Here is a 109,449-nt window from a genome sequence, read left to right as displayed (position 1 = left end):
ATTCGACCGTCGGCACAACCTCCCAGCCTTCCGTGGCCGCCACTTCCAGGAAACCGTCGATGGTGGAGCCGTCACCGCGCCGCGCCAGCAACTCCTCGCCGCGGCGGATGGCGAAATCGGCGAGCGCGGTCACATCCTCGGTGAAGCTGTGGGTCTCGTGGAAGAGGCCGGCGAGCAGGATGCGAGGCGTGCGCGACATTGGGCGGTATCCTCGGCTCGCAAGGTTGATCCGCAGCCATTTCGAACGCAGCGACGTTCCGATTCAAGCACTCATTATTCCGCCAGGAGAAACGAGCCGGCTTTGACAGGTGTCGTCGGCCTCTCGTTAGATCATGGTGGGGAGCGAGGTGCTGCAGAGCTTGCGGCGCCGATCGGGGGCATCTGGATGCGCATCTTCGTTGCGTCGCTGGCGACCGAGACCAACACCTTCGCCCCGCTCTTCGTCGATCGCAGCGCCTTCGAGAGCGCCTTCTACTGTTCGCCCGGCACGCATCCGGAAACGCCGACGCTGTGCTCGGCGCCGGTGGTCGCGGCCCGCCGCCGTGCGGCGAGCGAAGGCTACATCCTGATCGAGGGTACCGCGACCTGGGCCGAGCCCGCCGGGCTGGTCTCGCGCGAGGCCTATGAGAGCCTGCGCGACGAGATCCTGGCCCAGCTCGCGGCGGCGTTGCCGGTCGATATCGTCCTGTTCGGGCTGCACGGCGCGATGGTCGCGCGTGGCTATGACGACTGCGAGGGCGATCTGCTGGCGCGCGCCCGCGCCCTTGCGGGACCGGGTTGTATCATCGGCGCCGAGCTCGATATGCACTGCCATCTCAGCGCGCAGATGGTCGAGGCCACCGACGTCATCGTCGCCTTCAAGGAGTTTCCGCATACGGATTTCCTCGAGCGGGCCGAGGACCTGCTCGATCTCTGCCTGCGCGCGGCGCGGGCCGAGGTGCGGCCGGTGAGTGCCGTCTTCGACTGCCGCGGCATCGCCAGCTTCATGACGAGCCGGGAGCCGGGGCGTGGCTTCGTCGACCGCATCAAGGCGATGGAGGGCAAGGGTGGCATCCTCAGCATCTCGGTGGCGCATGGTTTCCAGGCCGCTGATGTCGCCGATGTCGGCACCAAGGTGCTGGTGATCGCCGATGGTGACGGGGACAAGGCGGCCGCGCTGGCCGGGGAACTCGGGCTGGAAATCCTGCGCTGGGGCAGCGATGGCGCGATGCCGAGGCACTACAAGCCGGATGAGGGGATCGAGGCGGCGCTCGCCCTGGCGCAGCACGGCCGACCGGTGGTGCTGGCCGATCGCTGGGACAATCCCGGCGGCGGCGTCGCGGGCGATTCCTCGGTAATGGTCGAGGCCCTGCTCCGGCGACCAGAGGTCAAAGCGGCCATCGGTGCGCTCTGGGACCCGATCGCCGTCAGCTTCTGCCGCGCGGCCGGTGTCGGTGCCGAAATCCCGCTTCGTTTCGCCGGCAAGGCGGCGCCGAGCTCGGGCCGGCCGATCGATGCGACGGTGCTCGTCACCGGCACGACCGGCGCTCTGCTCGTGCCCTTCGAGCAGAGCCAGGTTTCGCTCGGCCCTGCGGCTGCGATCCGGATCGGCAATCTGGACATCGTGCTGGCTTCGACCCGCGCCCAGACCTTCAGCCCGCCGGTCTTCACCGACCTCGGCATCGACCTTACCGCCAAGCAGGTCGTGGTGGTGAAGTCCTCGAACCATTTCTACGCGGCCTTCGCGCCGATCGCTGCCAGCGTGCTCTATCTCGACAGCGGCGGGCCCTATCCGCCCGATGCGCGCATGATTCCCTACACCAAGATCCGCCGCCCCTTCTCGCCGCTGGACTCGAACCCATGGCTTTGAATGGGCATCCACAGCGTCCGTCAGGCGTTTCTCCGAGCTCTGACGCGGCGTTTCTTCTTGCGAAACAGCTGGTCCTTGAACCGGAATATCGCGGTCAGTAGGTTTTTGCAGAAGCTGCCTGAGCGTCGTTTTCGGGGAGACAAGCTGTGCGTCTAGCCTTGATCCACATCGTCCAGGAGACCAACGACTTCAATCCCGTGCCGACAACGCTGGCGGATTTCGAAGCCTTCGGTCTCCATGAAGGCGCGGAGATCACGCGGCTTTTCGGCGAGATCGGGCAGATCGGCGGGCATTATGCGGCGGTTGCGGAATCGGGGCTTGCCGTCGAGACGCTTCCGATCATCCGGGCCTGGAGCGTGGCGGGCGGCCGGATCACCCGCGAGGCCTTCGATTTCTTCCAGGACAGGATCAGTGCGGGGCTCGCCGCCGTCGGCCCGATCGACGGGCTCGTCCTGCAGCTTCATGGCGCCTGCGCCGCCGAGGGCATCGACGATGTCGAGGGCGAGCAGGCCGAGCTCTGCCGCTCGATCCTGGGGCCTGAGGTGCCGATTCTGCTCGGCCTCGACCATCACGCCAATGTCACCCGCAAAATCATGGCGAGTTGCACGGCAATCGTCGGGCATCGCCACCAGCCGCACGACGTCTTCGATACCGGCCAGATCGGCACCGCGCTGCTGCTCAAGATCCTGAGCGAGAAGCGCCGGCCGGTGATGGCCTGGCGCAAGATTCCGCTGCTGTCGCATCAGGAGCAGTTTCTGACATCGAAGGGGCCGATGAAGCGCTGGTTCGACCGGGCGCGCGCGCTGGAGGCGGACGAGCGCGTGCTGCAGGCCTCGAACTATCCGATGCAGCCCTGGCTCGACGTCGCCGAGGGCGGCTGGTCGACCATCGTGGTGACGGATGGCGACCGCGCGCTGGCCGAGACGCTGGCCGACGAACTCGCCGACCTCGCCTGGTCGATGCGCGATGATTTCCAGGAGCGCGAGGCGGTCTCGGTCGACGATGCGGTGCGCGCGGCTGATACCGCGGCGCGCGGGGTTGTGGTGCTCAGCGACACCGGCGACACGGTGTTCGGCGGCTCGGCCGGCGACAGCAACCTGATCCTGGAATCAATGCTGCGGCTCGGCATCGGCAGCCGCGCGCTGATCCCGCTCATCTCGCCCGAGGCGGTGGCGACGCTGACCGCGGCCGGCGAGGGAGCGGAGGTGACGCTTACGCTCGGCGGCGATTCTGCCCCGGCCTTCTTCCAGCCGCTCGAAGTCACCGGCACGGTCCGGCGACTCGGCTCCGGCCCGGTTCCGGTCGAATTCAACCACCAGAGCGAGGTCGACATGGGCCGCGTCGCGGTGTTCGATGTCGGCCCGGTGACGCTGCTGATCAGCGAACTGCGCGGCGTCGCCGGCAATGTGCCGAGCGTCTACGAGGCCTATGGCATCGATCCGACCGCTTACAAGATCGCCGTGCTGAAGACCGCGTCGAACTTCCAGTATTTCGCGTCGATCTCCTCGGAGGTCATTCGCGCCGATACGAGCGGGCCGGGGCAGTCGGACGTCTTCACCTTGCCCTGGCAGCGGATTCCGCGTCCAGTCTACCCGCTCGAAACCATCAGTGACTGGCGCGCGCATTCGCTGCAGCCGGGTCCAGGAGCCAGCTGACGCCGAGACAAATCACAAAAAATGGGGAAAGTGCCGATGACAACGATATCGCGACGTCAATTCTGGATGGCGGGCATCGCGCTTGCGGCGATGGTCCCCATGGCCGCATCGAACACCGCCGCTGCACAGCAGCTGAAGGGCGGCACGCTCCGGGTCGCGGTGCTTCAAGAACTCGCCAATTACGACCCGCAGCAGCTCTCGACCGTCAATTTCCACGTCATCAAGAACCTCTATGACAGCCTGATCGAATACACGGCCGACGGAAAGCCGGAGCCGAGCCTGGCGACGGAGTGGATGATCGCGCCGGACAAGACTTCGGTCACGGTCAAGCTGCGCGAGGGCGTGACCTTCCATAGCGGGGCACCGTTCAAGGCGGATTCCGTGCTCGCGACCCTGCAGAAGGGAGCGGACCCGAAGCGCGGCAAGAACGTCTTCCCGACCATGTCGGTGGTCAAGGACTGGTCAGCGCCGGACGAGCGCACGGTGGTGATCAATTTCAAGGGGCCGGTGCCCGACCGCCAGATCCTCGACCTGCTGCAGTTCATGATCCCGATCGAGGCGAAGGGCATCGACACGGTCGAAACGGTTCCGGCCGGCACTGGGCCATTCCTGTTGGTCAGCCGCGCCGTCGGACAGGGCCTGCGCATGAAGGCCAATCCGAACTACTGGCGCCCGCAGCAGCCGTTCGCGCAGGAGCTGGTCTTCACCGTCTTCAGCGAGGATGCTTCGGCGAGTGCTGCGCTCGAATCCGGTGCCGTCGACCTGATCTACAACGGCTCGTCGCGCAGCGCCGTGCGCCTGAAGAGCGCCGGCTATCAGGTCTTCACCGGTCCGGGCAAGCTCGTGCAGGTCTTCCGGATCAATTCGACGCGGGGTCCGTTCCGCAACAAGTCGTTCCGCCAGGCCTTCAACCATCTGATCGACCGCGCCGGCATCCTGCGCGTCGGCTATGCCGGGCTCGGCGAGGTCGTCGCCCAGCCCTGGGCGCCGGCGAGCCCGGCCTTCGACGGCAGCTACAACAAGTCCCACGCCTACGACCTGGAGAAGGCCAAGGCGCTGCTCAAGGCGTCCGGCCTGTCGCCGGCCGAGATGAAGGACTGGAAGCTCCTGGTCAACGGCAGCGAGGAATCCTCGGTCCAGATCAGCCAGATCGTGCAGCAGGCCCTGGCCAAGGCCGGAATCCCGATCGAGCTCGACGTCAGGCAGGGGGCCGAATTCGTCACGGCACTGCTGGGCGGCGATTTCGCCGCGGTCTTCGGCGCGGTCGGCAATGTCCAGAAGTTCCCGTCGCGCGTCGCGACGAATTCGATCTACCGCACCGTGCAGAACCCGATCCTCAAGGATCCGCATCCGCATCCGGCCTATGTCGCGGCGATCGCCAGGGTGGATGCCGCGACCGGCAGCGAAGCCGAGGTCAAGGCCGCCTATGACAACCTCAACAAGGTGCTGGTGGACGAGGCCTTTGCGGTGCCGACCAATTCCTATGAGGTCGGGCTGATCGTCGCTTCGCCGAAGATCGGCGGGGTGACGCCGGAGATCGACAACCTGCTCGTCGCGCGGACGATCGGGTTCAAGTAATGCGGCCAAGCGTGGCGCGGCGGCGCCAACGCCCGACTACGGCGGCGGCATCGCATATCGGCTCATCGCGCGGCGATAAGCGATGAGAGCGGGTTCCGGATCGATCCTGCAGTTGCTGCGCCGGCTCTGTGGCCGGCGCAGCGCCGCGGCGAGCCTCGCCTTCCTGCTGCTGGTCGCGTTGGCCGCGGTCTTCGCCGACTGGCTGCCGCTCGACCCGCTGACGCAGAGCCTGGCGGACTCGCTGATGCCGCCATCGGCCGCGGCCTGGTTCGGCACGGACGAGCTCGGGCGGGACATCCTGGCGCGCGTCGTCTATGGCGCGCGGACATCGCTGGCCACGGCCTTCGGTGCAGTCGTCATCGCGGCTGCGATCGGGGTGCCGGTCGGTCTCGTCGCCGGCTTCTTCGGTGACTGGCGCGATTCCGTGCTGATGCGCTGCATAGACGTGCTGCTCGCGCTTCCGAACATCCTCTTCGCCATGGCGCTGATCGCCGTGCTCGGCCGGAGCCAGGCTGCGGCGCTGGTCGCCGTCGGCATCGCCGGCGTCCCGACGTTCGCCCGCATCGCGCGGGCCCAGGTGATGGCGCTGCGCCAGCTCGATTTCGTCGCGGCGACGCGCAGCTTCGGCGGCAGCTCCGGCTACATCATGTTCCGCACGATCCTGCCCAATGCGATGAGCCCGCTGGTGGTGCAGGCGATCGTGCTGGCCTCGATCGCGATCCTGCTCGAGGCGGCGCTCGCCTTCCTCGGGGTCGGCGTGCCGCCGCCGACGCCGAGCTGGGGCGAGATGCTGCGGACCGGCAAATCCTATCTGCACGAAGCGCCGAGCTATGCCGTTCTGCCCGGTCTCGTGCTGACGCTGACGATCCTGTCCCTCGACACGATCGGGCGGGCGCTGACGGCGCTGCTCGACAATCACGATGCCGACCTTGCGGAGCGCCGCGGGTCATGACGAGCTATGTCCTGCGCCGCCTCGTCCAGATGCTGCCGGTGCTCTTCCTGGCCTCCTTCGCCGTCTTCGCGATGATCTACGCCGTGCCGGGCGGGCCGGTTGCAGTACTTGTCGGCGAGAACGCGTCGAAGGAGGAGATCGCCGCGGCGATCGCGCGCCATGGGCTCGATCGCCCGCTGCTGATCCAGTACTTCGACTGGCTCGGAAATGCCCTGCGCGGCGATTTCGGGCTCTCGCTGCACAGCCGCCAGCCGGTGATGGCGCTGATCGGCGAGCGCCTGCCGGCCTCGCTGCAACTCGCCGTCGCGGCGCTCGTCGTGGCACTGCTCGTCGGTATCCCCGTCGCGGTCGCCAGCGCGGTGAGGCCCAATTCCTGGCTCGACCGCCTGCTCAGCGGCTGGAGCGCGCTGGCGCTCGGCGTGCCGACCTTCTGGCTCGGCATCCTGCTGATCCTGCTTTTCGCGGTGGAGCTTCGCTGGTTGCCCTCGGCTTCGCGCCATGTGCCCTTCTGGGAATCGCCCGCGGAGGCGATGCGTAGCCTGATCCTGCCGGCGCTGACGCTCGGCATCTATGTATCGGGCATCTTCGCGCGCTTCCTTCGAGCCTCGCTGATCGGCGAGGCGCGGCAGGACTATGTGCGGACCGCGCGCGCCAAGGGCGTGCCGGAGCGGCGCATCGTCGGCCTGCACATCATGCGCAACGCCCTGCTCCCCTTCGTCACCATCGTCGGGTTGATGATGGCGAACTTCATCGGGGGCACCGTCGTGACGGAGGCGGTCTTCACCTATCCCGGCCTCGGGCGGCTGATCATCCAGGCCATCAGCACCCGCGACTACCCGCTGATCCAGGGCTGCATCATGGTGATCCTGGTCGCCTACATGCTGATCAATCTCGCGGTCGACCTGCTCTATGCCTGGATCGATCCGCGGATCGAGTACCGATGAGCGCCGCCCGGCTGGCCCTCCGCCGGTCAGGCGGGCGGAATGCCGGCGTCGGAGCCGAGATGGCCGGAGATCGCCTGCGCGACCTCGCGCAGCCGCGCGCCCGCCTTCGCCGCGAGCGGCCGGGGCATCCGCATCAATGGCGCCGAGATGCTCAACGCCGCGACCGGGTAGCGGTTCTCGTCCATGATCGGCGCGCCAATGCACATTGCGCCGTCCTCGTTCTCGCCGCTTTCGGTGGCGTAGCCCTGCTTCGCCACCATGCGCAGCTGGCGCTCGATCTCCTCGCGCTCGAGCAGGGTGCGGCCGGTGCGCTCGGTCAGAGGCCTGTCGAGCTGACGCTGCTTTTCCGCTTCAGGAAGGAAGGCGAGGATCGCCTTGCCGAGCGCGGTCGAGTGCATCGGATGGCTGTCGCCGATGCGGGCCTGCATCCGCAGCGAGCGGTTGGCCTCGACGAGGTCGATATAGACGATGGTGCCGTCGCCTTTCACCGCCAGATTCACGGTCTCGTTGAACTCGTTCATCAGCTCGATCATGGCGGGGCGCGCGAGCTGGCGGATCTTGCTGACGCTGGCATCGGCGCGCGCGATCGACCGCATCAGCGGACCGATATTGTATTTGTCGGTCTCCTGGTTGTGGGTCAGGAACCCGGCCTCCGACAGCGTCTGCAAATAGCGGAAGGTGGTGGTCTTCGGAATCCTCAGCTCCTTGCCGACCGCCGTCAGCGCGATCTCGTGGCCATGGCGGGCGACCAGCTCGAGCACTTTCAGCGCCTTCATCACCGGCTGGACGATGTAGGGATTCCTCGATTGCCGGGTCATGGCCGCTTCCTTCACGGGGTCGCGAGCAGCTGCCGGCCCGCGATACAAATTCCATAGCACGAAACGCAAGTTCCTTTACAGGGAATAGGCGCGATGATCTGCTCGAAACCACCGGCAACGGAGAACAGGAAAGTGTCCGCAAAGGCGAGCAAAGCAGCGGGGACGCTGCGCTTCGAGGAATCGGCCCGGCAGATCGCAGCGAATGCGCGCTACATCGCCGGCGGCGTGAACAGCAACTTCCGGCTCGGCATGGCGCCGGGCCCGCTCGTCTTCGAGCGTGGCGAGGGCGCCTATCTCGTCGATGTCGATGGCAACCGCATCATCGACTATTACTGCGGCATGGGTGCGACCGTGCTCGGCCACTCCCCGGCCGGCGTGATCGAGGCGGTGCGGCGGCAGGCCGAGCGCGGCATCCTCTTCGCCGGCCAGACGCCGATCGAGCACGAGGCTGCGAAGCTGATCTGCGAGCATGTTCCCTCGGCCGAGCGGCTGCGTTTCGGCTCTTCCGGCTCCGAGGTGGCGCAGGCGGCGTTCCGCCTCGCCCGCGCGGCGACCGGGCGGCGCACCATCGTGAAGTTCGAGGGCCATTATCACGGCTGGTTCGACAACATCCTCTGGTCGACCGCGCCGGGGCTGAATGCGGCCGGCCCAGCCGACGCGCCGACGCCGGTGCCCGGCAGCCGCGGCCAGGATCCGAAGGCCGGCGATGGTCTTTCAATCCTCGGCTGGAACGACCTCGCGGCGCTGGAGCAGCGCCTTGCCCGCGGCGACGTCGCGGCGGTGATGATGGAACCGGCGATGTGCAACCAGGGCGCCATAGCGCCGGCGCCGGGCTATCTCGAAGGCGCGCTCGCCGCTTGCCGCAAGCATGGCGCGCTCCTGATCTTCGACGAGGTGATCACCGGTTTCCGCCTCGCCCGCGGCGGCGCGCAGGAGCTTTTCGGCGTCACGCCGGACCTGACCATCCTGGCCAAGGCAATCGCCAACGGCTACCCGGTTGCGGCGTTGGCCGGGCGGGCCGATCTGCTCGATCTCTTCGCCGAGGGCGTCCTGCATGGCGGCACCTTCAACGCCCAGCCTGTCGCGATGGCGGCATTGGTCGCGACGCAACAGGCCCTGACGCCCGAGCATTACGGGTGCAGTTCGGCGCGGGGGCAGCGTCTTCAGGACGGCATCCGCACGATCCTGGCGGAAGCGGGCATCAAGGCGCAGGTCGCGGGATTCCCGCTGATGTTCCATATCGCCTTCGGGCTCGATCAGCCGGCGCGGAACTATCGCGACGTCGCTGCGGCGGACAAGGCGGCCTGTGTCCGCTTCGCGCTAGCTATGCTCAAGCGCGGCGTGCGGGTCCTCGAACGCGGCGCCTGGTTCGTTTCGTCAGAGCACAACGAGGCGGTGGTCGACGCCACGCTGGAAGCGGTGCATGGCGCGGTGCGCGAGATCGGCTAAATCAGGTTGGATTGCGATCCCGGGCAAGAGGCGGCGCTTGCCCCGGAAGCAGGCGATGGCGTCCCGGAAGGGATTCGAACCCCTGACCTACGGTTTAGGAAACCGTTGCTCTATCCTGCTGAGCTACCGGGACGCACGCTGATCCGTGTAGCATAATCGCCATGTCGGTGAAGCCTCTTCTTGCCGTTTTCCTCGTCCTGCCGTTCCTCGCCGGAGCGGCCGGGGCGAACGATGCGTGCGCGGAGCTGGCGCCGGACAGCGAGACGGTGAGGCTGTCAGGACTGGACGAGGCCGGCGATCCGCTTCTCGCGGATGGGCGGCGACTTCGCCTCGTCGGGATCGCGCCACGCCAGGACGATGCCGAGGCCGCGCGCTTTGCCGCCGGCATCGGCCAATGGCGCGGCCGTGATCTCAAGCTCGTGGTGACTGGCGAGCCCGACCGCTGGGGCCGGCTGCCGGCCAGACTCCATATTCCGGGCGGCACCGACGCTGCGTCTGCCCAAGAGCTTGCGGCCGCATTGCTGAATGCGGGCGCGGCGTCTGCCCTGCCAGAGGCGCGGCCGGCGCGCTGCACAGGCGGAAGGCCGGTTGCGCAGGCGCGAGCACGCACTGCCCGCGCAGTGCCTGCGGGAGGCGAGCCAGCGCAAGGCGAGGCCATAGACGGCCATGATCTCGCCGCTCTCAAGGCGCAAGAAGGGCGGCTCGTGCTGCTGGAGGGGCGCATAGCCTCTGTCGGCGAGCGCGCGCAACGGACCTATCTGAATTTCTCGCGCCGGCGTGGGGAGGCCGCGTCGATCGTGCTGTCGAAGAGGTTGTGGCGCGAGATGCAGGATGTCGGCTGGACCGTGCGTGGGGTCAGCGGTAAACGCTTGCGGGCGCGTGGCGTCCTGTCCGGTCGGGATGGGCTGCTTCTCGACGTGACATCGAAGCTCGCCCTGGAACTGGTCGACTGACGTAAATGCTGGCGTTCTGGCGACATGGATTTCTGCCTCGTCCCACGCGGCTGGCTGCGCTCGCGCTCCCGGCGCTTCTGTTCGTCGCGTGTACGAGTGACCAGAACGCGCTGCTGCCGACGCAGAGCGTCTCCGGCGGCGAAATCGCGCCGCGCGTCAGCACGGTTCAGCGCGCATCCGATAGCGAGCATCTGCGCCTGCTCCAGGCCTTCGGCGGCGAATACCGCGCGCCCAGGGCGCGGGCCGCGCTGGACGAGGTGGTGCAGCGGCTGGCAAAGGCCGGCGAGGGCCAGATCGGCTCCTACGAGATCACCATCCTGAATTCACCGGCGGTGAATGCTTTCGCCCTGCCCAATGGCCGGCTCTATGTCACGCGCGGCCTGCTCGTGCTTGCCAACGACACAGCCGAGATCGCCTCGGTCCTCGCCCATGAGATCGCCCATGTCACGGCCCAGCATGCGGTCGAGCGGGCCGAGCGCGAGGCGGAATCGGCGCTGGTCAGCCAGGTCGTGTCGCAGGTGCTGAAGGATCCGGCCGCGAGCGCGACCGTGAAAGCCGGCTCGAAGCTCTCGCTTGCCAAATTCTCGCGTCAGCAGGAACTCACCGCCGACCAGATCAGCGTGCGCAATATCTCGCGCGCCGGCTACGACCCCTATGGCGCCGGCCGCTTCCTTTCTGCACTCGGGCGCAATACCGCCTTCCGCAACCGGGCCCAGGACCAGAATCCGGAAGATAAGCGCCTCGACATGCTGTCGAGCCATCCGCAGACGCCCGAGCGCATCGGTGCCGTGACGGCCGCTGCCCGCCAGATCGGCGCGCCGGGCATCGGCGAGCGCGACGCCGGGCGTTGGCTCGCCGCGATCGACGGCATCGCCTATGGCGACGATCCGCGCGACGGCGTGGTGCGCGGCAGGCGCTACCTGAACAGTGCGCTGCGCTTCGGCTTTACTGCGCCGGAAGGCTTCTCGTTGGAGGCGGCGCGCGACATGGTGATCGGCGTCAGCGGCAATGGCTCGCAGGCGATGCGCTTCGATTCGGTGACGCTGAAGTCCGGCCAGACGCTGCAGGACTATGTCGCCGCTGGCTGGATCGAAGGCGTCGAGACGACGGCCGTCGAGACGCTCGACGTCAACGGCCAGCCCGCGGCGCTCGCCGTCGGCAAGGGCACGGACTGGACCTTCCGGCTGGCCGCCGTGCAGGCCGGCGACCGGGTCTACCGCTTCATCCTGGCGGCGCGCGGCAGCGGCGATCCGGAGCGGCCGATGCGCGCATTGCTGTCGAGCTTCCGCGTGCTGAGCGCCGAGGAGGCGCAAGCTGTCCGTCCGATGCAGGTCAGGACGGTTGCGGCAGCCGAGGGCGACACGCCGGTGACGATGGCGGCGCGGATGCCGGAGCAGGACCGCGCCCAGGAGTTGTTCCTCGTGCTGAACGGGATCGAACGCGGCACGGCCCTGACACCCGGTCAGCGCTACAAGATCGTCGCCGAGTAAAGCATCGGCCCGAAAAATGACTTGCGGGTTCGGGCAAAGCCGAGGCGGGATCGAGGCTGGCGGCTCGAGGTCGCACTGGTTTCACGAAGCCGCGATGGTTGCTCCGCAGGGGCGCGCAGCCGGCCGAAGCGGTTAGAATGCCCGCACCTCCGGGCTTGCGCGCGCGAGGAGCGTCTTTCCATCGGCAACCATCGAGGAGATCGGCATGGCACTCGATCGCAGGATCGTCGAACTCTACGACGAGTACACCCACAAGCCGCTCGACCGCCGCGTCTTCTTCAATCGCCTGATTGCGCTCGCCGGTTCCGTCGCTGCGGCGGAAGCGGCGCTCGGGCTGCTCGAGCCGAACTATGCGCATGCCCAGCAGGTCGCCCCGGACGATGCGCGGATCAGCACCGAGCGCCTTGATACGAGCGTCGATGGCGTGGCGTTAAAAGGCTATCTCGTCGCTCCCAAGGCAGCGGGCCGTCGCGGCGGCGTGCTCGTCATCCATGAGAACCGCGGCCTGAACCCGCATATCGAGGATGTGACGCGGCGCATGGCGCTCGCCGGCTTCACCGCGCTCGGGCTCGATTTCCTGACGCCGCTGGGCGGCACGCCAAAGGATCCGGACGAGGCCCGCGCGCTGTTTCCGCGCCTGCCGGCGGAGGAGGTCGTCCGGCAGGGCCGCGCGGCGCTCAAGCTTCTGGCCGCGCGTCCGGATGCAACCGGCAAGACGGGGGCGATCGGCTTCTGCTGGGGCGGCGGCGCGGTGAACGATCTCGCCGTCGCGGCGCCCGAGCTCGCCGCGGGGGTGGTGTTCTATGGCCGCTCGCCCAACCTTGCCGGCGTCCCGCAGATCAAGGCGCGGCTGCTGATCCAGCATGCCGCGCGCGACACCCGTCTCGTTCAGGCGTTGCCGGAATACGAGGCCGCTCTGAAGGCGGCCGGCATTCGCCATGAGGTCATCGTCTATCCGGACGTCGATCACGCCTTCCTGAACGACACCAGCGCGGAACGCTACAATGCGGCCGCGGCAAAACAGGCCTGGGAGCGCTCGGTCGCCTTTCTCGCCTCGGAAACGGGAGCGGCCTGAAGCTCGGCGTGTGACCAGCGGCGGCTCAAAACGAAAAAACCCGGCGGTTACCCGCCGGGTTCCTCGTCTTCGGTGAGCGCTGCCTGGATCAGGCGGCCTCTTCCTGGATATCGTCGTTGTCGCTCTCGACGTCGCCATCGGCGGCCTCAGCGACCTCGCCCTTGCCCGGGCGGCGCGGCGACTTGGCGAGCTGGCCCTCGATCTTCTTCAGGGCCTCGGTCTCGGTGACGTCGTCGACGACGGCGATCTCGCGGGTCATGCGGTCGACGGCGGCCTCGTAGAGCTGGCGCTCGGAATAGGACTGCTCTGGTTGGGCCTCGGAGCGATACAGGTCGCGCACCACCTCGGCGATGGCGACGAGATCGCCCGAATTGATCTTCGCCTCATATTCCTGGGCGCGGCGCGACCACATGGTGCGCTTGACGCGGGCGCGGCCGGTCAGCGTGGTCAGGGCCTTGGTCACGCTCTCGGCATCGGCGAGCTTGCGCAGGCCGACGCTGGCGGCCTTGGCGGTGGGGACGCGGAGCGTCATCTTGTCCTTGGCGAAGCTGACGACGAAGAGTTCGAGCTTGAAGCCTGCGACTTCCTGTTCCTCGATCGCCGTGATCTGGCCGACGCCATGGGACGGGTAGACGACGAACTCGCCCGTCTTGAAACCCTGGCGCACGACAGCTTTCTTCACCGTGGACATGCCGATAAGACTCCTGACCGGACCGCTGGACGCGGGCACGCGATTCTCGAACTCCGGCCGGATGACCGGAGACACTCCGCCTGACGCAAACGGGTTTCCACCCGCCGCCTCACGCTCCCTCAGCCGGTCGCTTCTTCTGTGCCGTCAGACAAAGACATCGGAAGCTCCGGCGGGGTGCCGGGGGCTTTCGTCATCCTTTTCTTGGGGACGCCCCGTTTGTGGAAACCTCGCAGGGGCATGCGGAACGAATGCGACTGAAGCTATCGTGTAGCATAAAAAACACGCCGAATCAAAGGTAAACGCAAGCTCCGGGCAAGCTTGGGCGCAGCGGAGCAGGAATGGTTAACGCTGTTTCGCCGATCCGGCAGGCGATTCAGGCGCGTATTTCAGTCACCTTCGCCCGGGTTCGGCGAGAAATGCGCCTCGAGCTTTCCAGGGACGCCGTCGAACTCCTTGGCGTCTGCCGGCGGTTCCTTCTTCTGGCTGATATTCGGCCAGCTCGAGGCATATTTCGCGTTGAGCTGCAGCCAGCTTTCCAACCCCGGCTCGGTGTCCGGCTTGATGGCCTCGGCCGGGCATTCAGGCTCGCAGACGCCGCAATCGATGCATTCGTCCGGATGGATGACGAGCATGTTCTCGCCCTCATAGAAGCAGTCGACCGGACAAACCTCGACGCAATCCATATACTTGCACTTGATGCAATTGTCGGTGACCACATAGGTCATGTCGCAGGTCCTTCCAGTCTGCCAGCGGACCTCATAAAGCCCTCGCGGGCTCAGGTTTCAAGGCCGTTTTGCCGCTACCGGGCTGCAGGCGTCCGGCGTCCCCGCCAACGACGGGAGCAAAGATCCGCGACGCTGGCATCGCATTTCATATGTATGCAAACGATGGCGCTGTTTAACCCTCGCCATTGCCTGCCGCAAGCGGCGCATCGCCGCGGCCCGCCTCGTCGAGCCTTTCATAGAGCAGCCGGGCCTGTTCGTAGGATTCGCGGCGGGCGCCGAGCGCGAGCAGGCGCACGACCATTGTGGCATGCGGCAGCGCCAGCGTGAGGACATCGCCGAGCTTCAGCCCATGGGCCGGGTTCTGGACCCGGCGACCCTCGATCCGGACATGGCCGTCCTCCACCAGGCGCACGGCGGCCGGTCGCGTTCTGGCGAAGCGCGCGAACCAGAGCCATTTGTCGAGGCGCTGACGATCATCCCGCACGTATGGCCTGCCGTTTCAGGAGCTCACGCGCCCCGAAATGGGTTCAGCTCTTGCCGCCTTCAAGCTGGGCCTTCAGCGCAGCGAGCTTGGCGAAGGGCGAATCCGGATCGGGCTCCCGATCGGCGGGGCGCGGCCGCGGCGGCTGCTGGAAGCGTTCGCCGCCGCGATCCTCGCGGCGCGGACCGCCCGGACGACCGTCGCGCTTGAAGTCCGGACGCGGGCCACGACCTTGCTCGGGGCGGCCCTGGCCTTCTGGGCGTTGGCCGCGCTGACCACTGCGTGGGCGTTCGTCGCGCCGCGGCTCGCGCTCGGGGCGCACGCCGGCAGGAGCGCCTGCCGCCGCGGCGGGCGCCTGGGGCTCGCCATCGCGACGCGGACCGCCGGGACGGCCGCGGCCCGGCCTGTCGCCGCGGCGGGCGCCGGGCTGGCGCTCGCCGGTTGCGCCGTCGCGCTGGCCACGCTGGCCGGGTTCGGGCCGGCGGCCGCCCTGGTGGCGATGCGGGCGCCAGACCTCGATCAGTTCCGGTTCCGCCGGCGCGGCGGGCGCCTCCGCGGCTTCCACCGGCGGCGACGCTTCGGCATTCGCGGCCGGCAAAGCGGACAGCGCGTCGGCCGGGACGGGCTCGCGCGCCGGCTCCAGCTCGGCCTCGGTCAGGATCGGAGCATCGGGCGTCTCCGCCGAGGGCTCATCGGCAGGAGCAGCCGCTTCGGCGGCTTCATTGAGCTGAGCCGCGGTGTCGGGAGTAGCCTCGGCCTCGCCGGAAGCGGCTGCCTCCGCGGCCGTCTCCGTGCCGACTTCCTGCGGGGAGGCACTCTCGGTTCCGGAGTCGGTCTCGTCCCCTGCCGCGGCGTCCTCTGCCTCGACAGGTTCCGCCGGCTCGACCTGGGCCGGCGGGGCTGCCAACGGCACGGTGATGGCCGGGCCGGGGCGCTTGATCGAGACATAGCCGAGCGAACGCAGGATCGAGGCGAAATCCTCGCCGGCGCAACCGACGAGCGATGTCATCGCACCGGTGACGACGAAGCCGTCCTGATCGGCCGCGCCGACCGGCGGCTGGCCCTGGGTCAGGCCGGGGCGATAGGCGATGGCCGGGCGGATCAGGTCCGCGAGGCGCTCGAGGATATCGACGCGAACGGCACGCTCGCCGCAGACGCGGTAGCCGGCAGCGCGGTAGAGCCCCTTCGGCACCGCCTTGTCGACCGGGAAGGAGGTCCGGCCCGAAGCAGCGAGATGGGCGATGTCGTCGAGGCCCGCGGTATCCGGGCCGCCATGCTTCAGCGCCCAGAGCTGGGCGGCGAGCGCCCGCGGCGCGGGCTTCAGCAGGGCCGGAACATAAAGATGGAAGGCACCGAAGCGGATGCCGAGCTGGCGCAGGGCGGCACGGCCCTCCTGCTCGAGCGTCTTCATCTCTTCGCCGACCTTGGCGCGCTCCAGCACGCCGAGCGATTCGCCGACCTGATAGGCGATGCCACGCGCGATGCCGGTGAGCGCGGTCGCGTCCTCTAGCAGTTGCAACGCGCCGAGCAGGCGGGTGACGTGGTTCTTAAGCCAGAGCGCGAGCCGCGTCTCGACCTGTTCGCGAGCCGGGCCGCTCAGATGCTCCTCGACAAGCAGGCGCAGCCGCGGCTCGAGCACCTTCTCGCCGGCGACCAGGCGCGCGACCGGCTCGCCGACCCAGCGCAGCAGCCCGTCATGCGACAGCACGAAGGCGTCGTCGCCGGCAAGGACGACGCGCGCCGCACGCGCCTCGATCTCGCTGGCGAGCGCCTTCATCGCCGCCATATTCAGGGCTTTCGCCTCGGGCCCGCCGGCCTTCGGGTCCGCCGTAAAGCGGAAGCCCTGCAGCATTCCGACGTGCTGGCCCTCGACGAGCACGTCGCCCGTCGCGGTGACCTCAGCCTCCAACATCGCATTCTCCCGCAAGCGGCGCATCAGAACACTGGTGCGCCGATCGACAAATCGGCTGGCAAGACGCTCGTGCAGAGCGTCGGACAGCTTGTCCTCTACAAGACGCGCCACCCCCTGCCAATGCTCAGGATCGGGCAACCAGTCGGGACGGTTGGCGACGAAGGTCCAGGTGCGGACCTGGGCGATGCGCGCCGAGAGCGTGTCGATCTCGCCATCGGTCCGGTCCAGAGCCGCAAGTTGCGCCTTGTACCAGTCGATGTCGAGCCGGCCATGGCGCATGAGGCGCAGATAAAGCGTCGTCGCGAGGTCGGCATGCTGTTGCGGCGCGATCCTGCGATAATCGGGCAGGCCGCAGACCTCCCAGAGCCGTTCCACCGCTGGGCGGCCCTGCGCCAGCGCTTTGACGTCGGGGTCCCTGGCCAGGATTTCGAGCGTCGTCATGTCCTCGGCGATGAGGGCTCGGGTCAAGCCCGCCTCGCTCGGCTGCAGGTTCAGGCTGTCGATCAGCTGCGCGATCGAGCGGAAGTCGAGATCTGTATTGCGCCACTGCAGCTGCCTGATCGGCTCGAAGCGGTGATTCTCGATCGCCTCGACGAGATCGGCCTCGAAGGGCGGGCAGCGGCCGCTGGTGCCGAAGGTGCCGTCGCGCAGATGGCGCCCGGCCCGGCCGGCGATCTGCCCGAACTCGGCCGGATTGAGCTTGCGGAAATGATGGCCGTCATACTTCTTGTCGGCGGCGAAGGCGATGTGGTCGACATCGAGGTTTAGCCCCATGCCGATGGCGTCGGTGGCGATGAGATAGTCGACATCGCCGGACTGGTAGAGCTCGACCTGGGCATTGCGCGTCCGCGGCGACAGGGCGCCGAGCACGACGGCCGCGCCGCCCTTCTGCCGCCGGATAAGCTCGGCGATGGCGTAGACCTCCTCGACCGAGAAGGCGACGATGGCAGAGCGCGGGGCGAGGCGCGTGATCTTGCGGTCGCCGGCGAACATGAGCTGCGACAGCCGCGGCCGGGTCACGACATTGACGCCCGGGATCAGCTGCTCGATCACCGGCTTCATCGTGGCGGCGCCGATCAGCATGGTCTCGGCGCGGCCGCGCCGGTTGAGCAGCCGGTCGGTGAAGACATGGCCGCGGTCGAGGTCGGCGGCGAGCTGGATCTCGTCGATGGCGACGAAGTCGACAGCGAGATCGCGCGGCATCGCCTCGACGGTGCAGACCCAGAAGCGCGGTCGCGCCGGCTTGATCTTCTCCTCCCCGGTGACGAGCGCGACGGCCTCCGGCCCGACGCGCTCGACGGCGCGCTGGTAGACCTCGCGCGCCAGCAGGCGCAGCGGCAGGCCGATCATGCCGGTTGGGTGGGCCACCATCCGCTCGATCGCCAGATGGGTCTTGCCGGTGTTGGTGGGCCCCAGCACCGCGGTGACGCCATTGGCGCGAACGGAAGGGGGCAGAGAGCGCTGAGGGATCAAGTCGCGGCCAATCGTGATGTGTCGCTTCCCGGCTGCGCGATGCGGATCGGCGCATCGCGCAGCCGGGGCGGAGCGTGACGGTACCCTAGGGAGAGGAACGAGTCCCGAACGAAGCGGGGCCGAATCGCTGACTCGGCCGGAATCGGGTTTCGTTCTCGGTGAAGAGGCGCGGCATCGCCCGCCAGCGTCTCCATGTCGGGAATCGAAACACAGGCATCGCCTGTCCTCTTCTGCGCCGGGGGGATGCGGTCGGCTCCGTTCGCCCGGCACTATCTATGCGCTCCTCGGCTCAATGCGAGGGGGCGCCGGATCACGGGTGGCGCGGCCGCCCGAAGTCCTCATAGGCTTCCGCGCCGCCAAGTCAGCCGAAAAACTCGGCGAAGACGTCCGCAGCCTCGTCCGGCGCCTCGACATGGACGAAATGCCCGGCGCTCTCGCAGAAGGTGACCTCGGCCTTGTCGAAATGCTCCGGTACGAAGACGGCCCATTCCGACTTCAAGATCGGGTCGTGCCGGCCCCAATGCACCCGCGTGGGCTGGTGGATGCGTATCGAGGGCGTCGGGTGCCCGTCGATGGCGGCGAGGCGCGCCGCGTTCTGGCTGCGATACCAGTCGAAGCCGCCGCGCAGATTCCCCGGTTTCATGAAGTTGTCGACCCAAAGGTCCAGCGCCGGGTCGAACGCCTCCTTGCGGTGGCACCAATGCGACAGGAAATGCGCGAAATAGAGCGCGCAGTTCTGGCGGCTCAGGCCGATCAGCGCCTCGGCCAACGGCAATTGCTGGAAGGACTGGTACCAGACTTCGTTGACATGGCCGTCATGGACCCAGCGTTCGGCGATGCTCTGCGTCGGGCAGTTGAAGAACAGCAGGCGCTCGACCATCTGCGGGTGGCGCCGCGCCATCGCCTGGGCGGCATAGGCGCCGACATCATGCCCGACGACGCCGACAGATTCGAGGCCCAGCGCCGCGACGAGCGCGGCCATGTCGTCGGCATGGCTGTGGGCGCCGACATCGCTACGCGGCGCAGTGGATTTCGCGCTGTCGCCGAAGCCACGCAGATCGGGTGCGATCAGGCGGAAATCGGGATGAAGCCGGTTCATCAGCGGCAGCCAGGCCGCCCAGAATTCTGGCCAGCCATGCAGCAGCAGAACCGGCGTACCGGAGCCGACTTCGGCGACATGCAGCACCGTGTCGCGCACTGCGATCTGGCGATGGCGCAGTCCGGGCGGGGTGGCGAAGTCGCTGGACATGATGGCTCCGTGAATCGGTCGGGAGGAGGCTAGCCCCTGCCGTACCGGTGCCGCAATTGCCGTCCGCGCAGGGGAGCGATGCCCGCGGGCTTTCTCCACAGCGCCCGCCGATGCGGCTTTATTCAGTGAGGCTGCGCGCGCGATCCCGCGACGCGGCATATTTCGGGCCACAGAAGTTGCGGGCGTTGTCCGTCCATTGGCCGAAGCCGGTCGCGACCATGTTGCGGATCACGGTGCAGACATAGCGGTGCTGTGCCGGGTTGTTGTGCGGGCCGGCATGGTAGCGGGCCACCGCCATCGTCCAGGTCTTGTGGCGCGCCTTCAGGCGCTTCAGGAACTTGGCCGAGTATTCGACGTTCAAGGCCGGCTCGAACATGGCGTCGAGGCTGGGAAACTGGTCGCGATGATAGTGATGGTTGATCTGCATGCAGCCGATGTCGATCAGCTTCTTGCCCTTGGCGCGCGACGTCTGGAATTCGGCCAGGGCGGCCTCCTTGCTCGCGCCGAAGAAGGCGCGGCCATGGATGTTCAGCGCATAGGGCTGCAGCGAGTTGCGGCGGCCGCTTTCCGTCAGCCCGACCGAGTAGAGCACGCCTACCGGGATGTCGTAGGCCGCCGCGACCCGGGTCATGTGCTCCTCGCACACGGTCTGCGCGCGGGCCGGTGCTGCGAGACTAAAGGTAGCGATAAGGATCGCGGCCAGGGCGGCTGCTTTCGCGCGGCTCATGGGTTTCCTCCTTGCCGGTTGTCGCGTCCTGCTCCCAGCCGCGGCGCTGCGGCTCCTGCTCGTTGCCCTGGCCTTGATCCTGTCGGGGCTGGTCGAAGCCGCGGCCCTCGCGGGCGCCCTGGCGCTCGTCGCGCGCGTCCTGCCTGTCGGGGCGCGGGTCCGGCGTGGCGGGATCGACATGGACGGTCTCGACGGAGACAGTATCGAGCGCATAGCCGCTCGCCTTGACGATCTCGCGCAACGCCTCGCGATCATTGGCGAGCATCTGGGCGGTCGCGGCGCGGCTGGCCTCGAGCCGGATTTCCATGCCGCCCTGCGAGATTCGCATCTTGACGACGATGCTGCCGAGCTCGACCGGGCTGAGCTGGAGATGAAGGATCTTCGTCGGCTCGGCGATGCCCGCCGGCTTGTCGGTGGTGGGCACGGCGTCGGACCGTGCCTGGACCAGTTCGGCCGCCGCCAGGCGGATCGGCTCCGTCACCTGCTGCAGCGGCGACAGGCGCGTCACGGGCGGCAGATGGGTTTCCTGCCGGACCACGGTGATCGACATCGGCTTCTCGGGAACGGACTCTGCGGCGGCCGCGCTTGGCCGACCTGGCGCATCCTCTGCCGCATCGACCAGCCTTGCGAGATCGGCGAGGCCGGGCAGCTCGGCCAGCTTGGGGGCATCGCTCGGCATGGCTACGCCTGCCTCGCCGGCCGTGGGCTTCGCGGCGACTGCCGCCATGGCGTCGGGCGCCGGGCCGGTCCCGACCTTCGCGAGGGCGCTGTTCAGCGCGGCGAAGGCGACGCGCTTCGCGCCGGGTTCCTTGCGGGCTTCGGGCTGCGCCTCGCGGTTGGGAGGCTGCAGCGCGCCGAGCAGCAGGCGGGCGGCGTCGCTCGCGCCGGCGGCCGGCTCGGGCTGGGCCGCTGGAACCGGGGCATCCAGTGCAGGCCCCGGAGGCTTCGTCTCGGCGGTTCCGATGTCCTCGGCCGGAGCCGCGTCGGCTCCCTTGCCGTGCACGGCGGTTGCCGTCTTGCCGGCCGCCTGATCGAGCTTCTGGAGCAGGGAGCGGAAGGTCTGGCCACGTTCGTCACGGCCGCCCGGGGCGAGGCGGGCCTTGGGATCCTTCGCGGCGGCGGCTGCATTCCCCGCGGCTGCGCGTCCGGGTGGCAGAAAGGGCGTCTCGAGATTGCTCATGGCTTGCTGGCTCCCTGCGCCGATGCGTCCAGCAGCGCCTGCGCCTCGGCGAGGCTGCGTTCCGCCGCCGAGAAGACGCGCTTCAGGCGCGGATCGATATTGGCGGGCTCGGCCACGGCGCCGGGCGTCTCGGTCTGCTTGGCGGCGGCCGGGACGTCGACGATATGCGTGGCAACACGCAGCGCGGTGTGCAGGATGTCCTTCTCGGCGGGCGGCAGCCGGTTGGGATCGATCTTCTTCAGCGTCTCCAGCGCGCCTTCGGCCTTGTCGTCGCCGAGGCGTGACGCCGCCTTGTAGAGCGAGGTTCGCGCGATCGTCGCCTGGTCGGCACCGGGAATGCGCGCCACCTCCTCGGCGGCGCGGCGTGCCTGCTCGAAGCGGCCGCGGATCAGGGCGTCTCGGGCGATGATCATGAGGACCGAGCGCTGCTGCTCGCGGTCGAAGGCGCGCAGCGTCGCGACGAGCCGCGGAAACTTCTCGGGGTCGCGGCCGATGTCGAAGCGCACCAGGCCGGTGGCGAAGGCCTGGCGGAAATTGTCGGCATAGACCGAGCGGTCGAAGCGGCGCATGTACTGGGCCGTGGCCTTCTCCAGCCGCTCGAGATCGTTGATCTCCGCTGCGATGAAGACCGCGCGCCGCAGCGCTCCCTCCTCGACCAGCGAGCCCGGCGCCAGCAGGCGCGCCTGATCGAGCAGTTGCAGGGCGCGCTTCTGGTCGTCGCGCTGGATGAGGCTCGCCTGGACCAGGGCGAGATGCCCCGCGAGCGATTCATGCAGGTTTTTGGGGTCGAGGGAGAGCAGCCGGGCCCGCGCCTGGCCGTTATCGCCCATGACATAGGCGAGCGCACCTTCGCCGAGGCCGTTCGGCAGCCCGGCCGGCTCGCCGCGCTTGAGAAGCTCGGCCAGCGGGCCCGGCTGTCCCCCGCTCAGCACGTACTGGACGGCGGCGCGGGTGTTGCGCGGGTCGCTCCAGACCTCGGGCGGCTGGGCCAGCATCGCCTGTTCGAGCTCGCGCAGCAGCTTGCCCTGGGCGGCATGGGCGGCACGGTTTCCCGAAGCTGCCTCGTTCTGGAGGGACTGCAGCGTCCGGACGAGCTGATAGGGCGGCGCAGGCGCGGTTGCCGCCGGGACGGCTTCGCCTTGCGCCCGCGCGGCCTGCGGCGCGAGGCAGAGCGCGGCGAGGATGCAGAGATGGGCGATGCGCGTCATGCCCGCTTTTCCCGGATCAGAATCTCGATGCGGCGGTTCTCGGCGGCGTTGGGGTCGCCGACGCGCGGCTTGCGGCTGGAATGGCCTTCGACATGCTCGATCCGGCTCTCGTTGATGCCGCCCTGGATGAGCAGGTCCTGGGCCGTATGGGCGCGGGCCGTGGAGAGGCGCCAGTTGTCGTTGCGAGCATCGCGGAACGGGCGTGCATCGGTATGGCCGCGGATGACGATCGCGCCCTCGCGCTGGTTCAGCACGGAGGCGATGCGCTGCATCGCCTCGACGGTCTGCGGATGGGGCTCGGCCGAGCCGATCGCGAACATGCCGAAATTGGCGTTGTCGGTGAGGCTGATCAGCATGCCCTCGTCGGTCTGGCGGACATCGACCTGCGGCGAGTCGCTGCGCGGGCCGCCGTCCCGGCCGCTGGCGATGGCGGAGGCGATGGCCGAGGCGACGGCGTCGTCGGCCGTCGACCTCGCCGACGCGGTCTGGGACATTGGAGCCGGCTCGGCCGCGGCGGGGCGCGGGGTCATCGGCAGCGTGGTGGCCGGGGCGACCGCCGCCGTTGCGCCCGGCTGGGTCGTTGCGGGGGCACCGGACGATGCGGTTGCCGTGGTGGCTGCGGTTGCCGCCGGGTTCTGTCCCGGTTCCATGGGCGTGGCAGCCGGGGCGGTGCCGGGGGCAGGGGGCGTGGCGGGGGCGGCTGCCGTCGGCGCCGCCGGTGCGGCATCGCCGGCAAAGGCCTCCTGCCTGGTCGGCTTGTTGGTCTGGGGCGTCTGGCGCCAGAAGTTCGGATCGAATGGGTCGCGCAGCGCTTCGCCCCCGTGCATGCCGGGCTTTCCGGTGGTTCCCAGCGTCAGTATCGAGGCCCTGTCGGAGCCGGGCTCCGGCTTGGCGGCGGCGACCTCGGCCAGGATGGCGTAGGGGTCCTCGAAGGCGGCCTTGCCCTGGCTTGCGTCCTTGAGCGAGGCGCTGGACTGGCGGTCCGAACCCGTCTTGGGGGCGCCGACCTCGTTGCCGTCATGGCGGCTCGTGCTGTCGACCTCGCCCGGCTCGGCATCCTGCGGGTTGCGCACGCCCTTGCGGTCGGAGGTCGTGTCCGAGAGCTTGATCGGGTTGAAATACTGGGCGACCGTCGTGCGCGTCTCGCGGTTGGTCGAGTTCACCAGCCAGAGCACGAGGAACAGCGCCATCATCGCCGTCATGAAGTCGGCATGCGCGATCTTCCAGACGCCACCCTTGAGCTGTTCCGGCTGCCTGCTCGCGCCGCGCCGGACGATGATGATATCCTGACGGTCTTTGTCCATGGTGGCTCGTTCCGGTTTGGTGAGGTGCGACGCGGCATCAGGTCTTGCGGCGGCGCCTGTCCGGGCCCGTGCCTTCGAGCCGGGCGACCCAGGCTGCGATGCGGGTCTCGATGGTGGTCTCGCCCGCGACGATGCGGACATCCGTGGCGTCGTTCTCGACGAACTCCACCGCGCAGCCGGCTGGGAAGACGTGGCGCAGCGTCTCCAGCAGGGCGGCCGGCCCGCTGACGCGGATCAGCATGCCGTCATCGCCGGCCAGGAGCGGCCTGATCTGGTCGATCAGCGCGCGGCTCGCGGCGTCGCGAAGCTCGCTGTCGAAGAAGGGGCGCAGCAGGCGGCCGGTCGCATCGGCGAGACGCTCTCCCAGCGCATCCAGGGCTTCGGGGACCTGCGTGGTGAGTGGCGTCGCGACCTCCTCTGCCCAGCGCTGGCGCGCCTCCTCGAGGGATGCCGCCGCTTCCTGCCGGAGTGCGGCGAGCTGCGCCTCGGCTTCGGCCCGAGCCTCCGCGAGGCCGGCCTGCCGGCCGCTCGCGAAGATCGCGTCGAGATCGGGCGGCGGCTCCCGCGGCGTCTTGGGCAGGAAGGCCGGGAGTTCGATGTCCTCCGCTGCCGCTTCCGTCACCGCTTCGGCGAAACCGAGGTCGCCGGCCTCCTCGATGCCCAGTTTGGGGATGAAATCTGCGGCCGGGCGATGCTTCACGCGCGCTCTCCCTCATGGATCCATTGCTTCAGGATCGCCGCGGCCTGGACCTCGTCGAACTCAATGAGCTGCTCGAGCTTCCTGATCGGCGAGCGTTGCGAGGCGCTGGTCAGGTCCCCGATCAGGTTCAGGCCGATCTCCGTGCCGGCGATCTGGAGCTGGGGATCGCCGCCGGCGAGGCCCGCTGCGTCGGCAAGGGTTGCCACGGGCGGCGGGGGCGGGCGCTTGAGGATGGCGTTGATCGAGGGGCGCAGCCCGAACCAGATGATCAGCGCGGCGAGGGCGAGGATCGTCACCGCATTGATGAGCGTGCCCGACTGGCGCAGCAGCGCCTCGCCGACGCCGACGGGTGCCGTCGGCTCGAGCGTGCGGCTACCCTGCAGGAAGTCGACGGCGAGGACCTTGATGCTGTCGCCGCGCTCGCCGTTGATGCCGGCGGCGGAGACGACGACCTGGCGGACGTCCTCGAGCCTGGCTTCGATCGCCTCGGGCGACGGTGAGGCGCCGAGCGACTCGACCAGCCGGGGCCTGTTGATCAGCACGGCGATCGACATCTTCGCGATCGCGTAGCCATCGGAGATCGTCTGGGTCTTCTTCGAGGAGATCTCGTAATTGGTCAGCTCCTCGCGGCGCTGCTTCTCCTCGCTCGAACGCTGGCCGCCATCGGCGCGCACGGCACGTTCGGGCACGTTCTGCTCGACGGTCGTCGGCTCCTGGGTGGCGGAGTTCTGCGAGGTGTCGTTCTCGCGCACGACCCGCACGGAGCGCTCGACCTTCTGCTCGGGGTTGAAGACCGTCTCGCTGGTCTCCCGGCGGTCGGTGTTGAGGTCGGTCGCGACGCTGATCTCGAAATTCTCGAGGCCGAGATAGGGCGTCAGCGCCTTGCGGACATTGTCCTGGATCTCGCGGTTGACCGACTGTTGCAGCCCGGCGAGCTTGGCGGTGCCGAACTGGCCGGCTTCGCCACCCGCGACGAGCAGCGTGCCGTCCGTATTCAGTACCGTGACCTTCTCGGCCACGAGGCCGGGCACCGCCGAGGCGACGAGGTGGCGGATCGCCTGCGCGACATTGCCGGAGTCCGAGGTCTCGGTCCGGACCACGACGCTGGCCGAGGCTGGCTGCTGGTCGCGGCGGAACGAGCCTTTGTCGGCCAGGACGAGATGCACGCTCGCCGCCTTGACGCCGCGCATCAGCTGGATGGTGCGCGCGAGTTCGCCTTCCATGGCGCGGACGCGGGTGATCTCCTGCATGAAGGAGGTCAGGCCGAGCGAACCCAGCTTGTCGAAGAGCTCGTAGCCGCCGCTTGCGCTGCGCGGCAGGCCCTTCTCGGCGAGCAGCATGCGCGCCTGTGCCGCCTGCGTCGGCTTGACGAGGATCTGCGAGCCCTCGGAATTGACGTCGAAGACGACGCCGGCTTCCTGCAGGGCCGCGCCGATGCGGTTCACGTCCTCGCGCTGGAGGCCGCTATAGAGCACCGACATCTCCGGGCGGCTGAGGTAATAGGCGCTGGTGCCGATTGCCGCGAAGACGAAGAGGCCGATCGCGGCCAGCGCCATCAGGCGCTTGTGGCCGAGTTGCTGGAGGTTGAGCCAAATCTCTTCAGCATATTGGCGGCCCGGCATCGGCGTTCCTTCGGGAATGGGACGTTATGACGGGCACTGTGCTTGCGCAGCCTTGTGCGAGCATTGCGCAACCGGCGGCAGCGCCGGAATGCGAAAAGGCCACGCTCCGTGAGGAGCGTGGCCCGTTGTCGTGGATGGTGCTGCGGTCTTACCGGAACAGCGACAGGATGCTCTGGCTGCCCGAGTTGGCGATCGAGAGCGCCTGGATGCCGAGCTGCTGCTGCGTCTGCAGAGCCTGAAGGCGGGTCGATTCCGCGTTCATGTCCGCGTCCACCAGCTGGCCGATGCCGCGATCGAGCGAGTCCTTCAGGGCCTTCACGAAGTCCTGCTGGAGGCCGATGCGGTTCTTGATGGCGCCGAAGTTGGTGGCGGCATCGGTGATCGTGCCCAGTGCGCTATCGACGCCAGCGATGTAGGTCTCGAGCGCAGCCAGGTCGGAAGCGCTGTCGGTGAACTCGCTGATGTCGAGATCTGCGACGCTGAAGGAGGTCCAGGCGTCGTCCTTGAAGACGTCATAGGACTTGTCGAGAACGCCCTTCTTCGTCTCGATGGCCGCATCGGCCGCCGACATGCCGGTGACGGTACCGCCGGTCACGCCGCCGTTCGTGCTGGTCACGGCGATCGACGAGGTGCTGCGGTTCAGGAACTCGAGGGTCTCACCGTCGGAGGACAGACCGACGCTCAGCCCTTCGATGCCGAGGCTGTTGAAGGCCTTGGCGATGTCCGCGAGCGTGCTGTCCTGCGAGACGTTGACCGTCACGCCCGGCGCAGCCGTGCCGTCGGTCGTGACGACGATGCTCAACGAGCCGGTGGTCGTGGCCGGCGGGCCAGCCGCGCCAACGGTCGCAGGATCGAAGGTCAGCGTGCCGGTGCCGGCCGTGACGCCCGCATAGTCGGCGTCGGCGGTCGCATCGTACAGCTTCACCGCATTCAGGTCGACCTGGATCGTATCGATCTTTACCACGCCACCGGCGCGGGAGAAGGACGAGACGACGGACTTGGTATCGTTGTAGCTCGCGACGTCCGAGTTGACCGAGATCCAGTTCTCACCGTTGAACACAGCCGAGTCGGCGGTATTCTTCAGCTGCTTCTGGAGTTCGCCGATTTCGCTCTGGATCTTGTCGCGATCGACGCCGGGGGTACGGGCCGCGACGAGCTTGGCCTTGATCTCCGAGACGACGTCGACCGTGCCGTTCAGGCCGGTATACATCGTGTCGATGGTCGCGGCGCCGAGGCCGAGAGCGTCCTGCACCGCGCCGAGGGCCTTGTTGTCCGAACGCATCGTGGTGGCGATCGACCAATACGCAGCGTTGTCGGAAGCGGTCGAGACACGCTGGCCGGTGGCGATGCGGTTCTGCGACTGGGCAAGGTTCTTGTTGGTCTGCGTCAGCGTCTGCAGCGCAGTCATCGCGGAGGTGTTGGTAAGCAGGCTGGTCATGATGATGTTCCTCAATCTGAAGGGGATTGTTGGGGAACATTCCGGATTGGAACCGGGATGGCAGGGCGGCTTCATGCCTTTGACCATGTGGGACGTACCCAGCAGGTCAACCTTCCATGTATCCTAGTGTAGCGGGCGAAGCTTGCGCGAGGCTGACCTTGGTCGATGCGGGCGATGGATTGCGGTGTCGACCCGGCCGCGATCATGCCGGGAGGCGCGGTGTCGCTCGTCAAGTTACGCTTGACGCAATGGCGGGCGGGACGGCTCCTTAGGCGACCTTCTTCGCATAGACGAGACAGAGCAGCTCGGCGACGACCTTGTAGAACTCCGGCGGGATCATCTGGTCGAGCTGGACGGCGGCATGGAGCGAGCGCGCCAGCACGCGGTCCTCGATCACCGGAATGTCGTTGGCCTCGGCGATCTCGCGGATCTTGAGCGCGATCAGGTCGGTACCCTTGGCGAGCACGAGCGGCGCGCCGCCCTCTTCCTGCACATAGCGCAGCGCCACCGCGTAGTGGGTCGGGTTGGCGATGATCACCGTCGCGCGGGGCACGGCGGCCATCATGCGGTTGCGGGCCCGGTCGCGCGCCAGCGAAAGCCGGCGCGATTTCAGGATCGGGTCGCCCTCGGCCTGCTTGTGCTCGTCCTTCACCTCCTGCTTCGTCATGCGCAGCGAGCGGCGCCAGAACTTCTGGGTCCAGACCAGGTCGATCGCGACGATGACGATGGTCGCCACGCAGGTTGCGGAGAGCAGACGGATCGCGATCGTCAGGATCAGCTCCGGTATCGCGCTGGGATCCCTCAGCATGGCCGTTACCACCGTGTCCTTGTCCGATTTGAGGATCAGCCAGACGGTTCCCGCGATGACGGCGAACTTGGCCAGAGACTTGCCGAATTCAACGAGACCCTGGCGACCGAAGATCCGCGTGAAGCCCTTGGCCGGCGACAGCCGCGACCATTGCGGCTTGATCCGCTCGAGCGCAATCTGCGGCGGGTGCTGCAGGAAGGCGGCGCTCAGGCCGAAAACGAGGAAAAGCAGCAGTACGGGCCACAGGAACAGGCCGGCCTGCATCGCCGCATAGAGCAGGAGCGTCGTCGTGTTCCCGCTGGTCGAGATGTCGAAGCCGGCCGGATCGGCGAGGAAGGCCGAGAGAAAACGCGCGGTCTCGCCAGTGCCGGCGCGGACCAGGAAGACGCTGGCGATCAGCGTGGCCGCGATACTGGCGAAGATCGGCGCCTCCTTGGACGAGGGCGTGTTGCCGCGCTCGACCGCGTCGCGAACCTTCTTCTCCGTCGCTTCCTCGGTTTTGCTCTCCTGATCCTGCTCGCCGGACACGGGTCCTCACCTGTTCGACCATGTCACGTTCGGACGGAATCGTCCGAACGCGAAAAACGTGATCGATTCTAAAAGTTTAGAGCATTGCTCCCGCGAAAAACCGGTTCCCGCTTTTTCGCGCAATGCTCTAGCGGGAAGGAGGCCGCTCACTGGAAGTAAGCGCCTTCTTCACGCTCCGGATTGAGCTCGATCTCGCCACGGCTCGCCATTTCGAGGGCGATGTCGGTGATGGCGCGGCGGGCGTCGACGACCTCGCGCTGGAGCGCCGGCTCGCCGCCTTCGAGATCCTGCTGCACGATGCGCCGCGCGCGGGCGGCGAGCGAGGAGAGGATCTGGTCCCTGAACAGGGTTTCCGTGCCCTTGAGCGCCAGTACCAGCCGGTCCGTCGGCACCTGGTCGAAGATCGCCATGCGGGCGCGGGCCGAGAGCTTGACGATGTCCTCGAAGGTGAAGAGCAGGCCCTTCAGCAGCTCCGCCGATTCCGGCCGGACGCGCTGCAGGCTGCCGAGCGCATCCTCCATGTCCTGGCTGTCCATCTTGTTGAGGATGTCGGCCATGCGGGCATGGGTGTCGGCCCCCTTGTTGCGCGACAGGTTGAGGGTGAAGCCCTCGTAGAGCACCTTCTCAACGATCGCGCCGGGCTGCTCGGCCACGGGCTTGAGGTTGAGCATGCGGCGCATCAGCTCGTGGCGCCTGTCTGCGGGCCACTGGGTCATGACGTGCGAGGCACAGGACGGCCGGAGCTTGGACAGGACATAGGCTGCCGTCTGGGGGTGCTCCTTGGCCAGATAGCCGGCAAGCGCGCTCTCCGGCATCTGCGAGATCCGGTCCCAGATCGAGCGATTGGCGGCCTCGGCCGTATCGCCGATGATCTCCGTGATCTCCTCGGGCGGGAGCACCCCGGTGAGCAGCTTCTGGACCTCGCTCGGTGACCCGATCAGGTTCATGCCGCGCGAAAACTGGTCGCTGAACTCATCGACGAGATCGGAGATCTCGCCGGCAGCGACCGGCCCGAGCTCGGAAGCGCGGCGCATCAGCGCGCGGATCTCGCCCGGCTCGAGATGTTTCAGCATGCGGCCGGCGAGCGGCTTGCCCATGGCGAGCACCAGCGCCGCGGCCTTGCCGGCGCCGCCGAGCTGGGCCTGCCTGCCCGTCACGACGCCTCCCGCAGGGGGGCTGCCTTTGTCGTTCTTCGCGGTCACCGTCATCGCCTGCCTGGCCTCACTCTTCGAACTTGGCCTGGACGCCGACGATCTCGGTCAGCGATACGCCGAAGCGGCTGTTGTCGTCCTCGACGATGACGACCTCGCCGCGCGCGACGATGCGCCCGTTGACCACGACGTCGACGGGCTCGCCGACGCGATGGTCGAGCGGCACGACGGCGCCGCGGCGAAGCTTCATCAGGTTGGCGACCTGCATGCTGGCGCTGCCGAGCACGACCTGGATCGTCACCGGGATGCGCATCACCGCCTCGAGATTGAGCGGATCGGTCGCCATGGCGGGCGCCTCGGCATCACCCTGCGTCCCGGCCTCGCCGGTCGCGGCATCGAGCAGGGCGGCATCCGCCGGCGCTTCGGCGAGGGCGAGGTCGGAGAGCTTCATCGGTTTGCTCGTCTTCGTCATGGGAAACTCCTGGCGGAAATGTTTCGTCGCGAGAATGCTGGCTCGAAAGCGGCGCTTCAGGCTGCGTTGGCGTCGCGGCCGGCCCTACTGCGCGGCGCTTCGAGGTTCGGGCCGGTGGCCTTGAGGTCGATGACGAGGCGGCGGCCGGCGTCGATGCGCAGGCCGAGCTCCTCGATCACGTCGCGGCCGCTGGCCTGGAGATCGCGGACGGTCGCCTGGATGGCGGCGAGCGCGGCTTCCGTCTTCCCGAAGACCTGCTGGAACTCGGCGTGATAGGCGCGCATCCGCTTCAACTCCCGGCGCATCCGCAGGACTTGGAGGCTGGTCAGCACCAGCGCGGCGAAGAGGACCGCTTCACCGAGATAGAAGATCATCGAAAAACTCCTGTTCCTGGTTGGCGCTGTCCTGGATGCGCAGGACATAGGAGCCGTCGCGCTGGCCGAGCTGGCACCAGAAGACGGTCTCGTCGTTGCATTGCAGCTGGACCGGGGAGCGCGGCGAGGCCTGCAGCTCGATGACCTGGCCGATCTTCAGTCCGGCGATCTCGCCCAGGGTCATGGGGCGCTCCTCGAGGATCGCCTGCAGCTTGACCTCGGTCTTGTGGACCTCGGTCTGGATCTGCTTCGTCCAGCGCTGGTCCTTGACCGTGGTGTGGCTCGAAACGACGCGGGTCAGGCTCTGGCGGATCGGGTTCAGGGCGGTCTGCGGGATGATCACGAACATCTGGCCGCAATTGTCGAGGCCCTGCACCAGGATCTGCGACTTGACGGCGAGGTTGCTGCGGCTGCCGATGGCGGCGAAGTACATCCGCGTCTCGACCTGCTCGAAGATGAAGCTCACGTCGCAGACCGGGCTAAAGGCGTTCTGGAGGTTCTGGGCCGCGAGCTCGAACAGCGCCTGGGCCACCTGGACCTCGATCGGGGTGTAGGGCCGCTCGTCGTCGGGAAAGTCGGGCTCGTATTTATAGGGACGCTCGCTGCCGTCTGCGCCGAAGAGCACCTCGATCAGAGTGAAGATGAAGTCGCGATCGAAGCCGATCAGGATGCGCGCATCCCATTCCGGCGAATGGAAGATGCCGGCGATGGTGTTGTAGGCATGGGCGTTGAGCGCATCGCCGATCCGCTGGCTCTGGACGTTGGCGACGGAAAAGTAGGTCGGCGAGGTCGACATCTGGCGCAGCGCATCGGCGCACCCGGTGGCGAGACGGTCGAAGACCATCCGCAGCATCGGCAGGCGGTCGATCGAGATGCCCGTCGATTCGAGGAGCTTGTCCTCGCGGACGGCCTGGGCGGCGGTGCTCATCAGGCGGCTTCCTTCTGGGCGCGGTCATTGGCCGGCGCGCGCTGGCCGCCGCCGCTGATGGTCTTGTCCTCGACTTCGTCGATCGAGGGCCGCTCGGCCGCCGAGATCACCTTGCGGCCGTATTCGAGCGCGACCTGCGGAGCGGCGCCGCCGATGAAGGCGAGCAGCGTCTGCTTCACCACGATGTAGGGCCTCGCCTGCTTTTCCCGCGTCGTCTTGATCTTCTGCGAGATCGGCCCGACCATCGCATAGGAGCAGAAAATGCCGGCGAAGGTGCCGACCAGGGCCGCACCGATGAAGCTTCCGAGCAAGGCGGGGGACTGGTCGATCGCGCCCATCGCCTTGATGACGCCGAGCACGGCCGCGACGATGCCGAGCGCGGGCAGCGCCTCGGCTACGGTGCCGAGCGCGTAGTAGGGCTTCAGGCTGTCCTGAAGGTGGCCGGCGATCTCCTCGTCGAGCAGGGCCTCGACCTCGTGGGCCTGGGCCTTGCCGACGATGATCAGCCGGAAATAGTCGCAGATGAAGGTGGTCAGTTCGCGGTCGGCAAGGACGCTGGGATAGTTGGCGAACAGCGTCGAGTCGTAAGGCGTCTCGATGTGCTGCTCGATCTCGGCGCGGCCCTTGTTGCGGAGTTCGCGCATCAGCGCATAGAGCAGGCCGAGGACCTCGAAGTAATGGGCCTGGCTGGGCGTGGCATTGCGCATCGCCTCCATCACGGCCGTGCCGGTGTCGGCGACCGTCTTCATCGGATTGGCGATGATGTAGGTCCCGATCGCGGTCCCGAGAATGATGACGAGTTCCCAAGGCTGCCAGAGCACGGCGATATGCCCGCCCATCGCGGCGAAACCGCCGATGAGCGAACCCACCGCAATCAACAATCCGATCAGTACGCCCAACGCACCGCTCCTTCTCGAAAATGCGCAAACCGCAAGTCGAGGCGTAGAGGCGATGGCTTGCGCGAAGCTGAAATCACCGGAGTGTCTTCGGGTCAGGCCCGCGCAAGCCTTGCACGGGAGCATGACGCAAGAAGATCGGCCATGCGTTTCTGGCGCCGGGAGTATCAGATGACGACGACGACGATGGCGTTTCAGGCGGTGACGAGGAACCTGCCAAAGTCCCTGGAGCGCGCGGCTGCGATGCCGCAGACGGCCAACGAGTCGGAATATTATCTGAAGAATATCGGCAACATCAAATCGATCGACGACTTCATGGCGAACGATCGTATCTACCGATATGCAATGAGGGCTTTCGGTCTGGAAGAGATGAGCTATGCGAAAGGCCTGATCCGAAAGGTCCTTTCCGAAGGAATCGACGGGTCGAACACCTTCGCGAACAAGCTCTCCGACCCCCGCTACAAAGAGCTGGCGACGACCTTCAACTTCGCGCGCTACGGCTCGGCGACGACGAGCTTCGACCGGACCCAGAAGCCGATCGCCGAGCGCTATGTGCGCCAGGTCTTCGAGGAGCAGCAGGGCAGCCAGAACGAGAATGTGCGGCTCGCGCTTTATTTCGAGCGCAAGGCCTCGGGCCTGACCAATGCGTTTCAGGTGCTGGCGGATCCGGCGCTGCTCAAGGTCGTCCAGACCGCGCTCGGAATCCCGGCGGCGACATCGATGATGCCGATCGACAAGCAGGCGGAGATGCTCTCGAAGAGGCTCGACTTCGAATCGCTGAAGGATGCCGAGGGGGTGAAGAAGTTCCTGCTGCGGTTCACTTCGCTCGCCGATATCGGTGCCAGTCAGGCGGCCGCCAGCAGCGCGCTCACGATCCTCGTCGGCCCGCCGGCGGCGGCCGGGATGAGCACGGATGTGCTCTTCAGCATCCAGAACCTGCGCCTCGGAGGGCTTTGACCATGCAGTCCGCAATCTATGTCGGCCTGTCCTCCCAGCTCGTGCTGGAGAGGCGCATGGAGACGCTCGCCCGCAACGTCGCCAACATGAACACGGCCGGCTTCCGGGCCGAAGAGGTCAAGTTCAGCACCTTCCTGTCGAAGAAGGGCACTGATGCGGTCAACTTCGCCTCGCTGGGGGAGAACTATGTCAGCCGGATCCCGGGCGGGCTCGACAAGACGGGCAATCCGCTCGACGTTGCCGTCGAGGGCGAGGGCTGGTTTGCCATCAACACGCCGGCGGGCACGGTCTACACGCGCGACGGCCGCATGAAGATGACGGCGCAGGGCGAATTGCGGACGCTGCTGGACCATCCGGTGCTCGATGCCGGGGGCGCTCCCATGCAGCTCGACCCCGAAGGCGCTGCGCCCGCTATTGCCCGCGACGGCATGATCTGGCAGGGCGACCAGCAGATCGGCGCCATCGGCCTGTTCTCGATCGATCCGGCCGCGAAGCTGCAGCGCCATGACAATTCGGGCGTCATCCCGGACCGGCCGGCGACGGCGATCCTCGACTTCATCAACAACGGCGTGCGCCAGGGCTATGTCGAGGGCTCGAACGTCAACCCCATCCGGGAGATGACGAAGCTGATCGCCGTGACGCGTGCCTTCGAGAGCGCCGCCAACGCGATCGACAAGGGCGAGAAGGCTGTCGACGGCGCCATCCGCACGCTCGCCGAGGGATGAGACTTTTCATGAAGCGGTGCCGTCATCCCGGACGGAGCGCAGCGGAGAGCCGGGATGACGAAAGGGGCAGAGCACAAGAGCAGCGGCTGTTCCGGCTGGGCAGATCCCGCGGCGAACAATGCCTGACAGGATCGCGATGAACGCGCTGACAAGCCTCGAACACGCATTTGCCGGCGGGCCCGAGCCGCATGAGCTGGTCGCGATCAGCGGCAGCGTCTCGGAGGTCACGCCGGCGGCGTTGCGCGTGCGCGGCCTGTCGCGCTTCGTGCGCCTGGGCGAGCGCATCGCGCTCTCGACGAACGGCCGCGAGGAGCTCGGCGAGGCGATCAGGATCGACCGCGACGGCGTGCTGGTGAAGCCCTTCGCGACGACGGTGGGCGTGGGTCTGGGCGCGCGCGCCAGCGTAGCAGGGCCTTTGAGCTTGCGCCCGGCGCAGGGCTGGAAGGGACGCGTGATCAACGCCTTCGGCGAGCCGATCGACGAGGCCGGCCCGCTCCTGCCGGGCGAGACGGCGGTGCCGGTCGACGGACCGCCGCCCGATGCGATGAAGCGGGCGCGCGTGACGCGGCCGATCCGCACCGGCGTCAAGGTCATCGACCTGTTTACCCCGCTCTGCGCCGGGCAGCGCATCGGTGTCTTTGCCGGCTCCGGTGTCGGCAAGTCGAGCCTGCTCTCGATGCTGGCGCGGGCGTCGGGCTTCACGACCATCGTCATCGGGCTGGTCGGCGAGCGCGGCCGCGAGGTGCGCGAGTTCCTCGACGATACGCTGGGTGAGATGCGCAGCCAGGCGATCGCCGTCGTCTCGACCAGCGACGAGAGCGCGATGATGCGCCGGCTCGCGCCGAACACCGCGATGGCCGTGGCCGAGTATTTCCGCGACCAGGGCGAGGACGTCCTGCTCATCATCGATTCCGTGACGCGCCTCGCCCATGCGGCGCGCGACGTCGCGCTGGCGGCCGGCGAGCCGGCGGTGGCGCGCGGCTATACGCCGAGCGTCTTCAGCACGCTGCCGAAACTGCTCGAGCGCGCCGGCCCCGGCGTCGAGGGCACGGGCACCATTACCGGGATCTTCTCGGTCCTGATCGATGGGGACGACCACAACGATCCGGTCGCCGACTCCATCCGCGGTACGCTCGACGGCCATCTCGTGCTCGACCGCGCCATCGCCGATCAGGGACGCTATCCGGCGGTCAACGTGCTGGGCTCGGTTTCGCGCCTGGCCCACCATGTCTGGACGCCGGAGCAGCGTGGCCTCGCCTCGCGGATGAAGGCACTTGTCGCGCGCTTCGAGGATACGCGCGACCTGCGCCTGATGGGCGGCTACCAGGCAGGCGCCGACGCCGAGCTCGACAAGGCGATCGTGCTGGTCCCGAAGATCTACGAGGCGCTGCACCAGGACATGAGCGCGGCGCTGAGCGCGGACGCGTTCCAGGACCTGGCGAACGCGCTGCAGAGCTGAGCGCCTGGTTCAATTCCAAAAGCTCTCAGGATATCAGGCTCGGGTGGTTCACAACCGACATTGCGAGCGCAGCGAAGCGAGGCAGAGCCCTACGGCCCCTCGATTGCTTCGCTGCGCTCGCAATGTCGGCTTGAGTCAGCTTCTGAGCTGGTCCTTGCGGACGTAGTTGAATTCCTTGACCAGCACATCCTTGACCAGATCGCCGCCGAGGCGGGCGTTGACGCCAGCCTTCACGGTCTGGACCAGAGCGTCGATGTCGACGCGCTCGAGCCGCGAGAAGTCGACCTTGGTGTTCGAATAGATCGCGCGCAGCGCCTCGTCGCGGACATAAGGATGTGGCTTGACCGACATCTGCCGCAGCGTTCGCGCATCGGCGGTGAAGACGAACTGTGCCGCGACATAGCCCTGCACCTGACCATCGGCGATGATCGGGACATGGATCAGGGCCGTCTCCTCATACTCCAACCCCTCGAAGAATGAGGCTTCCGTCGCCGGCGGCTTCTCGGCGCGCCAGGTCAGGGCGAGATGCCCCGAGAGCAGGGTGACGCCGCAGACCCAGACGCCCAGAACCAGCAGGCGCGCCGTCGTCATGGAGCATGGGCCTTGACGGCAGGGGCGCTGGCGATGCGGGAGGTGGCGGAATAGGTGCCGTCCGATTCCGCATCGATCAGCGTTTCCGTCATGGCCGAGGCGATCTCGCGGACCGCGTCGAGATGCATGCCGATGGCCAGGCGGTTGTGCTCGAGCTTCAGCCGCAGCGTCGAGAGGCGCGCGATGAGCCTGCCATCGGTCACCTCGCCCTCAATGGCGCGGATGGCGCGGCTGGCGTCGAGCAGCAGCCGGCTCTTGATCTCGTTGAGGCGGTTGAAGTCGGCGGAGCGCAGCGTCATCAGCTCCGCGGTCTCGTGGTCCAGTGCCTGTTCGAGCCGGTCGAGAACTGGCCAGATCGCGCGCGATGCACCGGACGGCGCCTCGGATGCAGCCGGGGCCCCGTCATGGAGGGGCACGAGGGGGGGCAGCAGGGCCGGCAGGGAAGCGGATGCCTCGGCGCGCGCCAGGTGGTCTTGCTGGTCGGTCATGATGGGTCAGGCCTGACGGAAGCTGGAGCGTGCCACCCCGCCGGTGGTCGGGCGGGTGAGGTTGAGGAAGCGCTGCTCGGCGGAGAGCGGTATGGCGAGGTCGCGCGCATTGGCGCCGGAAATCCGGCTGTCGAGCAGCTTCGCCGCGGCGCCGACGGCATCGTCCGAGGCGGCCGGAGCCGCGCCGTTGCGGGCCGCAAGTGCAGCCTGGACCTTCTCGCGGATGCCGAGCCCGCCGGCCTTGGCGATCTGGCCGGCGATCTGCTCGGAGAGCATCGAGCGCCAGACGCCGCCGGCGGTGCCGCTGCCGTAATTGTTCGCCGATGCCTCGGGCATCATCTGCTCGATGAAGGTCGAGATCACCTGCGCTTCGAACTGCTGCAGGGTCTTGGCTTCCTTCGTTTCGGGTGGTTTGGCTGCAGCCTCAAACTTAGCCGGCGCAATGATTGCGAATTTCTCGCGGGCGCCAGCGAGGCCAGGGTTAGAGCCGGCCGCGTCGGCCTCGCCGAAGGCGGCGGCGAACTGGGTTCCGGCGGCGCCGTTACCCATTCGCTGCAGCCGTTCGAGGGCGACCTGCTGGCGTGAAGGGTCTGCAGCGCGCACGACGTCGAGAACGATGTCCGACGGAGGAGAAATCGCCATTGGCACCTTCCATGGTGGTTGCTCGATCGGGCTTCAGCTTGCCCGGTCAGGCTTATTCCAGGCTTGCCGCCCGCTTGCCTTCGAGCGCGTCCATGATCTCGGCAAGCGCGCCGTCCTGATCGACGCGCAGCTTGACCTTGCGGACATGCTCGGTGAGGCGGACCGTGCGCTTCTCGCGCCCCGTCTCGGCCAGGACCTGCCTGGCCTGGTCGGCGGCCGCCGCGTCGAGTTCCCAGATCGAGACGGCGACGCGGTGCAGGCGCCGGGCCGTCACGTCGGAGAAGAGGCCCCCCGTCGGGCCGTCGCCATTGAGCGAGATCACGAGCTCGCGGGACTCCTCCCGGGCGGCTGCGGCCTTCAGCTCGGTCGCCTTCTGGCGCCATTCGGCGAGCTTGCGGATGCGCGACTGGATGGCCAGCATCCGTTCGAGGGATTTCAGGCGCTTTGCCGGCATCGGCTCAGCCGTTCAGGAGCCAGGCCGAGAAGGCGGTGATGAACAGCCGCAGCGCCTCGGGGCCGGAGAAATAGAGCAGGAACAGGCCGCCCGCGATGACGAAGGGCAGCGAGATGAAATAGACCGGGATTTGCGGTGTCAGCTTGTTCATCAGCCCGATCGCCAGATTGACCACCACGGCATAGACCATGAAGGGGCTGCCGATGCGCAGCGCCAGGTAGAAGGTCTCCGAGGCGCGGTCGGCGATCTGGATCAGCCCGCCCTGAGCGTCGAGCGTGGTGCCGGGCGCGATGCGCGAATAGGAGCCTGCCAGCGCGCGGATGACCTCAGCATGCTGGTTGGTCACGAACATCAGCGTCGTCGCCGTCAGGGTGATCAGCGTGACGAAGGGCGTCGAGGCTTCCGCTTCATCGATCGGCATGCCCGGCAGCTGTCCGAGCCCCGTCGCGGTCGCCATGGCGGTGCCGATGAACTGCAGGGCGAGGAAGAACATCCGTGCCATCAGCCCGATCATGGCGCCCGTCATCGTCTCCGAGACGACGATGCTGAGCAGCGCCGCCGGGTTGGGCTCCACGAAGGATGCGAAGGCCGGCAACACGAAGGGTGACAGCGCCAGCGTCGCGCCGGCAGCGATGAACAGGCGCAGCCGGACGGGTACGCGCGGGCTCGAGAAGCCCGGCATCAGCATCAGGCAGGCGCCGACGCGGCAGAAGATCAGGAAGGCATGCAGCAGCGTGTCGGGCGTGACCGGCGTCACGAGATGGTGCCCAGCATGTTCACCTCGAGGCCGCGCGCGATCTCGACATGCGAGAGCACCGGCAACGCCGGGAAGATGCGCTCGACGATCATGCGGACGTAAGGCCGCGCATCGGGGCTGGTGACCAGGACGAAGCTCTGGCCCTTGTCCATGCGGGCGCGGATCGCGGTCGTGGCCTCGGTGGCGAACTCCTCGATCAGGCGCGGATCGATGTCGAACTCGACGACCTCGCCCTTGGCGTCGCGGCGTAGGCTTTCATGGAAGGCGAGGTCCCAGCGATTGCCGAGCCGCAGCGTGTTCAGCACGCCTCCCTCGGTCAGGTCGCCGCAGATCTGCTGCGCCATGCGCATGCGGACATGCTCTGCGATCTGCTCGGCGCGGCGCACATGCGGTGCGATCTCGGCGATGACCTCGAGGATCAGGTGCAGGTTGCGGATCGAGACGCGCTCGGCCAGCAGCAGGCGCAGGACGGCCTGCAGGCTCGACAGCGACATATGTGCCGGGCAGATCTCGTCGAGCAGCTTCTTGTATTCGGGGCCGAGCCGGTCGAGCAAAGCGCGCATGTCCTTGTAGGACAGGAGCTGGCCCAGATTCTTGCGGATCGTCTCGCTGAGATGGGTCAGCAGCACCGAGAGCCGGTCGACCGGCTGCATACCCTCGCGCTTGACCTCGTTGGCATAGCTCTCCGAGACCCACATCGCCTTGACGCCGAAGGCGGGCTCGCGGACCTCCTCGCCCGGCAAGTCGGGCATGCGGCCCTCGCCGACGACGACCAGCATGCTGCCGGGGCGCATCTCGCCATTCGCCGCGACGGTGCCGTGGATACGGAATTCATAGGCTTTCGGCGGCAGCTTCAGGCTGTCGGAAAGCTTGATCTCGGGGACGACGAAACCGTATTGTTCGGCGAATTTCTTGCGCATCTTGCTGACGCGATGCGCCAGTTCGCTGTGGGCGCTGAGCATCTCGGCCGAGAGTTGCTTGCCAAGGCAGAGCTCGATCTCGGCGGTCCTGAGCGACTCCTTGATGGTGTCCTGGTTTTCGCGGGCGGCGTCTTCGGCCTCCATCGCGCGAACCTCCTCCGCAGCGGCTGCGCGCTCGGCGTTGCGCTTCGGGATGGTGTAGCCGACGAAGGCCATCACCCCGCCGAGCATGGCGAAGGGCAGGAAGGGCAGCCCGGGCACCAGCGCCAGCATCCCCAGCAGGAAGGCGGCGACGAAGAGCGCCCGCGGGTAATGCCCGAGCTGGCCGAGCATGGCCTGCTCCGCCGTGCCGCGGGTGCCGCCCTTCGAGACCAGCAGCCCGGCCGCGAGCGAGACGATCAGCGCCGGAATCTGGGTGACGAGGCCGTCGCCGACGGCAAGCTTGACGAAGACGTCGGAGGACTCGGCCAGCGTCATGCCGTGGCGGGTCACGCCGATGATGATGCCGCCGAGGATGTTGACGGCGGTGATGATCAGGCCGGCGATGGCATCGCCGCGCACGAATTTCGAGGCGCCGTCCATGGCGCCGAAGAAGGAGCTCTCCTCCTCCAGCTCGCGCCGGCGATGCTGGGCTTCGGCCGCGTCGATCAGCCCGGCCGAGAGATCGGCGTCGATCGCCATCTGCTTGCCGGGGATGGCGTCGAGCGTGAAGCGGGCGCCGACCTCGGCGATGCGGGTCGCGCCCTTGGTGATCACGATGAAATTCACCGTGACCAGGATGATGAAGACGATCAGGCCGATGACGAAATCGCCCGCGATGACGAAGCGGGCGAAGCCGTCGATGATGTAGCCCGCCGCATGCGAGCCCTCGTTGCCATGCGAGAGGATGACGCGGGTCGTGGCGATGTTGAGCGCGAGCCGCAGCATCGTCACGACGAGCAGGACCGTCGGGAAGGACGAGAATTCGAGCGGCTTCTTGATCCAGAGCGCGACCATCAGGATCAGGACCGACAGCGCGATCGACAGCGCCAGACCGAAATCGATGAGGAAGGCCGGAATCGGCAGAAACAGGATCGAGAGGATGGCGATGATGCCGATCGCGAAGCCGATGTCGCGGCGGCTCGCGGGCGGCGCGGCCGGGCCGGCTCCCTTGGGCGCGGCCTTGCCGGTGATGACGTTCTGCGTCGCCATGCTGAGCTTATGTCCTGTCGTGGGAAAATGGCGGCGGGGCGCGGCGTCAGAAACCGCGCTCTATCCGTCCGTAGACGCGTTCCGTGAAGGCGAAGATATGCGCGCCGGTGAAGGTGCCGGTGGTCGCGATCACGACGAGGATGACGACGATCTTGGGCACGAAGGTCAGCGTGACCTCCTGCACCTGCGTCAGGGCCTGCATCAGCGCGATCGTGATGCCGATCGCCATGGCGGCGGCAACGGCCGGCCCTGCCCCGACGATGATCGCCCAGACGGCGTCGCGCATCATGTCGAGGGCATCGGCCTCGTTCATCTTCGGAGCCTCAGGCGTCGGCCGTTTCGGGCGGCGAGGGCGGCGTGGGCTTCAGCGCCTCGAGGCCGGCGATGATCTTGTCGAGCTTGGCATTGGCGGTGACCGCCTGCTCGACCTGGGACAGGGAGGCGAACTGCTGGACGTATTGGGCCGGGTCCGTCGGGTTCGTCGGGTCCTGGTTCTTCGCCTGCGCGATCAGGAGTTGCAGGAAGGTGTTGTAGTCGCCCATGGCGGATGTGGTCTTGTTGGTGGTCGACGTGCTGGTGCCCATCGTGTTGGCAATGCTGCTGACGTCCATGATCGCCTCTGGAATGTTGGAGGCGGCGCGCCCGGCGATGGCCTGCGCGCCTGCCTCAGGCGGCGTGTGAATCGAATTTCGCTGCGACGACACCGGTCTTCGGCGCTGTCTCGTCGAAGATAGGCTCCCGAGCCTGCCCGGAGCTTGCGAGGATGGCGGCCTCGGCCGCGTAGAGAGCCCGGAGCTGCTTCAGCGCTTCGAAATAGCGCTTCTCGGCGATCAGCACGTCGATGCGCTGGAGGCCTCCCAGCACCGTCGCATCCTCGAAGATGCCGGCGGTGTCCATCAGCATGCGATCGAACAGAATCCGGGCTGTGTCGAGGTTCTTCGGGTCGATCAGCATCGTCTGGGCGACGAAGTAGAGCTGCCGAAGCGGGGTCGTCGTCTGTTCCGGCTGAATGACATGGGCTTCCAGCAGGAAGGTCGCGTCGTTCAGCAACTCGATGCTGACCTTGCGATCGAACCTCAGGATCGCTCCGTTGATGTAGATCTTCTCGTTGGCACGCAGGGAAAGGTTCATCGTACTGTCCGTCCTCCGTATCAGGCCAGGCTGTCGCGGATCATCTTGTTGACGTCGATGACCGATTCGAAATCGTCGGATTCGCCGAGGCGCAGGGCTTCGCCCTGGCGCAGCGCGAACAGGCCGATCGAGATCAGCGAGGCCCTCAGCGCTTCCGGCAAAGCGTTCTCGGCGCTGGACAGGTCCTCGATCAGGAAGGTCCAGAGCCGGCGCAGGAAGGCGACTGCCTCGACGGTCTCGGGCGAGGCCGGGCCGGTCGGGCGGGCCTCCTCGAGCAGGGTGACGGCCCGGTCGAGCGCAAGCCATTCATTGGCGCGGGCCAGCGTGGAGGCGTCCTCGGCCACGGCCGCATAGGTGCTGTGATACATGAAGAGTCTCCGGACTATTGAAGGAGTTTGACGAAAGCGCGCCTGTCCTGTCGCCGCGGCGGGCCGCCGGGCGCCGGATCGATGTCGCGCAGGCTGGAAACGCGAAAAGGGCCCGGCGGCGGTCGCGGCCGGGCCTCGTCGTCAGCTCATGAACTTCAGGATGTTCAGTTGCTGGATCCTGACGGTCAGCGCGTAGGCCGTGTCGAGCTGGGTCGTGAGGTCCGTGACCCGCACATTCGCCTCATAGGGATCGACGCCCTCGAACGCCTTGATCTGCTTGATCATGATGTCGCGCTGGATCGTCAGCCTTTCGCTCGAGACCCTGACGCGCTCCTCAACCGAGCCGAGCTGCGCCTGCGTGGCCGTGATGCCGAGGATCGCCTTGTTGATGCTGTCGATGCTGGCATCGACAACGGCGCGGAAGGCATTCGTGTTGAGGTTCTCTGTGCCCAGGTCGTAGGCCAGCGTGTAGGCCATTGTGAGATCGCGCATAGCCTGGGTGTTGGCGTTGGTCGAGACGTCGACGACCTCGCTCAGCGAGATGCGGCTGGTCATGTTCTGGTCGAAGGCCGAGGACCAGTTCGCTCCCCAGGCGGGATCTGCGAACTGCGTCGGCAGGACATTCTGCAGGAAATCTTCCATAGCGGCCTGCGTGATGTTCGCGACCGCCGGATCGTTCTGGGTGATGGTGAAATGGGCCAGGAAGGCAGCGTCGAGGGCCGTCTTGTTGCCTGAGGGAGGCGTGCCGAAGTAGTCGGTCATCGGCTGCTGCTGGGTGTTGATGCCGGCAAAGATGAACTGGCCACTGGCCGAGCTGTTGAGCGCGGCGGTCGTCGCCTGGAGGTTGTTCTTGGCCTCCGATTTCAGGGCGTCGGCACCCTTGTCGCCATCGCGGACGCCGATCAGCGTGGCGAGGAACTTCTCCGCCGTGTCGCGCAGGCCGTCGAGCGCCTTCTGCGTAACCTCGAGACGCGACGAGACCAGGGCGTTGGTGTCGATGATGCCGTTCAGCCGGTTCTGCTGGTCGCGCAGGCCGACGGTCTTGCCGGTGCTGCCGCCGAGCGTCAGCCCGATATCGGCATGGCGCATCGTCGTCGCTTCCTTGGTGGCGTCGGCCAGGTTGTCGCGCGCCTTCGCCACCGAGTTCCGCAGTGTCGCAGACAGCGAATAGTTGGAGATGAAGCTCGTCTTCATGGTGTTACCTCACGGCCTGGAGCAGCGACTCGAGCATGCGGTCGATGGTGCTGATCAGCGTCGAGGAGGCATTGAAGGACCGCTCGAGCTCCATCATCAGCGTCATCTCCTCGTTGATGTCGACGCCGGTGACGTTGGACAGCGCGGAGGTCGTCCGCTGCAGCAGCGCGGTCTCGTAGCCGAGCGCCTGATCACTGGTCTGGCGCTTGGCCTCGAGCCAGCCGACCGAGAACCCGGCGAAGCCGACGAGGGTGTTGGTCGGGTCGGCCCCGGCGGCGGAATCGAAGCCGCGCGCGGTCCCGAGTGCGGTCAGAAGCCCCTGGATGCGGTCCGGGAAGCCGGCCGCGCCCGAGGCGTTGTAGTTGTAGTCGGGGTCGGCCGGATCGGAGATGCCGCCGTCGCGCAGCAGGTCGAGATCGCCGCCCTGAGCCGGATCGACATTGCCGTTGACGCGGATCTGGCTCGCGAGCCCTGCGACCGCCGTGCCGGCGGCCGGAATGGCGGCCGGCGGCGCCCCGTAGGTGAACAGGCCGGCCTGGGGCGCCCCACCGCCGCCGGACTGGTCGGTTTCGGCGAAGACCTCGATCAGGCCCCGCGCGATCTCGTCGAGCTGGGTCTGGTAGGTGACGGTGATCTCGTCGCGGACGATGGCGGAGCCGTAGATCTGCCCCGACTTGACCGGCATGATGGCGCCGGGGCCGATGACCGGAACGCCGTCGACATAGACCGCGTTGCCCGCCGTGCCGGCACCGAGCCCGAAGCTCGGCGCCATCGACACCTTGCGCGGCACGGTCTCGAACAAGGTCACGCCGCCATCGGTGTAGATCACCATGTCGTTGTTGGCGCGGGTCGAGACGCTGATGCCCATGTCCTCGGACAGCTGGGAGAGGATGCGGTCGCGCGTGTCGAGCTGATCGGTGACATCGATGCCCGCCTGGCTGCCCTTGACCACCGCCAGGTTGGCCGCCTCGAACTCGACGAGCAGGGCGTTGACCCGCTCGACGCCCGCGGCCATGTCGGCATCGGCCTGCCGGCGCACCGTGCGGACGGTGTCGCTCGCCTCGTTGAGCGTCCGCACCAGCTCGGTCGCCTTCGCCAGGACGTTCTGGGCGAGCAGCGGATCGTCCGGCGTGACGCCGTATTGCTGCAGCGCGTTGGTCAGGTTGCCGAGCTTGGCCGCCAGCGACTGGTCGAGCTCGGGATCGTTGACCGTGGCCTCGAGCTGGTCGAGCGCATCGACGATCGCCTGTTGCGTCGATGTCGAGGCGGTCGCGTTGAGCCTTGCGGTGAACAGGACCGTGTCCATGGCCCGGCCGATCGAGTTGACCCTGACCGCGCCGCCATAGGTGGTGACCAGGTTGGCGTTCTTGCGGTTGAAGTGCGGATTGTCGGCGCCGGCGACGTTGCGCGAGAGAATCGAGGTCTGGGTCGAGGTCGCGGTCAGTGAGGACTGCGCCACGTTCAGGGCTGATGATAGGCTCATGGGAGGAAACCCGTTTCTCTCGTGCGCTCGCTCAGCGCTTCAGGTTGACCAACACGTCGAGGATTTCTGAGCCTGTCTGGAAGACCTTCGAATTCGCCGTGTAGCTGCGCTGGGATTCGATCATCAGGGTCAGTTCGGTCGCGAGATCGACATTGGACTGCTCGAGCGCGCCGGAGCGGATCGAGCCCATGCTGCCGGTCTCGGGGAAGCCGACGAGGACGTCGCCCGATTTGTTGTTGACCGAATAGACGTTGCCGGACTGCGGCGTCAGCTGGTCGACGCTGGGCACGGTCGCGAGCGGAATCCGATAGGTGGCGCGGCGAGCGCCGTTCTCGAACACGGCATAGACCGTGCCGTCGTCTGCTATCTCGACAGTATCGACGGCGCTCGGAGCGTTGCCGTCCACGGAAAGCTCCAGTGCGGTCTCGCCGGTAGCGACCTGCGAGACCTGGCTGAAGTCGATGGTCGCTGCGGAGCCGCCGGGGATCATCACGTTGAAGGTCGCGGGCGCGGTTGTGAGCTGGCCGGTGGGGCCGAAGGCCAGGGGCACGGTCGCCAGCGGGCCGCCGGTGTAGGGGAAGCCGCCCGCGGTTGCGGTCGCCTGGTTGAAGACCACGGCCTGCCAGGTGTCCGGACCGGTGCCGGTCTTTGCCATGTAGACGTCGAGGAATTTCTTGTTGCCAAGACTATCGTAAGTCACGATCGAGGCTTTGCTTGAATAAGTGCTGCCGGCCAAATTGTCGGAGGGCAGGGTGCCGGCAGGGATCACGGCGCTGTTGGAATCAAGCACGCCCTTGAGGGTGCCCTCGGTGGTCGGGTTGGCCTCATAGGCGACATTGGCGAGGTTGATGCGCTCGAGCCCGTCCAGGCTGTTGGCGATGACCGTCGGATCGCCGTTCTGCAGCGGGTAGCCCATCAGGTAGAAGCCCGCCGAGTTGACGAGTTCATACTTGCCGTTCGGGACGAAGGCGCCGGCGCGGGTCATGTAGGACGTGCCGCCCGCATCGGTGACGATGAAGAAGCCGTTGCCCTTGATGGCGAGGTCGGTCTTCGAGGTCGAGCCCATGATCAGGCCCTCGTCGGAGATCGCGTAACGTGTCGTGGTTTCGACGCCGCCCGAATTATACGAGCTGTGATTTCCCTCGGAGATCAACGAAGAGAACTCGGTCGAGGCGCGCTTGTAGCCGACGGTATTCACATTGGCGATGTTATCGCTCACCGCGCCGAGCTTGTTTCCCTGCGCCGCCATCCCGGAAACGCCGGTCCGCATGATACCAAAAATGCTCATCTGCCGATCTCCAAGCGAAGCTTTCGATTGGCATTTCGCCTGCGATTGCTTGTGTGGAGCTTTCGGTTTGTGTTGTATAAACGTTTACTAAAATCTTGTTCTTGATACTCGGCCGTCGCGACGCAATTCCACTCATTATACTATAGGGCTCGACATCGAGCCCAGTCGGCGTTCCTGAACGGTCTCCGTCAGCGGCCTTTGCTGCGTGGTCCGTCGAGGCTCCGAAAGCGGCTCCCAGTCCAAACGGCTTCCTATGGTAAACAAAGCGTATATCTATTAAAATGAATGCGTATACAGACCTTTAAATCAGGTTTCCATAGTGTATTTTCTTATTGCGCATCGCAACATTATGTTGTTGATCAATTTCGGAACGTTCCGTAGCGTAGTTTTGCTTCCGGTTCATCCGAGGCGGAACGTTTGCGGTGCCGGGGGGTATCTATGTATATCGTGATTGATGATCGCGTTCTGGTGACAGAAGGCTACCAATCCCTGTTCACCGGCGAGGGCGTGCCTGCCATCGGCTTCACTCCGTCGCGTTTCCAGGAATGGGTCGAGGACACGCCAGCCGACCACCTCAACACGGTCGAGGCCTTCCTGATCGGCGACTGCGCCGACCGGGCAAGCTTCCCGACGATGATCCGCCGCCGTTCGCAGGCACCCGTGATCGCGATGAACGAAGCCAGTTCGCTCGAGAAGACGCTGGAGCTCTTCGCGGCCGGTGTTGATGACGTCGTGCGCAAGCCGGTGCATGTCCGCGAGATCCTGGCGCGGGTCAACGCGATGCAGCGCCGTTCCGAGAAGCGGCGCTCGACCGATGACGAGGTCACGGTCGGCGAGATCAAGGTTCATTTCGACGGCAGCGACCCGGAGGTCGCCGGCGAAATGATGGCGCTGCCGCGCCGCGAGCGCCGCATCCTCGAATTCCTGATGCGCAACCGCGGCCGCTGGGTCACCAAGACGCAGGTCTTCAACGCGGTCTACGGCCTGTTCGACGACGAGGTCGACGAGGCCGTCGTCGAAAGCCATGTCAGCAAGCTGCGCAAGAAGCTGCGCACCAAGCTCGGCTACGATCCGATCGATTCCAAGCGCTATCTCGGCTATACGATCTCCTGACGCTCCTGCCCGCACCGTGCAGGCGCATCGGACCGAAGCAAGGGCTCTGTTTTCGTAAAATACGACGCTAGAACAAAGAGATAAATAGATCACGTCCAATAGGGCGCACGGCGATAGCAGCGCCGCGCCTCGCCGGATCGCTGGGCGACTTTGCGCCTCGGCGTCCCACGCAATTCGCCAGTTCGGCCCCGACAATCGACATCCGCAAGGTTCGCTCGCTTCCGTTGCCGTCATCGTGAGCACCCGGGTCTTGCCTTCGGCAAGCGTGAGGACAGGCTCCGCTAAGCAATCCAGACAGGCGTGGAGCGCTGACGCGCTTCGCAAGAACGGCAAGGGTGTTCCATCTGATCGGAATCTGCTCCAAGTCGAGCCCGGCGCATCGCTCGTCATCTGCCATCGCCGACGACAGCTTCACGCAAGTCAATCCTCCTAGTGTTGCATGACAACGACCATGGAGGCTTCAGGTGGAGCCAGTTCATCTCTTCGATCTTGCTGCCAAGCAATCGCATTGGCTGGCCGTTCGACAGAATGCCGTCTCGCAAAATATCGCGAATGCCAATACGCCGCGCTACACGGCCGTCGACGTCGAGCCTTTCGAGGCGATCGTCAGGAAGACGACGCTCTCGCTCGCCGCGACGGCGCCGAACCACATCACCTCGTCGCCGGCTGAGACACTGACGGCCAGGCCCCGCAAGTCGGACAGTTGGTCGACCGTCTACTCCGGCAATTCAGTCAGCCTCGAGCAGGAGATGCTCAAGGCCGGGGACATCAGCCGCAACTACGCCTTCACGACGAACATCGTCAGAAGCTTCCATCGCATGATGATGACGGCAATCAAGGGCTGACCAGCCCCACGCAAGCTCTCGTCAGTCGAATTCTTTCTCTAGTTGAGTATAGGTGATGATCGATCCACTCAGTGCTTCGCTCCGTATCGCCAGCGCCGGCCTCCAGGCCCAGTCGACGCGGGTGCGCGTCGTCTCGGAGAACCTGGCCAATGCCCAATCGACCGGCACGACGCAGGGCGCCGACCCCTATCGCCGCAAGACGGTGACCTTCGAGAACGCGATGAACCGCGCTCTGGGTGCAGAGCTGGTCAAGGTCAAGGGCATCGGCGTCGACAGGGCACCGTTCCGCGTCGAGTTCGAGCCGAGCCATCCGGCCGCCGACGAGAAGGGTTACGTCAAGATGCCGAACGTCTCGATGCTGCTGGAAATGGCGGACATGCGCGAGGCGAGCCGCTCCTACGAGGCCAACCTGCAGATGATCAAGCAGGCGCGCTCGATGCAATCCATGACCATCGATCTTTTGAGGAACGGCTGATGCTCAACGCGATTTCCGCTCTCGCCCCGGCTGCGAGCCAGATCTCCCAGGGGTTGCAGGGGCTGCAGGGCCTTGGCGCAGCCGGCGCCCGGCAAGGCCTCGGTACCGCCGCCGCATCGGCCAATCCGGGCGCCGATTTCGGTTCAGTCTTCGCCGGCGTGGCGCAGGGCTTCGTCGACAATCTGGCCAAGGGCGAGACGCAGGCCGTCGCCGGCGTGCAGGGCAAGGCCGCCGTGCAGGATGTGGTTCAGGCCGTGATGTCGGCCGAGCAGTCGCTGCAGCTGGCGATGGCGACGCGCGACAAGGTCGTCGCTGCCTATCAAGAATTCATCCACATGGCGATCTGAGGACACGCGATCATGAAAGTCCTAGCCATCGCCGCGACCGGCATGAGCGCCCAGCAGCTCAATGTCGAGGTCATCGCCAACAACATCGCCAACATCAACACGACCTCGTTCAAGCGCGCGCGGCCCGAGTTCACCGATCTGCTCTACCAGACCGAGCGGTCGCGCGGCGTGCCCAATCGCGGCGGCGACGGCGCGATTCCCGAGGGCGCCTCGCTCGGCCTCGGCGTACGCGCGGCTGCCATCCGCCACTTGCACATCCAGGGCGCGATGACCCAGACCGGCAACCGCCTCGATCTCGCGATCGACGGCCGCGGCTGGTTCAGGATCACGGCGCCGGAGGGCGAAATGCTCTATGCCCGCGCCGGCACCTTCAACACCAATGCCGATGGCGACATGGTCACGCCCGACGGCTACCTGCTCGATCCGGTGATCCGGGTTCCGGCCGATGCCGTTGACGTGACGGTCAACGAATCGGGACTGGTCTTCGCCAAGATTCCCGCGGAGGTGCAGCCGCGCCAGATCGGCCAGATCACGCTGGTCAACTTTGCCAACGATGCCGGCCTGGAGCCGCTCGGCGGCAATCTCTACCGCGAGACCGTAGCCTCGGGGGCGCCGACCGACGGCAACCCGACCGCGATCGGCTTTGGCAAGCTGCGCCAGGGCTATCTCGAGGCTTCCAACGTCGATCCGGTGAAGGAGATCACGGCGCTGATCGCGGCGCAGCGCGCCTATGAGATGAACGCCAAGGTCATCACCGCCGCCGACCAGATGGCCGGCACCGTCTCCAACGGCATCCGGTAAGGAATCCGCGCCATGGCACGATCACCGGTCCGGTCCCCGCTTCTCGCTATCGTCCTCCTCTGCCTGAGCGCCTTCGGCCCGGCACAGGCCACGCCGGAATCGGTCGTCCTGCCGGTCCCGGCGGTCACGCTCTATCCTGGCGACGTCATCGGCGATGCGCATCTGGTCGACCGCGCCTTCCGGACGGCGGCGCGGGTCTCGATCGACAACCGCCTCGCGATCGTCGGCAAGGTGGCGCGGCGGACATTGCTGCCCGGCCAGCCGATCCCGCTGAACGCGGTCGACGACCCGAAAGTGGTGCGGCGCGGCGTGCCGACGCAGGTCGTCTTCCGCGAGAACGACCTCGTCATCACCGGCCTCGTCGAGCCGACGCAGTCAGCCTCGGTCAACGAGATGGTCAAGGCCCGCAATCCCGATACCGGGCTCATGGTCGTCGGCGTCGTCCAGGCGGACGGCACCATCCGCGTCGGGGGGGAATGATGTCGATTCTTCCCCGACTGCTGTTCGTCGTCTGGAGCATGGCGCTGGTGCTGGCCAGCGTCGAGCCGACCCAGGCGATGGTGCGGATCAAGGACATCGCCGGGCTGCAGGGCGTGCGCGACAACCAACTCGTCGGCTACGGCCTGGTCATCGGCCTGCAGGGAACCGGCGACAGCATCCGCAATTCACCCTTCACGGGACAGGCCCTGCAATCGATGCTCGACCGGCTCGGCGTCAATGTCCGCAACCAGGCGCTGCGCACGCGCAACGTCGCGGCCGTGCTGGTGACGGCGGACCTGCCGGCATTCGCCGGCCGCGGCAGCCGCATCGATGTCAGCGTCGCCTCGATGGGAGACGCCACCTCGCTGCTCGGCGGCACGCTGATCGTCACCTCGCTGCTCGCGGCAGACGGACAGACCTACGCGCTGGCGCAGGGCCGCCTCAACGTTTCGGGTTTCTCGGTCCAGGGCGAGGCGGAACGGGTGACGCAGGGCGTCGCCACGGCTGCGCGGATTCCGGGTGGCGCGCTCGTCGAGCGCCAGGTCGCTGACCAGCTCTCGACCCTGCATGTGCTCTCGCTCGAGCTGCGCAATCCCGATTTCGTCACGGCGGAGCGGGTGGCTGGCGCGATCAACGCCTTCACCCGCAAGCGCTACAAATCCACCGTGGCCTTCGCGCTCGACCATCGCACCATCAGCCTGACCCGGCCGGCCAATATGTCGACGGCGCGCTTCATTGCCGAGATCGAGCGGCTGACGCTGGAGCCGGATTCGCCGGCGCGGGTCGTGGTCGACGAGCGCACCGGCACGGTCGTGATCGGCCGCGACGTCAAGATCTCCACCGTCGCGGTGACGCATGGCAACCTGACCGTGCGCGTCACCGAGACGCCGATGGTCTCGCAGCCCGAGCCTTTCGGGCGAGGGCAGACCGTCGAGGTCCCGCGGACCGAGGTCGACGCGCAGCAGGGCGGCGGCCGGCTCGCGATCATCAACGGGGCCAATCTGCACACGCTGGTGCGCGGCCTCAACCAGATCGGGCTGAGGCCGGCCGGTATCATCGCGATTCTCCAGGCCATCAAGACGGCCGGTGCGCTGCAGGCCGATCTCGTCGTGCAGTAGCGGCAGCCTGCGGCTGGCTCGCCCCAACCTCCAGCCCTCATCCTTCGAGACAGCCCTTCGGGTTTCCTCAGGATGAGGGCCGCCGAAATCGCAAGCTGCCCCTCAGGGTCAGCCTCGCGAAAGCATCGACAAGTAGTTTTTCTGAAGATCATCCAGGCGAGTTTCAAAAAATGCTGCCGATGCATCCCTTTATTTCGACGTTCCTGCTCGCGTTGCTGCTCGGCCTGAGCGCGCGCCAGGCGGGGGCGCAGACCCAGACACCGAAGACGGTGCCAGCGGTGGCGGTCGATTCGACCTCCGATGCGGTGGCCTTCTGCTCTGCCATCCGCGACCCGGCTGCGGAGGCGCGCTTCGCCTATCAGGCGAACACGCTGAAGCTTCTCGAGGCCAGGCTCGCCGACACGGTGAAGAAGCTCGAGCAGCGCAAGGCGGAGCTTCAGCTCCTGACCGACCAGCGCGCGGCCGAGGTCAAGCAGGCCGAGGCGCGGATGACCGAGATCTTCTCGCGCATGCGCCCCGATGCCGCCGCGCTCCAGCTCGCGACGATGGACCAGGGCGTCGCCGTGGCGGTGCTGGGCAAGCTGACGCCGCGTGCGGCCAGCGCCGTGCTCAACGAGATGGAGGCTTCGCGGGCCGCCCAGCTCGCCGAGGTCATGGGCGGCCGCCGCCCGCAGCCGACCAGAATGCCCACAACCGGAGCCCAGACCCGATGAAGGCCATCATCCTCGCCGCTTGCGCGGTCACGCTTGCCGGTTGCGGCATGGACATGTCCGAACTCAACCGCGAGCCCCAGCTCTCGCGCGTCGGCAGCGGCCTCGTGAAGCAGCGCGACGCCATCCCGCTCGGCTCGACCTCCGGCCGTGGCACCGATGTCGCGTTCAACTCGATCTATACGCGCCATAGCGAGGACCTCTTCCGCGACACGCGCGCCATGAGGACCGGCGACGTGGTCACCGTGAGGATCTCGATCAACGACAAGGCCAAGCTCGACAACAAGTCGGACCGTTCGCGCAACTCGGCTACGAAGTTCGGTCTCGGCTTCCTGGCCGACTTCAACGGCGCTTCCGGAGACGCCGGGTTCGAGGCGAATGCGAATTCGGATTCCTCGTCGCGTGGCCGCGGGCTGACCGACCGCTCGGAGGAGGTGGAGATGTCGGTTGCGGCCGTCGTCACGGAGATCCTGCCCAACGGCAACCTCGTGATCAATGGCTCGCAGGAGGTGCGCGTGAACTACGACATGCGCGTCCTCAACGTCACCGGCATCGTGCGTCCGCGTGACATCACCGGCAACAATGTCGTCGCCTACGACAAGATCGCCGAAGCGCGGATTTCCTATGGAGGGCGTGGCCGCGCCATGGAGGTGCAGCAGCCGGCCTGGGGCCAGCAGGTCTTCGACAAGGTCACCCCCTTCTGATGGCCAGATCTCCGATCAAGCTGCCGGGCATGCCCCGGCGGCGGCGCCCTTCGCGACCCGCCCTGATCGCGGCCGCGCCGATCGTGCTCCTGACCGCGCTGGCCGCGGGCGCCGGCACGCTCTGGGGAATGCGGGTCGTCGGCACGGTCGAGGACACCGTGCTTAAGCGGATGGAGGCGACTGCGCCTGAGCTCGCGGCGAACGCGCAGATGACCGGGGCGCTGGTGCTGAAGCGGCTCGCGCCGATCGTGACCAATCTCGCGGCACCGGCAAACACCTGGGTGCGCCTGGAGGCCGCGCTGCTGATGGAGCAGAAGGCGGCGATGAGCGCCGATCCGCTCATCGGCGCCATCACCGAGGACATGCTCGCCTTCCTGCGCAGCGTCACAGCCCGCCAGATGGAAGGAGCGGCCGGTCTCAGGAACCTGCGCGAGGATCTGCTGGAGCGGGTCGCGATCCGCTCCAAGGGCGTCGTGCGCGACATCGTCATCGAAACCCTGGTCGTGCAGTGAACAAGCTTCTCGCAACGTTTCTTTTCCTGATCGCCGGCACGGTTGGTGCCGGTGCCCAGTCCCTCGGCCTGGACGGCCTGATGCCGCAGGCCGGAGCCTCGGCTTCCGGGCGCATCGTCCAGATCGTGGCGATGCTGACCGTGCTTTCGGTCGCGCCCGGCCTGCTGATGATGGTTACGAGCTTCAGCCGCTTCGTGATCGCGCTTTCCTTCCTGCGCTCGGGGCTCGGCCTGCAGAGCACGCCGGCGAACCTGATCCTGATCAGCCTCGCCTTGTTCATGACCTTCTTCGTGATGGCGCCGACCTTCGACAGAGCCTGGCAGGACGGCGTGCTGCCGCTTGTCGAGAACCGGATCAGCGAGGCCGAGGCCTATACGAAGATCACGGAGCCGTTCAGGGAGTTCATGCTGGCGCAGACGCGGCCGGCGGACTTACGCCTCTTCGCCGATATCGCGCCGCCAAGCATCCGCCCGGAGGACCCGACCCAGGCGGTCGATCTGCGCGTGCTGATTCCCTCCTTCATGATCTCCGAGCTGCGGCGGGCCTTCGAGATCGGCTTCCTGATCGTGCTGCCCTTCCTGGTGATCGACATGATCGTCGCGACGATCGTCATGTCGATGGGCATGATGATGCTGCCGCCGACCGTGATCTCGCTGCCGTTCAAGGTGATCTTTTTCGTTCTGATCGACGGCTGGAACCTGCTGATAGGCGGGCTGGTCAGATCGTTCAGTTGAGGATTTCGATCATCTCCTCTGCGGTCATTCCGGGCTCGCCCTACGGGCGCCCCGGAATGACGGCTGTCGGCCGTTCGCTTCAGGTCCATTCGCCCTTGCGGAAGACCGGGACCCGGCTGCCGTCGTCGCGGACGCCGTCGATGTCGATCTCGGCGGAACCGATCATCCAGTCGACATGGATGAAGCTCTTGTTGCCGCCCTGGGCCGCGATCTGTTCCGGGGTCAGGTTGGCGCCGTCGAGGAAGCATTTCGAATAGCACTGGCCGAGCGCGATGTGGCAGGCGGCGTTCTCGTCGAAGAGCGTGTTGAAGAACAGGAGCCCGCTCTTCGAGATCGGCGAGGAATGCGGCACCAGCGCCACCTCGCCGAGGCGGCGCGCGCCGTCGTCTGTATCGAGCAGCTTTGCGAGCACGTCTTCGCCACGGGTCGCCTTCGCCTCGACGATGCGGCCGGCCTCGAAGCGGACCTGGATGCCGTCGATCAGCGTGCCCTGATGGGAGAGCGGCTTGGTGCTGGCGACATGGCCGTCGACGCGCCGCGCATGTGGGGTGGTGAAGACCTCCTCGGTCGGGATGTTGGCATTGCAGGTGACGCCGTTCTTGGCCGTCGAGGCGCCGCCCTGCCATTCATGGCCATCGGCGAGCCCGACCGTCAGCTCGGTACCGGGGCCGGAGAAATGAAGGGCCTGGAAGCGCTCGCCGTTGAGCCATTGCGTGCGGCCGCGCAGCGACGCGTTATGCACGGCCCAGGCGTCGACCGGGTCACCCTGGTCGACGCGGGAGGCGGCGAAGATCGCCTCGGCGAGCCTGGCCACCGCGATGTCCTCCGCATCGTCCGGGAAGACGCGCTGCGCCCAGGAGGCGGTCGGATAGGCGAGGATGTTCCAGTTGATGTCGAAGCCGGCGATCTTTTCCAGCGCCGGCTGGTAGGCGATCGAATTGGCCTTGCCGGCGCGCGAGACTTTTGCCGGGTCCTGCCCGGAGAGCAGCATCGGGTCGTCGCCGACGATGGCGAGACGGGCCGTGTTGGCGGCGAAGGCTTTTGCGACGCCCTCATGCAGCCAGGCGGCGGCACGGTCGAAGCTGTGGTCGCCGGCATGGCGATAACGGGCCAGCGTCACCTCTTCGTCCGACAGGATCGGCGTGACCAGGCCGGCGCCCGCCTTGTAGGCGTGCTCGGCGATCTTGCGGACCAGCGGCAGCGCGGCGACCGGCGCGGTCAGGAACAGATCCTGGCCGGGTTGCAGGTTGAGGCCGACGCGGATGGCGGCCTCTGCCAGCCGGTCGAGCTTCGCGGGGTCGATCGAGGCGGGAATGCTGCGCTGATGAATGGTCATTGATCGTCCGGGCTGGATGGGTCCCGTGAATCTAGTGCAGAGCGGGCGCCGCGCCAATGCGCTTGCCAGCGCACGGCCCGGCATGCCCCCGCAGCATGGCACCCGGCCGCTTCGACCCGCGCCTTGGGCTCTTGGCTCTGTCATATATCGTCGCGCGGCGAGGCGATGCGGCCCGGGAGGGGAGCGCGTCGCGCTCGCGCAGGATCAGGAGTTGCCGGGAATGACCGCTGTCGAACAGCAAGAGACGCCTTACCGCACGCAGAACTGGACGCTGGGCAAGCCGATGGCGAGCGGGCGCAACGGCATCGTCGTGTCGCAGAACCGCGAAGCCGCCGAAGCCGGCGCCGCGATCCTCGAGGCCGGCGGCAATGCGGCCGATGCCGCGGTCGCCGCCTGCTTCGCGCTGGCGGCGGTCGAGCCCTGGAACAGCGGGCTCGGCGGCATCGGCTTCGCGGTCATCCTCAAGGCCGGCGAGACCAGCGCCAAGGTCGTCGATTTCGGGCCCGTCGCGCCGCGCCGGGCGAATCCGGGCGACTATCCGCTGACCGGGGCGATGAAGAACGACCTGTTCACCTGGCCCGAGGTGGTCGGCGACGTGAACATCCACGGCCCGCTGTCCTTCGTCGTCCCGTCCTCGGTCGCGGGCTACACGGCGCTGAAGGAGAATTTCGGCACGGCGATGCCGGTGGCCGACCTGCTCGCGCCGGCGATCGCGCTGGCGAAGCGTGGCCTGGCGCAGGACTGGTACACGACGCTGAAGGTGTCCTCCTCGGCGGCAGTGCTGCGGCTCTATGAGGAGAGCGCGCGGATCTACCTGCCGAACGGCCTGCCGCCGGTGCCGCCCTACCAGGGCAAGCCCGGCTTCTTCCGGCTCGGCAATCTCGCTGCGACGCTGGAGCGCCTGGCCTCGGCCGGGCTCGACGATTTCTATCGCGGCGAGATCGCCGGCAAGCTGGCTGCCGACATCAAGGCACTCGGCGGGGTGGTCGATGCGGAAGACCTGGCGGGCTGCAGGGCGGTGGTCCGGGATTCACCGACGATCGATTGGCGCGGCACCCACCTCGTCCATACCGCAGGCGGGCTGACGGCGGCGCCGACGCTGCAGGCCGTGGTCGAGGGCATGGCCTCCGCCAAGCCCGCGCCGGGCGGGGCCGATGCGGAATGGTTCGCGACCCTCTCGCGGGTGATGCGCGAGGCCTATGCCAGCCGCCTCGAAGGGCTGGGCGCAGCTAAAGCAGCGACGGAGCCGGGCGACACCTGCACGACCCATCTGACGGTCGTCGACCGCGAGGGCACGCTCGTCACCGTGACGACGACGCTGCTCTCCTCGATGGGCAGCCGCGTCGTGCTGCCCGGGACCGGCGTGCTGATGAACAACGGCATGATGTGGTTCGATCCGCGCCCCGGCAGCGCCAATGCGATCGCGCCCGGCGCCCGGCCGCTCTGCAACATGTGCCCGGTGATCGTGACGCCCAAGGACGGCAGCGGGCCGCGCTTCGCTGGCGGCGCCTCGGGCGGGCGGCGGATCCTCGCCAGCGTCTACCAGATGCTGGCCTGGACGGTCGATTGCGGCATCGGGATCGAGGAGGCGGCGCATCTGCCGCGCATCGACGTTTCGGGGCCGGACCAGACCAGCGCCGACATGCGGCTGCCGGCGGCGACGCTGGCGGCGTTGGAAGCTGCCGGCCCGGTCAGCATCGTCGAGCATGGCGTGCTGCCGATCAACTTCGCCTGTCCCAACCTCATCCGGGTCGATGCGGATGGGGCGCAGGGCATCAGCGACGTGGTCTCGCCCTGGTCGGCGGCGGTCGCGGCCAAGAGCTGAGCGAACCAGGGCTGGTCGAAAAAGGGAGGCGCGTGGTGCGCGCCTCCCTCGGTCCTAAGAGCGATCAGACCCGCTTCAGCCCATAAGGATAGGGCGCCGAGCCGGACAGCATGCCGGTAAGGTCGCTGCGATAGGCGGTGCGGCTGACGAACTGGCCGAGCGGGATGGTCGCGACCTCCTCCAGGGCCAGCCGCGCCAGCGCCTTGGCGCTCGCGCGCTGCGCCGTTTCGTCGGGGGCGTAGAGCCAGGCCTCGGCGAGTTCCTCGGCCTTGTCGCTCTTCCACCAGCCGAACCAGCCCTTCTCGCCCTGGCCGCGGACGAGGGTCGACATCGCCGGATTGCCCCAGCTCGTCGCCGAGCCGGTGGTGTGGAAGATGCTCCAGCCCCCCTTCTCGACCGGCTCGCGGCTGCCGCGGCGCTGCACCACCGTGCCCCAGTCGCTGGCGGCCATCTCGACATTCATGCCGAGCGCCTTGAGCAGTTCGAAGGTGACCTCGCCGAGCGGGCCGATATCGGGAAAGTCGGTCGGATTGATGATGACGACCTTCTCTCCGTTGTAGCCGGACTCCTTGAGCGCCGCCTTCGCCTTCTCCAGGCTCTGCGGCATCAGATCCTCCTGCTCGCCGTCGTAATAGGGCGTGCCGCGCCACCACAGGCTGCGGCAGGTCTGCCAGAGCGTGGTGTCGTCGCCCTGGGTCGCGCGCATGTGGTCTTCCTGCTTGACTGCCATGCGAACCGCGGCGCGGACCTTCGGGTTGTTGAAGGGCGGCTGCAGGTGGTTGAGGCGGATGATGGCGCCGCGGCCGGCCTTGTCGATGATCTCCTGCTTGATCTGCTTGTTGCCGGCCAGCATCGGCTGCAGGTCGGCGAGGGGGCGTTCCCACCAGTCGATCTCGCCTTGCGTCAAAGCGGCCGACGCGGTCGCCGGATCGGGCAGGATCTGCCATTCGATCCGCTTGAAATGGGCGACCTTGCCGCCGGCATTGCGGCTCGGCGGCTCGGATCGCGGCTTGTAGCCGTCGAACTTCTCGTAGACGACGCGGCTGCCCGAGACGAAGCCGCTGGGGATGAAGCGGTAAGGGCCGGAGCCGACCATCTCCGTGACCGCCGTATTGGCGTCGGTCTTGGCGAGACGCTCCGGCATGATCACCGGCGGCTGGTCGGACTTCGCCAGACAGTCCAGCATCATCGGGAAGGGGCGCTTGAGCTTGATCTCGACGGTGCGGTCGTCCGGCGCGTTCCATTCCTCGACGGCTCGGCCGAGGAGCTGGCCGTAAGGGTCGCGCTGGGTCCAGCGCTTCAGGCTGGCGGCGCAGTCGACGCCCTTGACCGGGGTGCCGTCATGGAAGGTCAGCCCCTCGCGCAGCCTGATCTTCCATGTCTTGCCGTCGGCCGAGACCTCGTGGCCCTCGGCCATCTGGGGTTGGGGCTTCAGGTTCTCGTCGGCTCCGTAGAGCATGTCGAAGACATAATAGCCGTGATTGTTGGTCACGGTCGCCGTCGTCCAGACCGGATCGAGCGCGCTGAGATTGGCCTGGGGCACGAATTTCAGCAGCTCGTTGCTGGCCTGCGCCGAGGCCGGCCGGGTCGCGGCCGGGCCGATGAGCGCGGCAGCGGCCGCGCCCTGCAGGAAAGTACGTCTCTTCATGGCAGTCCCCTCTGTTTTCTCTGCTTAGATGTTGACGTGGAGTGGCTCTGGCCGCGCTCAGCCGAAGCCCATGAAGTTCGGCGCCTCGCTCAGCTTCGGCGCGGCCATGAGCCTGGCGATGTCGGGAACCGGGCGCGCGGTCAGCGAATCGCCGGCGAGCGCGGATTCCAGTGCCGCTGCAACCGCGAGGACCTTGGCGTCGCCGCCGCGCGGGCCGACGATCTGCAGGCCGAAGGGCATGCCGTGGTCGTCGAGCCCGACGGGGAGCGAGATTGCCGGATGGCCGACCGTGGTCGCGGCATAGGCCAGCGCCAGCCAGTGGAAATAGGTCCTTGTCGGCTTGCCGTCGATCTCGGCCGGGTAGAGCTCGGACCAGGGCCGCGGGCTCAGCGTGACCGCCGGCGAGAGGATGACGTCGTAATCCTCGAAGAAGCGCTGCCAGCGCTGGTAGATCGCGGTCTGCTCCTTCAGCGCGCGGGCGATGTCGAGCGGGCCGTAGCGCAGCCCCTCCTCGACATTCGCGCGGACATTGGGGCCGACCATCTGGGGCGTATCGCGAACCTTCTCATACATGCCGGCGATGAAAGAGAGCGCGCGCAGGATCTCGAAGGCCTCGTCGGTTCCCGAGCAGTCGGGCGTCGCTTCCTCGGCCGCCCCGAAGAGCGAGGAGAAGGCGCCGACCTTCTGGGCGAAGACCTTGCGGATGTGGTTCTCGGTCGGCGCGAAACCGAAATCGGGCGTGATCGCGACCTTGAGCGAGGCGAGGTCGATGCTCGCCGGCCGGGCGAAATCCTCCGGGCGGCGGATGTTCCGGCCATAGACCGTGGTCGCCAACGGGTCGCAAGCATCGTCGCCGATCATGCCGGACAGCAGCAGGCAGAGATCCGGAACGGTGCGCGCCATCGGTCCGAGGACGGGCAGTGGGTTCCAGCCGAGCGGACGCTTCTCGCTCGGCACCAGGCCGGGTGTTGGCCGGAAGCCGACGATGCCGTTGAAGGCGGCCGGGTTGCGCAGCGAGCCGCCGGTGTCGGAGCCGGTCGCGATCGGCACCATGCCGGTGGCGAGCGCGACGCCGGAGCCACCTGAGGAGCCGGCTGCGGATTTCATCGGGTCGAAGGGATTTCCGGTCGCGCCATAGACGGCGTTTCGGGTGTTGGCGCCGGCACCCCATTCGGGGGTGTTGGTCTTGCCGAGCACGATCGCGCCGGCCTCGCGGACTTTCGCGACGATCAGCTGGTCCTCGGCCGGGACATGGTCGGCATAGAGCTGGCTGCCATAGGTTGTGCGCAGGCCGGCGACGTTCTCCAGATCCTTGATGCCGACCGGCAGGCCGTGGAGGGCGGGCAGCTTGTCGCCCTTGGCGGTTGCGGCATCGGCTGCCTTCGCCGCGGTGCGGGCGCGTTCGTCGTCGCGGGCGACCATGGCGTTGACGGCGGGATCGACGGCGTCGGTGCGGCGGATGCAGCTTTCGAGGAGTTCGACGGCGGAGAGCTTCTTGGCGCCGATCAGGGCACGGGCCTCGACGGCGCTGAGGTCGCAGGGTTCGGTCAAGTCGGCAGGCCTTTCGTTGGGGGCCGAGGCAGACGATCGTCTGCTCCGGTCCGTCAGGTGCATCCGGGCGCGCATGAGTGGCGCTGCGCCTGAGGCTGCAACGGCGCGGCCGCCGGGGCAAGCCACTCTATGCAGAAGCGACCTGTCGTGAAGAGGTGAGCGCCGCGCGGGCAGGCCTGCTCGGCGCTGGGATCAGCTGCCCTGGCCGGCGGCCCAGAGACCCAGCAGCAGTGCCACGCCGAGCACGGCGACGAAGGCGGCCGCCAGCAGTTCCAGCCCGGCGATAAGCCGCGCGCCGCGGAGCGAGGAGCCGCCAGCCAGCTTCAACGCCGCGAATTTGAAGAAGACGGCGAGTGAAGCGAGCGCGCCGGTGGTCAGCGCCGTGCCCAGCGCCATGGCGAAGGTCGCGGCGATGCCGGCCCAGAGCAGGCCCTGCGAGGCGGCGAAGACCAGGATGATCAGCGCGCCGGCACAGGGGCGCAGGCCCGCCGCGAGCACGACGCCGGCCATCTCGCGCCAGTTGCGCAAGCCGGCGATCTCGTCCGGCGTCGGCATATGGACATGGTCGCAGGACGGGTCGTGGATCGCGTCGCTCTGGCCGAGGTTGAGTAGCGCGCCGGCCTTCCGCCAGAGTACGAGCAGCCCGACGAGGGCAAGCAGCGCGAAGCTCGCGGTCTCGATGACGCCGGTGGTCAGCGCCATCGTCTGCGCGGTGGCGTTGAGCGCGAGCGTCAGCGTGCCGACGAGGGCGATGGCGACGAGCGCTTGCAGGATCGCGGCGGCGAAGCTCAGGCCCAGGCCGCGCCGGAGGCTGCGGTCGTCTGCGACGATGTAGCCCGAGATCACCGCCTTGCCGTGGCCGGGGCCGGCTGCGTGGAAGACGCCATAGCCGAAGGATAGGCCAAGCAGGCCCCAGAGCGCCGCCGGGTTCTCGGCGATCGCCTTCAGCGTCGCCGTCAGCTCGCGGTAGAAGGAGGATTGCCAGGCCAGGATCACCGCGCCGAGGCCGGTCGTCGCGGGCGCGGCCTCGCGCGGCAGGGCAGTGCCGAAGGGGTTGCGCGGCGGTGGAGGCGGTGGCGGGCTGTAGGCCGCGATAACCGCAGCCAGAAGCGCGAGCCCGCCTGCGACAACGATCAGCGCCAGTGCCATCACGACGAGCCGCCGCGGCAGCGTCGGCCAGGGCAATGTCGAGAAGCGCGAAGTGCGCGGCAGATCGCGTTCAGACATCGGCGTAACCCAGGAATCGATGACCGATCAGGGACATGCGACCAAGGCGCGGGTCGTCACCGTGAGCCCGCTCATGTCGGGCGTCGCTGTGATGTCCTCCTGCGCCAGCTTCTGCTGGACCTCCGGGGCGAGCTTCGGCGGGCGGGCGACGCGCACGATGCAGCCCTGCGGTGCATCGCGGGTGATGACGGCGTCCGGGGCATCGACGATGTCGAAGGCGACGAAATAGGTCGGATCGCCGATTTCGATGCCGAAGGAGCGGTTGGCCTGGGCCGGGGTCTTCAGCGGCAGCGTATAGGTCAGCGTCAGGACCTTGTTTTCGAACACCAGCCCGGCCTCGGCCGGCTGCCCGAATTCCTGCGCCTTGCCGTTCGCCTTGGCCGTGGTGAAGAAGCCGACATCGGGCAGCGATTCGACGTTGATCTGGGCGAGTTCGGCGAGCTCGTCCGGCGTCAGCTTGCCGTCGCCATTCTTATCGAGGCCTTGCGTGATGAAGGCCGAATAGGCCTCGTCGAAGCTCCAGACATGCTTCAGCGCCGTGACCGAGCCGTCCGGCGCATAGAGGATCTCGGCGCGGGCGCTGACGAAGACATGCGGATGGGCGGCGGCCGGCGCGGCGAGGCCGAGAAGGCCCGCAAGGGCGAGGATGGCGGCAAGGGTCTTGCGGCTTTCCACGAGTCTGGTCCTCGGCATGCGCCGACGCTGGCGCGGCAGGGTTAACAGGGCGTGAATCCGCCATAGGCGAGGCAGCCCCTGCTGCAAAGCGGCATTGCCGAGAAAGGTGGCCGAAGCGCGGCGAGGCAGGACGACGGTTGAGTTTCCAGTGCGGCCCCCCTCATATTGGCAGGCCGATGCCGGAGCCGTTTCCGGCCCGCTAAAGGTGGCAAGCCGACCGTGATCTCGCCTGAGGAACTGCGCCATATCGCCGCCTGGTCGCGAGACCTGAGCGAGGAGGAGTTCGAGGAGGCGCGGCGCGGCATCTCCTTCAGGAGCTACGGCAAGGGCAACTATATCTGCCATGTCGGCGACAAGCTCGAGGCCTGGACCGGTGTCGCCGCGGGGCTGGTGAAGATGTCGACCACCTCGCGGGCGGGGAAATCCGCGACACTCGCAGGGATGCGTGCCGGGGCTTGGTTCGGCGAGGGCACCGTGATCAAGGGGGAGCTGCGCCGCTACGAGCTGGTGGCGCTGCGCGAGACGCGGCTGGCGCTGATGCGGCGGCAGAGCTTCCTCTGGCTGTTCGAGCATTCGGCGGCGTTCAACCGCTTCCTGGTCCACCAGTTCAACGAGCGGCTGGCCCAGTTCATCGCTCTGGCGGAGACAGAGCGCACGCTCGATGCGACCGGTAGGCTGGCGCGCAACCTCGCCTGGCTGTTCAATCCGACGCTCTATCCCGACGAAGGCCGAACGCTCGAGGTCAGCCAGGAAGAGCTCGGCCTGCTCGCCGGCATGTCGCGCCAGATCGCCAACCAGTCGCTGGCACGGCTCGCCGATCTCGGCCTGATCGAGGTCGGCCATGGTAGCGTGACGATCCTCGATGTCGAGCGGCTGGCACGCTACGAAGCGTGAGCGCGCCTCTCGCCCGGCTTCAGAAGGCGAAGGCGAAAGCCATTCCCATGAACCAGATCAGCATGAGGATGTAGGCGGGCCGAAACAGGTAGAGGCGCTGCCAGTTCGAGATCGGCAGACGGTAGGGCGCGATGCGCTCGTCGATCCGGTCGAGGCCGCTGTCGATCGAGAAATCCCAGCCCCTGCTCCGGTAGAAGCGGTATTCCTTCACCTGCGTGACGACCTGCTGAAGCAAGAGCAGAGCGACCAGGGCCATCGCTGCAACAAAGACCAAGATTTCCAGGATCAGCAAGGCTCGCGCTCGCTCCTCCGAGGCCGCGGGCAAACCTCTGCTGGACGATAGTCGTCAAAAGGCGAATTGTCTGTCAAGCCCACCCTTGCAAAGCTGGAAGGCGGCTGCGAGGCTCAGCCCAACGACAAGGATCGAACGATCCGAACCAGGCCGGTGCGATGTACGCCGGCCGCTCAGGGTGGAGACGGATGACGATGGCAAGCGCAAGCGCCGGCCAGGCGGATACCTTTCCGAAACTGCTGCTGCGCAATTCGCGCGAGCGGGGCGGCCGGGTCGCGTTCCGCCACAAGGATCTCGGCATCTGGCAGTCCTGGAACTGGGAGCAGGTCGCCGAACAGGTCCGCGGCTTCGCGCGCGGCTTCCAGAAGCTCGGGCTGCAGCGCGGCGAGAAGGTCGCGATCATCGGCTACAACCGGCCGCGGCTGTACTGGTCGATGGCGGCGGCGCAATGGCTCGGCGCGATCCCGGTGCCGGTCTATGCCGACAGCGTCGCCGACGAGATGGCCTATGTGCTGGATCATGCCGAGGCCGTCTTCGCCGTGGTGCAGGATCAGGAGCAGGTCGACAAGATCCTTTCGATCTCGGAGCGACTGCCGGCCTTGCGCCAGATGCTCTATGACGAGCCGCGGGGCCTGCGCGACTATGACCACGGCAAGCTGCATGCGATCGACCAGGTGATCGCCACCGGCGCCAAGGAACTGGCCGCAGACGCGCAGGCCGTGGCCGCGCTGGAGCAGGAGATGCAGGCCGGCCAAGGCTCCGACCTCGGCATCATCCTCTACACCTCGGGCACGACCGGCCGCCCGAAGGGCGTGATGCTCAGCCATTTCAACGTCATCACGGCGGCCGAGATCGGCTGCCAGTTCGACGGGCTGAACGAGAGCGACGAGATCATCGCCTATCTGCCGATCGCCTGGGTCGGCGACCATGTCTTCTCTTATGCGCAGGCGATCGTCGCCGGCTTCTGCGTGAACTGCCCCGAGGGGCCGGAGACGGTGATCGAGGATCGCCGCGAGGTCGGGACGACCTACGCTTTCGCGCCGCCGCGCGTCTTCGAGACCATGCTGACGCTGACGATGGTGCGGATGGAGGATGCCGGCGCGCTGAAGCGGAAGATGTTCCACTACTTCCTCGGCGTGGCGAAGAAGCATGGCGAGCAGATCCTCAACGGCGAGAAGGTGCCGCTGGGCGGGCGCCTGCTCTACATGCTCGGCGACGTGCTGGTCTACGGACCGTTGCGCAACCGCTTCGGCCTGACGCGGATCAAGGTCGGCTATACCGCCGGCGAGGCGATCGGCCCGGAGCTCTTCCGCTTCTACCGCTCGATCGGGGTCAACCTGAAGCAGCTCTACGGGCAGACCGAAGCCGGCGTCTACATCACCATGCAGCCCAACGGCGAGATCCGGGCCGATACGGTCGGCCGGCCGGCGCCGCTCGTCGAGATCCGCATCGACGACAATGGCGAGGTGCTCTACCGCTCGCCCTCGATCTTCGGCGGCTACTACAAGGACGCCGAGAAGACCGCCGAGACGATGACCGCCGACGGCTATGTCCGCTCCGGCGATGCCGGCTTCTTCGACGATGAAGGCCACCTCAAGATCATCGACCGGGCCAAGGATGTCGGCAAGCTCAACGGCGGCGACCTGTTCCCGCCGAAATATATCGAGAACAAGCTGAAGTTCTATCCGAACATCAAGGAGGTCGTGGCTTTCGGGCAGGGGCGCGACTATGCGACGGTTGCGCTCAATATCGACCTGACGGCGGTGGGCAACTGGGCCGAGCGCAACAACGTCGTCTATGCCTCCTATCAGGAGCTGGCCGGGCACGATCTCGTCTACGACATGATCGCGCAGCATGTGGACGAGGTAAACCGCTCGCTGTCCGCCGAGCCGCTGATGGGCGGGGCGCAGATCAAGCGCTTCCTGATCCTGCACAAGGAGCTCGACGCCGACGACGGCGAGCTGACGCGGACGCAGAAGGTCCGGCGCGGTTTCATCGCCGAGCGCTACGCTCCTCTGGTCGAGGCGCTCTATGACGGCTCGCAGGACGCCGACATCTCGACCGAGGTGACCTTCGAGGACGGCCGCAAGGGCGTGATCTCGGCGCGGGTCAAGGTGCGTGACGCGAAAACCTATCCCACGAGCGCTTCCGAGCGCTCCAGCCCGGCGAGGGCGGCATGAACGCGGCGGTGATGAACGTGACCGGCGAACCGGTGCGCGAAAAGGGCGAGGTCCTGCTCTCGGTCGAGAACGTCTCCTTACGCTTCGGCGGGGTGAAGGCGATTACCGACGTCTCCTTCGACATACGCAAGGGCGAGGTCCGCGCCATCATCGGGCCGAACGGCGCCGGCAAGACCTCGATGCTCAACTGCATCAACGGCTTCTACCAGCCGCAGGAGGGGCAGATCACCTTCAAGGGCGAGCGCCGGCAGAAGATGAAGCCGCATCGAGCCGCGGCGGCCGGCATCGCCCGCACCTTCCAGAACGTCGCCCTTTTCAAGGGCATGTCGACGCTCGACAACATCATGACCGGCCGCACGCTGAAGATGAAGCGCAGCTTCTTCTGGCAGGCGCTGCGGCACGGCCCGGCGATGGCCGAGGAGATCGAGCACCGCAGGGTCGTCGAGGACATCATCGACTTCCTGCAGATCGAGCATATTCGCAAGCTGCCGGTCGGCAAGCTGCCCTATGGGCTGCAGAAGCGCGTCGAGCTCGGCCGGGCGCTTGCGATGGAGCCCGAGCTTCTGCTGCTCGACGAGCCGATGGCCGGCATGAATCTCGAGGAGAAGGAGGACATGTGCCGCTTCATCCTCGACGTGAACCAGCAGTTCGGCACCACCATCGCCTTGATCGAGCACGATATGGGGGTGGTGATGGACCTCTCCGACCGTGTCGTCGTGCTCGAATACGGCCGCAAGATCGCCGACGGCACGCCGGCCGAGGTCAAGGCCGACCAGGCGGTGATCGACGCCTATCTGGGAGTGGCGCATTGATGGACGTCATCCTGCAACCATTCGACGGAAGCGCGCGGGAAACCCCTCTCTCGGATGGGAGAAGGGCAGGGGTGAAGGCCTGCCGCCAGTCCATTAGGCGTAACCACGCCGCTGCGGCCTCAAGGTGCGAGGGCGGGCCCTCATCCCTGCCCTTCTCCCACACGGGAGAAGGGTTCCCCGGGCCCTTTGATTCGAGGTCACGGCCATGAGCGACGCGACCCTTCGCCCCATCGCCGGCATCAACTTCAACAGCTTCCGCGTTCGCGCGGCGCTGATCCTCGCCGCGGTCCTACTGCTGGGGATCATCGGAATCCGCTTTGATTCCTCCGGCACGCTCCACAAGATCTTCGTCGATCCGTTCGACCAGATGGTCTCGGCGCCAGATCTTCTGGTCCAGACGATCTGGGAGGGGCTGGTCTCCGGCGTTCTCTACGCCCTGATCGCGCTCGGCTTCGTGCTGATCTTCAAGGCCTCCGGCGTGTTCAACTTCGCCCAGGGCATCATGGTGGTGTTCGCGGCGCTGACGCTGGTCGGCCTCTACGAGAAGGGCGTGCCGGCCTTCCTCGCCGTGATCCTGACGCTCGGCGTGATGTTCGTGCTGGCGGTGGCGATCGAGCGGGTGGTGCTACGCCCGCTGGTGAACCAGCCTGACATCATCCTGTTCATGGCAACCTTCGGCATCACCTATTTCCTGATCGGCCTCGGCGAGACCGTCTTCGGCGGCAACCCGAAGCAGATGATCACCGACCAGCTCCATCTGCCCCGCGGAGCGATCGAGCTGAAGCTGTTCGGCGGCTTCGTCTCGTTGCAGAAGATCGACATCGCCGCCGCGATCATCGCCTCGCTGATGATCGCGGTGCTTGCCGTCTTCTTCCAGTACACCAGGATCGGGCGGGCGCTCCGCGCGGTCGCCGACAGCCACAAGGCGGCGCTCTCGGTCGGCATCTCGCTCAACCAGATCTGGGTCATCGTCTGGTTCACCGCCGGCATCGTCGCGCTGATCACCGGCATCATGTGGGGCGCACGTTCGGACGTCTCCTTCGCGCTCGAGATCGTGGCGCTGAAGGCGCTGCCGGTGCTCATCCTCGGCGGCTTCACCTCGATCCCCGGCGCGATCATTGGCGGGCTGATCATCGGCATCGGCGAGAAGCTCGGCGAGTTCTACTGGGGTCCGCTGATCGGCGGCGGCATCGAGAGCTGGCTCGCCTATTTCATCGCCCTGGGCTTCCTGCTGTTCCGGCCGCAGGGCCTGTTCGGCGACAAGATCATCGAGCGGATTTGAGGGCCAAGCCATGTTCTACCGCGAGGCCGGCCAGTTCAAATCCACCTATCAGGCCGACATGGCCGTGTTCCCGATCAAGCAGGACCGGATCGGGCTCGCGATCATCCTGGGCATCGCCTTCATCGGCATCCCGCTGGTCGGCGGCGACTTCTTCATCAGCTCGGTGATGATCCCCTTCCTGGTCTTCTCGCTGGCGGCCATCGGGCTCAACATCCTGACCGGCTATACCGGGCTGATCTCGCTGGGCACCGCCGCCTTCATGGGAGTCGGCGCCTATGCCTGCTACAAGCTGACCACCTTCTTCCCCGACGTGAACATCATCGTCCTGATCCTGGTCTCGGGGCTGTTCTCGGCTGCGATCGGCGTGCTCTTCGGCCTGCCCTCGCTTCGGATCAAGGGCTTCTACCTGGCGGTGGCGACGCTCGCCGCGCAGTTCTTCCTGCAATGGGCCTTCGTGCGCGTGCCCTGGCTGTTCAACTACAACGCGTCGGGCGCCATCGAGGTGCCGCAGCGCACGCTCTTCGACATCTCGCTGACCGGCGCTTCGGCCACGCCCGAGACGCGCTATTTCGTCTGCCTCGTCCTCGTCGTGGTGCTGACCTGGTTCGCCTCGAACCTCGTCCACGGCAAGATCGGCCGCTCCTGGATGGCCGTGCGCGACATGGACATCGCCGCCGAGCTGATGGGCATCAAGCTGCTCAACGCCAAGCTGCTCGCCTTCGCAGTATCCTCCTTTTATGCCGGCGTCGCCGGGGCGATGATGATTTTCCTCTGGTATGGCGGCGGCGAGGCGAACGACGTCTTCACCATCCGGCTCTCCTTCAACATCCTGTTCATGGTCATCATCGGGGGGCTTGGCTCGCTGATCGGCTCCTTCCTCGGGGCCGCCTTCATCGCGAGCCTGCCGACGATCATGAAGTTCGGCCTGCCGGCGCTGGGCGTGCCGCTTTCGGGCGCGACCGCCGAGCACGTCACCTTCATGCTGGTCGGCGCGCTGATCATCCTCTTCCTGATCGTCGAGCCGCACGGCCTGGCGCGGCTCTGGCAGATCGGGAAGCAGAAATTGCGGACGTGGCCGTTCCCGTATTGAGGCTGCGGGACGGCCCAAGAAACGATCCGCGTCGGCCTTCAATGACGCGGGCGAGAAGCAGGCCGGCGGGGCCTTGACGCCACCGCCGGGGGAAACGAACGGAGGATGACAGCCATGAAGACAAGCGTATTGATGAAGGGCGCCGCCCTCGGGGCGCTGCTCGCCGCCGGCGCCTTCGCCGCTCCCGCCTTCGCGCAGGACAGCATCTATTTCTCCAACAACGCCTATCGCACGGGCCCCTTCGCCGGTTCGGGCATCCCGATCGGCGACGGCATGCGCGACTACATCGCCATGATCAACGAGCGCGACGGCGGCGTGAACGGCGTCAAGATCGTCTATGAGGAATGCGAGACCGGCTACGACACCAAGAAGTCGATCGAGTGCTACGAGCAGGTGAAGTCGAAGACGATCGTCTACAGCCCGTGGTCGACCGGGGCGACGCTCGCAGCGATCCCCCGCGCCCATGTCGACAAGCTACCGATCCTGTCGATGGCCTATGGTCTCTCGGCCTCGGCCGACGGCACCCAGTTCCCCTGGGTCTTCATTCCGCCGCTGACCTATTGGGACGGCGCCTCGGTGATGGTGAAGCACATGGCGGCCGAGCTCGGCGGCATGGACAAGCTCAAGGGCAAGAAGCTCGGCCTGATCCATCTCGACGCGCCCTTCGGCAAGGAGCCGATCCCGGTGCTCGAGAACCTCGCCAAGAAATACGGTTTCGAGCTCAAGCTCTATCCCGTCGCTGCGGCCGACATGCAGAACCAGGGCTCGCTCTGGCTCTCGATCCGGCGCGACCGGCCGGACTATCTCTACAACCAGGGCTGGGGGGCGATGAACCCGACGGCCGTCAAGGAAGCGATCAAGAACAACTTCCCGATCAACAAGCTGGTCGGCGTCTGGTGGGCCGGCGGCGATGACGACGCCCGCGCCGGCGGCGCCGAGGCGAAGGGCTACAAGTCGCTCAACTTCAACGCGGCCGGCCAGGACTTCCCGGTAATCCAGGACATCATCAAGCATGTCGTGGACAAGGGTAGGAGCACGACGCCGAAGGAGAAGGTCGGCGAGAACCTCTATAATCGCGGCGTCTACAACTCGATGCTCGTCGTCGAGGGCATCCGCACCGCCCAGAAGCTGACCGGCAAGAAGGTGATCACGCCCGAGGACATGCGCCGCGGGCTCGAGAGCCTCAACATCGACGAGGCACGCCTGAAGGAGATCGGCATGGCCGGCTTCGCCTCGCCGGTGAAGATCAGCTGCACCGACCATTCCGGCCACCACAAGGCCTATGTCGCCGAGTGGGACGGCACGAAATGGACGCAGAAGGGCGACTGGATCGAGCCGATGAAGGACGAGGTCCGCCCGCTGATCGAGGCCAACGCCAAGGACTACACCGAGAAGGCCGGCAACTGGCCGAAGCGGACCGAGCCCTGCGAGAAGTCGTCGTGATGTGACGAGCGCCTGATCCTTCTCCCATCGGGGGAGAGGGTGGCCCGGCGTAGCCGGGTCGGATGAGGGAAGGACGGGTGAGGACGAGGGAGACATCCCTCATCCGTCTGCTTTGCAGCCACCTTCTCCCCGAAGGGAGAAGGATTGGAGGTTCCATGTCCACCTTGACGCTTGATCAACCCGTTGCCTCGGCTGCCACCGAGACCATCCTCTCGCTCAACAACATCGAGGTGGTCTACGACCACGTCATCCTCGTGCTGAAGGGGGTGTCGCTTTCGGTGCCGCGTGGCGGCATCGTCGCGATCCTCGGCGCCAACGGGGCCGGCAAGACGACGACGCTGAAGGCGATCTCGAACCTGCTCAAGGCCGAGCGGGGCGAGGTCACCAAGGGCTCGATCGTGTTCGCGGGCGAGCGCGTCGACAGGATGTCGCCGAACGAACTGGTCCGGCGCGGCTGCATCCAGGTGATGGAGGGGCGCCACTGCTTCGGCCATCTCTCGATCGAGGAGAACCTCCTGACCGGCGCCTTCACCCGCCGCGACGGCAATGCCGCGATCAAGCGCGACCTCGAGAAGATCTACGAGCTCTTCCCGCGCCTGAAGCAGCGCCGCAACTCGCAGGCCGGCTACACCTCGGGCGGCGAGCAGCAGATGTGCGCGGTGGGCCGGGCGATGATGTCGAAGCCGAAGATGATCCTGCTCGACGAGCCCTCGATGGGGCTCGCGCCGCAGATCGTCGAGGAGATCTTCGAGATCGTCCGCCGGCTCAATGCCGAGGACGGCGTGTCGTTCCTCGTCGCCGAGCAGAACACCAATATGGCGCTACGCTACGCCACCTATGGCTACATCATGGAGACCGGCCGCGTCGTCATGGACGGCGAGGCCAAGGCGCTACGCGAGAACGAGGACGTGAAGGAGTTCTATCTCGGAGTCGCCGAGGGCAACAAGAAGTCCTTCCGGGAGGTGAAGAGCTACAAACGCCGCAAGCGCTGGCTGTCATGACGGCGGCCGAAGCAGGCGTTATAGCGCTCGCATGCTCTACGCCCTCATCGCCGTCGCCGTCCTTCTCCTGATCTTCGGGCCGCAGGCCTGGGTGCGCAATCAGATGAGCAGACATGCAACCCCTCGTCCCGACCTGCCGGGAACCGGCGGCGAACTCGCAAGGCATTTGCTCGACCGCTTCCAGCTCGGCGCGGTCGCGGTCGAGGTCACGCCGGCCGGCGATCATTACGATCCCGATGCCCGCACTGTGCGCCTCTCGGCCGAGAATCACGACGGCCGCTCGATCACGGCGGTCGCCGTTGCCGCCCATGAGGTGGCGCATGCGATCCAGCACGCGCAGGGCAGCACGCTGTTCGCGCTGCGCACGACTCTGGCTCGCTTCCTCGGCGTCTTCGACAAGATCGCGATGGCGGTGCTGCTTACGGCGCCGATCGTCATGGCGATCACCCATGTGCCGGCGATCGGGCTGATGCAGTTCGGCATCGCCATCGCCATGCTCGGCGTCGGGCTGGTCGTGCATCTGCTGACGCTGCCGCTGGAGCTCGACGCCAGCTTCGGCAAGGCGCTGCCGATCCTCACCGGCGACGGCTATCTCGACCCGCGCGACGTGCCGGCCGCGCGCGGTGTGCTGCGGGCGGCCGCCTTTACTTATGTCGCCGGGGCGCTGATCGGACTGCTGAACTTCCTGCGCTTCCTGCGCATCATCCGCTGAACCGGGACCATATCGATGAGCGCCCATCACGACGATCTGGAGACCCGCTCGCCGGAAGCCCGCGAAGCCGATCTCTTCGCCCGGCTGCCCGCAGTTCTCGCCGCAGCGCTGAAGGCGCCGGCCTATGCCGCGCGGCTTTCCGGCATCGATCCGGCTGGGATCACCGACCGCAACGCGCTCTCGACCTTGCCGGTGTTGCGCAAGGCCGATCTGCCGGCGCTGCACAAGGAGGCGCTGCCTTTCGGTGGCTTCGCGACGGCGGTGCCCGGTGCCTTCGGGCGGCTGTTCACCTCGCCCGGACCGATCTTCGAGCCGGAGGGCACGCAGGCCGACCCCTGGGGTTCGGCGCGCGGGCTCTTTGCCGCGGGCTTCCGGACCGGCGACATCGTGCTCAACACCTTCGGCTACCACCTCACGCCCGGCGGCTTCATCATGGATTCCGGCGCGCGCGCGCTCGGCTGCGCCGTGATCCCGGCCGGGCCGGGCAATACCGAGCAGCAGATGGAGGTGATAGCGGCCTACCGCCCGAGCGCCTATGCCGGCACGCCCGATTTCCTGAAGATCCTGGTCGAGGCGGCCGACAGCCGCGGCGTCGATATCTCCTGCATCAAGCGCGCGGTTGTCTCGGGCGCGGCCTTCCCGCCGTCGCTGCAGGCCTGGGTGCGTGCGCGAGGCATCGACGCCTACCAGCTCTATGCCACGGCCGATCTCGGCGTCATCGCCTATGAGACCGAGGCGCGCGAAGGCATGCTCCTGAACGAGAACCTGATCGTCGAGATCGTCCGGCCCGGCACCGGCGACCCCGTCGAGCAGGGCGAGGTCGGCGAGATCGTGGTCACCAATCTCGACCCGCTTCACCCGCAGATCCGGCTCGCCGTCGGCGATCTCACGGCCGTGATGCCGGGCCTCAGCGCCTGCGGGCGGACCAATACCAAGATCAGGGGCTGGATGGGCCGCGCCGACCAGACCGCCAAGATCAAGGGCATGTTCGTGCGGCCCGAACAGGTGGCGGAGATCGCCCGGCGCCATAGCGAGATCCACAAGCTGCGCCTCGTCGTCGGCCGTACCGAGGAGGTCGATACGATGACGCTGAAGGCCGAGATCTATGCGGAACCCGCGGGGCTGGTCGATGCCGTCTCCGCCAGCCTGCAGCAGATCACCAAGCTGCGCGGCACCGTCGAAATCCTGCCGCTCGGGGCCTTGCCGAACGATGGGAAGGTCATCGCGGATGAGCGGCCGGTGTAAGCCGGATCGTTTGCCGTCTTCGTCATGGTCGGGACAAGCCCGACCATGACGGCGAGCTCACCACATCACGGGCATTTCCCCCTTCGCGTCCAGCCAGGCATTCGCCTTCGAGAACGGCCTCGAGCCGAAAAAGCCCCGTCGTGCCGAGAGCGGCGAGGGGTGGGCGCTGGCAAGCACGAGATGGCGGCTCTCGTCGATCAGTGGCCGCTTGGCCTGCGCCGGATTGCCCCAGAGCAGGAAGGCGGCATGCGGCCGCTCGCGCGAGACGGCGGCGATGACTGCGTCCGTCACGGCGCCCCAACCAAGCAGCAGATGCGAGCCCGCCTTGGAGGCGCCCTCGCGCACGGTCAGCGCCGTGTTGAGCAGCAGCACGCCCTGGCGCGCCCAGGCGGAGAGGTCACCATTCACCGGCACCGGCAGCCCGAGATCGTCGGTGCGTTCTCGGTAGATGTTGACGAGCGAGCGTGGCAGCGGCGCTGGGCCGGCATAGGAGAAGGCGAGGCCATTGGCATGGCCCGGCGTCGGATAAGGGTCCTGGCCGAGGATGACGATTTTGACGTGCTCCAGCGGGGTCAGCGCCAGTGCGGCAAAGACCCGCTCCGGCGCAGGCGCCACGACATGGCCGCCCGCGCGCTCGGCATCGGCGGCGGCGCACGCGCGCTCGGCCTGTTCGTCGGCCGCGAATACGGGCAGGTCTCGCCAGCCTTCCGCACCGGGGGAGGCGAGGAACGTCGCTAGGGCGTCAAGGCATGATCCGGGCATCGGCGCTTGATCTGAAAATGTGCGGGGCATGGCGGATGGAGCGGGTGTATTCGTCATTGCGAGCGAAACGAAGCAATCCAGGAGACGTAGAGCGCTACCGCCTCTGGATTGCTTCGCTTCGCTCGCAATGACGCGAAGAACCCCGCTATCTCAGGACAAGCCGGCCCTCAACCTTGGCATCGACAGTGCCGAGCCTGCGCAGATAGACCATGACTTCATTGGCCATGAGCTTGCCGTCGGTCAGGCCGATCAGCGTCTTGCCGCGGGCGAGCGCGGTGTAGCCGTCGCCGCCCTCCAACATGAAATTGTTCGAGGCGACGGTGAAGCGATCGGTGGGCGCGATCTCGGCGCCGTCGACCTTGATCGAGGTGACGCGCGAGCCGGCGGGCTGCTTGAGGTCGGCCTCGACAGTCATTCCGGAGATTACCGGGAAGCGGCCCGAGCCCTGCGGGGCGGGGCTGAGTCCGTTCTCGATGGCGTCCTTCACATCCTTGCCGGTGATCTCGACCATGACGGTCGCGTTGCCGAAGGGCAGTTCGCTGAGCACGTCACGGCGCGTCATCTTGTGGCCGGCGGGATATTGCTTGTTGGCGCGGATGCCGCCGGCATTGGTGATGGCGAGCTTCGCGCCGGTCGCGCTGCGGATGGCGTCGGCGATGAGGTTGCCGATCGCCGCCTCCTGCGTGCGGATGACGCCGGTGCGCGAATCGAGCGGGACGGCGAGCGTCGCGACATCGACGTCGAGCTCCTTGGAAAGTTCGGCCTCATAGCCCTTGACCAGCGCGGCGACCTCGGGGTCGGGCGTGGCCGAGCGGCTGTCATTGACGCGGAAGGCCGGCGTCCACGAGACCTGCCGGGCGGCTCCCTCGCCGCGGATGCTGACGGCAATGTCGATGGCGGTGACGTAATTGCCCTCCTCGTTCGACTCGACCATCACGACCTTGCCGTCATAGGCGATGGCGAGGTCGTGGTCGTGGCCGGTGAGCAGGATGTCGACGACGCGCGAACGCACGATCTCGTTGTCCATGGCGCGGTCGGCATGGACGACGGCGACGAGGATGTCGGCGCCCTGGGCCTTCAGCGCTTTCGCCTCGCGGCGTAGCGCCTCCATGGTCGAGGAGAATTTCAGGTCGCCCGGAAAGGAGATCTGCGGGGTCGGGTCATAGGCCGTTCCGATGACGCCGACCTTGATCCCGCCGAGCTCGAAGAGCTGCGAATCCTTGTGGCCGGCGAGCGGCTGGCCGGCGGCGTCGCGCAGATTGGCGGCGAAGGTCGGGTAGGTCTGGGCGGCCACGAGCTTGAGGTAGTTGTCCTTGCCGAAGTCGAATTCGTGGTTGCCGGGCACGAAGACGTCGATGCCCATCTTGTTCTGCATCGCGACGATATGGGCGCCCTGGTCGAAGCCGGACATCAGCGAGGGCGAGTAGCAATCGCCCGCATGGCAGAACAGCACCGGCACGCCGCGCGCCCGCTCGGCCATGGCGATGCCGGCCGCCCGGGCGAAGCCGCCGCGGCCCTTGTCGTCGCTCATCTTGTAGATGTCGTTGAGCAGCAGCAGCGTGAAGGCGGGGGCCGGCTGCTGGGCGATCGCGGCGGGGGCCGTGGCGGCGAGCGCGGCGGGCGCGGCGATCACGCCGAGGGCTTTGCGGCGAGTCAGCTCGGACATGCGTGGCTTCCCCAGCGAGGCGGCGGTGACGAGGCGCTGCGGCCACTATCGCAGTGTGAAGCCATTCCAATCAAGCGCCCGGAGCGTCGCCGAGGCATCGCTCCGCCGGTTTTTCAGCGTTCGCAAGCCACATCGGCAGTGTCGCACCCCCGGCCAGCCCATTGGACGAAGACCTTAACTCGTCTAAATCACACGCGATGAAAGCCGAGAGCACGATGTCAGAGCCGATGTCCGCCGCGCCGCAAGCCAGCGCAATGAAGCCTGTCGACCACCCGTCGATCCGCAGCGGGCGTATCGGCGTGCTGCTGATGAATCTCGGCACGCCGGAAGGCACGAGTTACCGGCCGATGCGGGCCTATCTCAAGGAGTTCCTCTCCGATCGTCGCGTCATCGAGGAGCCGCGCTGGAAATGGTGGCCGATCCTCAACCTGATCGTGCTGACCACCCGGCCCGGCCGGAAGGGCAAGGACTACGCCTCGATCTGGAACAACGAGCGCGACGAGGGGCCGCTCAAGACGATCACGCGCTCGCAGACGGAAAAGCTCGCCGCGCGCCTCGCCCCGGAGCTCGGCGATCGCGTCGTCTTCGACTGGGCGATGCGCTATGGCCTGCCCGATGTGAAGAGCCGGCTCGCGGCGCTGCTTGCGCAGGGTTGCGACCGCATCCTGCTGGTCCCGCTCTATCCGCAATATGCCGCGCCGACCTCGGCCACGGCCTGCGACCAGGCTTTTCGCGCGCTGATGACGATGCGCTGGCAACCGAGCGTCCGGGTGGCGCCGCCCTATTTCGAGGACCCGGCCCATATCAAGGCGCTGGCGGATTCGATGCGGGGTTCGCTGGCCAAGCTCGATTTCGATCCCGAGGTGATCCTCTGCTCCTTCCACGGCATGCCGAAGGAATACCTGCTCAAGGGCGACCCCTATTACTGCCAATGCGTCAAGACCTGGCGGCTGCTCGGCGAGGAACTCGGCTTCAGCGCCGAGCGCTTCCGTCTGACGTTCCAGTCGCGCTTCGGCCCGGACGAATGGCTGCAGCCCTATACCGACGAGACCGTGAAGGCGCTGGCGTCGTCCGGGACCAAGTCGATGGCGATCGTCGCGCCCGGTTTCTCGGCCGACTGCCTGGAGACGCTCGAGGAACTCGACGGCGAGAACCGCGAGATCTTCCTGCACAATGGCGGCGAGAAGTTCGCTTATCTGCCCTGCCTGAACGATACGCCGGAGGGCATCGATACGATCGAGTCCGTCGTGCGGCGGGAGCTGATGGGCTGGCTCTGAACGCCGTCCATCATTGCTGATCATGCAAAAAGGCCGCCCCTGAGGGAGCGGCCTTTTTGGTCCTTGTCAGCCGAGCTGCAACGAGGGCTCGCTCTACTTCACCGGAGCGAAGATGCCGAGGCTGCTCGCGGTGATGTCGAAGGAGAGCGTGCCGACCACTGTCGCGCCGCACCATTTCGACCGGCCGGAACCCGTGTTGACGCCGCGGGGATCGGCCGTCAGCAGGAAGCAATCGGCCTTGGAGAGGTCGGTGTCGTGATAGCGGACATCCGCCGTCAGGTTCCTCCAGGTGTAGGAGAGGCCGGCGTTCCAGTAGGTGTAGTCCGGCAGATTGGTCGGCGGCACGGTCGACCAGATGGCGAGGTTGGTGGTGCCGAGCCAGTAGCGGCCGAGTTCGCCCGAGACGGTGAGGCCTTCGAGGAAGGGCAGCGCGTACTTCGCCGTGATCGAGCCGTAGGTGCCGCTCGCGCCGGTGCCGAGCCAGTCCCAGGCGTGGAAGAGGTTGGCGCCGACCGTCAGGCTCTCGGCGAAGGTGTAGGAGACCTTGCCGTAGACTTCGGTGAAGTCGGTGTTCTTCGGCGTCCAGTGCAGCCCGGCGGTATCGATGAAGGCGCGCTCGCCCGGGTAGTAGTACTGCCAGACACCGAAATCGAAGGCGAGGTTGCCGAATTTCGGGCGGATACCGCCATAGAAGTCGATTTCGGCATCGGGACGCGTCGCAAGATCGACATTCGAGGCGTAGATGCCGAGATAGAACAGGTTGTCGTAGATCTGCAGCTCGGCGCCGCCCTGGACCGCGGGCTTGCGGTCGGTCTGCGAGATGCCGCGGAAATTGTAGTCGGTCATCGCCTTCACGCTGATGGCGACGTCGAACCAAGTGATGCTCGGCGGCACCGGGGCGGGCGGTGCGCCCTTGCCGCTCGGCAGATCGGATGCCTGCGTAGAGCCGGCGCAGATCGCGAGGGAGAACGCCAGGCCAGTCATCGAGGAATGCAGGTAGCCGAAGTCCATGATCCGCTCCGTGCCAAGGGCCGATGCCGGGACTGAAGGGGCGAAATGCACGCGTCCCGGCGCATTTGCACCGTGATCAAGTCGTCCAGTCGCGATTTTCGGCAAGACGAGCTTTTGGCAGGAGTGCCTGGAGAATAAGCAAAGGCCCCGCAGGGCGGGGCCTTTGCGCCTCAGATTTGATCTGAGCGGACTAAGCATCCGGATGTTGCATTTCGAACACGCCCCATGAGGCGCGCCGGGAGCGTCAGCGTGTCGTGGACTGGCTCGCGAAAGCCGCGTCCGGCTGGTTCAACTGGGTCGTGCGCAGCTTGTCGGCGCGGCGCGGCGGCAGCGGCGCGCGGATATTGGTCGGTGCCGTCGGCACGGCCGAAGCGACCGGTTGTTCTTCCGCCGCGACTGCCGGCTTGGAGGCGCCGATCAGCGGGATGAAGCTGAGCGCACGGCGATAGAAGGGCTCGCTCTCCTCGGAGGCGGTGGTGAAGGTGCCGCTGACCGGGGCAGGGGCGGCAGCGCCCGGCTGGACCCTGGCGAGCTGCGTCGTCGCCGGGGCCGGGGGAGCGGCTCTCGCCGGCTCCGGCTTGACCGGCTCGGGCTTGGCGGCGGGCGGCTCGGCGGCCGCAGCGCCGGCTGCCGCGAGCACGGCACTGCTGTCCGCGGATGTCGCCCGGAAGGTCGCCTTCGTGTTGCCCTTGTCGTCGAGGACGGCGACGCGCGGGCCGCCAGTCAGTGCGTCCGGGCGGCTGACGCCCACGTCGCGGGACGCCCAGGAGGCCTCGCGATTGAGCGCGTCGGAGCCGCCGGCGACAAGGGTGCGCTTGAACGAATCATGCTGGTCGCCATCGTCATAGAGCAGCTTGACCGCAGGCGTGCCCTTGGCGACGAGCGCCGCGACCTCGACCTCGTCCTGCTGGCGCTTCCGCTGCACGGCAACGGTTACGGAGGAGTCACCGTTGCCGTTGAAGACATAGCGGCCGCCGGAGACGCCGACCTGCGGCTCGTCCTTGGCGATCTCGAAGTAATCGGCGCCTTCCTTGAGGTTCTTCCAGAAGGCGATGTTGGAATCGAGCCGGTGCTTGGCGAGGTTCTGCGGTGTCATCCGGAAGGGCAGCGCCTGCATCTGGATGGCCCTCTGACCGCCGTTATGCGCCTCGCGGACCAGCGCGTAGATCTCGCCCATCTGGTCGTCGGTCATCGAGTAGCAGCCGGCCGAGGAGCAGGCGCCATGCACCATGAGATGCGCGCCGGTGCGCCCGTGCGAGCGGTCATAGGCGTTGGGATAGCCCATGTTGAACGAAACGTAGAAGGAGGAGTTCGGGTTCATCTGCGCCGGGCTGATGGCGTAGAAGCCCTCCGGTGCCTGGCGGTCGCCCTCACGCTTCTTCGGGCCGAGCTGCCCGGACCAGCGGCACATCGGGTAGCTCTTCAGTAGCGCGTACTGGCCATCGGCCTTGCGCTTCCAGATCTCGAGCTCCGATTCCTTCTTGTAGGAGCGGATCAGGATCGGCTGGTCCTTGCTCATGCCCTTCTCGGACATCAGCGCATAGGTCGCGGCAGGAATGGGGATCTGGTGGCGGGCGGCGCCGCGATAGCGGTCCTCCTCGCAGGCGCCCAGGGACAATGCAACAAAAGCCACGAGCGCGAGTTGCTTGATTGCCACGTCGTCAATCCCATTGATCGGCCGGCCAGGAGCGCGACCTGTGACTTCGCAAGGCGGCCGAATTATGCCCACCGGCCGATTGTGGAAGCGTTAGCCTTGAAGCTTCCTTACCACAGGGGCAGCAGTTAACGCCACATGGTGAAAGCTGGGTAAATCCGGCCTCCGGATCAGAGGTTGCGCCCGATCGCCAGGAACTTCTCGGCGCGCTGGTCGATGATCTGCTCTGCCGAAAGACCTGCGAATTCGGCCAGCGCCGCCGCCAGCGCATCGCCGGCACGGCCGATCGAGGCCTCCCGGTCGCGATGCGCCCCACCGGTCGGCTCGCTGACGATCTTGTCGATGACGCCGAATTTCAGAAGGTCCTGGGCGGTGATCTTCATGCCGGTCGCGGCATCCTGGGCGCGGCCGGTGTCGCGCCAGAGGATCGAGGCCGCGCCTTCCGGCGAGATCACCGAATAGATCGCGTGCTCCAGCATCATGACGCGGCTGGCAGCCGCGATCGCGATGGCGCCGCCCGATCCACCCTCGCCGATCACCAGGGCGACGCTCGGGGTGCGCAGGCCGAGCCAGGCTTCGGTCGAGCGAGCGATCGCTTCGGCCTGGCCGCGCTCTTCCGCTTCGATGCCGGGATAGGCGCCGGCGGTGTCGACGAAGCTAAGGACGGGAAGTCCGAAACGGTCGGCGAGCTCGACGAGCCGCACCGCCTTGCGATAGCCCTCGGGTTTGGCCATGCCGAAATTGTGCCGGATGCGGGTCTCGGTCGAGTCGCCCTTTTCCTGGCCGATGATGCAGACCGGCTCGCCGCGGAAGCGGCCGAAGCCGCCGACGATGGCCTCGTCTTCACCGAAGCTGCGGTCGCCTGCCAGCGGCGTGAACTCTTCGATCAGCGCGGCGCAATAATCCTTGAAGTGCGGCCGCTGCGGGTGGCGCGCGACCAGCGTCTTCTGCCAGGGCGTCAGTGCGGCGTAGAGGTCCTTCAGAGCCTGGGAGGCCTTGGCGTCGAGCCGGCCGATCTCCTCGGCGAGCGCGTAGCCCTCGCCCTTGGCCTCGAGGGCCCGCAATTCGTCAGCCTTCGCCTCGAATTCGGCGACCGGTTTCTCGAAATCCAGATAGCTTCGCATCGTGATCCAGTTCAGGTTCCGCACCGGCCCGGTCCCGCAACCCGAAGGTGTCCTGCGGAATGGGGCTCGCGAAAAGCGGCGGACCTTGGTCGCGACGCGGCTTTTTTGTCAACCCGGCGGCGAAGCGTCGCGGGTGCTGCCGTTGCGCGGCGTGGGTGTCGCCTGGGGCAGCAGGATGGGGCGGAAGGCGAAGCTGCGGCGCGTCGCCCGCAGCGGGACGCGGCGGTAGACCTGCTTGGTTGCGTCGATGACGTGAACCCCCGCGAAGGGCAAAACGAGCCCGGCCCCGACACGCTCCCAGGCCGCTGCCGAGCGCATCAGCAGCCGCCGCCGCAGCGGCGGCACATAGAGGGTTTCGGCCCAGTTTTCCGGCGCGAACTCCGCCACGCGCAGCAGGGTTTCGAGCTGCGAGCGGCTGAACGGGCGGCCTTGCCCAAAGGGGGTGGAATCCATCCGTGCCCACAGGCCGCGCCGATTCGGCACGACCAGGATCATCCGCCCGCCCGGCGAGAGCACGCGGCCGACCTCCTCGACCAGGTCGTCAGGGCTTTCGGTCTCCTCCAGCGCGTGGACCAGGACGACCCGGTCGACAGAGGCGGTCGGCAACGGAAGCAGCGTCGGCTCGACCAGCGCCGAGGCGGAGAGGTGCACTGTGGGCCAGTTCACCACGCCCTGTGCCGCCGGCATGAAGGCGATGACGCGCTCCGCCCTGGCGCCGAGCACCGAGAGATAAGGCGTCGCGTAGCCGAGCCCGAGCACGCGCTGGCGGGCGCAGTCGGGCCAGAAGCGGAGCATCGCCGTGCCGATGAAGCGACGCGCCACATGGCCCAGCGGGCTGGCATAGAAGGCTCGCAGATCGGCGACATCGAGAGACATGCAGCGGGAAGATGCGGTGGCGACCCGATGCGCGCAAGGGCGGACGGCATGGCGCCAGCCGCGCGCGAGGCTCGCCTCGGGCCGCGCCATTCGCTATTCACCAGAGGGTCAGCCGTTTTCCGGAGCTACCCATGCCGCTCGAACTCCAGGTTTTCCGCACGCTCAGCGATAATGCCGGCGCGCTGCTCTTCGACCCCGCGACCAGGGCCTGCGCGGCGGTCGACGTTCCCGATGCCGGGCATGTGCTCGCTGCGGCCAAGGCCAGTGGTTGGGCGATCACCGACATCTTCGTCACCCACGCCCATTTCGACCATACGCAGGGCGTGGCCGAGCTGAAGCGGGCGACCGGCGCCCGGGTCTGCGGCCCGGCCGATGCGGCGGATTCCGCGCCGCTCGACCGCGTCCTGAAGGAGGGCGACAGCGTCTCGCTCGGCGGCGAGAGCTTCGAGATCTGGCATACGCCCGGCCATTCCGACGGCCATCTCAGCTTCGTCTCGCTCGGGGCGAAGCTCGCGCTGGTCGGCGACGTCGTCTTCGTGATGGGATGCGGGCGCGTGCAGCCCGGCCAGATGGCGGCGATGTGGACCTCGCTGTCGCGCCTCATGGCGCTGCCCGGCGACACCCGCCTGCTCGGCGGCCATGACTACACCCTCTCCAATGCCCGCTTCGCGGCGTCGGTCGACCCGTCCAACTCCGTGTTGAAAGCCAGGCTGGCGGAAGCGGAGGCGGCGAAGGCGGAAGCGCGCTTCTGGGCGCTGACCACCGTTGCCGAGGAGGCTGCGACCAACCCGTTCTTCAGGGCGGGCGAGGGCGCGCTCGCGGCTTCGGTCGGGCTCGTCGGCGCACCGGCAGGCGATGTCTTCGCCGCGCTGCGCGAAGCCAAGAACCGCTTTTGAGCGACGCCATGGCCCCGACACTCAACGGGCTGACCGCCGCCGAGGTGATCAGCCTGCTCGATCTCAAGCCGCATCCCGAGGGTGGGCATTACCGCGAGACCTTTCGCGATCCGCGGGAGACCGAGGGGCGCAGCGTTTCGACGGCGATCTATTATCTGCTCGACACCGGAGAAACGTCTGAATGGCATCGCGTCGATGCCGCCGAGATCTGGCACCACTATGCCGGCGCGCCGCTGGTGATCACCGTCTCGCCCAACGGTCACGACGCCTCGGCGCATCATCTGGGCACCGATCTGGCGGCCGGGCAGAGGCCGCAATTCGTCGTGCCGGCGGGCTGCTGGCAGAGCGCGACCTCGCTTGGCGCCTGGACGCTGGTCGGCTGCACGGTGGCGCCGGGCTTCGTGTTCTCGTCCTTCGAAATGGCGCCGCCCGACTGGCGGCCGACCCCGCGCAAGCCTTCAGGAGGCGCATGATGACGCAGTTTCAGGCGGGGCTCGGCCAGGAGGAGGCGGCCCGCGACGATCTGCGCCTCGTGGTCGAATGCGAGCGGCGCATCGTCAATGCCTGGCCGGCGCCGGCGACGCTGGTGATCGGCGACTGGGTGCTGCGCTTCGCCAGCGGTTATTCCGGCCGGGCCAACTCGGCCTCGCCGTTGCGTCCCGGCGCCGAGCTGACCGAGGACGAATTCGCCTTCATCGAGGAACTCTACCGCGCCGACGGGCTGCCGCCCTGCCTCCGGCTGACGCCGCTCGTGGCCGAAGCGACGCGCGCGGCCGCGCTGGCGCGGGGCTATAGGGTCAGAGACGCGTCTTTCGGCATGATCGGCGGGCTCGACGAAACCTTACCTGCTCCCGAGCCCGACCTGCAGATCGAGGCGCGCCCGAGCCAGGAATGGATCGCCGGCGTGGCGTCGCAACAGACCGGGCCGAAGGCGAATGCGGCGCAGCTCGCGGCCATCGTCGAGAAGGTCCGCCTTCCCGCGGCATTCGCGACGCTCGTGATCGAGGGCGAGCCGGTCGGCTACGGCATGAGCGTCGCCGAGCGCGGCATGGCCGAGATCGGCTCGGTGATCGTCGATGCCGATCATCGTGGCAAGGGGCTGGGGCGCCGGCTCATCCTCGGGCTGATGGGCTGGGCGCGATTGCAGGACTGCGACGCCGCCTATCTGCAGGTCGACCAGAGCAACGCGGTCGGGCTCCGCCTCTATGAGAGCCTCGGCTTCCGCAAGCTCTACGCCTACGAGACCCGGATCATCGAAGACGGAGTGTAAGCGCCCGCGTCATTGCAAGGAGCGCAGCGACAAAGCACTCCAGGGTGACGCGGAGCGTTGCCGCCTCTGGATTGCTTCGCTTCGCTCGCAATGACGGCGAGGCTCAGCCCAGGCTGACCCGCTTCACGAAGGCGCCGCCCTTCATGATGAGCGGGATGTGCCTGCCCTGGCGGGTCAGCAGCGAGAGGTCCGTCAGCGGGTCGCCGTCGACGACGATCAGGTCGGCATGGGCGCCGGCCGCGACGGTGCCGATCTTGCCCTCGAGCCTGAGCAGCTTCGCTGCGACATGGGTGGCGGAGGCGATGACCTCATGCGCCGGCAGAGCCCGGCCGCGGATCACGAACTCCTCGGACTGATACTTGTGCATCTCGCCGAGCAGGTCACTGCCATAGGCCATGGCGAGGCCGGCCTGCTTCATGACCGCAAGCGAGTTCATGCCGGCTGAGCGCACGACATCGACCTTGGCGACCGAATCCGGCGGGAAGCCAAGCTTCGGCCCGTCCGAGACGAGCTTGTCGTAGGTGACGAGGGTGGGCACCGCGACCGCGCCCTTCGAGGCGGCGAGCTTCGCCGTCTCGGCCTCGATCAGGTTGCAATGCTCGAGCGAATGCACGCCGGCCTCGACGCAGCGGCGGATCGCCTCGTCGGTATAGACATGGGCCGAGACATAGGTGCCGGCCATGCGCGCCTCCTCGACGATCGCCTCCAGTTCGCTGACGGAGAAGCCGAGGAAATGGATCGGGTCGGTCGGCGAGGCGCAGCCGCCATTGGCCATGATCTTGATGAAGTCCGCGCCGCCCTTGATCTCCTCGCGCGCGGCGCGGCGGACCTGGTCGAGCCCGTCGCAGACGCGGCCGAGCGCGCCGAGCTTGTGGCCGGTGACCGGCGTCGAGCGGTCGTCGTAGCGGCCGCGGAAATCGGCATGGCCGCCGGTCTGGCTCAGCGCCTTGCCGGAGATGACGAGGCGCGGCGTCGGGAAGTTGCCCTCCTCGGTCGCCTGCTTCAGGCCGAAATCGGCGCCGCCGACATCGCGCACCGTGGTGAAGCCGCGCATCAGCATGTCGCGCATGATCACCAGCGAACGGACTGCGACCAGCGAATCGGGCAGGGCGGCGTTCCGGCCGAGATCGGCGACGCCGGCGATGACATGGACATGGGCGTCGATCAGGCCGGGCATAAGCGTCTTGCCCCTGAGGTCGATGACCTTGGCCTTGGCCGAGGCGACCGACTTGCTGACCTCGCGGATCGTGCCGCCCTCGACGAGGACGCTGACGGGCGAGCCGGCTTCCGGAGCGGTGCCGTCGACGATGCGGGCGTTGGTGAAGAGCGTGCTGGCCATGGGACTGTCTCGACAGGTGCTTGCAGGAAACGGGTTCAGCGGGTGAGCAGTGCGGTGCCGTAGAGGCCAATCGCGAAGACGGTGTGGCCGACGATGTTCATCAGGCGCAAGGTGTTGGCGTTGGAGCGCTTCGAGGCGGCGATCCCGGCGCCCATGCCGGGCTGGAGGATGAACCAGCCGCAGCCGACGGTGGCGAGGCCGACGATCAGCGCCGGCAGGAAGGTCGGGGCATGCGCCCAGCCGACCCCCCAGATCGCCAGGACGATGCCGGCGAACAGGATGCCGACGGCGTAATGCGCCATCCAGCCGATGGCGAGTTCGTTCGCGACCGGCTCGGAGCGGGCGATATCGTCATGCAGGAAGCGGCCGCGCGGCAGATGCGCGAACCAGCGCCCGACCATCGCCCAGTTCGGCGCTGGCATGCCGAAGGCGCGCTTCAGGACCTGCGCCCAAAGATCGAGCAGCGCCGTCGCGCCGATGCCGATCACGACGGACCGGAGAATGAATTCGACCATGCTGTTCCCCCCAAGAGCATGAAATCTGCCCCGTAACGGCGCCGTGTCGCGGCTTCCTCCGTCGCAGCCCCATGGAGCGGAGATCGCTCCCCCGGGTCAACTATGGTGAGCGGTGCACGCGCCGCAGCCGACGCATCCGGGTCATGCGCCCGGCGCTGCCTTGCAAGGGGCCTTGCGGCTGGAACCTCCGTGGTGATGCCGGGTTGCCCCTCATCGAGCCAAAGTCTGCATGGGGGAAGCGATATGGGCGCCGCGACGGCCGGGACAACACGCAGCCGCGACACGCGAGAGCACGGGCACGGGGCCGAGGAACTCCCCTCCGTCAGCGTCACCAGCTACAATCTCGAAATCCGCGATCAGGACGGCTTCGTCGGCGACAAGGCGAGCCGCAGCGCTTTTGTCGAGCATCTCGATGCGCTGCGCGCGCATCTGCGCGAGCATGGCGGGGATCCGCTGGAGGGCGAGACCGCAGAGGTCAGCAAGAAGGAACTCGATGCGCTGCTGAAGGAGGGCGATCCGCATGAGGCGGCCGTCGTGCTGAGCGCGATCGAGCGGTTCGCGCAGTCGCTGGCCTTCGTGATCCGGCGCTTCGTGCGCCTCAAGAGCTGGGCGCCGATCGAGCGGATCGTGGTCGGCGGCGGTTTCCGCGAAAGCCGAGTCGGCGAACTTGCGATCGCGCGCGCAGGGATCATCCTGAGCACGGATGGGCACCGCATCGATCTCGTGCCGGTGAGCCATCATCCCGACGAGGCCGGGCTTGTCGGGAGCGCCCATCTCGCGCCGAAATGGATTTTTGAGGGCTATGACAGCCTCGTCGCCGTCGATATCGGCGGATCCAATATCCGGGCGGGCATCGTCGCGCTGCGCCAGGACAAGGCGCCCGACCTCAGCAAGGCGCGGGTCTCGTCGTCCGAGCTCTGGCGACATGCCGACGAGGAACCCAGCCGGGACCAGGCGATCAAGCGGCTGGGCACGATGCTGAGGGCCCAGCTCAAGCAGGCGGAGAAGGACGGCTTGCGCGTCGCGCCGTTTATCGGCGTCGGCTGTCCGGGCTTGATCGAGCCGGATGGCTCGATCGAGCGCGGCGCGCAGAACCTGCCGGGCAATTGGGAGAGCAGCCGCTTCAACCTCGTCGACAGCATCCGCGAGCTCGTTCCCGAGATTGGCGACCACGACACGCAGGTTACGATGCACAACGACGCGGTGATCCAGGGCCTCAGCGAGATGCCCTCGATGCAGGACGTGGAGAACTGGGCCGTGCTCACCATCGGCACCGGCCTCGGCAATGCGAGCTATCGCAACCGCACCAAGCCTGGCGGCGGCGGGAACGGTAAGGGCAAGGCCAAAGGCAAGGCAACGGCCTGAGGCGCAGATCAGGCGCGGCCGTAGCGCGCGTTTTCTAACTCGCGCGCCATGATCCTGTCCCGTTTGCGGGTGAATGAGGCGGCAGCGTCGCGCCGGTCGGTCGTCGCCGGTCGCCATTCCTGACCCAAATCGTTCAGACAGGTCCTGCCCGTGCTCATCGTCCAGCATTTCCGGCGCCGCGCTTGCCTTGAGAACGGAGCTGTGGCGAGGGTCGAACCCGCACCGAATCACCATCCGAAGCGAGGCTGGAGCGGAATGGCTGCGCGCATGGGGCAGGCGCCCTCACCCCGGCATCGCCTTCACGCTCTCGTCGCCGGCCTGGCGCTGCTGCTTGCTGTGCTCGCCGGCATGGGGGGAGCCTTCGCGCAGCAGCCGGCGGCCGATACGCTGCCGGCCCGCGCACGGCTCGAAGCGATCCGGCTCGAGCTGACGCAGATCGAGACGACGCTGGCTGCGCCGAGCGCCACCGATGCCGAGCTGCAGCGCCAGCGCATGCGGCTGCAACCATCCCTCGAGCAACTGCGCGAGATCGTCGAGGAGCAGACCCCGCGCGTCGAACAGGCGAAGTTGCGGCTGGATCAACTGGGGCCGAAGCCCGATGCCGCGGCGCCGGCCGAGAGCGCGGATGTCACGCGCGAACGCGAGGCCAGGCAGAAGGCCTTCACCGAGGCCGACGAGACGATGAAGATCGCCCGGGCGGCCTTCCTGCAGGCCGAGCAGTTGCAGACCTCGATCGGCGACCGCCGGCGCGAGCTCTTCGCCAAGGTGCTCTTCGCCGCGGGGCCGACGATCTTCAGTCCCGACATCTGGGGCAGCGCGATTACGACCGCTCCCGAAGACCTGCGTGCCTCGAGCTACATCTTCGGCGATTGGCTGTCGGGCGTGGTCGAAGCCATGTCGGGTGCACGAGGGGCGCTGGTCGCGCTCGCCTTCGTCGGCGCGACGCTGCTTTACCTGGCGCGCCGACGCTACCTGCCTCGCTTCAAGGCGCGCTTCGGCAATGCGCAGGACCGGGATAGCCTGCATTCCCTCTACATCGCCCTGGCGCATGTCGTGGCAGGTGCGGCGCCACCGGCGCTGGCGAGCTGGCTGATCTACGCAGCCCTCAACACCTCCGGGCTGCTGCCGGTCAGAATCCAGCCGGTCATCGCCGCGGCGGTGGCCGGGTTAGCCATCGTCGCCTTCGTCCAGGCGCTGCTCGATGCCCTGTTCGCGCCGAGCCAGCCGCAGCGGCGCCTGGTCAGCGTGATGGATTCGACGGCCCGCATCGTGGTCTGGATGGGCACCTCGCTGGCACTGGTCCTGTCGATCAGCAAGGTGCTCGAAGCGTGGCTCACGGCGATCGCGGCCGGGCTCGCCGTCTCGATCATTCTGCGCAGCATCCTCATCATCATTTTCGCGCTGACGCTGGTGGTGGGGCTTTACAGGCTGCGGGACGACGAGGAGGTCGAGGAAGAGGCCTGCCTCGGTCCTTACGTCGCCGTCGATGGTGCCAGTCTCGGGCCGATCCGCATCTTCGGTTGGGTGATCGGGCTCGCGATCACGCTGGCGGTGCTGTCCGGCTACGTGGTCTTCGCCTCGTTCCTGACCGAGCAGGTGCTCTGGATCGGCATCGTCGCCTGCCTGTTCGTTCTGGTCTATCAACTGGTGGACCTCGGCATACCGCAGGGGCTGGCCGGAAAGGGCCGGCTGGCGCTGACTCTGAAGGCCGGCCTGGGCGTCCGCGCGGCGACCCTGGACAAGATCGCGGTGATTGCGGCCGGCGCTTTCAAGCTGATCCTGATCGTCATCGCGCTGCTGATGGTGCTGGCCCCCTGGGGACTGGAATCGTCTGATTTCCTGACGTCGCTGCGGGCCGCTTTCTTTGGCTTCCAGGTCGGCGGGGTGACGATCTCGCTGTCCTCGATCTTCATCGCCGGGCTGCTCTTCGCGGCCGGTCTCGGGGCCACGCGCTCGATGCAGGGCTGGCTGGAAACCAAGTTCCTGCCGACGACGCAGCTCGACACCGGCCTGCGCAACTCGATCACCACCGCGGCGGGCTATGTCGGCTATGTCGGAGCGGTGGCGATCGCCGTCTCGGCGCTGGGCCTGAGCCTGGAGCGGCTGACGCTGGTCGCCTCGGCGCTCTCGGTCGGCATCGGCTTCGGTCTGCAATCGGTGGTGTCGAACTTCGTCTCGGGGCTGATCCTGCTCTGGGAGCGGCCGATCCGGGTCGGAGACCAGGTCGTGGTCGGCGACGCCGAGGGTATCGTCAAGAAGATCAATGTCCGCTCGACCGAGATCGCGACCTTCGACCGCTCCTCGGTGATCGTACCCAATTCGAACCTCGTCTCCGGGGTGGTGCGCAACCGCGTCCGCAACGACCGGACAGGGCGCATCCTGATTGCGATCTCCGTGCCGCGCAGCCTCGATGCATCCGAGGTGCGCGGCATGCTCCTCGAGGTGGCGGGCGCGCATGGCGACGTGATGAGCAAGCCGCCGCCTTCGGTCAGCTTCAAGAAGATCGGCACGACGACGATGGACTTCGAGCTGATCTGCGTGGTTGCGGATGTCGACATTGTCGGCCGCGTCACCAGCGACCTGAATTTCGCGATCCACAAGCGGCTGACCGAGATGGAACCCGAGGCCGGCACGCCGGAGCTCGTGGTGAAGGGGCTCGAAGGCGTCGAGCAATCGCTAGGCAGCATCGCGGTCGCGGTGGGAGGCGCCAAGTCGGGCAGGGCCCGGGCGAGCGCGTCCGCAGCAAACGGCAAGCCCGCCGCGCCGGCCCGCTCCTCGCGCCGGTCCCGCCCCGCGCCGGATGAGGAGGCCGATGAGGCGAGCGAGGATGCCCGCCCGCCCGCGCCGGCGCCGGAACCCGTCAAGGACGACAGCAAGGAATGATGCGATGTTCAGCCTCCGCGGCGACCGGGCGCGAGTCCGGCCGATGACCTGCCCCGCCTTCGTCGCAGGAGCGCTCGCCTTGCTCGGCGCGGCCGGCTGCACCGAGCCTGTCCGCACCAGCCAGCCGGCCTTCTACCGCGATCTCGGCTCGGCCTCGGCCCGCGTCGATGCGAACGAGGCGCGCGCCATGATCTCGGCCTATCGCATGAATGCCGGGCTCGGCACGCTGACGCTCGATCCCGAGCTGGTCGACGCCGCGCAGCAGGAGGCGAGCGCGATGGCGGCGGCCGACAAGCCGGCTCAGGCCGAGGCCGTCAAGGCGCGGCTGGCGCGCGGCGGGCAGGCGGGGGCGGAAGCCAATCTCTCGGCGGGCTACCGGCGCCTGGCCGAGGCCTTTTCAGGCTGGCGGGATTCACCGCAGCACGATCGCGTCATGAAGACGCCGGGCGCCAAGCGCATGGGCATCGCGACGGCCTATGCTCCGGGCTCGAAATATCAGGTCTATTGGGCGCTGGTCCTGGCGCCGTGACAACTGCCGCGGGCGGCTTGTCCGGGATGACACACCTGCAAGCCGAACGCGGAAGCCGGGCGCGGTAGGCGGCTCCGGCAACCCGGAAGCAGCGGATCGAAGGAAGCGCAAAGCTTGAGAGCTTGTCGGCGCCGCGCCGTTCGCTAAAGCTAGGTGCGATGTCGCTCTTCTCTCTCTACGCCCGTGTCCTCGGCGCGCTCGGCCCCGAAAGGCGGCTCGGCGTCGTCCTGGCGTTCGCCAACATCCTGCTGGCGGCGGTGTCGTTTGCCGAACCGCTGCTGTTCGGCGCGCTGATCGACCGGCTGACGACCATCCAGACGGCCGGGGGCACCGTGACCTGGGCCAGCATCGGCACGCTGATCGGCGCCTGGGTCGCGTTCGGTCTGGCCAACATCGCGATCGGCGTCTTCGTCGCCCTGCATGCGGACAGGCTGGCGCATCGCCGGCGGCTGGCGGTGATGGCGGAGTATTTCGAGCACGCGCTGACGCTGCCGCTGGCCTATCACACGCAGACGCATTCCGGGCGCGTGCTGAAGGTGATGCTCGACGGCACCAACGCGATGTGGGCGCTGTGGCTCTCCTTCTTCCGCGAGCATTGCGCCTCAATCGTCGCGCTGTTCGTGCTGCTGCCCTTCACGCTCTGGAAGAACTGGCAGCTCGGCCTGCTGCTGATCAGCCTTGTCGTGCTGTTCGGTTTGCTCACTGCCTATGTGCTGCGCAAGACCGACCGGCTGCAGAGCAGTGTCGAGAGTTACCATTCCAACCTCGCCGAGCGGGCCTCGGATGCGCTCGGCAACGTGCCGGTGATCCAGAGCTTCACGCGGATCGAGGCCGAGGTCAGGGGCTTGCGCTCTACGATCACCAGCCTGCTCGAGGCGCAGCTTCCGGTGCTGTCTTGGTGGGCGATCGCAACGGTCGCGACCCGCGCCTCGGCAACGCTGACCGTACTCGCGATCTTCGTCGTCGGGACCTGGCTCCTGATGCGGGGCCTGACCACGGTCGGTGAGATCGTCACCTTCATGGGCTTCGCCACGATGCTGGTCGGGCGGCTCGAGCAGATCGTCTCCTTCGTGAACTTCATCTTCATGCAGGCCCCGAAGATGCGCGAGTTCTTCGAGGTCGTCGACACGCTGCCCTCGGTGCGCGACCCGCAGGGCGCCACCGATGCCGGCAGGCTCGCGGGCGCGGTCGCCTTCGAGGATGTCTCGTTCTCCTATGACGGCAAGCGCGCCGCGGTGCGCGACGTCTCGTTCTCGGTGACCCCCGGCGAGACGATCGCCATCGTCGGTTCGACCGGCTCCGGCAAGTCGACGACGCTGGGGCTGCTGCACCGCGCCTTCGATCCGCAATCGGGACGGATCACCGTGGACGGGCTCGACATCCGCGAGATCTCGCTCCTGTCGCTGCGCCGGAACATCGGCGTCGTCTTTCAGGAGCCGATGCTGTTCGCGCGCTCGATCCGCGAGAACCTGACCGTCGGCAAGCCGGACGCGACCGACGAGGAGATGATGGAGGCGCTCGACCGGGCGCAGGCGACCGAGGTGATGGCGCGCCAGCCGGACGGGCTCGACACGCTGGTCGGCGAGCGCGGGCGGACGCTTTCGGGCGGCGAGCGCCAGCGACTGTCGATAGCACGCGCGCTGCTGAAGAACCCGCCGATCCTGATCCTCGACGAGGCGACCTCGGCGCTCGACGCCGCGACCGAGGTCAAGCTGCAGAAGGCGCTCGAGGAGGTGATGAAGGGGCGCACCACCTTCGTCATCGCCCACCGCCTCGCCACCATCCGCAACGCCGACCGCATCCTGGTCTTCGAGCAGGGCCAGGTGCTCGAAATGGGCTCCTTCGAGGAGCTCGTCGCCAAGGGCGGGCGCTTCGCCGCGCTGGCACGGGCGCAGTATCTCGTCACCGACAAGCCTGCCGCGCTCCCGGACGACGCGGCGAGCCCGCTGGCAGGCAAGCTCACGCTCGATTGAGGCGGGCGTCGCGCCCGCCTTTCAGCGGTGTCCGGTCTTCAGCGCCTGGTCGAGGTCGGCATGGAGATCGTCGAGGTCCTCGATGCCGGTCGAAAGCCGCAGCAGATCGGGCGGGCAGGGTGAGCCCGCGCCCTCGATCGAGGCGCGGTGCTCGATCAGGCTCTCGACACCGCCGAGCGAGGTGGCGCGCTTGTAGATCTCGACATGCGCCGCCGTCTTAACCGCCGCCGCCTCGCCGCCGACGAGCTGGATCGAGAGCATGAAGCCGAAGCCGCCCTCCATCTGGCGCGCGGCGATGTCGTGGCCGGGATGCTGCGGCAGGCCGGGATAGAGCACGCGGGCCACCAGCGGATGCGCCGAAAGCCGCTCAGCCAGCGCCATTGCCGAGGCGCTCTGGCGCTCCTGGCGCAGATGCAGCGTGCGCATGCCGCGCATCAGCAGGAAGGCCTCGAACGGGCCGAGGATGCCGCCCTGGCCCTTCCGGACCGTCTTGACCCGGTTCCAGAACGCATCGTCCTCGCGGGCGCAGAGAGCTCCGGCGACGACGTCGGAATGGCCGTTCAGCACCTTGGTCGCCGCATGCATGACGATGTCGGCGCCGAGCGTCAGCGGGCGGGTATGCACCGGTGAGGCGCAGGTCGAATCGACCGCGAGCTTCGCACCGGCCTTGTGGGCGATCTCGGCTGCCGCGGCGATGTCGGTGATGGTCCAGAGCGGGTTCGAAGGCGTCTCGATCCAGACCAGCTTGGTTTCGCCCGGCCTGACCGCGGCCTTGAGCGCGGCGAGGTTGTCGGTTTCGACGAACTCGACCTTGAGCCCCCAGCGCGTCGCCTCGGTGAGCAGCCAGGCGCGCAGGGCCCAGTACATCACCTTGGAGGCGACGACGTGGTCGCCCGGCGAGAGCGCCTGGAAGACGGCGGTCGCGGCGGCCATGCCGGAGCCGAACAGCAGCGCCCCGGCCTTCGCCTCCTCGAGCATGGCGAGGACGGCCTGCGCCTCGTGGATCGTCTCGTTGTCCGGCCGGCCATAGACGAAGCCGGTCGAGTAGGCGTTGTCCTCGTCGCGGATATAGGTCGTCGCGACATGGATCGGCGGGACCACGGCCTTGGTCAGCGGGTCGATCTTGCCCATGGCCTGGGCGGCGAGGGTGCGCTTGCTGGGAATGAGGTTCTTGGCGGCCATGACCATCTATCCTGCGCCCGTAATCAGAACCGGCCGATCCGGTCTTCGTGTGCGGCGCCTAAGGCCATGATGCCCCGAAACGCTTGGTCAATTTCGCATATTTCAGCTACATGGCAGCGAATTTGATCGTTCGACGAGATTGGCATGACGAAAACAGTCGAGCTCGACCATTTCGACCACGCGCTGCTCAAGGAGATGCAGCGCGACAACCAGACACCGGCGCGCATCCTCGCGGAGCGGGTCGGTCTGTCCCAGAGCGCGGTGCTGCGGCGGCTGCGGCGGTTGCGGGCGGAAGGCGTCATCATGGCCGACGTCTCGGTGGTCAGCCCCGAGATCCTCGGCGTGCCGGTGACGGTGCATGTCCTGGTCTCGATCGAGCACGGCTCACGCACGGCCGGCGAATTCTCGCGCAAGCTCCAGTCGCGGCCCGAGATCAGGCACGCATCCTATGTCACGGGGGGAGCGGATTTCGTGCTGCATCTGCAGGTCGAGAGCATGGCGGCCTATGCCGCCTTCGCCCGCGAGGTGTTCCACGACGATCCAACCGTCTCGGAATACCACACCTATATCGCGATGCGGGAGGTGGTCGGCCCCGTGGCGCAGCCCTTCGCTGGCGGCGCCCGCATCTGAGCCGCGCGGTATCGCCTCAGTGGGCCCGGCCGTTGGCCGAGAGCTCGCTCTCGATGAAGGCCTGGACCTCCTCGGCCGCGACGCCATGCGCGATGAAGCTCCTGCCGATGCCATGCGCCAGGATGAAGGTCAGCACGCCGCGCCGGACCTTCTTGTCCTGGCCCATGGCGGCGACGATCTCATGCGCGCTGCCCGCGCCGCCCGGCACCTGCTGCAGCGTGCTCGGCAGGCCGACCGCGTCGAGATGGCGGGACACGCGAATGGCATCCTGGCCGGAGCAGAGGCCCAGTCGCTGCGAGAAGCGGAAGGCCAGCGCCAGCCCGATCGCGACCGCCTCGCCATGTACCAAGCGAGTGGAATCGTAGCCGGTCAGCCGCTCCAGCGCGTGGGCGAAGGTGTGGCCGAGATTGAGCAAGGCGCGGTCACCCGTCTCGCGTTCGTCGCGGGCGACGATGGCGGCCTTCGCCTTGCAGGCGACGGCGACCGCATGGTCGCGCTCCGGGCCGCCGGCGATAATCCGGGTCCAGTTGGCCTCGCACCAGTCGAAGAAGGCAGGGTCGTCGATCAGCCCGTATTTCACCACCTCGGCATAGCCGGCCTTGAACTCGCGCTCGCTCAGCGTGTCGAGCAGCGCGGTGTCGGCGATGACCAACGCCGGCTGGTGGAAGGCGCCGACCAGGTTCTTGCCATGGCCGGAATTGATGCCGGTCTTGCCGCCGACCGAGGAATCAACCTGCGCCAGCAGCGTCGTCGGGATCTGGACGAAGCGCACGCCGCGTCGCAGCACGGCGGCCACGAAGCCGGTGAGATCGCCCACCACGCCGCCGCCGAGCGCGATGACGATGTCGTCACGCTCGATCCTGGCGGCAAGCAGGGCGTCGCAGAGCGCGACGAAGCGGTCATAGGATTTCGTCGCCTCGCCGGGGGGGACGGCGATGCGCGTAAACGCGATGCCTTCCTGCTGCAGGCAGGTTTCCAGGGCCGGCGCATGCAGCGCGGCGACGCTGTCGTCGGTGACCAGCGCAACCTTGGAGCCAGGCGCCATGCCGGCGATCATCGCCGCCGCCTCGCAGAACTGGTGACGGCCGATATGGATGTCGTAGGCGCGTCCCTCCAGCGCGACCGGTACCACGATCCTTGCGCCCGAGGTCTGTTTCGCTTCGGCAGTCATGGGTGCGGCCTTTGGTCGGGATTCGCGCGCAGATGCTCGTCGAGCGCCGCAATCGCCGCCGTGACGACGATCTCATGGGGTTCCTCGCGCGAAACCAGCGTCAGATCGGAGAGCGCATAGACCGGTTCGCGCTCGGCGAGCATCCGGCGCAGCGTCCCCTCGGGATCGGCGGTCTGCAGCAGCGGCCGGTTCGAACGCTTGCGGACGCGCCGCATCAGCACCTCGGGCTCGGCCTTGAGCCAGACCGAGATGCCGAGCTCGGCGATGCGCTGGCGCGTCTCGGCATTCATGAAGGCGCCGCCGCCCGTCGCCAGCACGAGCGGCCGGCGCGTCGCCAGGATGCGGCTGATGACGCGGCGCTCGCCGTCGCGGAACTCGGCCTCGCCGCGCTGGGCGAAGATCTCGGGGATCGTCATGCCGGCGGCGGTCTCGATCTCGGTGTCGGCATCGACGAAAGGCAGGCCGAGCCGCGCCGCCAGCCGTTTGCCGACCGAGCTCTTGCCGGACCCCATCATCCCGACGAGCACGACGGCGCGCTGGCCCAGCGCCGCGCGCACGGCGTCACGGTCTGCACGGGCTTCCGCACTCTCGGGCTGGTCGAGCGTCTCGGCGATGGTCATTGCGGCGTTGTCCTCAGCGCCCGTTTAGCATGAGGGGGGACGCCGCGTCATGTCCGCACCCTGCAGAATTTGGCCGAGTTGTGGCCTTGCCGCCCTTGTCCCTGCCCGCCATCTCTCCAAAAGATGCGTAGGTCCGACGCATCGACCGTTCGCTCGAGGATTTGCCGCGCCGTGCCGACCCTGTTCAGATTCGTCGTCTTCCTGGCCCTGCTCGGCGGGCTGGTCCTCGGCGGCATGGTCGCCCTCGTTACCTTCGTCCAGCCGGTGCCGCGAGAGATGGTCGAGATCGTGCCGCCCGCGAAACTGCAGCCGAAATGAGCCGGATCGCACGCGCCCGCCTCAACGGCTTCCTCGACATGCTCGCGGCCGAGCGCGGCGCCGCCCGGAACACCCTCGACGCCTATCAGCGCGACATTGACGACTATCTCGAATTTTTGGGCGGTCGGGCGCTCGACGCCGTCACGGCCGAGGATATCCGAGCCTGGCTCGCCGAAATCGCGGTACGTGGGCTAAAGGCCTCCTCGGCGGCGCGCCGGCTCTCGGCGGTGCGGCAGTTCCACCGCTTCCTCTATACCGAGGGGTTTTCGCCGGGCGATCCTTCCGCCGCGATCGAGGGCCCACGTCAGGGGCGCCCGCTGCCCAAGGTGATCTCGGTGGCCGAGGTCGACCGGCTGCTCGAGACGGCGAGGCTCGCCTGCGAGCAGGACGGGTTGACGCGGCCGATGCGGCTGCGGGCGCTCAGGATGCGCTGCCTCATCGAGATGCTCTACGCCACAGGCCTGCGCGTCTCGGAACTGATCGCGCTGCCGCTGTCGGCGGCGACGACGCGCGAGCGCTTCCTGGTGGTGCGCGGCAAGGGCGACAAGGATCGGCTGGTGCCGCTAAACGAGGCGGCGCGCGAGGCAGCCCTCAGCTGGCTCGACGCGCTGCGCGAGAGTGGCGCCGCGGAGAGCCGCTGGCTGTTCCCGGCCGAGGGCGAAAGTGGCCATCTCACCCGCCAGGCCTTCGGTCGCGACCTCAAGGTTCTGGCAGGGGCTGCCGGCCTTTCCACGAGCCTCAGCCCGCATGTGCTGCGCCACGCCTTCGCCAGCCATCTGCTCCAGAACGGCGCCGATCTCCGGGTCGTTCAGGAACTGCTCGGCCATGCCGACATCGCCACGACCCAGATCTACACCCATGTCCTCGACGATCGCCTGAAGAGCATGGTGCGCGATCTGCACCCGCTCTCAGACGATGGCTGATGCCCGCGGAGCGGGGTTGTTCGCAGCGGAGGCGGAGGCTAGCCAGTGACGGTGGGGGAGGCACCAGCCTTGCCGCGAACCAAGGACTATGCCGACATGATTTCCAGCACCAAGGCGCTTATCCTCGCTTCTGCTCTGTTCTCACTTTCGGCTCCGGCTCTTTCTGCTTCGGCTTTGGCCCAGAGCCAGGCCGACCAGCTCGCCGTGGCCTATCAGGCTGCGCGCAACCAGCTCGGCGTCCTCGGCTATTGCGCCGAGAAGGGCCATGTCGGCGCCGATGTCGTCGCGATCCAGCAGAAGATGATCAACCTGATCCCGGCGCCCGCCGACAAGGCTGCTGGCGACGCCGCCGAGGCGCAGGGCAAGAAGGGCACCGTCGCGGCCATGGGCATGACCCAGGACATCGAGGCGCTCGCCAAGGCTCAGGGCGGCACCGCCCAGGCGTTCTGCACGCAGATCGGCAACGCCATCAAGCAGGCCGGCGCTTCGCTGCCACAGTAGATTGGTCTGGCGCTGCGGCGCCGTTTCGGTCGAGCCGGCCGCCCTTCTGGCAGAGGCGGTCGGCTTCCGACGTGATTTCACATGACGAGGTGAGCCCGCGATGACGCAGCCCAGAATGACGGCGCTCCGGCCCGAGCAGTTCCGCAGCAAGCCGTGGAAGAACGGCGGCGGCGTCACGCTCGACATTGCCGATGCGGTCCGCCCCGGTGCCGATCCGGGAAGCTGGGACGGCATGATCTGGCGCCTCGGTCGGACAGCCATCGTCGAGCCCGGCCCGTTCTCCGATCTCTCCGGCTATGAGCGTCTGCAGGCGGTGGTCGTCGGCCGCGGCCTCGTGCTGAAAGGTCCGGACGGCGAGATCGACCTGCGGCAGCCCTTCCGGCCGGTCCGCTATGACGGCGGCATCCCGCTCGTAAGCCAGCTCGAGAACGGCCCGGTCGAGGTCGTCAACCTGATCGCCGATCGCGCGCTTTGCGATATCGATCTGAGCGCGCCTGTTGTCGGCGAAGCGTTGGCGCCGGCCGGCGCAATCCACATCCTCTACGCGCCGGGCGGTGCGGTCCGCGGCCGCTGCGGCGAGGCCGAGTTCGCCGTCGCGAGCGGCCATGCGCTGCGCATTGATTCCGAGGCGCCGTTTGCTCTGACGCTTGATGCGGGGCAGGCGCTGCTGGCGACAATTCGCCTGCTTTAATCGCAGCGGATCGGCTGGGCCTTGCGCGGCATTTCGCCGATCGCCGGCACGAACTGGCCGGTGGCGGGGTCGAGCAGCATCAGGACGCCGGTGGCGACGGCGAAATAGGCGCCGTGCAGGTGCAGCCGGCCCTTTTCCTCGAGGATCTTCACGCAGGGGAAGGTGCGCAGATTGATCAGCGACTGCTGGATCGACTGGAAGGCGAGGCGCTCGACATAGCCTTCCAGCGTCTCGTGGCGCCCGCGCCCGCCCGTGCGCTCGGCGGCTGGGCCGATCAGCGTGATCCAGCTGCCGATGAAGTCGCCGGACGAGAGCGGCCCCTGCGAATCATCGGCGAAGGCGCGGATGCCGCCGCAGCGGCCATGGCCGAGGATGACGATATGCTCGACCTTCAGCGCCTGGACCGCATATTCGAGCGCCGCCGAGGTGCCGTGGAGCTGGTCGTCAGGGGAGAAGGGCGGCACCAGATTGGCGACGTTGCGGACGACGAACATTTCGCCCGGCCGCGCATCGAAGATCACCTCGGGGGAGACGCGCGAATCGCAGCAACCGACCAGCAGGATCTTCGGCGTCTGGCCGGTTTCCGCGAGCTGCTCGTAACGATCCTTCTCGCGGTCGAACCGATCGTCGAGAAAGGCGCGGTAGCCTTCCGTCAGCCGGTCGGGAAAGGGGGCTGCTGGCTTGTCCATGCCTTCTTGGAACAGCAGGAGCGTGGTTTCGTCAAGCGCATGCTGCATTGCGGGAGGCGCAGTCGCGGCTCAGGCGGAGGCCAGCCTGTCGCGCAAGCGCTCGTCCAGCGCCGCTGGTACGCTCATAAGCGCGACCGTCTTGAGACGGGCAGTCGCGCCCGCCACGAGCGTCACAGCCGAGCGCGGCAGATCGAACTCCCTGGCCAGAAGAGCGGTGAGCGCGGCATTGGCCTCGCCGTCGCTCGGCGCGGCGCGGACCCTGACCTTCAGGACAAAGCGGCCATCGGCGAGCGCCTCGATGCCGTCGATCGCATCGCGGCCGCCGCGCGGGGTCAGTCTCACCGTCAGCCGCAGGCCGTCGCCTGCGACCGTCCAGGGCTCCCCCATGCGTCAGAACACGGCGGGGTAGAGATAGAGCTGAATCACGCGCTCGATGAAGAAGATGCCGAGCAGCAGGATGATCGGCGAGATGTCGATGCCGCCGAGATTGGGCAGCATGTTGCGAATCGGCCGTAGCAGCGGCTCGGTAATCCGGTAGAGCATGTCCCAGATCGTCGCGACGAACTGGTTGCGGGTGTTGACCACGTTGAAGGCGATCAGCCAGCTCAGGACGGCGGATACGATCAGTAGCCATGTGTAGATGTTCAGGACGAGCATCACCACATCGAGAACGGCACGCATCTGCATTCCTCATCATCGTCGTTGACCGGCCACGGCTTGTCTCGATGCGCCGTTGCGAAACTCCTCTCGCAGGCGATTGACAGACACGCGACGCTAGGCCTAGAAGGCCAGCGCCTCGGGGCTGTAGCTCAGTTGGGAGAGCGCTGCAATCGCACTGCAGAGGTCAGGGGTTCGAATCCCCTCAGCTCCACCAAGGCCTTGCGCTAAACACCTGAAATCAAACGGGATTAGCCGGGTCTTGGTGGGCTTACCCCAACATTTACCCCAACAGCATGCGCGGATCAGTCCGTGCTCAAACGAGCTAACACGATTATCTGCCGGACCTAGCCGAGCGCAAAGATGCTCGCCTCATCGGCGTCTTCGCGCAGCCCCTTGAACGACGCATGCCTCAGCTTTCCGTCATCGGTCCAGGCTCGATACGCAATCTCCGCCAGCAGCTCGGGTCTGATCCATCGGGCGGTCTTTCGCCTCCCGGTCATTTTGGCGGCGGGCTTGGGGATGGTGAGCTTGTCCATCTGCTTGCGCAGCGCCGTGGCGCTCGCCTGACCAAGCAATTACGAGCGCTGGGAGCTAAACCGCGAGCCGTCGCGAAGCCGCCTGACAAATGCTGATCCACGACTCCTAGTCATGGCGGCAGCTGGCTTATGAATTCAAACGCCGGTCGTGGATATCATCGGCCTCTGCTCCGGTCTGAAGCTCTGGCCGCGCACCCCTGCGACACTGGAATGCTTGCCTTTCAGCCGAGACAGGCGCCGGATGTAACGGCGAGGCATCCCTGCGCATGATCCCTCTGTCCGCTAGCGCGCTGAGGTGAGTTTTAAGCGAGAACATCATGGAGTCCGGCCAAGGCAGGTTGATCCTGCATGACGGTACGAAAGCGCTTGTGAGATATCTCTTTGCTGTACCTAGGAAGGGCCAGCGGCGCTACGGTACAATATTCGGCGACCTGAGCGGTATCGACGAGCAAGAATTCGCAAAAAATGTGCGCTTCGTGCCCACGGGTGGCGATGAAATCAGCTTGCTGGTGACCACCTTCACTCACCGCTACCTCACGGTCATCAGCTATGTCGTCAGTCAAGACGGCAAGTATCTGTCTGGCGCTCAACTCGCGCCAAGCACTTTCTAGACGAAAGGCGCTAAAGGTACAGGCTTACTGCGTAGGCTTCCTGAGGGCGGCAGCGACGGCATCGGCCCTTCCGGCGGACTTCCTACCCTCTTTAAAGAAATCCTTTATAACCTCCTTCTTGAAGTCGAGCGACGAGTGCGCTGGATGCAGCGTGAAACGCGTCTGGGAGGGGCTCTTCGGCCGCATCAGTCAAATCGGCCGCATCAGTCAAATCGGCCGCATCAGTCGCACTGATTGGAGCAATTGAGCAGGCCGCGCTGCAATTCGCGCAAGGGCGCTCTGCCTTCGGCTTTCTAGACACGGTTGCCGTATGCTCTAGTTTTCGACAGCTGTGCCTGCGCCTGTGCCTTGGAGGAGCCGTTGAGGTCGCGTGCGTCGCAATTTGCCTGCGCCGAATGCGGAGCGTTCGGCCTTCTTATCCCTGAGTGGACTGATGAAGAGGCGTTTGTAGTATGCGCTGGATGTGGGAAGCCCTTCGCGACAATCGCTGAACTCCGCGGGCTGCTTGAAACGGCGCTCGAAGACGACGAGGTTGCCGCGGCTTACTTTCCCGAGACCAGCGACAAGCCGCCGGGGCCGGGTTCGCCTGGAATTTAGATGCCGGACAACATGCGATAGCTCTCTCTGCCTTGCGGAAGCGTCAAGCGCTCGCGATGGACTGACCAGTGAACCTTAAAGCGCAGGATACACCACCCGCACTTTGCGTCGGGGAGAGGGAAGCGGAGTTTCGTCCGCCACTTGGTCGACCGCCTCCTGTCGCGGTTCGTGTTTCGGAGCTGAGGTGCCGAGACTGGAACTCAAGCGCGGCCCCAGCACAACCTCCGCGCCAATGTGAACTGGGTTTTTGCCGGGGTTGTGGGCCATGGCAGCAGAGCTGAGAAGTACAGCGATTGCGCAGGTAACGAAGGTCGGCGAGCGGAACATTCAAAGCCTCGGCGTGCGATTTTGCACTGCAAACTCTTCGGCTTCAGTCCTGGTTCCATGTCGCGGATCGGCTTGTCGGGTGTACTGGGTGCCGACGACATTCGCCGAGTTCCGATCGCAGCGTCAGGTGAGGAATAAGGCAACTCCTACCAACTTGACTCGCAACCAACGCCCGTTTGAATCGTTCCCGGCTGCAAGGGAGTGACAAAATCCCCGCACGGCCTCGCCTGGTGGGCAGGCCCGTTGAGTTCCACGCTGGGGCGGCAACTATTCTGAGACTGGCAATCGATCCGCCAACCCCGAGAATGATGAAGTTCCGCATCAGAAAGCCAATACCTTTGAGGTGCGACATGCCATGCGGCGCTGAAATGCTTGCTCCCAGATGCGATTAGGCGCCTTGTGAATTATGCAGTCGTTAGGGCAGCTCTGCCAAAAGCTTCCCGCCCGCATCTGGCCGCACGACTTGCCCCATCCCATCGGATGGTGGCCGATCAGGCTCTACGCAGCTCCAAGCGTCGCGCCAAAGGCAACCGAAACACAGCAGCCACGCTCGGCCGTCAAGTAGAGAGGTTTTCGATCAATGAGTCCCGCCCGCCCGCGGCACGGCCATAACCCCATCACCGAGATGTTGAACCGTCTGGTCAAAAACGAGCAAGCAAAGGCCGCTCGGCAAAGAAGCAAATCTGTTCATTCTGACATATTGAAGCCGGAGACGGAGCCAACTATTCCGCCCGTCGAAGCGCCATCTCGTTCTTGTTAGCCGAAAGCGTCATACCGCTCGGAGCCGTCATCGGCCTGGTCCGTCCTGAGCGACAAGAGAAACAAGAGGCAACGCGACCATGAGCAGCGGCACAAGAAGCCGATCCCGTGGAGATACGCCGAAGAGCGATCAGCTGCGGGGGCGCAGCTGAAGACATTTTCACAATCAAGCGGAGACCAGTCATGCTTACGGGAAATGGCACGATCACCCTGCGAAGTGGGCGAGCGCTGGCGGCCCAGTATCAGTTTCACACGCACCGGACGGGCCTATGGACCGGCTATCTTATCTGCGATTCTTCCACCACCGATCCAAGCGAGTTCGCCGATAAGGTGCTGCTCTTCTGTGCGGATGGAGCCGCCGTCGAGCTTGCCGTCACAAGTTGGACGGATCACGACATGGCTGTCGTGGGCCGCGAACTTCCCGTGCTTGATAGGGTCGGCTGACAGCGCCACCGCCCGAATTTCTGGAGTTATGACCTGGCGCTTGGCTAGTCGCCGTTGGTGACAGGAACTTCGCCATCTGCAACTCTTCACCCGTTGACCCTGAGGGCGAAGCCCTGTTCCTTCAGCCCATCCGCGTCGGCTAGGCCATTGTCATCTGGCGCGCCCTCATCGTCGCACTGGCCGCCTTCGTCCTCGCATTGGGCGCCTTCATCTTCGCAATCACCGTCGATAGCATCGGCCACGCTTATGAGGGCCTCGACAATGGCGCCGAGCCGACGCCGTGCGCCGGGTATTGTTCCGGAACGATCAGCGAGCCGCGCAGCGACTTCGCTCAGGATGGTGCGAACATCCTGCATCTCTACGGGCGTCAGCGCCTCGTCGTCACTGAGCGGATCGAAGCTATCGGCCGGCGAGGTATCGAGCAGCGCGGCATAGTGGCGGAGATCCACGAGGCTCATCGCATCTGCTCCAGCATTCGCTTGGCATAGTGGAAAACGGCAATCAGGCCGCGCTCGCCGTCGTCTAGCACATCGGGATTTTCAGGGTCGGTGAGATTGAGGTGCTCGCCGTCCGCTTCCAGCATCACGGCCATCATCGCGGCCAGCCCGGCCGGGGTCGTCGGCGGGGTCTTGTAGATGTCGCGGAGTGCGGTGAAGGCCGGCCCGATCGCCTCCTTCATGGCGGCGTCGGCATCCTTGGCGTCTTCGATCTGCTCGGTAGCTAAGAATGCGGCCCAAAGCGGGCGCCAGCGTTCGATAGCGGCAAAGACCGGATCGGCCTTCGCGCGACTGATGTCGCGGACCCATTCGCGGGCAAGCGCTTCCTCGGCGGCGGTCATCGGCGGCGCTCCAGGCGAATGACGCGACGGCCGATAATCAGCTCGCCATCCGAAAAAATGACAGGCAGATGGCCGTAGAAGGAGAACGTCGGGAGGGTGACGGGCTTGCTCGACACGCGAGCGGGCTTGCCCTTGTTATGGCGCCGGTTAATGCGAATAGGGCTCACGAAAGAGCACTCCTCTGGAAAGGGGGGTAAATCACTGGTGAGAGCGGAGCTTGTGCGCGACAGATGCGGCGTTGGCCGCCGTCAGCGCGATTTCGGTGAGGTCTTCGCTGAAGAACGCGGCGTTGGACAGCAGGAGCCAGCCGCGCCAATTCGCTTCGGCGGCATCAATGGGCTCGCGGGCCTGCACCATTTCGGAAACGTCCGACATCGCACAGACGAGCACGCCGCTCAGTTCTTCGAGCATTTCGCCTGCGGCCGTTTGGCCACCATGACCCGAGATAAACAGGCTCTGCGTGACCGCACCTTGAAGGGAGCCGATCAACTGGAAGATGTTATACAGATCGCGCATGCTCATGGTTTCGAGCTTGGCGCGAGGGAAGATCGACGCGGCGAAGTCGGTAGCGGGCAAGCCGGGGGCGGCTGCCGGAGCGGTGGGGCTCGGCATTGGAATTCTCCAGCGATGTTGCGAGGCAGATTCTAGGAGGCGGGGCTGTTCACGGTCATCGCGCGGTAGGCGGCTGACAGATTGCTGCGGAGGCCTTCCGCCTTCTCCTTCGTCACAGCCAACAAAGTTTCGGCCTGGATCAGGAGGCGGTTCGCTTCGGCAGGCATATCCGGCGTGAAGCTGTCATTGACAATGTCACGGGCCAGCTCGAGCAGAATGACCAGATCATCAGCGAGAGAGGCAAATCCATCGATCGTATCGCGGTCCATGGTTCAGCCTCCGATGCGGTGAGAGTTGATGCGGCGGAACGGGCCGCGCTTGGCCTTCGGCGCTCGACGGGCAAGGCGGGCGCAGTCGGCCATCAGATCGGCCTCGTCGATGCACAGCTCGCAGATCGCCTGCTTGGCGTGCGGAATGGTGATGATCCGGCCTGTCTCGTCGGGCGCCTCCCGGCAGCCGCAGAAGCCACAGCGGATATGCGCAAGGCGGGTGCGGAGCCTCAGAGAGGCCGGGGGCAGCAGTTCATGATGGGGTGCCATCGTTCAGGCTCCGACGCTGTGGAGGGCTGCGCGCAGGGTGGCGACGCGGGCGCTGTTGAAGTGCTGCCGGTAATGCTCGGCTTCGATCTCCTGCCGGAGGCCAGCAGCGCCGCCATAGGAGGCGACGAGGGCCACAGCTTCGGCAGCGCTGCGGCGAGGAGGTCGCGATTGGCGGCAGCCTGCTCAGCCTGCCGCCTCAGGTCCGCGGCCTCACGCTTGGCAGCAGCCCAGGCCTTGCGGAGCCAGATGGAGAGCTGAGTCCGGCGCTCGGCCAGGGTGCGGCACATGCGGTAGGCGAAGCGGCCTTCGCGGTGGGCCAAGGCCATGACGTCGGACTTGTTGAAAGCGATGCGGCCGGCGGCGAGAGTGACGAGGCTCATTTGCGTGTGTCTCAGAAACCTTGTGATGTTTCTGGTAACTATAGTAGCAGATAGCGCTTGTCAACACTTGGATGTTGCTGGAAAACACTCAAGAGTGTGTCATAGGAAAAATCGAAATGCTCACAACGGGATATCAGTTGAAGGCGGCGCGCGCGCTCGTCGGCATGGAACAGTCGGATCTGGCGGAGCGCGCTAGCGTCAGCGTCAATACAATCCGTAAAATGGAGTGGAAGGGGCCGGAAACGCTGACCAGCGGCCTCGATACTATAAAGCGCGTCCAATCCGCGCTTGAGGCCGCTGGGGTCGAGTTCCTGAACCACGGCCAGCCGGGCGTGCGGCTCGCGAAGCCTGCAGAAGCGACATCGGCCCAGCGCGAAAGCATCGAGGCCAAGGCGGGTGTTGTGCGCTCGCATGCCGCGGACGCTGCCGATAGAGCCATGACCAACATCGACGCATCCGGTACGGAAAAGGCCGACCGGCGCGCTGCTCTCACTGATGAGCCATCGTTGATCGGAAGAGCCCGAGGGAAGGGCAACCCGAAACCCGGCAAGACATGATCGGGAAGTGCTATCGTGCTCGAAGCATCTACATAGCGCCAACCTAAGCTGCGCGCACGGGCTATTCCTAGGAGCGAGAGTTCATGGCTGAACGGGCAACGGCAGTTTCAAACGGGCGCGGCCGCGTTCTTGGATGCGGGCCATCGGCCGCATGTCTGGAAGCAGGGATGCCGCTCGCAGGGTCTTCGTCATAGCCATTCGCTAGTCTGCGTTTTGTGCACGGGTGGTCTATTCGCCATCAAGTCATCATCCGTGGCGTCGGCTTCTGGGGCTTTCGCGGAACGCTCCGGCAGCAAATCGCGCTTAATACCGGTTAGAACAGCAACCAAGAATTCACCGGATGCCGCTCTCGTTTGGTGCCGGGAGATTCTGCACGCTTGCTTGGTCTGTTCCGACAGTTGCATAGTCGCGAGAACTGCTAGCGGTGAGTTGCGATCGACGGCCTGCGGAGGGCGTCATGGGACAGCAACGGCCAATCGGTTCAGAGCCGATTGTACCACCGGCGCTCACGCCCAGCGCAGAGCAGGTGCGCGAGCAGCTACGTAGGATCCTGTCGAGTGTTGATTTCCACATGCCCGAGCGCCTGCGCTCGTTTCTGTCCTACGTGGTGGAGGAGACACTGTCAGGTCGCGCAGATCGAATTAAGGCATATTCGATCGCGCTCACGGTATTCGGTCGGAGCACAGATTTTGACGCGATGAATGATCCGGTCGTTCGGATCGCGGCCGGACGGCTTAGGCGGGGATTGGAGCGATATTACCTCCTACAGGGAAGGGAGGATCCGATTCTGATTGATATGCCCAAGGGGGGGTACGCCCCCCGCTTTCACTGTCGAGAGGGTTCAAGCACTGTCCCGCTTCAGGAGATATCTTCCGCCTCGGTCCCTCGTGCCGTTCGCATGATTTCGCGCAAGAAGCTATTAATGCAAAGCTGCTTTGCGATGCTCGCCGTCAGCATTCTTGTAGCCCTATCGATGCTGCTTGACCGACCCGCTCCGCTTCCCCCGGCGGTACCGTCTCGCCCCTCAATCGTTGTCAAACCCTTCGACAATTTGTCTCGCCATCCCGAGTCCACCGCCGCAGCGGCTGGGCTCTCCGATGAACTCCTCGCGGCTCTTACTTCTACGGGCGGCTTTACCATCTTCAGCAGCGAGACTGTTCCAACCCTTGGGAGAAAAGCGGCCGCAAACGCCCGTCCCTCGCCCAGGTTCATTCTGGATGGGACGATCCGTGAAGCCAACGACAAGATTAAGATTTGGAGCCGTCTGGTAGATGGACAAACTCGCGAAATCGTTTGGTCGAGTGTTTACGACGCCGACTTGAAGGTCGGCACTGCGTTCGAGTACGAGGCGAACATTGCGGCGAAGATTTCCGCCTCCGTGAGCCGCGTCATCCTCCCGGCGAAAGTGCAATAGCGGCTGAACGCGCCTTTGGCCAGAAGCACGAGGAACTCGTGCATGAGCGCGCGGAGGGCCGCGGTTTCAGTGCTGTGTTCCTCCAACAGGTCCTCAATGCCGGCGTGGATTTCGGCTTCTAGCGTGGTGTCTTCGACCTGCTGGTTCGCTGGCTGGGTCGCCATCGCTTGTCCTCTAATGCGTGAGAACGAAGAAGGAACATCAACCGCGCGCGAGTCAAGTCAGTCTGCGTCAAGCCATATCGGGCCACTTCAGGTAACTAGCTGATTTCATTGCATTTTTACTCCATATGATTCATGCTGCCTCCAGCAGATGGAGGCCCCTATGCGTTCCAATCGTCCAAAGCGAACCGAACAGCTCGCCCTCTCGGCGGAGCCTGAACTTCGCGCCGCGATCGAGGCAGAAGCCGTCCGTCGCGACACGTCCATTTCGAGCACGATCCGCTCGCTGGTTCGGACTGCGCTCGCCTCGCAGTCTCGCGATATGCAGGTGGCGCGATGAGCGAGAACATCGTTCACGTCCCGCAATTCATGCGGGAGGCCCAGCCGGCAGCGGTTGCGGCAACCATTCCCGCCAATCGCAGCTTGATCGCAGCGGCCGTCCTCATGGAGCGTGTGCGGTCGGGCGCTGCCAATGTCCTGCTGGCACTCCAGAACTGCCCGGCCAGCTCGCAGGATATCGACGCGGCGCTCAACTCACGTGCACGGGCCAGAGTCGAAATGGTGCTGTCTATGCCGGGCAGCTCATCTTCTGCCGAGAACATCGCCCGCTGGTCCGAAGCCGAAACTCCGGCCTTCGCCCTGCTCGCAGTCTTGTCGCGCTCATAATCGAGGAGCGAGCCGGCATAGCCATTCCGCTTTGCGTATTCGAACTCACGGATGGCAGGCGTGTCAGCGTTCTGCTTCTCCTTCGCGTAATCGCCCGGGCTTTTTGCCGTCGTCCAGCCCATGGCCTTGGCGTAGAGGAATTCCTTGATGCTATCGGGCGCCTTGGACTGCTCCAGGCGGTCCTTCAGGAAGACCTCTCCGACTGCCCGCGCGTTGGCCGGCAGGTTCGGGTTGGTAAGCAACTCAAAGAGCTTCCCGAGATTGTTCCGGTTGCTCTCCACCTGCTTCGTCGTGCGCCATTCCGCTGCCTCCTGGGCATTGCGAGGCTGAGGCATGTCCTTCGTCAGAACCGGCATGCGGCCTTCAGCAGTGACAGCGCCCGGTGCAGGCTGGTCGGCCTGAGCGCCCGGAACGGTCCAGCCCTGCGGCGTCGGGGCAGCGTCCAGCGTGCCACCGCGGCCTGCCTGTGCCTGCGCCTCTCGAATGGCGAAGGTGCGGGAGCCGGCATCCGGCGAGTTGGACAGATCCTCAGCATAGGGCTGCGCCGTCTGTCCCATGGCCGGGACGGCTCCCGGCGCGGGCGCGTCAGCGAGGTTAGAGGGACGGCGAGGCGGCAGCGGGGCGCCGGCAACCATGGGCCTGCCGGTCGGGCTGCCCGTCCGCTCAATCTGAGTGAGCGCCGAGCCCATCCAGGGCTGAGACGGCCCCTCGGCTTCGAACGACGGCCGGGAAGGCTGATTGCCCATACCCGCGGTGATCTGATCAAAGGTACTCCCACCCATCGCGGGCTGCCCCGGAACGGCGAACCGTATATCTTCTAGCGCACTAGACATGCCGGTGTGCAGCGCGGAGCCCCCCCAGCAGATCATCTCTGTAGGATTCGCCGGCCACGTCCATCCAGAACAGCAGATCGTCCTTGAGGTCTGCAGCGTTGCTGATTGCGGACCAGCCTCTTTCGAGATTGCGCAAAGCGACGGCCCCGCCCTTTCGAGCAGACCAGCCGAGGCGGACATTCAATTCGACCAGGCGCTGGAGCCGGTCGTGGACTTCGACGTGTCAAACGGCACGCAATATTGCCCCCCGATCGGCGTCCAATCTTGACCCCTTGATGAGCTGAGGTGGCAGGAGGCGGCGCGGCGGAGCTGGTATGGGT

Annotated in this window: 113 protein-coding genes and 2 tRNA genes (1 of these 115 only partly in view); 50 read left to right on the top strand and 65 right to left on the bottom strand. The window is 66.7% G+C overall.

Annotated features, from left to right (window positions below):
* A protein-coding gene (locus ASE63_RS06665) for a M81 family metallopeptidase (protein ID WP_056798415.1) crosses the window boundary here: on the bottom strand, nt 1–199 show its beginning. 1,304 nt of this gene lie to the left of the window's left edge; only the first 199 of its 1,503 coding nucleotides appear in the window; its start codon is at nt 197–199; the stop codon falls past the left edge of the window.
* 186 nt (nt 200–385) lie between these two features.
* Between ASE63_RS06665 and ASE63_RS06660 the strand changes: the two genes are divergently transcribed.
* The 5 genes from ASE63_RS06660 to ASE63_RS06640 all read left to right on the top strand — a co-directional run bounded on the left by ASE63_RS06660 (nt 386) and on the right by ASE63_RS06640 (nt 6,978).
* Nucleotides 386–1,849, top strand: coding sequence for a M81 family metallopeptidase (locus ASE63_RS06660; RefSeq protein ID WP_056798411.1), 1,464 nt, complete (start codon nt 386–388; stop codon nt 1,847–1,849).
* 146 nt (nt 1,850–1,995) lie between these two features.
* Entirely contained in the window at nt 1,996–3,504 is a 1,509-nt protein-coding gene (locus tag ASE63_RS06655; protein ID WP_056798408.1) for a M81 family metallopeptidase, read from the top strand.
* A 99-nt stretch (nt 3,505–3,603) separates the two neighbouring features.
* Nucleotides 3,604–5,082, top strand: coding sequence for an ABC transporter substrate-binding protein (locus tag ASE63_RS06650; RefSeq protein ID WP_244491310.1), 1,479 nt, complete (start codon nt 3,604–3,606; stop codon nt 5,080–5,082).
* Between the two features lie 82 nt (nt 5,083–5,164).
* Complete coding sequence (locus ASE63_RS06645) at nt 5,165–6,034, top strand: ABC transporter permease (RefSeq protein ID WP_056798404.1); 870 nt, start codon at nt 5,165–5,167, stop codon at nt 6,032–6,034.
* Complete coding sequence (locus ASE63_RS06640) at nt 6,031–6,978, top strand: ABC transporter permease (protein ID WP_056798401.1); 948 nt, start codon at nt 6,031–6,033, stop codon at nt 6,976–6,978. The genes ASE63_RS06645 and ASE63_RS06640 overlap by 4 nt, the downstream gene beginning before the upstream one ends.
* 26 nt (nt 6,979–7,004) lie before the next feature.
* On the opposite strand, the gene ASE63_RS06635 is transcribed toward ASE63_RS06640, so the two are convergent.
* Nucleotides 7,005–7,796: an IclR family transcriptional regulator gene (locus tag ASE63_RS06635; protein ID WP_156410222.1), complete on the bottom strand. Its 792-nt coding sequence runs from the start codon at nt 7,794–7,796 to the stop codon at nt 7,005–7,007.
* A 132-nt stretch (nt 7,797–7,928) separates the two neighbouring features.
* Here ASE63_RS06635 and ASE63_RS06630 point away from each other — a divergent pair, with 132 nt between their 5' ends.
* Entirely contained in the window at nt 7,929–9,245 is a 1,317-nt protein-coding gene (locus tag ASE63_RS06630; protein WP_244491309.1) for an aspartate aminotransferase family protein, read from the top strand.
* Between the two features lie 56 nt (nt 9,246–9,301).
* On the opposite strand, the gene ASE63_RS06625 is transcribed toward ASE63_RS06630, so the two are convergent.
* A tRNA-Arg gene (locus ASE63_RS06625) sits at nt 9,302–9,378 on the bottom strand.
* A 28-nt stretch (nt 9,379–9,406) separates the two neighbouring features.
* On the opposite strand from ASE63_RS06625, the gene ASE63_RS06620 reads away from it, so the two are divergent.
* The 3 genes from ASE63_RS06620 (at nt 9,407) to ASE63_RS06610 (ending at nt 12,763) form a co-directional block, all read left to right on the top strand.
* On the top strand, nt 9,407–10,198 hold the full coding sequence (locus ASE63_RS06620) for a hypothetical protein (RefSeq protein ID WP_056798395.1): 792 nt from the start codon (nt 9,407–9,409) through the stop codon (nt 10,196–10,198).
* 5 nt (nt 10,199–10,203) lie between these two features.
* Complete coding sequence (locus ASE63_RS06615; RefSeq protein ID WP_056798392.1) at nt 10,204–11,688, top strand: M48 family metalloprotease; 1,485 nt, start codon at nt 10,204–10,206, stop codon at nt 11,686–11,688.
* A 205-nt stretch (nt 11,689–11,893) separates the two neighbouring features.
* Nucleotides 11,894–12,763, top strand: coding sequence for a dienelactone hydrolase family protein (locus tag ASE63_RS06610; RefSeq protein WP_056798389.1), 870 nt, complete (start codon nt 11,894–11,896; stop codon nt 12,761–12,763).
* An 88-nt stretch (nt 12,764–12,851) separates the two neighbouring features.
* On the opposite strand, the gene ASE63_RS06605 is transcribed toward ASE63_RS06610, so the two are convergent.
* From ASE63_RS06605 to motA, 18 genes are all read right to left on the bottom strand, one after another.
* Nucleotides 12,852–13,454 carry a CarD family transcriptional regulator gene (locus tag ASE63_RS06605; protein ID WP_056798386.1) on the bottom strand — a complete coding sequence of 201 codons (603 nt, stop codon included), beginning with the start codon at nt 13,452–13,454 and terminating at the stop codon, nt 12,852–12,854.
* 386 nt (nt 13,455–13,840) lie between these two features.
* Complete coding sequence (gene fdxA / locus ASE63_RS06600) at nt 13,841–14,179, bottom strand: ferredoxin FdxA (protein ID WP_056798381.1); 339 nt, start codon at nt 14,177–14,179, stop codon at nt 13,841–13,843.
* A gap of 172 nt (nt 14,180–14,351) precedes the next feature.
* Nucleotides 14,352–14,663 (bottom strand): RNA-binding S4 domain-containing protein, encoded by a 312-nt coding sequence (locus ASE63_RS06595; RefSeq protein ID WP_056798378.1) that lies wholly within the window; start codon nt 14,661–14,663, stop codon nt 14,352–14,354.
* Nucleotides 14,664–14,706: 43 nt separating this feature from the next.
* Nucleotides 14,707–18,042, bottom strand: a complete 3,336-nt coding sequence (locus tag ASE63_RS06590; protein ID WP_056798887.1) for a helicase-related protein — start codon at nt 18,040–18,042, stop codon at nt 14,707–14,709.
* A gap of 364 nt (nt 18,043–18,406) precedes the next feature.
* A complete protein-coding gene (locus tag ASE63_RS06585; protein ID WP_056798375.1) occupies nt 18,407–19,294 on the bottom strand; it encodes an alpha/beta hydrolase in 888 nt (295 codons plus the stop codon).
* 118 nt (nt 19,295–19,412) lie between these two features.
* Nucleotides 19,413–20,021, bottom strand: a complete 609-nt coding sequence (locus ASE63_RS06580; RefSeq protein ID WP_082609705.1) for a transglycosylase SLT domain-containing protein — start codon at nt 20,019–20,021, stop codon at nt 19,413–19,415.
* The gene (locus ASE63_RS06575) at nt 19,969–21,201 is read right to left on the bottom strand and encodes a flagellar hook-length control protein FliK (RefSeq protein ID WP_056798368.1); all 1,233 of its coding nucleotides are present in this window, start codon (nt 21,199–21,201) and stop codon (nt 19,969–19,971) included. Before ASE63_RS06575 ends, ASE63_RS06580 begins: the two co-directional genes overlap by 53 nt.
* Entirely contained in the window at nt 21,198–22,409 is a 1,212-nt protein-coding gene (locus ASE63_RS06570; protein WP_056798365.1) for a hypothetical protein, read from the bottom strand. Before ASE63_RS06570 ends, ASE63_RS06575 begins: the two co-directional genes overlap by 4 nt.
* The gene (locus ASE63_RS06565; RefSeq protein WP_056798362.1) at nt 22,406–23,713 is read right to left on the bottom strand and encodes a MotB family protein; all 1,308 of its coding nucleotides are present in this window, start codon (nt 23,711–23,713) and stop codon (nt 22,406–22,408) included. The genes ASE63_RS06570 and ASE63_RS06565 overlap by 4 nt, the downstream gene beginning before the upstream one ends.
* Nucleotides 23,714–23,750: 37 nt before the next feature.
* Nucleotides 23,751–24,413, bottom strand: a complete 663-nt coding sequence (locus tag ASE63_RS06560) for a hypothetical protein (protein WP_056798359.1) — start codon at nt 24,411–24,413, stop codon at nt 23,751–23,753.
* Nucleotides 24,410–26,035, bottom strand: coding sequence for a flagellar basal-body MS-ring/collar protein FliF (gene fliF, locus ASE63_RS06555; protein WP_056798355.1), 1,626 nt, complete (start codon nt 26,033–26,035; stop codon nt 24,410–24,412). The genes ASE63_RS06560 and fliF overlap by 4 nt, the downstream gene beginning before the upstream one ends.
* Before the next feature lie 148 nt (nt 26,036–26,183).
* Nucleotides 26,184–27,473 (bottom strand): flagellin, encoded by a 1,290-nt coding sequence (locus tag ASE63_RS06550; RefSeq protein ID WP_056798350.1) that lies wholly within the window; start codon nt 27,471–27,473, stop codon nt 26,184–26,186.
* A 268-nt stretch (nt 27,474–27,741) separates the two neighbouring features.
* On the bottom strand, nt 27,742–28,809 hold the full coding sequence (gene flhB, locus ASE63_RS06545; RefSeq protein ID WP_056798347.1) for a flagellar biosynthesis protein FlhB: 1,068 nt from the start codon (nt 28,807–28,809) through the stop codon (nt 27,742–27,744).
* A 146-nt stretch (nt 28,810–28,955) separates the two neighbouring features.
* On the bottom strand, nt 28,956–30,011 hold the full coding sequence (locus ASE63_RS06540) for a flagellar motor switch protein FliG (protein WP_244491308.1): 1,056 nt from the start codon (nt 30,009–30,011) through the stop codon (nt 28,956–28,958).
* 19 nt (nt 30,012–30,030) lie between these two features.
* Complete coding sequence (fliN, locus tag ASE63_RS06535) at nt 30,031–30,306, bottom strand: flagellar motor switch protein FliN (protein ID WP_200962537.1); 276 nt, start codon at nt 30,304–30,306, stop codon at nt 30,031–30,033.
* Between the two features lie 182 nt (nt 30,307–30,488).
* Entirely contained in the window at nt 30,489–30,806 is a 318-nt protein-coding gene (locus tag ASE63_RS06530; protein WP_056798345.1) for a hypothetical protein, read from the bottom strand.
* Nucleotides 30,787–31,734 carry a FliM/FliN family flagellar motor switch protein gene (locus ASE63_RS06525; protein ID WP_056798342.1) on the bottom strand — a complete coding sequence of 316 codons (948 nt, stop codon included), beginning with the start codon at nt 31,732–31,734 and terminating at the stop codon, nt 30,787–30,789. The genes ASE63_RS06530 and ASE63_RS06525 overlap by 20 nt, the downstream gene beginning before the upstream one ends.
* Nucleotides 31,734–32,633: a flagellar motor stator protein MotA gene (motA, locus tag ASE63_RS06520; protein WP_056798339.1), complete on the bottom strand. Its 900-nt coding sequence runs from the start codon at nt 32,631–32,633 to the stop codon at nt 31,734–31,736. The genes ASE63_RS06525 and motA overlap by 1 nt, the downstream gene beginning before the upstream one ends.
* On the opposite strand from motA, the gene ASE63_RS06515 reads away from it, so the two are divergent.
* From ASE63_RS06515 to fliI, 3 genes are all read left to right on the top strand, one after another.
* Complete coding sequence (locus ASE63_RS06515; RefSeq protein WP_244491307.1) at nt 32,562–33,587, top strand: DUF1217 domain-containing protein; 1,026 nt, start codon at nt 32,562–32,564, stop codon at nt 33,585–33,587. The two genes, motA and ASE63_RS06515, sit on opposite strands and share 72 nt — an antisense overlap.
* A 2-nt stretch (nt 33,588–33,589) precedes the next feature.
* Entirely contained in the window at nt 33,590–34,312 is a 723-nt protein-coding gene (gene flgF, locus ASE63_RS06510) for a flagellar basal-body rod protein FlgF (protein ID WP_056798336.1), read from the top strand.
* A gap of 136 nt (nt 34,313–34,448) precedes the next feature.
* Nucleotides 34,449–35,771, top strand: coding sequence for a flagellar protein export ATPase FliI (fliI, locus tag ASE63_RS06505; RefSeq protein ID WP_056798876.1), 1,323 nt, complete (start codon nt 34,449–34,451; stop codon nt 35,769–35,771).
* A gap of 135 nt (nt 35,772–35,906) precedes the next feature.
* Here fliI and ASE63_RS06500 read toward each other — a convergent pair whose 3' ends face one another.
* The 13 genes from ASE63_RS06500 to ASE63_RS06440 all read right to left on the bottom strand — a co-directional run bounded on the left by ASE63_RS06500 (nt 35,907) and on the right by ASE63_RS06440 (nt 46,278).
* Nucleotides 35,907–36,362 (bottom strand): hypothetical protein, encoded by a 456-nt coding sequence (locus ASE63_RS06500; RefSeq protein ID WP_056798331.1) that lies wholly within the window; start codon nt 36,360–36,362, stop codon nt 35,907–35,909.
* Entirely contained in the window at nt 36,359–36,850 is a 492-nt protein-coding gene (locus ASE63_RS06495; protein WP_056798328.1) for a hypothetical protein, read from the bottom strand. The genes ASE63_RS06500 and ASE63_RS06495 overlap by 4 nt, the downstream gene beginning before the upstream one ends.
* A 6-nt stretch (nt 36,851–36,856) precedes the next feature.
* Nucleotides 36,857–37,492: a rod-binding protein gene (locus ASE63_RS06490; RefSeq protein ID WP_056798325.1), complete on the bottom strand. Its 636-nt coding sequence runs from the start codon at nt 37,490–37,492 to the stop codon at nt 36,857–36,859.
* Between the two features lie 52 nt (nt 37,493–37,544).
* Nucleotides 37,545–37,946, bottom strand: coding sequence for a hypothetical protein (locus ASE63_RS06485; RefSeq protein ID WP_056798321.1), 402 nt, complete (start codon nt 37,944–37,946; stop codon nt 37,545–37,547).
* Nucleotides 37,947–37,950: 4 nt separating this feature from the next.
* Nucleotides 37,951–38,703 (bottom strand): flagellar biosynthesis protein FliR, encoded by a 753-nt coding sequence (gene fliR / locus ASE63_RS06480; protein WP_056798318.1) that lies wholly within the window; start codon nt 38,701–38,703, stop codon nt 37,951–37,953.
* Nucleotides 38,700–40,814 carry a flagellar biosynthesis protein FlhA gene (gene flhA, locus ASE63_RS06475; protein ID WP_056798313.1) on the bottom strand — a complete coding sequence of 705 codons (2,115 nt, stop codon included), beginning with the start codon at nt 40,812–40,814 and terminating at the stop codon, nt 38,700–38,702. The genes fliR and flhA overlap by 4 nt, the downstream gene beginning before the upstream one ends.
* A 46-nt stretch (nt 40,815–40,860) precedes the next feature.
* Entirely contained in the window at nt 40,861–41,127 is a 267-nt protein-coding gene (locus tag ASE63_RS06470) for a flagellar biosynthetic protein FliQ (RefSeq protein WP_056798309.1), read from the bottom strand.
* 10 nt (nt 41,128–41,137) lie between these two features.
* Nucleotides 41,138–41,425, bottom strand: a complete 288-nt coding sequence (locus ASE63_RS06465) for a flagellar hook capping FlgD N-terminal domain-containing protein (protein ID WP_082609702.1) — start codon at nt 41,423–41,425, stop codon at nt 41,138–41,140.
* A gap of 55 nt (nt 41,426–41,480) precedes the next feature.
* Nucleotides 41,481–41,945 (bottom strand): flagellar biosynthesis repressor FlbT, encoded by a 465-nt coding sequence (gene flbT / locus ASE63_RS06460; RefSeq protein WP_056798304.1) that lies wholly within the window; start codon nt 41,943–41,945, stop codon nt 41,481–41,483.
* Between the two features lie 20 nt (nt 41,946–41,965).
* Nucleotides 41,966–42,313, bottom strand: a complete 348-nt coding sequence (gene flaF, locus ASE63_RS06455; protein ID WP_056798300.1) for a flagellar biosynthesis regulator FlaF — start codon at nt 42,311–42,313, stop codon at nt 41,966–41,968.
* A gap of 141 nt (nt 42,314–42,454) precedes the next feature.
* On the bottom strand, nt 42,455–43,507 hold the full coding sequence (locus ASE63_RS06450) for a flagellar hook-associated family protein (RefSeq protein ID WP_056798298.1): 1,053 nt from the start codon (nt 43,505–43,507) through the stop codon (nt 42,455–42,457).
* A 4-nt stretch (nt 43,508–43,511) separates the two neighbouring features.
* Nucleotides 43,512–44,990, bottom strand: coding sequence for a flagellar hook-associated protein FlgK (flgK, locus tag ASE63_RS06445; RefSeq protein ID WP_056798295.1), 1,479 nt, complete (start codon nt 44,988–44,990; stop codon nt 43,512–43,514).
* Between the two features lie 31 nt (nt 44,991–45,021).
* The gene (locus ASE63_RS06440) at nt 45,022–46,278 is read right to left on the bottom strand and encodes a flagellar hook protein FlgE (RefSeq protein WP_056798292.1); all 1,257 of its coding nucleotides are present in this window, start codon (nt 46,276–46,278) and stop codon (nt 45,022–45,024) included.
* Between the two features lie 438 nt (nt 46,279–46,716).
* Here ASE63_RS06440 and ASE63_RS06435 point away from each other — a divergent pair, with 438 nt between their 5' ends.
* The 11 genes from ASE63_RS06435 to fliP all read left to right on the top strand — a co-directional run bounded on the left by ASE63_RS06435 (nt 46,717) and on the right by fliP (nt 54,117).
* A complete protein-coding gene (locus ASE63_RS06435; protein WP_056798289.1) occupies nt 46,717–47,391 on the top strand; it encodes a response regulator transcription factor in 675 nt (224 codons plus the stop codon).
* Between the two features lie 464 nt (nt 47,392–47,855).
* Nucleotides 47,856–48,236 carry a flagellar basal body rod protein FlgB gene (flgB, locus tag ASE63_RS06430; protein WP_056798286.1) on the top strand — a complete coding sequence of 127 codons (381 nt, stop codon included), beginning with the start codon at nt 47,856–47,858 and terminating at the stop codon, nt 48,234–48,236.
* 55 nt (nt 48,237–48,291) lie between these two features.
* Nucleotides 48,292–48,711, top strand: coding sequence for a flagellar basal body rod protein FlgC (flgC, locus tag ASE63_RS06425; RefSeq protein WP_056798285.1), 420 nt, complete (start codon nt 48,292–48,294; stop codon nt 48,709–48,711).
* Nucleotides 48,711–49,058 (top strand): flagellar hook-basal body complex protein FliE, encoded by a 348-nt coding sequence (locus ASE63_RS06420; RefSeq protein WP_056798282.1) that lies wholly within the window; start codon nt 48,711–48,713, stop codon nt 49,056–49,058. Before flgC ends, ASE63_RS06420 begins: the two co-directional genes overlap by 1 nt.
* A gap of 12 nt (nt 49,059–49,070) precedes the next feature.
* Complete coding sequence (flgG, locus tag ASE63_RS06415; protein ID WP_056798280.1) at nt 49,071–49,859, top strand: flagellar basal-body rod protein FlgG; 789 nt, start codon at nt 49,071–49,073, stop codon at nt 49,857–49,859.
* Nucleotides 49,860–49,871: 12 nt separating this feature from the next.
* Nucleotides 49,872–50,339, top strand: coding sequence for a flagellar basal body P-ring formation chaperone FlgA (gene flgA / locus ASE63_RS06410; protein WP_056798277.1), 468 nt, complete (start codon nt 49,872–49,874; stop codon nt 50,337–50,339).
* Nucleotides 50,340–50,377: 38 nt separating this feature from the next.
* On the top strand, nt 50,378–51,457 hold the full coding sequence (gene flgI / locus ASE63_RS06405; RefSeq protein WP_156410233.1) for a flagellar basal body P-ring protein FlgI: 1,080 nt from the start codon (nt 50,378–50,380) through the stop codon (nt 51,455–51,457).
* 179 nt (nt 51,458–51,636) lie between these two features.
* Nucleotides 51,637–52,170: a MotE family protein gene (locus ASE63_RS06400; RefSeq protein ID WP_210169309.1), complete on the top strand. Its 534-nt coding sequence runs from the start codon at nt 51,637–51,639 to the stop codon at nt 52,168–52,170.
* Complete coding sequence (gene flgH, locus ASE63_RS06395) at nt 52,167–52,871, top strand: flagellar basal body L-ring protein FlgH (RefSeq protein WP_056798268.1); 705 nt, start codon at nt 52,167–52,169, stop codon at nt 52,869–52,871. The genes ASE63_RS06400 and flgH overlap by 4 nt, the downstream gene beginning before the upstream one ends.
* A complete protein-coding gene (locus tag ASE63_RS06390; protein ID WP_056798264.1) occupies nt 52,871–53,383 on the top strand; it encodes a flagellar basal body-associated FliL family protein in 513 nt (170 codons plus the stop codon). The genes flgH and ASE63_RS06390 overlap by 1 nt, the downstream gene beginning before the upstream one ends.
* Complete coding sequence (gene fliP / locus ASE63_RS06385; protein ID WP_244491306.1) at nt 53,380–54,117, top strand: flagellar type III secretion system pore protein FliP; 738 nt, start codon at nt 53,380–53,382, stop codon at nt 54,115–54,117. The genes ASE63_RS06390 and fliP overlap by 4 nt, the downstream gene beginning before the upstream one ends.
* 79 nt (nt 54,118–54,196) lie before the next feature.
* Here fliP and ASE63_RS06380 read toward each other — a convergent pair whose 3' ends face one another.
* Nucleotides 54,197–55,453: an aminopeptidase gene (locus tag ASE63_RS06380; RefSeq protein WP_056798262.1), complete on the bottom strand. Its 1,257-nt coding sequence runs from the start codon at nt 55,451–55,453 to the stop codon at nt 54,197–54,199.
* 220 nt (nt 55,454–55,673) lie between these two features.
* Here ASE63_RS06380 and ASE63_RS06375 point away from each other — a divergent pair, with 220 nt between their 5' ends.
* Nucleotides 55,674–57,278, top strand: a complete 1,605-nt coding sequence (locus ASE63_RS06375) for a gamma-glutamyltransferase (protein ID WP_056798259.1) — start codon at nt 55,674–55,676, stop codon at nt 57,276–57,278.
* Between the two features lie 64 nt (nt 57,279–57,342).
* Here ASE63_RS06375 and ASE63_RS06370 read toward each other — a convergent pair whose 3' ends face one another.
* The 4 genes from ASE63_RS06370 to ASE63_RS06355 all read right to left on the bottom strand — a co-directional run bounded on the left by ASE63_RS06370 (nt 57,343) and on the right by ASE63_RS06355 (nt 62,379).
* The gene (locus ASE63_RS06370; RefSeq protein WP_056798256.1) at nt 57,343–58,926 is read right to left on the bottom strand and encodes an ABC transporter substrate-binding protein; all 1,584 of its coding nucleotides are present in this window, start codon (nt 58,924–58,926) and stop codon (nt 57,343–57,345) included.
* 57 nt (nt 58,927–58,983) lie between these two features.
* Nucleotides 58,984–60,477 carry an amidase family protein gene (locus ASE63_RS06365; RefSeq protein ID WP_056798253.1) on the bottom strand — a complete coding sequence of 498 codons (1,494 nt, stop codon included), beginning with the start codon at nt 60,475–60,477 and terminating at the stop codon, nt 58,984–58,986.
* Nucleotides 60,478–60,669: 192 nt separating this feature from the next.
* Nucleotides 60,670–61,626, bottom strand: a complete 957-nt coding sequence (locus ASE63_RS06360; protein ID WP_082609733.1) for a nickel/cobalt transporter — start codon at nt 61,624–61,626, stop codon at nt 60,670–60,672.
* Between the two features lie 105 nt (nt 61,627–61,731).
* Entirely contained in the window at nt 61,732–62,379 is a 648-nt protein-coding gene (locus tag ASE63_RS06355; RefSeq protein WP_056798250.1) for a DUF1007 family protein, read from the bottom strand.
* Between the two features lie 219 nt (nt 62,380–62,598).
* Between ASE63_RS06355 and ASE63_RS06350 the strand changes: the two genes are divergently transcribed.
* Nucleotides 62,599–63,273 carry a Crp/Fnr family transcriptional regulator gene (locus ASE63_RS06350; protein WP_056798247.1) on the top strand — a complete coding sequence of 225 codons (675 nt, stop codon included), beginning with the start codon at nt 62,599–62,601 and terminating at the stop codon, nt 63,271–63,273.
* Nucleotides 63,274–63,292: 19 nt separating this feature from the next.
* Here the strand turns inward: ASE63_RS06350 and ASE63_RS06345 are convergent, their stop codons facing one another.
* Nucleotides 63,293–63,565: a hypothetical protein gene (locus ASE63_RS06345; RefSeq protein ID WP_056798244.1), complete on the bottom strand. Its 273-nt coding sequence runs from the start codon at nt 63,563–63,565 to the stop codon at nt 63,293–63,295.
* Between the two features lie 194 nt (nt 63,566–63,759).
* Between ASE63_RS06345 and ASE63_RS06340 the strand changes: the two genes are divergently transcribed.
* The 8 genes from ASE63_RS06340 (at nt 63,760) to ASE63_RS06305 (ending at nt 73,330) form a co-directional block, all read left to right on the top strand.
* Complete coding sequence (locus tag ASE63_RS06340) at nt 63,760–65,745, top strand: AMP-binding protein (protein WP_056798868.1); 1,986 nt, start codon at nt 63,760–63,762, stop codon at nt 65,743–65,745.
* On the top strand, nt 65,742–66,557 hold the full coding sequence (locus tag ASE63_RS06335; RefSeq protein ID WP_056798241.1) for an ABC transporter ATP-binding protein: 816 nt from the start codon (nt 65,742–65,744) through the stop codon (nt 66,555–66,557). The genes ASE63_RS06340 and ASE63_RS06335 overlap by 4 nt, the downstream gene beginning before the upstream one ends.
* A gap of 367 nt (nt 66,558–66,924) precedes the next feature.
* Nucleotides 66,925–67,839 carry a branched-chain amino acid ABC transporter permease gene (locus ASE63_RS06330; RefSeq protein WP_056798865.1) on the top strand — a complete coding sequence of 305 codons (915 nt, stop codon included), beginning with the start codon at nt 66,925–66,927 and terminating at the stop codon, nt 67,837–67,839.
* 10 nt (nt 67,840–67,849) lie between these two features.
* On the top strand, nt 67,850–68,929 hold the full coding sequence (locus ASE63_RS06325; protein WP_056798239.1) for a branched-chain amino acid ABC transporter permease: 1,080 nt from the start codon (nt 67,850–67,852) through the stop codon (nt 68,927–68,929).
* 114 nt (nt 68,930–69,043) lie between these two features.
* Nucleotides 69,044–70,372, top strand: coding sequence for an ABC transporter substrate-binding protein (locus ASE63_RS06320; protein WP_056798236.1), 1,329 nt, complete (start codon nt 69,044–69,046; stop codon nt 70,370–70,372).
* A 155-nt stretch (nt 70,373–70,527) separates the two neighbouring features.
* Nucleotides 70,528–71,373: an ABC transporter ATP-binding protein gene (locus tag ASE63_RS06315; RefSeq protein ID WP_056798233.1), complete on the top strand. Its 846-nt coding sequence runs from the start codon at nt 70,528–70,530 to the stop codon at nt 71,371–71,373.
* Nucleotides 71,374–71,404: 31 nt separating this feature from the next.
* On the top strand, nt 71,405–72,085 hold the full coding sequence (locus ASE63_RS06310; protein WP_056798229.1) for a zinc metallopeptidase: 681 nt from the start codon (nt 71,405–71,407) through the stop codon (nt 72,083–72,085).
* A 15-nt stretch (nt 72,086–72,100) separates the two neighbouring features.
* Nucleotides 72,101–73,330, top strand: a complete 1,230-nt coding sequence (locus ASE63_RS06305) for an AMP-binding protein (RefSeq protein WP_056798227.1) — start codon at nt 72,101–72,103, stop codon at nt 73,328–73,330.
* A 57-nt stretch (nt 73,331–73,387) separates the two neighbouring features.
* Here ASE63_RS06305 and ung read toward each other — a convergent pair whose 3' ends face one another.
* Both ung and ASE63_RS06295 read right to left on the bottom strand, forming a co-directional pair.
* Complete coding sequence (gene ung / locus ASE63_RS06300; RefSeq protein ID WP_056798223.1) at nt 73,388–74,092, bottom strand: uracil-DNA glycosylase; 705 nt, start codon at nt 74,090–74,092, stop codon at nt 73,388–73,390.
* Nucleotides 74,093–74,237: 145 nt separating this feature from the next.
* Complete coding sequence (locus ASE63_RS06295) at nt 74,238–75,758, bottom strand: bifunctional UDP-sugar hydrolase/5'-nucleotidase (protein WP_056798220.1); 1,521 nt, start codon at nt 75,756–75,758, stop codon at nt 74,238–74,240.
* Nucleotides 75,759–75,973: 215 nt separating this feature from the next.
* Between ASE63_RS06295 and hemH the strand changes: the two genes are divergently transcribed.
* Nucleotides 75,974–77,035 carry a ferrochelatase gene (gene hemH / locus ASE63_RS06290; RefSeq protein WP_082609732.1) on the top strand — a complete coding sequence of 354 codons (1,062 nt, stop codon included), beginning with the start codon at nt 75,974–75,976 and terminating at the stop codon, nt 77,033–77,035.
* A 93-nt stretch (nt 77,036–77,128) separates the two neighbouring features.
* Here the strand turns inward: hemH and ASE63_RS06285 are convergent, their stop codons facing one another.
* The 4 genes from ASE63_RS06285 to ASE63_RS06270 all read right to left on the bottom strand — a co-directional run bounded on the left by ASE63_RS06285 (nt 77,129) and on the right by ASE63_RS06270 (nt 81,700).
* Entirely contained in the window at nt 77,129–78,046 is a 918-nt protein-coding gene (locus tag ASE63_RS06285) for a TorF family putative porin (RefSeq protein ID WP_056798214.1), read from the bottom strand.
* Nucleotides 78,047–78,290: 244 nt separating this feature from the next.
* Entirely contained in the window at nt 78,291–79,703 is a 1,413-nt protein-coding gene (locus ASE63_RS06280; RefSeq protein WP_200962531.1) for a murein L,D-transpeptidase family protein, read from the bottom strand.
* A gap of 167 nt (nt 79,704–79,870) precedes the next feature.
* Complete coding sequence (locus ASE63_RS06275; protein ID WP_056798861.1) at nt 79,871–80,824, bottom strand: acetyl-CoA carboxylase carboxyltransferase subunit alpha; 954 nt, start codon at nt 80,822–80,824, stop codon at nt 79,871–79,873.
* Nucleotides 80,825–80,932: 108 nt separating this feature from the next.
* Nucleotides 80,933–81,700, bottom strand: coding sequence for a class I SAM-dependent methyltransferase (locus ASE63_RS06270; RefSeq protein WP_056798209.1), 768 nt, complete (start codon nt 81,698–81,700; stop codon nt 80,933–80,935).
* 131 nt (nt 81,701–81,831) lie between these two features.
* Here ASE63_RS06270 and gloB point away from each other — a divergent pair, with 131 nt between their 5' ends.
* Genes gloB through ASE63_RS06255 form a run of 3 tightly spaced genes read left to right on the top strand, consistent with a single transcriptional unit; the run spans nt 81,832 to nt 83,866 of the window.
* Nucleotides 81,832–82,596: a hydroxyacylglutathione hydrolase gene (gloB, locus tag ASE63_RS06265; RefSeq protein ID WP_056798207.1), complete on the top strand. Its 765-nt coding sequence runs from the start codon at nt 81,832–81,834 to the stop codon at nt 82,594–82,596.
* A gap of 8 nt (nt 82,597–82,604) precedes the next feature.
* On the top strand, nt 82,605–83,069 hold the full coding sequence (locus ASE63_RS06260; protein WP_056798204.1) for a cupin domain-containing protein: 465 nt from the start codon (nt 82,605–82,607) through the stop codon (nt 83,067–83,069).
* Complete coding sequence (locus ASE63_RS06255; protein ID WP_162261727.1) at nt 83,069–83,866, top strand: GNAT family N-acetyltransferase; 798 nt, start codon at nt 83,069–83,071, stop codon at nt 83,864–83,866. Before ASE63_RS06260 ends, ASE63_RS06255 begins: the two co-directional genes overlap by 1 nt.
* 103 nt (nt 83,867–83,969) lie before the next feature.
* On the opposite strand, the gene ASE63_RS06250 is transcribed toward ASE63_RS06255, so the two are convergent.
* Entirely contained in the window at nt 83,970–85,205 is a 1,236-nt protein-coding gene (locus ASE63_RS06250) for an amidohydrolase family protein (protein WP_056798197.1), read from the bottom strand.
* 35 nt (nt 85,206–85,240) lie between these two features.
* Nucleotides 85,241–85,720 (bottom strand): DUF2938 domain-containing protein, encoded by a 480-nt coding sequence (locus tag ASE63_RS06245; RefSeq protein ID WP_056798194.1) that lies wholly within the window; start codon nt 85,718–85,720, stop codon nt 85,241–85,243.
* 243 nt (nt 85,721–85,963) lie between these two features.
* Between ASE63_RS06245 and ASE63_RS06240 the strand changes: the two genes are divergently transcribed.
* Nucleotides 85,964–87,085, top strand: a complete 1,122-nt coding sequence (locus tag ASE63_RS06240) for an ROK family protein (protein WP_056798192.1) — start codon at nt 85,964–85,966, stop codon at nt 87,083–87,085.
* Between the two features lie 8 nt (nt 87,086–87,093).
* On the opposite strand, the gene ASE63_RS27690 is transcribed toward ASE63_RS06240, so the two are convergent.
* Nucleotides 87,094–87,243 carry a hypothetical protein gene (locus tag ASE63_RS27690; RefSeq protein ID WP_162261726.1) on the bottom strand — a complete coding sequence of 50 codons (150 nt, stop codon included), beginning with the start codon at nt 87,241–87,243 and terminating at the stop codon, nt 87,094–87,096.
* A 97-nt stretch (nt 87,244–87,340) separates the two neighbouring features.
* On the opposite strand from ASE63_RS27690, the gene ASE63_RS06235 reads away from it, so the two are divergent.
* The 3 genes from ASE63_RS06235 (at nt 87,341) to ASE63_RS06225 (ending at nt 92,470) form a co-directional block, all read left to right on the top strand.
* Nucleotides 87,341–89,968 carry a DUF3772 domain-containing protein gene (locus tag ASE63_RS06235; RefSeq protein ID WP_056798189.1) on the top strand — a complete coding sequence of 876 codons (2,628 nt, stop codon included), beginning with the start codon at nt 87,341–87,343 and terminating at the stop codon, nt 89,966–89,968.
* Between the two features lie 4 nt (nt 89,969–89,972).
* Nucleotides 89,973–90,497, top strand: a complete 525-nt coding sequence (locus ASE63_RS06230; protein ID WP_244491305.1) for a CAP domain-containing protein — start codon at nt 89,973–89,975, stop codon at nt 90,495–90,497.
* A 158-nt stretch (nt 90,498–90,655) separates the two neighbouring features.
* Nucleotides 90,656–92,470 carry a glucan ABC transporter ATP-binding protein/ permease gene (locus tag ASE63_RS06225; protein WP_056798186.1) on the top strand — a complete coding sequence of 605 codons (1,815 nt, stop codon included), beginning with the start codon at nt 90,656–90,658 and terminating at the stop codon, nt 92,468–92,470.
* A gap of 21 nt (nt 92,471–92,491) precedes the next feature.
* Here ASE63_RS06225 and ASE63_RS06220 read toward each other — a convergent pair whose 3' ends face one another.
* Complete coding sequence (locus tag ASE63_RS06220; protein WP_056798854.1) at nt 92,492–93,652, bottom strand: PLP-dependent aspartate aminotransferase family protein; 1,161 nt, start codon at nt 93,650–93,652, stop codon at nt 92,492–92,494.
* Nucleotides 93,653–93,796: 144 nt separating this feature from the next.
* Between ASE63_RS06220 and ASE63_RS06215 the strand changes: the two genes are divergently transcribed.
* A complete protein-coding gene (locus ASE63_RS06215) occupies nt 93,797–94,282 on the top strand; it encodes an Lrp/AsnC family transcriptional regulator (RefSeq protein WP_056798183.1) in 486 nt (161 codons plus the stop codon).
* 16 nt (nt 94,283–94,298) lie between these two features.
* Here the strand turns inward: ASE63_RS06215 and aroB are convergent, their stop codons facing one another.
* A complete protein-coding gene (gene aroB / locus ASE63_RS06210) occupies nt 94,299–95,453 on the bottom strand; it encodes a 3-dehydroquinate synthase (protein ID WP_056798181.1) in 1,155 nt (384 codons plus the stop codon).
* Nucleotides 95,450–96,073 (bottom strand): shikimate kinase, encoded by a 624-nt coding sequence (locus ASE63_RS28265; RefSeq protein ID WP_056798178.1) that lies wholly within the window; start codon nt 96,071–96,073, stop codon nt 95,450–95,452. The genes aroB and ASE63_RS28265 overlap by 4 nt, the downstream gene beginning before the upstream one ends.
* A 171-nt stretch (nt 96,074–96,244) precedes the next feature.
* Here ASE63_RS28265 and ASE63_RS06200 point away from each other — a divergent pair, with 171 nt between their 5' ends.
* The 4 genes from ASE63_RS06200 to ASE63_RS06185 all read left to right on the top strand — a co-directional run bounded on the left by ASE63_RS06200 (nt 96,245) and on the right by ASE63_RS06185 (nt 98,506).
* Nucleotides 96,245–96,391, top strand: coding sequence for a hypothetical protein (locus ASE63_RS06200; RefSeq protein ID WP_056798175.1), 147 nt, complete (start codon nt 96,245–96,247; stop codon nt 96,389–96,391).
* The gene (locus tag ASE63_RS06195) at nt 96,388–97,314 is read left to right on the top strand and encodes a site-specific tyrosine recombinase XerD (RefSeq protein ID WP_056798172.1); all 927 of its coding nucleotides are present in this window, start codon (nt 96,388–96,390) and stop codon (nt 97,312–97,314) included. Before ASE63_RS06200 ends, ASE63_RS06195 begins: the two co-directional genes overlap by 4 nt.
* Before the next feature lie 69 nt (nt 97,315–97,383).
* Entirely contained in the window at nt 97,384–97,815 is a 432-nt protein-coding gene (locus ASE63_RS06190) for a pore-forming ESAT-6 family protein (protein ID WP_244491304.1), read from the top strand.
* Between the two features lie 100 nt (nt 97,816–97,915).
* On the top strand, nt 97,916–98,506 hold the full coding sequence (locus ASE63_RS06185; RefSeq protein WP_082609699.1) for a HutD family protein: 591 nt from the start codon (nt 97,916–97,918) through the stop codon (nt 98,504–98,506).
* Here the strand turns inward: ASE63_RS06185 and ASE63_RS06180 are convergent.
* The 3 genes from ASE63_RS06180 to ASE63_RS06170 all read right to left on the bottom strand — a co-directional run bounded on the left by ASE63_RS06180 (nt 98,503) and on the right by ASE63_RS06170 (nt 99,876).
* A complete protein-coding gene (locus tag ASE63_RS06180; RefSeq protein WP_056798850.1) occupies nt 98,503–99,195 on the bottom strand; it encodes a carbonic anhydrase in 693 nt (230 codons plus the stop codon). The two genes, ASE63_RS06185 and ASE63_RS06180, sit on opposite strands and share 4 nt — an antisense overlap.
* Nucleotides 99,196–99,264: 69 nt before the next feature.
* Nucleotides 99,265–99,582 carry a DUF167 family protein gene (locus ASE63_RS06175; protein WP_056798164.1) on the bottom strand — a complete coding sequence of 106 codons (318 nt, stop codon included), beginning with the start codon at nt 99,580–99,582 and terminating at the stop codon, nt 99,265–99,267.
* Nucleotides 99,583–99,585: 3 nt separating this feature from the next.
* A complete protein-coding gene (locus ASE63_RS06170) occupies nt 99,586–99,876 on the bottom strand; it encodes a YggT family protein (RefSeq protein ID WP_056798847.1) in 291 nt (96 codons plus the stop codon).
* Nucleotides 99,877–99,993: 117 nt separating this feature from the next.
* On the opposite strand from ASE63_RS06170, the gene ASE63_RS06165 reads away from it, so the two are divergent.
* A tRNA-Ala gene (locus ASE63_RS06165) sits at nt 99,994–100,069 on the top strand.
* A gap of 130 nt (nt 100,070–100,199) precedes the next feature.
* Here the strand turns inward: ASE63_RS06165 and ASE63_RS06160 are convergent.
* Nucleotides 100,200–100,430, bottom strand: a complete 231-nt coding sequence (locus ASE63_RS06160; RefSeq protein ID WP_348271343.1) for a hypothetical protein — start codon at nt 100,428–100,430, stop codon at nt 100,200–100,202.
* 278 nt (nt 100,431–100,708) lie between these two features.
* On the opposite strand from ASE63_RS06160, the gene ASE63_RS06155 reads away from it, so the two are divergent.
* Nucleotides 100,709–101,002 (top strand): hypothetical protein, encoded by a 294-nt coding sequence (locus ASE63_RS06155; RefSeq protein WP_056798162.1) that lies wholly within the window; start codon nt 100,709–100,711, stop codon nt 101,000–101,002.
* Between the two features lie 1,866 nt (nt 101,003–102,868).
* The gene (locus ASE63_RS06150) at nt 102,869–103,129 is read left to right on the top strand and encodes a hypothetical protein (RefSeq protein ID WP_056798159.1); all 261 of its coding nucleotides are present in this window, start codon (nt 102,869–102,871) and stop codon (nt 103,127–103,129) included.
* 86 nt (nt 103,130–103,215) lie between these two features.
* Here ASE63_RS06150 and ASE63_RS06145 read toward each other — a convergent pair whose 3' ends face one another.
* Genes ASE63_RS06145 through ASE63_RS27095 form a run of 7 tightly spaced genes read right to left on the bottom strand, consistent with a single transcriptional unit; the run spans nt 103,216 to nt 105,498 of the window.
* Nucleotides 103,216–103,587 (bottom strand): hypothetical protein, encoded by a 372-nt coding sequence (locus ASE63_RS06145; protein ID WP_056798157.1) that lies wholly within the window; start codon nt 103,585–103,587, stop codon nt 103,216–103,218.
* Nucleotides 103,584–103,967 (bottom strand): hypothetical protein, encoded by a 384-nt coding sequence (locus tag ASE63_RS06140; RefSeq protein WP_056798153.1) that lies wholly within the window; start codon nt 103,965–103,967, stop codon nt 103,584–103,586. Before ASE63_RS06140 ends, ASE63_RS06145 begins: the two co-directional genes overlap by 4 nt.
* Nucleotides 103,964–104,134, bottom strand: coding sequence for a hypothetical protein (locus ASE63_RS27100; RefSeq protein ID WP_156410221.1), 171 nt, complete (start codon nt 104,132–104,134; stop codon nt 103,964–103,966). The genes ASE63_RS06140 and ASE63_RS27100 overlap by 4 nt, the downstream gene beginning before the upstream one ends.
* Before the next feature lie 31 nt (nt 104,135–104,165).
* Nucleotides 104,166–104,579, bottom strand: coding sequence for a hypothetical protein (locus ASE63_RS06135; RefSeq protein ID WP_156410220.1), 414 nt, complete (start codon nt 104,577–104,579; stop codon nt 104,166–104,168).
* A gap of 32 nt (nt 104,580–104,611) precedes the next feature.
* Entirely contained in the window at nt 104,612–104,848 is a 237-nt protein-coding gene (locus ASE63_RS06130; RefSeq protein WP_056798147.1) for a hypothetical protein, read from the bottom strand.
* A 3-nt stretch (nt 104,849–104,851) separates the two neighbouring features.
* Complete coding sequence (locus ASE63_RS06125; protein ID WP_056798144.1) at nt 104,852–105,118, bottom strand: hypothetical protein; 267 nt, start codon at nt 105,116–105,118, stop codon at nt 104,852–104,854.
* Entirely contained in the window at nt 105,079–105,498 is a 420-nt protein-coding gene (locus ASE63_RS27095) for a hypothetical protein (RefSeq protein WP_156410219.1), read from the bottom strand. The genes ASE63_RS06125 and ASE63_RS27095 overlap by 40 nt, the downstream gene beginning before the upstream one ends.
* Before the next feature lie 71 nt (nt 105,499–105,569).
* Here ASE63_RS27095 and ASE63_RS28260 point away from each other — a divergent pair, with 71 nt between their 5' ends.
* Nucleotides 105,570–106,055: a helix-turn-helix transcriptional regulator gene (locus ASE63_RS28260; protein ID WP_244491303.1), complete on the top strand. Its 486-nt coding sequence runs from the start codon at nt 105,570–105,572 to the stop codon at nt 106,053–106,055.
* Nucleotides 106,056–107,360: 1,305 nt separating this feature from the next.
* Here the strand turns inward: ASE63_RS28260 and ASE63_RS06115 are convergent.
* Nucleotides 107,361–107,633 (bottom strand): hypothetical protein, encoded by a 273-nt coding sequence (locus ASE63_RS06115; protein ID WP_056798142.1) that lies wholly within the window; start codon nt 107,631–107,633, stop codon nt 107,361–107,363.
* Between the two features lie 350 nt (nt 107,634–107,983).
* A complete protein-coding gene (locus ASE63_RS06110; RefSeq protein WP_156410218.1) occupies nt 107,984–108,853 on the bottom strand; it encodes a hypothetical protein in 870 nt (289 codons plus the stop codon).
* Nucleotides 108,854–109,449 lie beyond the last annotated feature (596 nt).

The sequence above is a fragment of the Allobosea sp. Root381 genome (genome assembly GCF_001429395.1).
In the GTDB taxonomy this organism is placed as follows: Bacteria; Pseudomonadota; Alphaproteobacteria; order Rhizobiales; family Beijerinckiaceae; genus Allobosea.
This window is presented reverse-complemented; position numbering and strand designations above follow the sequence as displayed.

Excerpts from the sequence above, each read along its gene's own strand:
- ASE63_RS06145 (WP_056798157.1), bottom strand. The coding sequence starts at position 103,587 with ATGAGCCTCGTGGATCTCCGCCACTATGCCGCGCTGCTCGATACCTCG.
- ung (WP_056798223.1), bottom strand. The coding sequence starts at position 74,092 with ATGCCCGGATCATGCCTTGACGCCCTAGCGACGTTCCTCGCCTCCCCC.
- ASE63_RS06150 (WP_056798159.1), top strand. The coding sequence starts at position 102,869 with ATGCTTACGGGAAATGGCACGATCACCCTGCGAAGTGGGCGAGCGCTG.
- ASE63_RS06370 (WP_056798256.1), bottom strand. The coding sequence starts at position 58,926 with ATGAAGAGACGTACTTTCCTGCAGGGCGCGGCCGCTGCCGCGCTCATC.
- ASE63_RS06635 (WP_156410222.1), bottom strand. The coding sequence starts at position 7,796 with ATGACCCGGCAATCGAGGAATCCCTACATCGTCCAGCCGGTGATGAAG.
- ASE63_RS06130 (WP_056798147.1), bottom strand. The coding sequence starts at position 104,848 with ATGGACCGCGATACGATCGATGGATTTGCCTCTCTCGCTGATGATCTG.
- ASE63_RS06485 (WP_056798321.1), bottom strand. The coding sequence starts at position 37,946 with ATGCCGGCAAAGCGCCTGAAATCCCTCGAACGGATGCTGGCCATCCAG.
- ASE63_RS06125 (WP_056798144.1), bottom strand. The coding sequence starts at position 105,118 with ATGGCACCCCATCATGAACTGCTGCCCCCGGCCTCTCTGAGGCTCCGC.
- ASE63_RS06495 (WP_056798328.1), bottom strand. The coding sequence starts at position 36,850 with ATGACCGACCAGCAAGACCACCTGGCGCGCGCCGAGGCATCCGCTTCC.
- ASE63_RS06315 (WP_056798233.1), top strand. The coding sequence starts at position 70,528 with ATGTCCACCTTGACGCTTGATCAACCCGTTGCCTCGGCTGCCACCGAG.
- ASE63_RS06570 (WP_056798365.1), bottom strand. The coding sequence starts at position 22,409 with ATGACGCGCATCGCCCATCTCTGCATCCTCGCCGCGCTCTGCCTCGCG.
- ASE63_RS06220 (WP_056798854.1), bottom strand. The coding sequence starts at position 93,652 with ATGGCCGCCAAGAACCTCATTCCCAGCAAGCGCACCCTCGCCGCCCAG.
- ASE63_RS06295 (WP_056798220.1), bottom strand. The coding sequence starts at position 75,758 with ATGTCCGAGCTGACTCGCCGCAAAGCCCTCGGCGTGATCGCCGCGCCC.
- ASE63_RS06250 (WP_056798197.1), bottom strand. The coding sequence starts at position 85,205 with ATGGCCAGCACGCTCTTCACCAACGCCCGCATCGTCGACGGCACCGCT.
- flbT (WP_056798304.1), bottom strand. The coding sequence starts at position 41,945 with ATGAACCTTTCCCTGCGTGCCAACGAGAAGATCTACATCAACGGAGCG.
- flgK (WP_056798295.1), bottom strand. The coding sequence starts at position 44,990 with ATGAGCCTATCATCAGCCCTGAACGTGGCGCAGTCCTCACTGACCGCG.
- ASE63_RS06255 (WP_162261727.1), top strand. The coding sequence starts at position 83,069 with ATGACGCAGTTTCAGGCGGGGCTCGGCCAGGAGGAGGCGGCCCGCGAC.
- ASE63_RS06275 (WP_056798861.1), bottom strand. The coding sequence starts at position 80,824 with ATGCGAAGCTATCTGGATTTCGAGAAACCGGTCGCCGAATTCGAGGCG.
- ASE63_RS06435 (WP_056798289.1), top strand. The coding sequence starts at position 46,717 with ATGTATATCGTGATTGATGATCGCGTTCTGGTGACAGAAGGCTACCAA.
- ASE63_RS06375 (WP_056798259.1), top strand. The coding sequence starts at position 55,674 with ATGACCGCTGTCGAACAGCAAGAGACGCCTTACCGCACGCAGAACTGG.
- ASE63_RS06135 (WP_156410220.1), bottom strand. The coding sequence starts at position 104,579 with ATGCCGAGCCCCACCGCTCCGGCAGCCGCCCCCGGCTTGCCCGCTACC.
- ASE63_RS06180 (WP_056798850.1), bottom strand. The coding sequence starts at position 99,195 with ATGGACAAGCCAGCAGCCCCCTTTCCCGACCGGCTGACGGAAGGCTAC.
- flaF (WP_056798300.1), bottom strand. The coding sequence starts at position 42,313 with ATGTATCACAGCACCTATGCGGCCGTGGCCGAGGACGCCTCCACGCTG.
- ASE63_RS06115 (WP_056798142.1), bottom strand. The coding sequence starts at position 107,633 with ATGGCGACCCAGCCAGCGAACCAGCAGGTCGAAGACACCACGCTAGAA.
- ASE63_RS06610 (WP_056798389.1), top strand. The coding sequence starts at position 11,894 with ATGGCACTCGATCGCAGGATCGTCGAACTCTACGACGAGTACACCCAC.
- ASE63_RS06530 (WP_056798345.1), bottom strand. The coding sequence starts at position 30,806 with ATGATCTTCTATCTCGGTGAAGCGGTCCTCTTCGCCGCGCTGGTGCTG.
- flgA (WP_056798277.1), top strand. The coding sequence starts at position 49,872 with ATGGCACGATCACCGGTCCGGTCCCCGCTTCTCGCTATCGTCCTCCTC.
- ASE63_RS06225 (WP_056798186.1), top strand. The coding sequence starts at position 90,656 with ATGTCGCTCTTCTCTCTCTACGCCCGTGTCCTCGGCGCGCTCGGCCCC.
- ASE63_RS06470 (WP_056798309.1), bottom strand. The coding sequence starts at position 41,127 with ATGAACGAGGCCGATGCCCTCGACATGATGCGCGACGCCGTCTGGGCG.
- ASE63_RS28265 (WP_056798178.1), bottom strand. The coding sequence starts at position 96,073 with ATGACCATCGCCGAGACGCTCGACCAGCCCGAGAGTGCGGAAGCCCGT.
- ASE63_RS06285 (WP_056798214.1), bottom strand. The coding sequence starts at position 78,046 with ATGGACTTCGGCTACCTGCATTCCTCGATGACTGGCCTGGCGTTCTCC.
- ASE63_RS06515 (WP_244491307.1), top strand. The coding sequence starts at position 32,562 with ATGCCCGCCCATCGCGGCGAAACCGCCGATGAGCGAACCCACCGCAAT.
- ASE63_RS06620 (WP_056798395.1), top strand. The coding sequence starts at position 9,407 with ATGTCGGTGAAGCCTCTTCTTGCCGTTTTCCTCGTCCTGCCGTTCCTC.
- ASE63_RS06660 (WP_056798411.1), top strand. The coding sequence starts at position 386 with ATGCGCATCTTCGTTGCGTCGCTGGCGACCGAGACCAACACCTTCGCC.
- ASE63_RS06650 (WP_244491310.1), top strand. The coding sequence starts at position 3,604 with ATGGCCGCATCGAACACCGCCGCTGCACAGCAGCTGAAGGGCGGCACG.
- ASE63_RS06340 (WP_056798868.1), top strand. The coding sequence starts at position 63,760 with ATGGCAAGCGCAAGCGCCGGCCAGGCGGATACCTTTCCGAAACTGCTG.
- ASE63_RS06565 (WP_056798362.1), bottom strand. The coding sequence starts at position 23,713 with ATGGACAAAGACCGTCAGGATATCATCATCGTCCGGCGCGGCGCGAGC.
- ASE63_RS27690 (WP_162261726.1), bottom strand. The coding sequence starts at position 87,243 with ATGAGCACGGGCAGGACCTGTCTGAACGATTTGGGTCAGGAATGGCGA.
- ASE63_RS06550 (WP_056798350.1), bottom strand. The coding sequence starts at position 27,473 with ATGACCAGCCTGCTTACCAACACCTCCGCGATGACTGCGCTGCAGACG.
- ASE63_RS06155 (WP_056798162.1), top strand. The coding sequence starts at position 100,709 with ATGGAGTCCGGCCAAGGCAGGTTGATCCTGCATGACGGTACGAAAGCG.
- ASE63_RS06580 (WP_082609705.1), bottom strand. The coding sequence starts at position 20,021 with ATGAGCCGCGCGAAAGCAGCCGCCCTGGCCGCGATCCTTATCGCTACC.
- aroB (WP_056798181.1), bottom strand. The coding sequence starts at position 95,453 with ATGACTGCCGAAGCGAAACAGACCTCGGGCGCAAGGATCGTGGTACCG.
- ASE63_RS06185 (WP_082609699.1), top strand. The coding sequence starts at position 97,916 with ATGACGCAGCCCAGAATGACGGCGCTCCGGCCCGAGCAGTTCCGCAGC.
- ASE63_RS06335 (WP_056798241.1), top strand. The coding sequence starts at position 65,742 with ATGAACGCGGCGGTGATGAACGTGACCGGCGAACCGGTGCGCGAAAAG.
- ASE63_RS06320 (WP_056798236.1), top strand. The coding sequence starts at position 69,044 with ATGAAGACAAGCGTATTGATGAAGGGCGCCGCCCTCGGGGCGCTGCTC.
- ASE63_RS06400 (WP_210169309.1), top strand. The coding sequence starts at position 51,637 with ATGCATCCCTTTATTTCGACGTTCCTGCTCGCGTTGCTGCTCGGCCTG.
- fliF (WP_056798355.1), bottom strand. The coding sequence starts at position 26,035 with ATGCCGGGCCGCCAATATGCTGAAGAGATTTGGCTCAACCTCCAGCAA.
- ASE63_RS06330 (WP_056798865.1), top strand. The coding sequence starts at position 66,925 with ATGGTCTCGGCGCCAGATCTTCTGGTCCAGACGATCTGGGAGGGGCTG.
- ASE63_RS06575 (WP_056798368.1), bottom strand. The coding sequence starts at position 21,201 with ATGAGCAATCTCGAGACGCCCTTTCTGCCACCCGGACGCGCAGCCGCG.
- ASE63_RS06230 (WP_244491305.1), top strand. The coding sequence starts at position 89,973 with ATGTTCAGCCTCCGCGGCGACCGGGCGCGAGTCCGGCCGATGACCTGC.
- ASE63_RS06490 (WP_056798325.1), bottom strand. The coding sequence starts at position 37,492 with ATGGCGATTTCTCCTCCGTCGGACATCGTTCTCGACGTCGTGCGCGCT.
- gloB (WP_056798207.1), top strand. The coding sequence starts at position 81,832 with ATGCCGCTCGAACTCCAGGTTTTCCGCACGCTCAGCGATAATGCCGGC.
- ASE63_RS06175 (WP_056798164.1), bottom strand. The coding sequence starts at position 99,582 with ATGGGGGAGCCCTGGACGGTCGCAGGCGACGGCCTGCGGCTGACGGTG.
- hemH (WP_082609732.1), top strand. The coding sequence starts at position 75,974 with ATGTCAGAGCCGATGTCCGCCGCGCCGCAAGCCAGCGCAATGAAGCCT.
- flhA (WP_056798313.1), bottom strand. The coding sequence starts at position 40,814 with ATGGCGACGCAGAACGTCATCACCGGCAAGGCCGCGCCCAAGGGAGCC.
- ASE63_RS06245 (WP_056798194.1), bottom strand. The coding sequence starts at position 85,720 with ATGGTCGAATTCATTCTCCGGTCCGTCGTGATCGGCATCGGCGCGACG.
- ASE63_RS06240 (WP_056798192.1), top strand. The coding sequence starts at position 85,964 with ATGGGCGCCGCGACGGCCGGGACAACACGCAGCCGCGACACGCGAGAG.
- ASE63_RS06605 (WP_056798386.1), bottom strand. The coding sequence starts at position 13,454 with ATGTCCACGGTGAAGAAAGCTGTCGTGCGCCAGGGTTTCAAGACGGGC.
- ASE63_RS06310 (WP_056798229.1), top strand. The coding sequence starts at position 71,405 with ATGCTCTACGCCCTCATCGCCGTCGCCGTCCTTCTCCTGATCTTCGGG.
- flgG (WP_056798280.1), top strand. The coding sequence starts at position 49,071 with ATGAAAGTCCTAGCCATCGCCGCGACCGGCATGAGCGCCCAGCAGCTC.
- fdxA (WP_056798381.1), bottom strand. The coding sequence starts at position 14,179 with ATGACCTATGTGGTCACCGACAATTGCATCAAGTGCAAGTATATGGAT.
- flgH (WP_056798268.1), top strand. The coding sequence starts at position 52,167 with ATGAAGGCCATCATCCTCGCCGCTTGCGCGGTCACGCTTGCCGGTTGC.
- flgC (WP_056798285.1), top strand. The coding sequence starts at position 48,292 with ATGATCGATCCACTCAGTGCTTCGCTCCGTATCGCCAGCGCCGGCCTC.
- ASE63_RS06640 (WP_056798401.1), top strand. The coding sequence starts at position 6,031 with ATGACGAGCTATGTCCTGCGCCGCCTCGTCCAGATGCTGCCGGTGCTC.
- flgF (WP_056798336.1), top strand. The coding sequence starts at position 33,590 with ATGCAGTCCGCAATCTATGTCGGCCTGTCCTCCCAGCTCGTGCTGGAG.
- ASE63_RS06450 (WP_056798298.1), bottom strand. The coding sequence starts at position 43,507 with ATGAAGACGAGCTTCATCTCCAACTATTCGCTGTCTGCGACACTGCGG.
- fliN (WP_200962537.1), bottom strand. The coding sequence starts at position 30,306 with ATGGCGACCGATCCGCTCAATCTCGAGGCGGTGATGCGCATCCCGGTG.
- ASE63_RS06260 (WP_056798204.1), top strand. The coding sequence starts at position 82,605 with ATGGCCCCGACACTCAACGGGCTGACCGCCGCCGAGGTGATCAGCCTG.
- ASE63_RS06170 (WP_056798847.1), bottom strand. The coding sequence starts at position 99,876 with ATGCGTGCCGTTCTCGATGTGGTGATGCTCGTCCTGAACATCTACACA.
- ASE63_RS06585 (WP_056798375.1), bottom strand. The coding sequence starts at position 19,294 with ATGTCCAGCGACTTCGCCACCCCGCCCGGACTGCGCCATCGCCAGATC.
- ASE63_RS06110 (WP_156410218.1), bottom strand. The coding sequence starts at position 108,853 with ATGGGACAGACGGCGCAGCCCTATGCTGAGGATCTGTCCAACTCGCCG.
- ASE63_RS06645 (WP_056798404.1), top strand. The coding sequence starts at position 5,165 with ATGAGAGCGGGTTCCGGATCGATCCTGCAGTTGCTGCGCCGGCTCTGT.
- flgI (WP_156410233.1), top strand. The coding sequence starts at position 50,378 with ATGGCGCTGGTGCTGGCCAGCGTCGAGCCGACCCAGGCGATGGTGCGG.
- ASE63_RS06360 (WP_082609733.1), bottom strand. The coding sequence starts at position 61,626 with ATGGCACTGGCGCTGATCGTTGTCGCAGGCGGGCTCGCGCTTCTGGCT.
- ASE63_RS06270 (WP_056798209.1), bottom strand. The coding sequence starts at position 81,700 with ATGTCTCTCGATGTCGCCGATCTGCGAGCCTTCTATGCCAGCCCGCTG.
- ASE63_RS06305 (WP_056798227.1), top strand. The coding sequence starts at position 72,101 with ATGAGCGCCCATCACGACGATCTGGAGACCCGCTCGCCGGAAGCCCGC.
- ASE63_RS06195 (WP_056798172.1), top strand. The coding sequence starts at position 96,388 with ATGAGCCGGATCGCACGCGCCCGCCTCAACGGCTTCCTCGACATGCTC.
- ASE63_RS06465 (WP_082609702.1), bottom strand. The coding sequence starts at position 41,425 with ATGGACGTCAGCAGCATTGCCAACACGATGGGCACCAGCACGTCGACC.
- ASE63_RS06615 (WP_056798392.1), top strand. The coding sequence starts at position 10,204 with ATGCTGGCGTTCTGGCGACATGGATTTCTGCCTCGTCCCACGCGGCTG.
- ASE63_RS06500 (WP_056798331.1), bottom strand. The coding sequence starts at position 36,362 with ATGACGACGGCGCGCCTGCTGGTTCTGGGCGTCTGGGTCTGCGGCGTC.
- ASE63_RS06215 (WP_056798183.1), top strand. The coding sequence starts at position 93,797 with ATGACGAAAACAGTCGAGCTCGACCATTTCGACCACGCGCTGCTCAAG.
- ASE63_RS06380 (WP_056798262.1), bottom strand. The coding sequence starts at position 55,453 with ATGACCATTCATCAGCGCAGCATTCCCGCCTCGATCGACCCCGCGAAG.
- ASE63_RS06420 (WP_056798282.1), top strand. The coding sequence starts at position 48,711 with ATGCTCAACGCGATTTCCGCTCTCGCCCCGGCTGCGAGCCAGATCTCC.
- ASE63_RS06440 (WP_056798292.1), bottom strand. The coding sequence starts at position 46,278 with ATGAGCATTTTTGGTATCATGCGGACCGGCGTTTCCGGGATGGCGGCG.
- fliI (WP_056798876.1), top strand. The coding sequence starts at position 34,449 with ATGAACGCGCTGACAAGCCTCGAACACGCATTTGCCGGCGGGCCCGAG.
- ASE63_RS06525 (WP_056798342.1), bottom strand. The coding sequence starts at position 31,734 with ATGAGCACCGCCGCCCAGGCCGTCCGCGAGGACAAGCTCCTCGAATCG.
- ASE63_RS06140 (WP_056798153.1), bottom strand. The coding sequence starts at position 103,967 with ATGACCGCCGCCGAGGAAGCGCTTGCCCGCGAATGGGTCCGCGACATC.
- ASE63_RS06325 (WP_056798239.1), top strand. The coding sequence starts at position 67,850 with ATGTTCTACCGCGAGGCCGGCCAGTTCAAATCCACCTATCAGGCCGAC.
- ASE63_RS27095 (WP_156410219.1), bottom strand. The coding sequence starts at position 105,498 with ATGAGCCTCGTCACTCTCGCCGCCGGCCGCATCGCTTTCAACAAGTCC.
- ASE63_RS06390 (WP_056798264.1), top strand. The coding sequence starts at position 52,871 with ATGGCCAGATCTCCGATCAAGCTGCCGGGCATGCCCCGGCGGCGGCGC.
- ASE63_RS28260 (WP_244491303.1), top strand. The coding sequence starts at position 105,570 with ATGTTGCTGGAAAACACTCAAGAGTGTGTCATAGGAAAAATCGAAATG.
- ASE63_RS06235 (WP_056798189.1), top strand. The coding sequence starts at position 87,341 with ATGGCTGCGCGCATGGGGCAGGCGCCCTCACCCCGGCATCGCCTTCAC.